The sequence below is a fragment of the Parasphingopyxis sp. genome (assembly GCF_028279465.1).
Taxonomy (GTDB): Bacteria; Pseudomonadota; Alphaproteobacteria; order Sphingomonadales; family Sphingomonadaceae; genus Parasphingopyxis.
Map to the genome: position 1 here is coordinate 1 of NZ_JANQNS010000005.1, position 115343 is coordinate 115343.

Genomic DNA, 115343 nt, shown 5'->3' on the forward strand with positions numbered 1-115343 from the left:
TTCGAGCCGGTGCTGATCGAGGGCAAGGCGATCCAGCTTCACCCGCTGGTCTGCGCCGCGTTCAACGCAGACTTCGACGGCGACCAGATGGCCGTGCACGTCCCGCTGAGCCTCGAGGCGCAGCTGGAAGCGCGCGTGCTGATGATGTCCACCAACAACATCCTCTCGCCCGCCAACGGCAAGCCGATCATCGTCCCCTCGCAGGACATGGTGCTGGGCCTCTATTATCTGTCGATGGACCGCGAAGGCGAGCCGGGCGAAGGTTCGATCCTGGCTGACATCACCGAAGTGCATCAGGCGCTCGAGGTCGGTGCGGTTACGCTCCACTCGAAGATCCACACGCGGGTCCCGCAGACGGACGAAAACGGGAACACCTTCATGCAGCGCGTTGAAACCACGCCGGGCCGTATGCTGATCGGCGAGAAGCTGCCGCAGTCGCACAAGGTGCCCTATGACGTGATCAACCGGCTTCTCACCAAGAAGGAGATCGGCGACGTTATCGACATCGTCTATCGCCACACGGGTCAGAAGGACACGGTCCTCTTCGCCGACGGCATCATGGCGCTGGGCTTCCGCCACGCGTTCAAGGCCGGCATCTCGTTTGGCAAGGACGATATGATCATCCCTGAGGCGAAGGACTCGCTGGTCGACGAGACCCGCGCGCTCGTCGCCGATTATGAGCAGCAGTATCAGGACGGCCTGATTACCCAGCAGGAAAAATACAATAAGGTGATCGACGCCTGGAGCCGCTGCTCGGATCAGGTCGCCAATGCGATGATGGACGAGATCCGCGCCACGCCAAAGGACGAGGACGGTCGCGAGAAAGAGATCAACTCCATCTACATGATGTCGCACTCCGGTGCCCGTGGCAGTCCCGCGCAGATGAAGCAGCTCGCTGGTATGCGCGGCCTGATGGCCAAGCCATCGGGCGAAATCATCGAGACGCCGATCTTGTCGAACTTCAAGGAAGGCCTGACCGTTCTTGAATATTTCAACTCGACCCATGGCGCTCGCAAGGGCCTTGCGGACACCGCGCTCAAGACGGCGAACTCGGGTTACCTGACCCGCCGCCTTGTCGATGTGTCGCAGGACTGCACGATCGTCGAGGAAGACTGTAAGACGAAGAACAGCCTGGAGATGAAAGCCATCGTCCAGGGCGGTTCGACGATTGCGACGCTCGCCGAGCGTATCCTCGGCCGCACGGCCGCCGAAGACATTGTCGACGGCAAGACGGACGAAGTCATCGTCAAGGCCGGCGAGCTGATGGACGAAGCGATGGTCGCGGCCGTCGAAGAGTCCGGCGTTCAGTCGGTGCAGATCCGTTCGCCGCTAACCTGCGAATCCAAGGTTGGTGTCTGCGCGAAATGCTATGGACGCGATCTCGCCCGCGGCACGCCTGTGAATATCGGCGAAGCGGTTGGCGTTATCGCTGCTCAGTCGATCGGTGAGCCCGGCACCCAGCTGACGATGCGGACCTTCCACATCGGCGGCGCGGCGCAGCTCAATGAGCAGTCCAACCTCGAATCGCCCGCCGACGGCAAGCTCGAATATCGTGAGCTGAACGCCATTGTCGACAGCAAGAAGCGCACGCTCGCGCTGTCGCGGTCTGGCGAACTCGCGATCCTCGACGAGGAAGGCCGGGAACTCGGTGTCTTCCGCATCCCCTATGGCGCGCGTCTACTGCACGCCGATGGCGATACGGTGGCCAAGGGCGACCGTATCGCGGAATGGGATCCGAGCTATGCCCCGGTCATCACCGAAAAGGGCGGCACGGCGAAGTTCCAGGACATTGTCGATGCGCGTACGGTCAAGGAAGAAACCGACGAAGCCACTGGTATTACCCAGCGCGTCGTGACCGAAGACCAGGCGAAGACCAAGAAGGACGATCTCAAGCCGCGCATCACGCTGCTTGACGCCGATAGCGGCGAGGCGGGCGTCTATCGCCTGATCCCCGGCGCGGTTATCTCCGTCGAGGACGGCCAGGAGCTACAGGAAGGCGATATCGTCGCCCGCCTGCCGCGCGAAGCCGCCAAGACGCGCGATATCACCGGTGGTCTGCCGCGTGTCGCCGAGCTCTTCGAAGCGCGTGTGCCGAAGGACAATGCGGTCATCGCCAAGATCGACGGCCGTATCGAGTTCGTCCGCGACTATAAGGCGAAGCGCAAGATCGCGATCGTTCCGGAAGAGGGCGATCCGGTCGAATATCTGATCCCGAAGACCAAGATCATCGACGTGCAAGAAGGCGACTTTGTGAAGAAGGGTGACGATCTCGTCGCCGGTTCGCCCGATCCGCACGACATTCTCGAGGTCATGGGGATCGAGGCGCTGGCCGAATATCTCGTCTCGGAGATCCAGGAGGTCTATCGTCTGCAGGGCGTTAAGATCAACGACAAGCATATCGAGACGATCGTCCGTCAGATGCTTCAGAAGGTCGAAATCACCGATGGCGGCGATACCACGCTCCTGGTCGGCGAGCAGATCGACGAAGAAGAGATGGACGAGATCAACGACCGGCTCGGCAAGGGCAAGAAAAAGGCCCAGGGCAAGCCGGTGCTGCTCGGCATCACCAAGGCGTCGCTGCAGACCCGCAGCTTCATCTCGGCCGCGTCCTTCCAGGAAACGACGCGCGTCCTCACCGAGGCCGCCGTTCAGGGCAAGGTCGACACGCTGCAGGGGCTCAAGGAAAACGTCATTGTCGGCCGGTTGATCCCGGCGGGCACGGGCGCGGGCATGAACCGCGTCCGCGTGACGGCCTCTTCGCGTGATGCTGCGCTCCGCGCTCAGCAGAAGAAGATGGAAGAGGCGATGCTCGCTGCGCAGGAAGCGGAGGCCGAACCGGTCACCGAAGAAGCCAGCGAAAGCTAAACGCCGTCGTTTCACGACACCGAAAAGCCCCGCCGACGCAAATCGGCGGGGCTTTTTCACGAGTAAAACAGGCGCTTATCCGCGGCCATTGGCCTTTCGAGCGTAAACCAGTATCCCGGGCCTCCCATGGACGTCACCGATCTCCGTATCGCCCTGTTTAGCGGCAATTATAACTATGTCCGCGACGGGGCGAACCAGGCGCTGAACCGGCTGGTCGGCTATCTGTTGCGCCAGGGCGCAGCTGTCCGCGTCTATTCGCCAACGGTCGAAGAACCGGATTTCGAGGCCACGGGCGATCTCGTCCATGTCCCCGCCCTCGCCCTGCCGGGCCGCGCGGAATATCGCGCGCCACTCCGCCTGCCGGGCAGAGTGCGCCGCGATATCGCGGACTTCGCGCCCAACCTGTTCCACATCGCCAGCCCGGAGGTGCTCGGCCATCGTGCGCTGACGCTCGCCCGGCGCTGGAACATCCCGGCCGTCGCGTCCGTGCACACGCGGTTCGAAACCTATCCGCGCTATTACGGCATGGCCTTTTTCGAGCCGCTGGTCGTCGCCCTGCTCCGCCGTTTCTACCGGCGGTGCGATGCGATCTTCGCGCCGTCGGAGTCCATGGCGCAAATCCTGCGAGAGCAGCGGATGAGCTACGACGTCGGCATTTGGTCGCGCGGCATCGATCGCGAGACATTCCACCCCCGCCATCGCGATCTGGAATGGCGGCGCGAACAGGGCATTCAGGATGACGAAGTCGTGATCGGCTTTATCGGCCGGCTCGTGATGGAAAAAGGACTGGACGTCTATTCGGATGCGATCGACCAGCTCGAAAGACGCCAGGTCAGGCACCGCGTACTCGTGATCGGCGAAGGCCCAGCGCGCGAATGGTTCGAGAAACGCCTGTCAAACGGCGTGTTCGTCGGTTTCCAGCGCGGTTCGGATCTTGGGCGGGCGGTGGCCTCGCTCGACATGCTGTTCAACCCGAGCGTCACCGAAACCTTCGGCAATGTGACGCTAGAAGCCATGGCGGCGGGCTTGCCGGTCGTCGCCGCGCGCGCGACGGGCAGTCAGAGCCTTGTCGATGATGGCGTAACCGGCCGCCTCGTGCGTCCCGGCGCGATCGAAGCCTTCGCCGATGCGCTTCAACACTATTGTGAGAATGACGCAGCCCGCAAAGCGGCCGGCGAGGCGGGATGCGCGGCCAGCGAACGCTATGGCTGGGACCAGGTCAATCAGGCGCTCGTCGACGGCTATTTGCGCGTCGTCCGCCAGCGCGCGGACGGAGTAACGGGGCCGCCACGCAGCCCCGCCCCCTGATTATCTGGTCAAACGAGCAGTTTAGAGCCTCTCGATCCGCTGCGCGGCCTCGTCGAGAATATCTGTCACCTCGCGGATAAGCGCATCGTCCAGGCCTTTTTCCGTCAGCCGATGGCCAAGCACGGCGAAGAGATTGCCCATCGCCCGTTTTACGGCAGCGCTATCGCCCTTCGCATGCCGCTTGCCGTGACGCGACAGGCGATCCATCAGCGCCTCGACTTCCTCGGCCTTTTCCTCCAGCTCCGCCTTGCCGTCCTTGGTGATCTTGAACGTCTTGCGGCTGTCATCGCTGTCGACCGGCTTGATCAGGCCGCCATCCTCAAGGAAGCTCAGCGTCGGATAGATGATGCCGGGGCTCGGCGTGTAATCGCCGGCCGTCATCTCCTCGATGGCGCGGATGAGGTCGTAGCCATGGCGCGGCTCCTCTTCGATCAGCTTCAGCAAAACGAGCCGCAGCTCGCCGCCATCGAACATCCGCCTGCGGCGCTTGCGCTGGCTGCGCGATCCCCAGTCTCCCGAACCCCAACTTCCTGAACCTTGGCCCCAATTGGCAAATTGCATCGCAAGCAGCGCTTCGGGCCAGCTTTTCGGCCGGCGCGAACCACATCCATTCCAGCTACGATAGGTCATTTTCCTGTCTCCTAAACCTTTGTTTGATCTATCTAAGATATATCTCAGATATATTTGTCAAGAGGTCGACCCGACGAATCATGGCATTTAATGCCGTCTGCGCTAGGCTAGTTGGATGGCGGACCTGTTCACAGACGATACGGACGCGGCGGTGGATGCGCGCAGCAACGCCCCGCTCGCCGATCTATTGCGGCCCGCGACGCTCGACGATGTCGTGGGACAGGATCATCTGACCGGGCCGGACGGACCGATCGGCCGCATGGTCGCCGCCGGCAAGCTCGCCTCGATAATCTTCTGGGGACCGCCCGGCACCGGCAAGACCACTATCGCCCGCCTGCTCGCGGACGCCGTGGGCTTGCGGTTCGTAGCTATTTCCGCCGTTTTCTCCGGTGTCGCCGATCTTAAAAAGGCGTTCGCTGAAGCGCGACAAATGGCGGGCGCGGGCAAACCGACCCTGTTGTTCGTGGACGAGATCCACCGCTTCAATCGCGCACAACAAGACAGTTTCCTGCCCTATGTCGAAGACGGCACGGTGACGCTCGTCGGCGCCACCACGGAAAATCCATCCTTCGAGCTGAATTCGGCGCTGCTCAGCCGCGCGCAGGTGTTGATCCTCAATCGCCTCGATGCGGAGGCGCTGGATACGCTCTTAACCCGCGCCGAAGCGCATGAGGGCCGCCCCCTGCCCCTCTCCGATGCGGCGCGCGATGCGCTCGTCGCTTCGGCCGATGGCGATGGGCGCTTCCTGCTCAACCAGGCTGAGACGCTGTTTTCGGTGAAGCTTTCGGAGCCGCTCGATCCGGCGGGCCTTGCCGACATGCTCCACCGCCGCGTGCCGGTTTACGACAAGGATCGCGAGGGGCATTACAATCTGATTTCTGCGCTCCACAAGGCGATGCGCGGTTCCGACCCGCAGGCGTCGCTCTACTATCTCGCGCGGATGCTCGTTGCCGGCGAAGAGCCACTCTATGTCCTGCGCCGCATCACGCGCTTCGCCTCGGAAGATATCGGCCTCGCCGATCCGCAGGCGCTCGTCCAATGCCTCGCGGCCAAGGATGCCTATACCTTTCTCGGCAGCCCGGAAGGCGAGCTCGCGATCGCCCAGGCCTGCCTCTATTGCGCGACCGCGCCCAAATCGAACGCGGCCTATAAGGCGCAGAAATCCGCCTGGAAATCGGCCAAGGACACCGGCTCGCTAATGCCGCCTAAAAACATCCTTAACGCGCCGACCAGGCTGATGAAGGATGTGGGCTATGGCAAGGGCTATACCTATGATCATGAAGAGGAAAATGCCTTTTCGGGCGATAATTACTGGCCCGAGGAGATGGAGGCGCAGGAGTTTTACGCGCCATCGCCGCGCGGCTTCGAAGCGAAGATCGCGCAGCGCCTTGAGTTCTGGAACAAATTGCGCGCGGAACGCGAAGAATAGATTCGAAAATCGCCGCGAAGCGGGCTATCCGGGCATCGGCATCACGCATTTTTAGCAACTAGGGGAAGTTCAATGGAATTCGATTTCAGTCGCGACATTGACTGGCCGATGGTGTGGGAATGGGTCCTGAAGATCGGTGCGGCGTTGCTGATCCTCCTGATCACGCATTTCATCGCCAAGGGCGTCAAATGGGCCATCGCCCGCATGGTCGACAAGATACCGGCACTGCAGAAGCACAGCACGGCAGCACCCGGCGAAACGGTCGGCAGCCAGATCGGCACGCTCGCCTACTGGATCGTCTGGCTCGTCGGCCTTGTCGTCGCGCTGCAGCCTTTGGAGCTCTCCGGCGTGCTCGATCCGGTCCGCGCGCTGACCACCGAAATCTTCAACTATGTTCCGCACATCATCGGCGCGGGTTTGATCATGTTCTTTGGCGTGATCATCGCGACCATCGTGCGGCGTATCGTCGAAACGGCCCTGATGGCGATCAACGCCGATGGCTGGTTCGCGCGGGCGGGCGTTACCGAGATTACGGGCTCGGACGACGCCCCGGCCAAAGGCGAAGGGCGCACGACGTTAAGCTCCGCCATCGGCCTGATCGTCTTCGTGCTGATCATCATCCCCGTCGCCACTGCGGCGCTGCAGACGCTCGAACTCAGCTCGATCTCCGATCCGCTGGTGTCGATCCTCAATGACGTGGCACACTTCCTGCCCCGCGCCATCGCAGCAGCGCTGATCCTCGGCATCGCCTATTTCATTGGCCGCTGGGTCAAGGGCTGGCTGCAGCAACTGCTTGAGGCACTCGGCGTCGACAATGCGGCATCCGGCTCGGGCCTGATGCCGGCCAGCGTCAAGCTGAGCCGCGTCATCGGTACGATCGCCTTGACCGCGATCATGCTGGTCTCGGCCGTGGCCGCCGTCGAAGTGCTCGAGATCCAGTCGGTGCAGGCAATGGTGACGGAAGTCGTCGCGCTGGGCAGCCGGGTCATTTTCGGCCTCGTCATCATCGCTGTGGGCATTCTGCTCGCGCGCCTGCTGACGAATCTGATGGCGAGCTCGACCGGAGAAACGGCCGGTATGCTGCCGACCATCCTCAAATGGCTGATCATCGCGCTGTTCGTCGCCATGGGCCTCGAGTTCATGAACATCGCCGACCAGATCGTCGTAATCGCCTTCGCCGCCATCCTCGGCTCGGCGGCGGTCGCCGCGGCGATCGCCTTCGGGCTCGGCGGCCGGCCGACCGCGCACAAGCTGCTCGAGCGCTGGACCGGCGGCGGTTCGACGAAGAGCAACCCGGGAGACAAAACGCCTCCGGGAATCTAACGGCGCGGATTTAATGCGTCAGTTCGCCACATTCGCCTGTTTCGACTGGTCGGGACAGGCGGTGGCGAGGCCTAGGGGCATAGCCCTGGCGGTTACGAGGGCGGGGGCCGAAGCTCCCGCCCTTCTCGCATCCGATAGCGCCGCACCGGATGCCGGATGGTCGCGGCCGGATGCGCTGGACTGGCTCCTGAAACAGGCCGCCAATCAGGCCGATATGCTGATCGGCTTCGACTTTTCCGCCGGCCTCCCCTGGGCCGATCAGGGCGCCTATTTCCCGCAATCGCGCACCGATCCGGCGGACGCCAAGGCGCTGTGGCGCTGGATCGACGAAGCATGCGAAGACGAGTCGCATCTCTCGGCCTCCACTCTGCCCGTCCGCGCGCCTCTCGCGGCCCATGTCCGCCATCAGGCCGGGCGCGAGACGATCACCGGCGACGCGTTCGAGCCGCCGCTCGGCCGCCTGCGCCTGACCGAAAAGCGGTGCCGCGCGCAGAAACAGGGCAATGCCGTATCCTGCTACAATCTCGTCGGCGCGGCCCAGGTCGGCAAATCGAGCTTTACCGGCATGCGCGTGCTGCACCGGCTCGGCGGCGTGATTCCCGTCTGGCCGTTCGATCCGGTGCCGGACGCGGGGCCCATGCTCGTCGAAATCTATACCGGCATCGCGGCCCGCGCGGCCGGGCTGACCGGCCCGACCAAGGTTCGCGGCCCGGCCGATCTCGATCGCGCGCTCGCGGCATTGGGCAGCGCACCGCACGCCCCCCTGCCCCGCTATGACGACCACAGCACCGACGCGATACTCGGCAGCGCCTGGCTGCGCCACGCGGCGCCAGACCCCGCCCTGTGGCGGCCGCCGGGGCTGAGCGAAGCGGTCGCGCAACAAGAGGGCTGGACCTTCGGCGTGCGATAACGCATGGGGACGCGATACGCATGGCGCGCCGGATTAGCTCAGCTGGTAGAGCAACCGCCTTGTAAGCGGTAGGTCGTCCGTTCGAGTCGGACATCCGGCACCAGTTTTCAGGCCTTTAGAGCTCGTCCAGGGAACGAGCGGCCGGAAAACTCCCGAGCGACAGCGAAGGGCTGTCGAACCGACGATCACCCGCAAAACTCCCAAGCGACAGCGAAGGGCCCGTCGAAGAGCTGAAAGGACGCGCATCCTGAGCGTACCTGTACTAACATAGTGATCAGGACGCGTTTCGGCGCGTGGCGCCCTTTTACTTTGCAATCGAGAGACTGTTTTCCGCATTAGCAGATACTGAAATTGCGGCTGGGTCTCTGATTGAGGCAAAGCTGTATCCAGATTTGCCTGCCACTGGGCCGTTCGCGAACAGTCCCGTTTTGGCTCCGCACTATGTGACATCCGCCCTTCGAGCTTTCGGTACGATAACCAACTATTCGGCAGGATGAGACACCGTCGCTGTTCGCCTTGACGGCTTCTCTCTCGCGCGTTTCCGACGCCTGCGATTCTTCCAATCCATTCGCAGCCCCAAGATCGCCATGAAGATGATCAATGCGACCACAAAGCCGCCGACCACTGCATTCAGCCCTAGCCGCCCGATCGGAAACAGGAAATTCCACTTGTGAATCATGCTGAAGACGAGCCGTTCGGGTTTCTCCCAATCAGCCACGCGATCGACGAGCACGCCCGATCCGGTGTCCACGAACAGGGTCGCGTTGACAGGGTCGGCATAGTCGACACGCCAGACCGGCAGGCGCTTGTTGCGAAAATCATATTCGTGACTGAACCGAGTGACGAGTTCCATGTTGGTGACCGCGTTATCTGGAGCGCCCGAAAAACGCCGTGCAATAGAGAGTGCGATCTCGCGGTCACCCTCAGGAGCGACTTCACCGGTCGCCGCGTCGATGTAAATCGCAGGGCCGTCGGGCCTGATGCCGGCGAAGCGTGCTTCACGAATTTCGGTATCGGTTTCGGGCGTCGGAGGCGTCGCTTCGCGGGGAGTAACATTCTCTCCTGTGCCGTGGTCATGCGCTCCATGATCGTGTTCGCCGCCGCCCATAGCGCCCCTGGGAGGCGCAAGGCCGATGCGATATAGGGCCTGTCCGTCCCCGCCTTCCACGAGCGAAACGGCTGCAATGTCGCGACCTGCGCTCAGGGCAGCCCAATCCTGCTCGATCGGCCATGCACCGTTCGCGACGTCAACCGGTTGACCCATGCGCAACTGGCTGCCTGGCGGAACCAATGCCGATTGCGCGAGGTGATAGACGCCGCTCACCGAGAACATGATGAGCGGAAGTGCAAGTATATACCCCATGACACGATGCCAACCTTTGCTGCCGGGCGCGCGCTTCTTGCGACGTACAGTTATCAGCATCAAAATTCCTGTCAGCGCTAGCGCAAACAGGCTCCCGACCATCAATGCTATCACGACGACGCGTAGCCATTCCATACCGCTCGGTACCCACTCCCAAGTGTGCAAGGCGCGGAAAGCGGTCTGCAGCGCTTCCTTGGTGCTGTTGTTGACAGCTGCAAGGCTCGACGTCTCGGTATGGACATAGGCGGTCAGTCGGTCGTCGCCTTCGAATTCAATCTTCCAGACCGGGAGCAGGCGATTGACCCAGGGATAGTCTGCATCGAATTCGGTCTGGAGCGTCGCCGAGCTGATCGCACGGGCGGTCGCGAGATAGTGGCCCGCGAGGAACTCCGCTTGCTGGCGATCGCCATCGACCACCTCGGTCCCGTCCGAGGGCTCGAAATAGCGTCGCGGGGCCAGGAGCTCCTCGGTAACTTGCCACAGCGCAGTGCCGTCCGCCGACGGAACGGTTTTGACCGCGATAGTTTCGGATATCCCGTTCGCTGCCAGAGTTTCGGCAATCGGCCGCGCCTCGGTCAGTTCGATTGCCGCTGCAGGTGGCATGAACTGCACTTGCTGCGGACCGAACAGGACCATTGCGATATGGGTAAGACCCGAAAGGCCCCATACGAGCAGGCTGATCCCGCCAATCAACGCCAACCAGCGATGTTTCGAATTGGACCAGCGCGCGCTCTTATTCTTGAGTGACATGGTCTTCGCTCCTCTAAAACCGCGCCCGGATGCCGCCGAAAAAGGCGCGGCCCTGGCCCGGCGTGTAAATTGCCGAATTCGAGATCGATTGGTCAGCAACCGTGGTTAGGTTCGAGATAAAGACCGTATCGAACAGATTTTCGATCGAGCCGAACAGCTGGAAATCCTCGAAGAGAGTAAAACCCGCAGTGACTTGCACTGTCTCGTAGCCCGGTGCTCGCTCAGTGTTGGCATAGTCCGCCCACGGCCCGTCGGGGATGAAACGCATAGTGGTCGAGAAATACCAGTTATCGATCTGATCGAACCGAGCCTCGGCGATAAAAATGTGTCGAGGGACTCCGGCCAGTTGGTTGTCGCCATAGATCGGATCGTCATCGAACACGAAATCGTTGAACGTGTAGGCCACGGACAGCCGGAGCGATTGGCCGCGCGCTTCGAGATATTCACGCGCGGGCCTGACATCGAAACCCACTTCAAGCCCTTGATGGATGGTTCGATCCCCATTGCCCGTCACAGTGACAAGACCGCGCGCGCCTGGAATTGCGAAATCGAGGAACTCATTCTCAAGCTCGGCGCGATAGGCCGCAATATCCCAGGAGAAGACGCCCGATTGCCCGCGTGTGCCGATCTCGAAAACGGTCGCGCGCTGCTCTTCGAGCGGCGCGAACGGAAACGCTCCACCGGCGGTAAGATCAGCGAGGCTCGGCGGTTCGAAGCTGCGATTGATGTTTCCGAACAGCTGAATGTTTTCGGACACATCCAGCAGCACACCGATACGCGGGTTGAACTGCTCGAACTCCCCGCGCCCGGTTACCGTGTTGAGGATGGCTTCGACATCGCGCACCGCGCGCGCATATTGCCCGCCCGCAATCACGGTGAACGTGTCAGTGAGGCCGAGTTCGAGTTGCGCATACGTCATCAGCAGTGATGAGTCTTGGTCGGAGCGAGACGTCAGCACGCCGCGTTCGCCCGACAAATTCTCGAAGACCCGCGCGTCATTGCTGCCGAACGCATAGGTCGCGCCGATCTGCCAGCGGCTTTGCCGTGCCAGAAACGGCAGATCACCGCCCAGCCGGACCGATCCGCCTACCTCGTCCTCGCCCTGCACGATGATCCCTGCAAACCGCGTGATGGCGTGGTCGAGCGAGCGGCGCGAATACCATGCACCGAGTTCGAGATTCGCTCCGCCTAAGTCGATCACTGTAAGGTTGGAGATGCGCACGACATCGAGATTGCGATCCCAGTCGTCGGCTACGGGACCGGGATCGAGGACTGTCACCGGTCCGCCGGGAAAGAATGGTCCTATCGTAACGGGCCGCCCGGCCGCCCGCGGATTAGCGAGCGCATCATCCAGCGTAAGCGACCCCGATAACTCGAAATTGTCGGAAAGAGCCGTGACGTAGAAGCGTGTCTCAATATTGTCGGCGATCTGCCAACCCAGATTGCCATGACCGTAAAGGCTTCGCACGTCGCTATGCTCGCGATAGCCGTCGCTGGTAAGACCTGTGACACCGAACCAGTAATCGGTCTGCGCGCCCGTGCCAGCGATCGAGCCGTTAGCACGCAAGGTTTCGAAGCTGCCGCCCTCGGCTCGCAAAGAAACGGGCGCGCGCGCAGTCTGGCCGGTCGGGCTCACGACATTGACTGCGCCGCCCAGTTGCGTCGAACCATATCGCAGGCCATTGGCGCCCTTGAAGACCTCAATATAGCGTATCGTAAGCGGGTCGATTTCCTGAAACTCGGTGTTGCCGGCCGCACGGCTGATCGGTACACCGTCGCGCAGCACCATCAATCCGCGCCGTTCGAAGCTTGAATTGAGACCCGACCCACGGATCGAGATACGGCTCTCTCGCTGGGCGCTGGTGTCGGCGAAAACACCGGGCGTAAGCTCCAGAGTATCGCCGATACTTTGCGCAAAGATGTCGGCAAAACCCTCATCCTCGACGACACCGATGGCGCCGGGAATGCGCTCGAGTTCTTCACGAGCTTCCTCGACAGAAGGCGATGTGGGAGTACCGTTGAGGTTCGCGGTGACGATGATCTCGTCTTGCCGCTGGCCAATGCCTTGCGCGGACGCCGAGCTCGTTGCTGCGCAGGCGCATAACGCAAACAGGCTTGTACCGAGCAATCGATGGCGCATAGCAGAAGCACCGGATTCGGCGGACTCCGCCGTCAGGAGCTGCCAGTCGCGGCAGCCGTAAAACAAATACATATGTGAAACTCCAGCAGCCCGGCGCGCACTCTTCGGACGCGAGCCGGTAGGGCCAACAAATCAGGTCAGATTGTCAGGCTGCAGCCGGTGGCCCGCGCAGCGGCGGGCGAAGATAGAAGACTTGCCGGATCGGCGGGCACCGCACTGGCGCAAGGGCGAGGACCAGAATGAAGGCGATGGCGAGCCCCAAGAGGATTGCATCGGCCCCGCCCGTCGCGGCTTTGGCGAGTCCGGAGAAAGCGCAATGTTCGCCCGTGTTCGACCCGTCGGTATGGCTGCTATCCTTACCAGGGATTACCAGTTGCATGGTCTCAAGGCCGCTGCTGCCATCGGAGCAAATCGTCACCGTCAGTACGGTGTCAGCGGAAGCGGAAACCATGAAACCGGCCGGAATGACGGCCTTCATACCGAACGCGAGCACGAGCAACGCGAGCGCGAGGCGGCGATGATCGCGAATCAAGGCGCGTAAGCAATTCATCTACATCGCTCTTTAGTCCTGAACAGAAATATTGCCAGCAATCATCTGACGGTAGCTTAGCTGATGCCAGCTCCTAATCGTTAGGCGTTACAGCTCGATCCGTTCAGATTGGGGCAGAATGGCGAACGTGCGACGCTTCGGCGTCATCTCGTTATTGTCGGCTTATGTTAAGCGTCTCACGACGTGATGTTGGCGATTATGCGAACCGCCGCCCCCAATACCTTCGTTTATCTCCAAGTTCGTTTCGTGGGTCGGCAACTGGTCAAGATAGTTGACCCAGTAGCGCCATGTAGCTCACTCAGTCCAAAGTTCAGTAATGGTTCATCGCCGTTTTCTGACCTTTACGAGCAATTGAAACGTTGTACTGCTAGGTCCAGCGGACCTGGGCCTATCGGAGTATTGTTGAATGCCTTCTACCTTCTGGATGAAACTGACATTCCTCATAGCGATGGGCTTCTTGGCCCTTGGTGTAACAGCCTGCGGCGAACGCGAGCGCGATGTCGACACCGCCGCCGCCGAAGGCATTCTCCTCATGGGCAATGGCGGAGAACCCCGATCTCTCGATCCGCATCTCGTTACCGGCGTGCCCGAAAACAGGATCATTCAGGCACTGATCGAGGGGCTGATCGCCTATCATCCAGACGACGATACACTGCCCGAACCCGGTATTGCCGAAAGCTGGGAGCATAACGAGGATTATACCGTCTGGACGTTCAACTTGCGCGAGGATGCGCAATGGACCAACGGCGATCCCGTAGTCGCAGGTGATTTCGTTTATAGCTGGGAGCGCATTCTAAGCCCGGCCCTTGGCGCCGAATATGCCGAGATGCTCTATGTGATCAATAATGCGGAAGCGTTTCATCAAGGCGAGATCGACGATTTCAGCCAGGTCGGCGTGCGCGCAATCGATGATCGCACGCTCGAGGTGCAGCTAAAGGGACCAACGCCGCACTTTCTGCTGATGCTCAAACATTACAGCTTCTACCCGGTCAATCCGCGCGTGGTGGAAGAGCATGGCGGCATGACCGACCGTCAGAGCGGTTGGTCCACGGTTGAGAATTATGTCGGCAACGGGCCGTTCCGGCTTACACACTGGTCAACCAACGAGGTGCTCGAGGTTGAGAAGAACCCGGACTATTGGGACGCTGATACGGTGCAGTTGAACGGCATCCGCTTCTTCCCGATCGAGAATGTCAACACAGAGTTCACGGCCTTTCAGGGCGGCCGCCTGCACGTGACCAATGTGGTGCCCGCCGACCGCATTCCGTCGCTACGCGAACAGATGCCCGATCAGTTGATTATCGAGCCCTATCTCGGCTCCTACTTCTACCGGCTCAACGTTACGCGCGAGCCATTCGATGATCCCCGTGTGCGCGAAGCGCTGGCGCTTGCAATCGACCGCTCACTGATCGTGGAGCGGGTGACCCAGGGCGGCCAGGCTGTGGCGACGGGCTTCGTGCCCGAAGGGATTACCGGCTATCAGCCAACCGATGCCGTAGGCCATGATCCCGAGCGCGCGCAGGCCCTGCTGGCGCAAGCCGGCTATCCGGGCGGCCAAGGGTTTCCGGAGACCGAAATCCTGATCAACACATCGGAAAACCATCGCAAAGTCGCCGAAGCCATCCAAGCCATGTGGCGCGAGACGCTGGGCATCGAAGTCGGCATCTATAATCAGGAGTGGAAAGTCTATCTCGATAGCCAGAGTTCTCTCGACTATGATATTTCGCGTTCCGGCTGGATCGCAGACTATGTCCACCCAATGACATTTCTCGAGCTCTTCACGACCGGCAATGGCAATAACGACACCGGCTGGAGCAATACGCAGTATGACCGGCTGATCCGGCAGGCGCAGGCCGCGACAACGGAGGATCAACGGATCGACCTGCTGACACAGGCCGAAGGTATCCTGATGGAAGACCTGCCGGTGGTGCCGATCTATTGGTACACGCGCGTTTATATGCGGGACCCACGCGTACAGGGTTGGAATGCGAAAATTCTCGATTATCGTCCGTACAAATATGTGAGCCTTTCGACATCCTAGGCGCAGTGATCGTGGCCAGACTGCCTAGAGGTTTCGCTCCGTGCTGAAGTTCGTCCTTTCGCGGTTTTTGCAGGGCTTGCTGGTTTTGCTTGCAATCTACGCGCTGACCTTCGTGTTGGTCGCGCTTACGCCGGGCAGTCCCTTTAGCTCCGAGCGGGCGATCCGCCCGGAGATCCTCGCACAGATCGAGTCCTTTTACGGTTTCGACAAGCCGCCGCTGGAGCGGTTCTGGACCTCGTTAACGAACGCAATTCAAGGCGAATTCGGGCCGTCGGCAGTCTATGCCAACCGCTCGGTCACGGACATTATCGGCGAAGCCTTTCCCGTGTCGATCCAACTGGGCGCGATCTCGCTTTTGGTAGCGCTCGGCATCGGCATTCCGGCCGGCATTCTGGCTGCGGTCAAGCGTAACACATGGCTCGACTATCTGCCGATGTCGGCTTCAATGGTCGGTATCTGCCTGCCGACTTTCGTGCTCGGCCCGATCTTGGTGCTGATCTTCGGCATTATCCTGCAAACGCTGCCCGTGTCGGGATGGTTCGGACCGGAATATATGATCCTGCCGGCTGCCACTCTGGGGCTGTTCTACGCTGCCTATTTCGCGCGGCTGACCCGTGGCGGCATGCTGGAAATGCTGAACCAGGATTTCGTGCGCACCGCGCGCGCCAAGGGCGTGCCGGAGTCGACGATTATCTGGAAGCATTGCCTCAAGGGCGGGCTTATTCCCGCCATCACCTATCTCGGACCGGCAACGGCAGGGATCATCTCCGGTTCTTTTGTGGTCGAGACGATCTTCCAGATTCCTGGCCTTGGCCAGTGGTTCGTCCAGGCTGCGCTCAACCGCGACGATTTTCTCATTCTCGGCCTCACCGTCCTTTTCGCCTCGCTGATCGTGGTGATGAACCTTTTGGTCGACATCATTCAGGTCGCCCTCAACCCACGGCTGAAATATGAAAAATAGCTATTCGCACACGAGGCGCGTGCCATGAGCCGTTCTGCCGACATAGTCGCCGGTGCCGAGCAGCGGCTTGCCGCTGCGCCCGTGCCCGAAGAATTCGAGAAGGGCACCTCGCTGTGGGAGGATGCTTGGCATCGGCTGCAGCGCAATCGTCTGGCGATGATCAGCCTGTTCGTCTTTTCCGCGATCGTGCTGTTCTGCGTTATCGGGCCATTTCTGTCGCCCTATGACGCTGAGGCGCAGGATTTGCTCAAAGGCGCACAGGGGCCGTCGGCCGAACACTGGTTCGGCACCGACACGCTCGGGCGCGACCTGATGGTGCGCACCATGGAGGGCGGACGTATTTCGCTGCTTGTCGGCCTTATCGCGACATTGGTCGCGCTGGCGATCGGGGTCGTGTACGGCGCGACGGCCGGTTATCTCGGCGGCAAGGTCGACGCGACGATGATGCGGATCGTGGACACGCTTTATGCGCTCCCGTTCACGATCTTCGTCATCCTGCTGATGGTCGCTTTCGGACGGTCGCTATGGCTGATCTTCGTCGCCATCGGCGCGGTCGAGTGGCTAAGCATGGCGCGCATCGTGCGGGCTGGCGTCATCGGCCTCAAGAAACAAGAGTTTGTCGAGGCCGCCGTCTCGCTCGGCTACAGCCATACGCGGATCATCGTGCGCCATCTGATCCCTAACGTGCTTGGTCCGGTGATCGTGATCGCCACGCTGACCGTGCCGGCCGTCATGCTGCTCGAGGCGTTTCTGAGCTTCCTTGGGCTCGGGGTTCAGCCGCCCAATGCGTCCTGGGGCGTGCTCATCAACGAGGGCCAGCAGAATATGGAGATTTTCCCATGGCTGCTGATGTTCCCCGCTTTCTTCTTCGCGCTGACGTTGTTCACGCTCAATTTCCTCGGTGACGGGTTGCGCGATGCGCTCGACCCCAAGAGCGCAAAGGATTGATATGCCGCTCCTGGACGTTCGCAACCTCACCACCTCCTTTCACCTGCGCAGCGGTGTCGTGCGCGCGGCACAGAATATCAGCCTGCAACTCGATCGCGGCGAGACGCTGGGCATTGTTGGTGAATCCGGTAGCGGCAAGTCGGTCACCTGCTATTCGATCATGCGGCTTATTCCGCAGCCGCCCGGCCGGATAGAGAGCGGCGAAGTGCTGTTCGACGGGCAAGATTTGCTCCAAGTGAGCGAAGCACAGATGCGCGACATAAGGGGCACGAAGATCTCGATGATCTTCCAGGACCCAATGACCTCGCTCAATCCGTATTTGCGTATCTCGACGCAGATGATCGAGGCGATCCGCGTTCACGAAAAGATGGATGAGAAACAGGCATTATCCAAGGCCATCACCGCTTTGGAAGAAGTTGGGATTCCGGACGCCGCATCGCGCGTGCGCAGCTATCCGCACGAATTTTCCGGCGGCATGCGTCAGCGCGTGATGATCGCGATAGCGCTCATCAACGATCCGGATCTGCTGATTGCCGACGAGCCGACCACGGCGCTCGACGTGACCGTCCAAGCGCAGGTGCTAGACATCATCAAGGAGCGCCAGCAACGTTTGGGCACGGCCGTAATTCTCGTCACGCACGATCTCGGCGTGGTCGCGGGGACCTGCGACAAGGTGCAGGTGATGTATGCCGGCCAGGTGGTCGAAAGCGGTGCGGTCGACCAGATATTCTACGAACCGCAGCACGCCTATACGCAGAGTTTGCAGAAAGCCATTCCTTCGCTCGGCGAAAAGAATGAGGCGCTCTACACAATCACGGGCACCCCGCCGGACCTCGCCAAGCCAATCAGCGGGTGCGCTTTCTATCCGCGCTGTCCCTACCCCAAGATCAAAGGCGAGGAAGGCGATCCGCCACAACTCGTCGAGCGCGCCGACGGGCATTGCGTGCGTGAATGCGGCCATTGCGATCGCAGCAAGCCGATCGAGTCCGTGCTTGCGCAGGAAGTGACGGAGGCTGCCGAATGAGCGATTCAGACACAGCTCTACGCGAAGACTTCCTCGTGCTCGAAAATGTCGAGCAGCATTTCGATCTCGGCCGCGCGCTCCTCACGCGGGAAAGCAAGGGCGTGGTCAAGGCGGTCGATGGCATTTCGCTGACCATCCGCGAGGGCGAGATACTCGGCATTGTCGGGGAGTCCGGCTGCGGCAAAACGACACTCAGCCGCACGATCATGCAGCTGATCCGGCCGACCTCCGGGCGCATCTTCCTCGAAGGCAAGGAATTGAGCGCGCTGAGCGATGCCGATATCCGCGCAGAGCGGATCAACTTCCAGATGATCTTTCAGGACCCCTATGCGTCGCTCAATCCCCGACTGACCGTATTCACGACCATCAGCGAAGCTATCCGCACGCGCCATCCGGACGTGAGGGGCGAGGCACTGCGCGGCAGGGTGATCGAACTGTTGCGTACGGTCGGGCTCAATCCGGCCCAGATGAACCGCTATCCGCACGAATTTTCGGGCGGTCAGCGTCAACGTGTCGCCATTGCTCGGGCACTCGCGCCCGAGCCGAAGCTGGTGATCGCAGACGAGCCCGTTTCGGCGCTCGACGTGTCGATCCAGTCGCAGATACTCAACCTATTGAAGCGGTTGAGCCGCGAAATGGGCCTGACGATGATCTTCGTCAGCCATGATCTGTCCGTCGTGCGCTATATCGCGGACCGGATCGCGGTCATGTATCGCGGGCGGATTATCGAGCTTGGCCGGGCCGAAACGATCGTCGATGATCCGCGCCACATCTACACAAAGGCGCTGATGAGCGCGATTCCGCAACCCGACCCGCGCGCGGAGCGAACCCGCGAACGGATACTACTCGAAGATGAGCCGCCCGGCGCCGATAAATCGCCGGGCAAAGATGTTGAGGATGACCTTGAAGAGGTTACGCCCGGCCACCTGGTATCAACCCGCCCATTCGAACGCAGGGTTAAAGAGGCCGAAGCGCCGGCGCAGTAGGAAAGCGGCCGCGGGTGCATAGTGGTCGTCATACAGCGGCCGTCATTCCGTCCCAGGCTCCCTTTTCACTTTAGCGATAGTCACGGGCAGGATAGACTGCTTCGCTCGGTGATACGACGCTGCGCCCGTGCACAAACGCGAGGTAAAATTACCATGCCCGAACAAACGGACCCGCCTTCCTACCATCCAGTATCTTCAGGAGAAATCGAGCTCGAGACTTACGAGAAGGGAAGTCGATTTGCGATTCACTTTAAACATCTGACCTCCGCGATCGCGGGAGACGATTACAATGTGGGCGTTGCACTTGAAGAACTGCCCGCTGGCAAACAGTCAAACCAGTTTCACTTCCACATGCTGGAAGAGGAGCACATCTTTGTGCTCGAAGGGTCATGCACCTTACGATTGGGAGACAAACGAATCCCGATGCACGCTGGCGACTATGTAATGTTCCCAGCCGGTCGGACGGTCGGTCATTGCCTGATCAACGAAACCGACGCGGTTTGTCGGTATCTTGTGATCGGCGAACAAAATCCAAATGAGGTCAGCGTATATCCCGACTCAAACAAGGTTCAGGTGCGCTGGCTCGACGAACGCTATGACCGCCGAATGCAGCTCGACTATTGGGACGGAGAAGTAACGGACTAGCTATCTGCTTTTGGCGAGACGGAACTGTTCTCATCGCCTGGCAGTCCGATTACACCAATCGCCCGCCCCCTAGTCACCGCGCGCGTCGAGAATAGCCTCGATCTCGTCCATCACGCTGTCCATGCGATCGATCACCGCATTATACGGCGCTGCCGTGGTCATATCGAGCCCGGCGTCCCGCAAGATTTCCAGCGGATAATCGGAGCCGCCGGCCCGCAGGAAATTGAGATAGGTCTCGCGGGCTTCATCGCCGCCCGTGTTCAGCTGCTCAACGAAATAGGCCGCGCCGGCGATCGAGGTGGCGTATTGGTAGACATAGAAGTTGAAGTAGAAATGGGGGATATAGGCCCATTCGATCATCTCTCTTTCGGTGATCTCCATGACGCCTTCATCGTGGCCGTGGTAGCGCCTCAAGATTTCGCCGTAGATTTCCGTCATCCGCGCGCCCGTCAGCGCTTCGCCGCGTTCGACCGCCTCATGGATCGCGAGCTCGAACTCGGAGAACATCACCTGACGATAGAAGGTGCCACGCATCTGCTCGAGCGCATAGCCGAGATAGTAGAGCCGTTCGTCTTCGGTCTCGGCCTGTTCCAGCATATGTTCTTGCAGCAAAATCTCCTGCGCGATGGCCGCAATCTCGGTCGTGAAGATCGAGAAGTCGGCGAGCTCATAGGGCTGATTTTCGTTGGTCAACACCTGATGCATGCCATGGCCCCACTCATGGGCGTAGGTCGATGCGCTGTTATAATCGTCGAGATGGTTGAGCAGGATCAACGGATGCACGTCATAGGCCGCACCTGACATATAGGCGCCCGAGCGTTTGCCGGCCTGCGGAAAGACATGCATCCAGCGCTCTTGTGACACTTCGGCAAATTGCTGCGAAAATTCAGGACCGAGAACGTCCATCGAAGCGAGCACATGATCGCGCGTCTCGTCGATAGGGAAGGTCAGGTCGGTCTCGACCATAGCCGGATAAATGTCGTGATAACCGAGATCCTCGATCTCCAGCATGCGCGCGCGCAAGGCAAAGTAACGATGCAGAACATCGATACGGTCATTCGTCACCTGAACGAGGGTGCGATACACCGCCTCCGGAATATTGTCGCCCGAGAGGAAATATTGCAGCGTATTGTCATAGTTGCGCGCTGTGGCCGTCGCGACATTCGCCTGAACTTCTCCATTCAGCGTTGCGCCGAGGGTGCTCTCATATTCTCTCCACGTCCCCCAAAACGCGTCGAACACGGCGATCCGGTCTTCGCGGTTCGCGGCCTGACGATGCAGCGTATACCCTGAGGGAGTGAGATGCGCTTCTTCCCCGGTGCTCAAGGTGATGCGCGGCCAGTCGATTTCCGCATTGGCCAGCAGGTCGCGCGCATTCTGCGACGCTGACAGTGCCGTGCTCATCAAAGTCATGACCTGTTCGGTTTCCGGAGAAAGCGTGTGCTCGCCTTGTCGAAGCGTATTACGAAGACCGTGCGCGTGTTTCTGCAAGCCATCTTCTTCGGCGATGAAGCTTTCAATCCGTTCTTCGCCGATCGCGACAATCTCGGGCAGCATGAAGCTTTGTTCGGCCCCCGCCGCCTGCCAGAGCGCCTGAAGCCGGCCAACCATCTCCTGACCGGCCGGGTCGCCAAGATTGGTATTCCGCTGGTTGGACGCATAGGTCCAAAGTCGCGTCATCTCTCGATTGAAAGCAGAGCTTGCATCCAGGGCGGCCAGCAAGGTTGCGGCATCGTTCTCAAGTCGGCCTTGATAGGCATCGAGCGTGTCGACTTCACCGCGGAGCCGTTCGAGTTCTGCTTCCCAGGCTTCTTTGGTCGGATAGAATGCCGTCAGATCCCAAACATGGCGTTCGTCTACGGCATCAGCTGCTTCCGCAGCATCAGCATCCTGAGCATGGCCCTGGGCGGGCATGGCAAGGATAGCCAAGCCCAGAACACTCGCAAAAGCGAGCCGCGTTTTTGATCTCTCCGAAAACCGCTTCATAGTCGCTGCTCCCTTGGTAGCCGAGCGTAGATTGTTGATTGCAAGACGTTGCGAAGAGGACGGCGCAACGGCCGCACCATGCATTCCCGGATCGCTCCGATAATTGCGCGTGACCATAGACTCGGATTAGACTAGCGCAAGATCGTTATGTCGATGCCCAACGGCCGTTAGTCGAGATCAAGCTAGAGTGCCGTCGCGGGCTGTTTCTCGAATTCGAGCCTTTCCCATACCCCTTTATCTGCCTGTCCCCGGCACGCCCAGAATTCGAGATCGGCGGGGTTGCAGACAACAACCGCGTTCGTGGTCGCTCCCGAATCGTCCTCGGCAAAGCGATTGATGCTGAGGCGGCCATCGGAGCGGTCGGCAAACAGCTTTTTCATTGTCTCAGGCGTGTGATCGCCCGATTGATCCAGCAATCTCTCCATCCGCGAAAACCGCTGATGCGTGCTGGGCGATAGATCGGTCTCCAGCGCGATATTCTCTTCGAACAGACAATGATTGGTCCGGGCCAGCGGACCGTCGCCTGTTGTCCTGGAGCGGGCCGAACTTGGGGATCGTTCCCACTCGATCGCCTGCGTCGCGTCGCCCGCCCAGTAGGAGTGGCTGCCGGCCACCGGCGTGCGCTCGAAAATCGCGCTGGCCGCTTCGAGTGTTGTTTGTCCAAGCGCCAAATGCAGGACGGAGAGATAGGGGATACCGATCTTCGCGCCCTTGGTTTTGAGATTGGTGGTGCCGACCGTCACGCCATGCGTGTTCATCCCCATCAGCGTCTGACATCCGGCGCACGTGACCGTCCACGTCTCGGGGCCCTCATCCGGGATGCGGTGAAGCGCAATCACATATTCGACGTCTGGCCCATTGAGATCCCAGGTCTGACCCTGGAGAGCCTGACCATCACGCGTGATTTCCGGCGGGAGCAACGCAGCGGTACAGCCTTCATCCTCTACAACCGGGGGGTCTTCGGGGAGGAGGATGATATCGCGAACATCGGTCATATTCGTTGTGGTGAACAAACGTATGGGATCGATATCGGCGCCTTCGGCAATGCCGAGATGCTCGACATGACCAGCCGGGTCGAATGTACGGACTTGGTCAAGACACCCAGCCCCGGCTTCGAACAGCTCTGCCGTTCCCTCAAAACCGCGCTCCTTGAAATATGCCTCAACTGCAGCCTCGCGGTCGGCAACAAAGGCGTGGATCATGGCGCGACACTGGCTCCCATATTGGCGGCCCATCTCCTGCGGCGTGCCAGAGACCGTGAATTTCGGAAGATCAAAATGCATGCTAAACTCTCTTCACGGTCAGGGTATGCCATGCTGCCCCGACGGTTACAATTCGCAAGGTAGAGATGGCCTCACACCTCATTTCGGCGCGAAGACGCAAAGCTTGTTCCCGTCCGGGTCCCGAACATAGGCGACGTAGTGCGTCCCTTCGCGGATGCCAGGTTCGCCCGCGTCGGCACCGCCATGCTCCAGTGCCGCCTTGTAGAAGGCATCCACGGACGCGTGGTCTGATGTCTCGAAGGCGAGCATCGTTCCGTTGCCATTTGTAGCGGCCTGACGATCATAGGGTGAAGTCAGGCACAGCTTCGCCCGTTCGCCGTCACGACCATAGCGGGTCCATGTGGGATCGGTCTCTTCGCGTACCCCGCCTATCGCCTTGAAAACGGCATCGTAGAACAGGATTGACCGGTCCATATCATTGGTGCCGAGCGTAGCATAAGCGATCACATGCTAATCCTCTGCCAAAGCTTCTTCGTGTTAACGCGCAGTCGAACCGTTCAGAGCGCCCCTCGGTTCCACCGCATATACTCAGCGGCGAGCCTCAAATTCACCATGAACTTCGAGGATCGTTCTACAGGGCTTGAAGCCGGACGCTTCCGCGAGTTGGACGAGTCGATCGACAAGATCGGGCGCTGGCGCTGAACCAACCAGATGCCCCGACCCGTCGATCAAGCAGATGTCACCCGCTTCCTGCTTGATTACGAAGGCCGAAAGCGATTCGATGCGGCTGACCCTGTCTTGTTCGATCAATCGAGCGAGCGTGCGATAGACTTGCGCGGGGAAGAGTTTTTTTCCGGTTTTGGCCGAACGTGCCGCGATATCATAGGCGCTCATGGGAGCGTTCGCCCGAGCAAGAACATCAAGAATGATCAGTTCAATTTCTTCGCGTGAGCGGCGCAGGCCAGAATCGCAAGGATGGCGCAGCGACGAGCTTCCGGAGCCTCGCACCGTACGATTGGCCGCCGGCATAACTACAGCCGCGTCGGGTTGGGCAGCCCTGCATAGACTGCATCGGCGTCGAACGCGCGCTCGGGTTCGATGTGTATCAGCTTGACGGGAGCGTCGGCACCAACCGATTTCAGATCGATTTCGCGATAGAAACAGGATTTGTAACCGACATGGCAGCTTCCCGGACCCTCGATACGCACAAACAGAATGAGGGCATCCTGATCGTCATCGATCAGTATCCGTTCGACGGCCTGAGTGAAGCCGCTATGCTCGCCTTTTCGCCACAACGTTTCGCGGCTGCGCGACCAGAAATGCGCCTCGCGGGTAAGCAGCGTCTGCTCCAGCGCCTCAGCGTTCATATATCCGAGCATTAGCACCGACTGATCCGCAGCGTTGATCACAATGACCGGCGAGAGGCCCTCGGCATCGAAGCGCGGGGCCAGCTCGTCGCCAAGCTCGACCTGCTCGACGCTGGTGCGATCCGCAAACGGTACGCTCGATCTGGTCACGCTTTGCTCCATTCAGATGGTGGTGTGGTGAGTTTGGCATCCAAACTGCTCGAACCGAGCGGCAAGAGTTCTGGATTTGCACCTGTCAGGCCCGAACCTTCCGGCCCATAGACTTCAAAGCGCGAAATAGGCTGCGTCAACACGACGAGCGTCTCGCGCAACACCCGTTCGTCGATGTCGCGTGTGATGAAAACGATGCGGCTGCGATGATCGTCACTGGGCCAGGCATCGAGCATGACCGGTGGATGAAAGATGTTCTGCACACCATGGATCACCATGGGTCTGTCGAACCCCGCAAGATTCAGGATGCCCTTCACCCGCAGAATATCGTGGCTCGCAAACATCATCAGAATATCGAGCCAGCGCTCCAGAGCTTCCGCTTCCAGCGGCTCGTCAAACGTCAGGCACAGCGAGCGGATATGATCGTCGTGACGGTTGACGTCATGATGATGGTCGTGTGCGTCACCATGATCGTGCTCGTCACACTGTTCATCTTCGCCATGATGATGGTCGTGCGCGTCATGCGTGTGATCATGGTCATGATGGTGATGATGCGGCGCCTCATAGGCTTCGGCGCTCAGCCAGGCTTGGACGGTCTCGCTCTTCGTGGCGGGGTCGTAGAGTCCCGCGCCAAATAATTGCTGCGTTTCGACCTCGCCGTTGATCACCGTAATGAGCGGCGCAGCCGGATTGATCGTCCGAAGCCTGTCCTTGAGCTGCGCTGCCTCGCTTTCGCTTACGAGATCGGTCTTGGTCAGCAGCAAGCGATCGGCGACTGCGGCCTGGCGCACCGATTCCTCTTGCCGGTCGAGCGTATCCATGCCCGTTGCGGCGTCCACGGTGGTGATGACACTGTCCAATTGGTAGAGCGGTGCGATCTCCTCATCGGTCATCAGCGCGTGGAGAATCGGCATCGGATCGGCGAGACCGGTGGTCTCGATCACGATGCGATCGAACCAACAGTCGCCATTGCGGGCATACCGCCATGGCGCGTCGCGTAGCGTGCGGACAAGATCGCCACGGATGGTGCAGCACAAGCAACCACTGGACATCTCAACAACCGTATCATTGTCACCAAAGGCCACGAGGTCATGGTCGATGCCGATCGAGCCGAATTCATTGATGATGAGCAGCGCCTTGCTCATCTCGGGAGACTGCACGAGATGGTTGAGCAATGTGGTCTTGCCGCTGCCGAGAAAACCGGTCAGCAGCGAAATGGGGATCGGAGCCTGAGCGCCGGTGCGGATAGCACTCATTGCATAAACTCCTGGCGCAGTTTGTCGCAGGCGTAGAGTCGCAGTGACAACGGTTCGTTCATCAATCGATCTTTCTCGAACGGATCGGCGGGACAGGATCGTACCCATGGCCGCCCCAAGGGTTGCAGCGCAATATGCGCCATACTGACAAGGCGCTGCCGCGCAGCAGTCCGTGGCGCGCGAGCGCTTCTACGGCATAGGCTGAGCAGCTCGGCTGGAAGCGGCATGTCGGCGGGGTGAGCGGGGAGAGCCAACGCTGGTATCCGCGGATGAACGCAATCAGTATCCGCGTCATGCCATCCGCCTCCAGGCCGTACCGTCGGGTGTATCGTCCAAAAGAACGCCCATTCCCGTCAGCATGTCCCGCAAGCGGTCAGCCTCCGCAAAGTCACGCGCAGCGCGCGCGGCTTCCCGATCGGCCACGAGCCGCTCGATCGTCGCATCCATGGCGTCATTGTCATTCGCGCCCGTAAACCAGTGTTCGGGATCGGCCTCGATCAGTCCGAGCATGGCGCCCGCCTCCATCATCGCCGCTTTGATCGCAGCGCGTTCTGCTGGGTCCGACGCCTTGTGCGCGGCCTTCGCAAGGCCGAACAGCTCGGCGAGCGCTGTCGGGGTGTTCAAGTCGTCGTCGAGCGCCGCGTGGAAGGGTTCGAGTCGATCCCCTGCCTCGGTCGGCGCAACGTCGCTAAGGTCTCGCATCGCGCCGTAGAGCCTGTCGAGCCCGCGCCGGGCATCGCCCAGGCTGCGTTCGGAGAGGTCGAGCGGCCGACGATAATGGGCCGACAGCAGCGCCAACCGGATCGCCTCGCCCGGCACATCTTCCAGCAGCTCGCGCACCAGACGCACATTGCCGAGCGACTTGGACATCTTGGCGCCGTCAATCGTCACAAAACCGTTATGGACCCAGTAGCGGCAATAGAGTTCGCCATCATGCGCGCAGGTGCCCTGGGCTATCTCATTTTCGTGATGCGGGAAGATCAGATCCTGCCCGCCGCCATGGATATCGATCGAGTTCCCGAGATGATTCTCGATCATCGCCGAGCATTCGATATGCCAGCCCGGTCGACCGCGCCCCCAGGGGCTATCCCATCCCGGCTGATCGCCGGATGAGGGTTTCCAGAGCACGAAATCTGCGGGATCGCGCTTGAACGGGGCCACCTCGACGCGCGCACCGGCCCGCATCTCGTCGAGGCTGCGACCGGACAAGCGGCCATAGTCTGGGAAGCTCGCGACCTCGAACAACACGTGACCTTCAACCACATAGGCGTGGCCATTCTCGATGAGCGCGCTGATCATGCCGATGATATCGGGTACATGATCGGTGACGCGCGGCTCGACATCGGGCGTCAGCACCCCGAGTGCCGCCATGTCCTCATGATAAGCGTCGATATATTTGGAGGTGACAGTGCCGATCGGTATTCCGGCTTCCTCGGCGGCGGTGTTAATCTTGTCATCGATATCGGTGAAATTGCGTGCGTATGTCACACGCGGGAAGCGCCGCTTCAGGACGCGGTAAAGAACATCGAAAACGACGGCGGGCCGGGCGTTGCCGACATGGGCATAATCGTAAACCGTTGGCCCGCACACATATAGCGTAACGTGCGCCGGATCGGTGGGCACAAAGACTTCGCGTTGTCCGCTGAGCGTGTTGGTGAGTGTAAGGGGCACGGCTTTCTGCTTCTTGACCTTCCAGATTTTAGATTGGTTGCGAACTTCACAAGATATAATATAACATATTCAATAACAAGAGGTCGAAAGGACGATGTAGCGTAAGATTTTCGCCGATCATATATGAGCTGGAGTGATGACGAAGCGATTTGGCGAACACAATATCGTTTGCCGCCAATCCACTTTCGCTCGGCATCTGGAAACTGTTTGATCGAATAACCAAATCACGATGAATTCATGATCCGCTAAATCAGCGGGCTTCCTTCCCAAGGCACTGACTCAACACGGAGCAGCGCCGCAACCGGATATGAACATGCTTGCAAATCTTCCCGATATTTCCCGTTCCGACACCGTCCCCGCGCAAAGCCCGTTGGCCTGGGTGGGCATGGAGGGCATCGATCTGCCCATACTCGTTACCGAACCCGGCTATCGCCGTGATGTGCATGCCCGTATCGACGCACTGGTCGATCTGCCGTCGCCCGAAGTGAAAGGCATTCACATGTCGAGGCTGTATCGCTTGGTCGATACGCTGGCAGATGGCGATCCGTTGACACCGGAAGGGCTGAGAGTGCTGCTGGACCAAATGGTCGAGAGCCATGAAGACTGCGGCAGCGGCAATGCGCGCCTGCGGATCGGCTTCGACCTGCTTGTGAGTCGCTCGGCGCTGGTAACCGAGGGCCTTTCGGGCTGGAAGTCCTATCCGGTGAAAATTGAAGCCTCGCTGGTCAACGGGACCTTTGCCTGCCAAGCGGAAGTACGCGTTGAATATTCCTCAACCTGCCCCTGCTCGGCTGCATTGTCGCGACAGCTAATTGAGCAGAATTTTCTCGATACATTCGGTAAGGAAGGAACGGTTGCCCCGAGCGAGGTTGCCGCTTGGCTTGAAAAAAATGCTTCGATGGCGACTCCGCACAGCCAGCGCAGCGAGGCACATGTCACGGTCGAGATCGACTCCGCAGCGACCGGCTTTGGGCTGCTGGTGCTAATCGACGAGATTGAGGCAGCGGTAGGGACGCCGGTGCAAACGGCAGTCAAGCGCGCCGACGAGCAGGCCTTCGCCGCGCTCAACGGGCAGAATCTGATGTTCGTCGAGGACGCAGCACGGAGGATTGAGGATATGTTGGGCGACTATCGCGGCGCGAAGGTTTACGTCCGGCATGTTGAGAGCCTCCACCCACATGACGCCGTAGCATGGGCATCCCCGAGCTAAGGCAAGTGCGCAACAAAGGACGTTATGGCCGGATCAAACCCTGAACTCGTTCTCGCTGGCGGCACGGTCCACACGCCGGCCGGTTCGGACGTCGCCGACGTCGCGGTGCGCGACGGGAAGATCATCGGGATCGGGAGCTACCGTGAAGCAGCCCGGCGCATCGACTGCACGGGGCTCGATGTGCTGCCCGGCGTCATCGATTCCCAGGTCCATTTCCGCGAACCAGGGCTCGAGCATAAGGAAGACCTCGAAAGCGGCAGCAAAGCGGCCGTTCTGGGCGGCATCACGGCGGTGTTCGAGATGCCGAACACGTCGCCCAATACAGATTCTGCTGACAGAGTTGCGGACAAGCTCAAGCGCGCGCACCATCGCATGTTCTGCGACCACGCATTCTATGTCGGTGCCACCGGCGCCAATGCCGAAGAGCTGGCCGAGCTTGAACGAATCCCGGGCACAGCCGGGGTCAAGGTCTTTATGGGCGCCTCGACCGGCGATCTACTCGTCGCCGAGGACGAACCGCTTGCGCGGGTCTTGGCGAGCGGATCGCGTCGCGTTGCGATCCACGCCGAGGATGAGGCCCGGATGCAGGCCCGCCTCGACCGGCGGGTCGAAGGCGATCCGGCGAGCCATCCGGTCTGGCGTGACGATGAAAGCGCGATGCTGGCGACGAAGCGCATCATCAGCCTCGCGCGCGGCGCGCGAAGGCCGATCCACATTCTCCATATCAGCACCCCTGCCGAATTCGAGTACATCGCCCAGCATCGCGACATTGCGACCTGCGAGGTCACCCCGCAGCACCTGACGCTCGCCGGCGAGGAGGCGTATCCGAGCCTCGGCACCTTCGCGCAGATGAACCCACCGATCCGCAGCAAAGCGCATCGCGAGGGCCTATGGCACTGGCTGCGCCAGGGCGTGCCTGATGTAATCGGCTCGGACCATGCGCCACACACGCGCGAAGAAAAGGCGAAAACCTATCCCGATACGCCCAGCGGCATGCCCGGTGTGCAGACCCTGTTACCGCTGATGCTCGATCATGTTGCCAATGGGCGGCTTACCCTCGAACGGCTGATCGAGATGACCAGCACCTCTGTGCAGCGCGTGTTCGGCCTTGTCAGCAAGGGCCGGATCGCCCCAGGCTACGATGCCGATTTCACCGTGGTTGACTGCGCGGGCAGCTTCACGATCACGGAAGACTGGCTGGCCAGCCGCTGCGGCTGGTCGCCCTTCACGGGCATGGAGCTGCAAGGCCGCGTGATCGGCACGATCATACGCGGTCATATCGGCATGTGGGAAGCCGAACTCGCTGAAACAGCGCAAGGCGAGCCCCTGCGGTTTGCATCCGCCTTGTAGTTTTCGTTCGGCCTGATCTTGCTAAGGTCGATCCGCTGATAATATTTGAATGATGTAGAGAGGTACCCGATGAACCAGTCACCCGTTCTGAACACCTATGACGATTGGAAGCATTGCATAACGGTATCCTGCGGCATTCCGCTTACGATGGAGTATGTGGAAGCGCGTATGGCGGCACTGGCCGATAAGAGCGCCTATGGAACCATGCGGTTCGTCGAGGTATGGGGCGAGCGCCATCTCGAACAGGTCAAGGAATGGTTCGCACAAGCGCACCGTGAGCTTTCGGACCAGACGTAACGGATAAGCCACTCTCAAAGCTTGAGGCCACTGGCCGTACGGTCAGGGAAACTGCGCCTGCTTCAATCCATCATTGGCACCGAAGATCACTGTTCGCACGTTCGTTCCGCGCGTAAAATTGACGCGATTCTCCTGACGCGGCCAGACGTCTGTCAGGATTTGCGAATTGACCATGATAGTCGCATCAGGGGCCGGTACCGGCGCGTCCTGATAGACCCAAAGAGTGCCGCCTTCGATCTCCGACCCAATGAACGTCAATGATATCGGCTCGCCATCGATCACCAGTTCAAAGCGATTGGCCACATATTCGGCGAAAGCCTGTCGGCTCTCGGCGCTGCCAATAATATCCGCAGAGTTGCGGCCTTGAAGACGGAGGGCATGCTCCGCATCATGCGCCGGGATCTGGTGCATGATCTCCAGTCGATCGACACGCTCGTTGATCGCGATCGTCGTGATGGCCAGCTTTTGCTGATGCGCAGACGCTGGCTGCGCGACCAGACACAGCATCAGTATGGCGATGGCGTAGCGGATCATTCCTGCGCTTCATGCATCAGATCGCGCTGAACGCGCGATTCGCCATCGGGCGATCTGAATGCCTCGATCCGACTCGGAACAATCCGGCGTGGGTAGTGATTATTCTCGACATCGGCATCCGCCGTTTCCCAATCGGGATCGACGACGACCTGCTCGAGCTCCCGGCCACGCGGAAAGACGAGAAGCTTGCTGACTTCCCGCGAGTTACGCCGCCAGATTTCAGCCGGGATCATCATCCGCTCTGTGCTGCCATTGGTAAAAGTCAAATCGAGAATGATTGGCATGACGAGACCGCCAAGGTTGGAGAAGTTGAGCACATAATAATTGGCATCCTCCTCAACCGCCCGGTCGAAGGCCGCGCGTTCCCACGGCTCGAGCGCCTCAAGAAATTCGTTGAATTCGCGACGGTCCCTCGGAGTAACGGTGAATTGGTCGTTATCGTCATAGAAATCTGTCACGCCGGGATTTTCGAGGACCCAGATCGGCAGATTCTGTTCCCGGTTCAGCCTGTTGCCGACGCGTTCGGGTTCATCGGCATGTTCCTGACGTCGGCGTGGAAGGTCAATGTCCGGATTCTCGGTGTCGATGCGCAGCCGGTAAATGGAGTCGAGCGAAATATCGACATGGTCGGTCGTGTAAAACCAACCACGCCAGAACCAGTCGAGATCGGTGCCGGACGCTTCCTCGATAGTCCGGAAGAAATCCGCCGGTGTCGGCCGCCTGAAACGCCAGCGTCGTGCATATTCGCGCAGCGCGAAATCGAAGCGCTCGCGGCCGATGATCGTGTCGCGCAGAATGTGATAGGCGGCGGAAGGCTTGCCATAGGCGTTCGGCCCAAGGTTACGTACTGAATCCGATTGCGTCATGATCGGTACCTGCTGGTCGGACGTCATATAAGGGATCAGGTCGCGCGGCAGGCTGCGGGTCCAGGGCATGTCCGGATCCCATTCATAACCCGCAACCGAGTCCAGGAACGAGTTGATCCCCTCGTCCATCCAGGTCCATTGGCGTTCGTCCGAATTCACCGTCATCGGGAAGTAAATATGTCCGATCTCATGGATCACGACACCGATGAGAAAGACCTTTTCCGACAGCGAGTAAGTGCGACTGCCATCGTCGTTCAGCGTGGTCCGCGGACCGTTAAAGGTGATCATCGGATACTCCATCCCGCCCACGGGTCCGTTGACGGATTGCGCAGTCGGATAGGGATAATCGAACGAAAAACGCGAATAGACCTCCATCGTGTGGACGACGGCGGCGGTCGAATATCGCCGCCAGAGTTCGCCACCCTCTTTCGGCCAGAAGGACATCGCCATCACGATTTCATTCTCTGCGCCCGGTTGGCGATGGCCCTGCGCATCCCACATGAACTTCCGGCTCGACGCCCATGCGAAATCGCGGACATTCTGCGCCGAAAAGCGCCATGTCCTGGTACCCGACGGACCGCTGCGCTCATTCGCTTCGGCTTCCGCCGGCGTAACGATGAACATCGGCTCGTCGGCCGTGCGCGCCTGTTCGAGACGCTGACGCTGCTGAGCGGTCAACACTTCTTCGGGATTCTGGAGCACGCCGGTCGACGCCACTATGTGATCATCGGGCACGGTCATCGATACGTCGTAGTCGCCGAACTCTAGCGTGAACTCGCCGCGGCCGAGAAACTCCTTATTGTGCCAACCTTCATAGTCCGAATAGGCGACCATGCGCGGAAACCATTGCGCGAGAAGAAAAATATCATTGCCGCTGGACCGAGGATCGTCGGGAAAATGCTCATAACCGGACCGCGCGCCTACTGCATTTTCCTCAACAATGTTAAAGGCCCACTCAATCCCGAAATCGACGCTCTGACCGGGCGCAAGCGGCACCGGCAGATCGACACGCATCAGCGTACCTACGATCGTATGGGCGAGCGGCGAACCGTCAGCGTTGGTCACGGCGGTAATGTCATATCCATATTCATTGTCGGCCATCGACTGTTGCCGCCTGAGCTCGCCCAGCGAAAGCCGGGCGGGCTGATCGCCGCTAGCCGCGCTGACGGCTGGACCGCGCCGCCCCGGCCCGCCGAAGTCATTGGCCAGCTCGGCTATCGAATCGCTGCGAAACCTGTTCTGATCCAATTGCAACCAGAGCCATGGTAGCGTGTCGGGTGAATTGTTGGTGTAGCGGATCGTTGCGCGCGCCGTGAGTCGGCGATTGTCCTCGTCAAGCTGCGCGTCGATGCGATAGTCGGCCTGTTGCTGCCAATATTGATGGCCGGGAGCGCCAGACGCGTTACGATAGACATTGGGATCGGGCAGCACCTCATCGAGCTGGCGGAACCTGTCCTCGAAATCCCCGCGTGTCTGCTGAATGCCTTGCGCAGTTACCGGCGTGGCGACCAAGATCGCTGCAACAAACCAAAGAAACCTCAATTGTCCCCTCCCAATAAACTTCGCCCTGTAGTTCGACTGCGTTTGTACAGGCCTTAAGCTGGCCCAGTTCAGCGGATTAGAGCGACTCCCTGATCATGGCTTCGAAATCCTCGGTGGACGCGCGGCGCGGATTGGACAATGCTGACAGATCCTGTTCGGCATAGGTGATGAGACCGGGGATGTCGTCATCCTCAATACCCATCGCGCGCAATCCGGGCGGAAGGCCGATCGCCGCGTTCATTTTCGTCACAGCCTCGGCAATGTCGGCACCCGGCTCGAGCCCCATCGCCTGGCGCAAGCGCACATATTTCTCTTCGCATTCCGGGGCATTGAACCGAAGAACGGCGGGCAGGAACACCGCGTTCAGCGTGCCATGATGCAGGTTCAGACGCCGGATACGGCCCGCTGCATGACTCATCGCGTGAACCGCACCCAGACCTTTAATGAAAGACAGCGCGCCTTCGGTCGAACACATCATCATTTGCCAGCGCGCCTCGCGATCCTGGCCGTCTTTAACGGCGGCGGGCAAGTGCTGCCATCCGCGCCACAGGCCATCGAGCGCGACACCTTCGGCGGGGGGATTCACTGTCGGCGTGAGAAACGCTTCGATACAATGGGTGATCGCGTCCATGCCCGTTGCAGCGGTCATGCCGGCTGGTAGCCCCATGGTCAGTTCCGGATCGCAGATCGCCGCTTTGGGGATGAATAGCGGGCTCGCGAATGTCATCTTGCGGCCATCTTCCAGGATGATGACAAAGCCGACAGAGACTTCGCTGCCGGTTCCTGCCGTTGTCGGGACAGCGATGACAGGCGCCACCGCCTTGATCAGCTTCGCCCCGCCAGTCAGCGGATCATATTGCGCAAGAGGGCCGCCGCTTTCAGCGAGAAGCGCGACAGCCTTACCCAGGTCCATCGAGGAACCGCCGCCCAGCGCGATCACGCCGTCGCAGCCATCCGCGGTATACTGCTCGAGCGCCGCTTTGACCGCTTCCTCGGTTGGATTGCCAGGCGTTCCGTCGAACAGGGAAAACGCCGTCCCGCTATCGAGCACGCTCGTAACCGTTTCGACGAGTCCGGCAGCGACCAGCCCCGCATCTGTCGCGATGAAGGGTTTCGTAATACCGGCCTTGCCAAGCTCTTCGGGAAGCTGAGCGAGCGCTCCGAAATCAAAATGGGTCGTCGTAAGATAGGTGAGTGTGGCCATATCGCGGGGGAATCCTCTCTATTCAGCGTCCCCGCTTCTGCGCTTGCTGTAGCTCGTTTGCAATATTCGTTCGCTGGGACGGCCAATTGTGGCAGACTGGGTCGTACACCGTCCCATCGATGCTTACACTATCGCGTATCGCTTATGCGCGATCGTAACGAAGCTTAGGGACCTATCCTATACTGGTTCGGGCGCAGGTTCCGCTTCGCCCCAGGCCGGAAAGGGATCGTCGAGGGCCGCCCATTCTTCCGGGTTGAATTCCGAAACCGGTAGCAAGCATGCATCGAGCGCGGATTCAATCTTCCCCTGATCCATGCCGATACCGATAAAGACGAGTTCCTGTCGGCGATCACCCCAGACATTATTCCAATGCTTCATCACGAATTCCTCGAACGTGCCATCGTCGGGCCAGCGATTCTTGGGAACGGCCGCCCACCAGCGCCCCATCCGGCTGACGCTTTTCTGCCGGCCGGCAATCGCCAGCTCCGCCAGGAAATCCGGCCGGGTGGCGAGCCAGAAATGGCCTTTCGCACGGATCACCTTGTCGAGATTCTCGCTCACAAGGAATTCGTAGAACTTCGCGGGGTCGAAGGGCTGGCGCGCGCGATAGACGAAGCTTTCGACGCCATATTCCTCGGTCTCCGGGCGGTGGCTCGCATAATCGTACAGCTCTTTGAGCCAGAGCGGGTGCTGTTCGGCCTGCTCTTCGTCGAAAAGGCCCGTATCGAGCACATGATCGAGATCGACCTTGCCATAATCGGCCTCGATGATACGCGCATCGCCGTTGAGCGAGGCGACGACCTTTTTGACCATCGCGAGTTGCTCCTTGCTGACCTCGCTCGCCTTGTTGACGATCACCACATCGGCAAATTCGATCTGTTCCACCAGCAATCCGACAAGGCTGCGGTCATCGCCTTCGCCGGCCGTCTCCCCGCGTGCGGATAGGAGATCGCTGCTCGAATAATCGGCCAGAAGGTTCATCGCATCGACGACCGTTACCATCGTGTCGAGCTGCGACACATCCCCGAGGGATTCGCCATATTCGTCCCGGAAGGAGAATGTCGCGGCGACGGGCAGTGGCTCTGAAATACCCGTGCTTTCGATGACGAGATAATCGAACCGTCCATCCTCGGCGAGCGCGCGCACTTCCTTGAGGAGATCGTCGCGCAAGGTGCAGCAAATGCAGCCATTGGTCATTTCGACCAGCGTTTCCTCGGAACGCGACAAGGATGCTTCGCCGTCGCGCACGAGATCGGCGTCGATATTCACCTCCGACATGTCATTGACGATGACGGCGACGCGCTTGCCCTCGCGGTTGGTCAGAATGTGATTGAGAAGGGTGGTCTTGCCGGCACCCAGAAAACCGGAAAGAACAGTGACAGGTAGACGGTTGGCAACGGGCATTGCGGCTCGGTCCTCGCTCGATGAATGATATATTATCTCAATAATGTGCCTTGGTAAGTCGAACAAGGGCTTGACGGCACGCAGCTCGCAATATGCGCAAAGTGCGAGAGCACGGCTTCGCCCGCATGGCCGATGTTGGATATTGAGCGCGACGAATTTTTTCGATAGACCGGTGATACTTTATTACACGCAAACAATTGAAGCCCAGCGGCCTGTTCGAACAGGCTGAGCACCCCACTCTAGCGCTGGTTTCCACATCTGATACCTTTGGAGAGAACCTACTATGAAAGCGATCTGGATTTACAGCAGTGCTGCAACGCTGGCCCTGGGGGCAGCAGGCGTAACTGCTCCGGCCCATGCAACGGAAGCGCAGTCTGAAACGTCCGACCAATCGGCTGCTGAAACGGCTGCCAATCCGCTGCTTAGCGAGAGCCCCTTGCCGTTCGGCGCCCCGCAGTTCGATAGCCTGACGCCGCAACATTATGCCGAGGCGATGGAGCGCGGCATGACTGAAAACATGGCCGAGGTGCAGCGCATTGCAAATGCCGAAACCGCCCCGACGTTCGACAATACCATTGCCGCGATGGAGGGTACGGGGAATCTGCTGACCCAAGCCAGCCTGCTTTTCTTCAATATGGCGTCAGCCAATACCAACGACGACATCCAAGAGATCCAGCGCGAGTTCGCCCCGCGCCTTGCCGCGCACAACAACGCCATCAGCCTGGACCCAGCCCTCTTTGAACGCGTTCGCACGATCTACGACCAGCGCGATACGCTCGACCTCGATGCCGAACAGCTGCGCCTGGTGGAGCGCTATTACACGAGTTTCACACGCCAGGGCGCATTGCTCGAAGGTGAAGCGCGAGAACGCTTCGCCGAGATTAACGAGCGGCTCGCGACGCTGTCGACACTGTTCTCGCAGAACATGATCAACGATACCGGGCAATGGACGCTGCTGCTCGACAGCGAGGATGACCTTGCCGGCCTTCCGGATACGCTGCGCGCCGCTGCTGCCCGTGCGGCGGCTGATGCCGGGCATGAGGGGCAATGGATGATCACCCTTCAGCGCTCCTCGGTCGAACCGTTTCTCCAATTTTCGGAGCGGCGGGACCTGCGCAGACAGGCATTCGAGGCCTGGGCCGCACGCGGCGACAATGACGATGCTGAAGATAACAATGCGATCATCGCCGAAACATTGCGCCTTCGCACGGAGCGCTCGCGCTTGCTCGGCTATGACAGTTTCGCTGAATTCCAGCTTGCCGACCGCATGGCGCGGACCCCGCAAGCCGCGCGCGATCTGATCGAGCGGGTGTGGACCCCCGCCCTCGCCCGCGCAGAGGAAGAACGGGACGCGATTAACTCGATCCGGGCGGCAGAGGGCGCAGACGACGCACTCGCACCATGGGATTGGCGCTACTATGCCGAAAGGGTCAGGCAGGAGCGCTTCAACCTTTCGCAGGCAGAGCTCCGGCCCTATTTCGAACTCGATAATATGATTGCGGCGCAATTCTACGTCGCCGAACAGTTGTTCGGGTTGCAATTCGAAGAGCGCGACGACTTGCCGGTGTATCACCCCACCGTGCGCGTCTGGGAAGTGAAGGACAGCGCCGGCGAGCATATCGGCCTGTTCTATGGCGACTATATTGCGCGACCCAACAAGCGTTCGGGCGCGTGGATGAGCAGCTATCGACAGCAGGACAATCTTGATGGCGAGACCACGCCGATCATCGTCAACGTCTTGAGTGTGTCCGGCGGCGAGCCGACCCTGCTCTCCTACAATGACGCGGAGACACTGTTCCACGAATTTGGCCATGCCCTTCACGGGCTTCTTTCGAATGTGCGGTACCCGACCCTTTCGGGCACATCCGTCGCGACCGATTTTGTCGAGTTCCCGGCGCAAATCTACGAGCATTGGCTGCTGACGCCCGAAGTTTTGTCGCGCTTTGCCCGCCATCATGAAACAGACGAGCCAATGCCGCAGGAACTGGTCGATCGCCTGATGGCATCACGCACTTTCAATCAGGGTTTCGCAACCGTCGAGTTCCTGGCTTCGGCCTTCGTCGATCTCGATTTCCACGATCTCACCAGCGTGCCCGAAGATTTCGATGTCGGCGCTTTCGAAGAACAGACGCTCGCACGGATCGGGATGCCGGACGAAATGGTCATGCGTCACCGTCCCCCGCATTTCGGGCATATCTTCGCCGGCGGCTATTCAGCAGGGTATTACGCATATTTGTGGTCCGAAATCCTCGATGCCGACGGGTTCGATGCGTTTACCGAAACCGGCAATGTGTTCGATCCGGCCACGGCCGAGCGGCTGTATCGCTTTGTCTATTCGGGCGGCAACACGCGCGATTGGACCGAAGCCTATGTCGGTTTCCGCGGCCGCGAACCGTCGGTCGAGCCGCTTTTGCGCAATCGCGGTTTTGGAGACTAGGCGAAAATAGCAACATTCGACTGACAGCTCTACCACTGGTCGAACCGAGGAACCGGATATGAAGAAAGTTCTCACCGCCATTCTCTTGGTCTCCAGCGCGACTGCATTCGCGCAGGACGATGGTGGCGAAGCCGTTGCTCCGCGGCCGGCAGCTGTCGTTGCCGACGGCATTCCCGCCATCCCGCAACAGCTGGTCAATGAAACGCAGCCCTATTTCGAATATCGCACCGCGGCCTTTTCGGAGTGGGACCCGCAGACCCGGGCAATGTATGTCGCCACACGCTTTGGCGATACCGCCCAATTGCATCGTGTCGCTGCCCCCGGCGCGGCGCGTACGCAGCTCACCTTTGAAGCCGAACCCGTACGCGGCGTGTCGGTGTCTCCGGGCGCCGGCGATGTCAGTCTCATATCGAAGGATATCGGCGGAAACGAATTCTTTCAGATTTTCCAGCTCGAAGATGGCAGGCTGACGATGTTGACCGATGGCACGAGCCGCAACAGCCTGGGCGCGTGGATGCCAGATGGTTCGATGGTGGCGTTCAGCTCGACCCGGCGTAACGGGCGCGACACCGATCTCTATCTCATGGATCCGCGCGATCCCTCTACCACGCGCATGCTTGCTGAGCGCGAGGGCGGCGGTTGGTTCGTCGTAGATTTTACACCCGATGGCAGCACGGCGCTGGTGGTCAATTATATCTCCGTCACGAATATGGAACTCTACCATATCGATGTGGCATCGGGTGAGGTCACGCAGCTGACCCCCGAAGGCGCTTCGGTCGCGTTCAGCGGGCTCCAATATGCGCCGGACGGCCGCCTTTGGGTGGCAAGCGACGAACGTTCAGAATTCAAACGCCTCGGCACGTTCGATACGGCCAGTGGCGTGTTCGAGCCGGTTATCGAAGAACCCTGGGATATCGTCGATTTCGACATTTCGGACGATGGCCAAACCATCGCCTATGAAGTCAATGCGGCCGGCCGCTCTGAGCTCAAGCTCTATGATATCACGACCGGCAATATCCGCGAAGTCGCGCTGCCGCCCGGCACGCTCGGCGGGCTCGAGATTGCGCCTTGGGGTGATGTGGGTATGACTTTGGTCTCGAACCAGGGCGCGGCCGATGCCTATAGCGTCGATCCCGAAACACTGGCTCTTACCCGTTGGACCAATAGCGAGATGGGCGGCCTTGATGCACAAGCGAATGTGTTGCCCGAACTCATCGAGATTGAAAGCTTCGACGGGGAGCCAATGTCGGGCTTTCTCTATGCGCCCGATCCCGCGCGCCATCCGGGCCCGCGCCCATTGCTGGTCAACATCCATGGCGGGCCGGAAAGCCAGGCAACAGCGCGCTTTCTTGGCCGCAATAACTATCTGATCAACGAGCTGGGTATCGCGATCTTCTACCCGAACGTGCGGGGATCGACGGGCTATGGCAAACGCTTTGTCAGCCTCGATAATGGCCCGTTCCGGCGCGAGGATTCAGTGCGCGATATCGGTGCATTTCTCGATCGGCTAGAAGATGATCCGCGCATCGATGCGAACCGCATCGGCGTCACCGGCGGCTCCTATGGCGGCTATATGTGCTATGCCAGCGCCATTCGCTATGGCGAGCGCCTGCGCGGTGCGAACTGCATCGTCGCAATCTCCGATTTCGTCACGTTCCTCGAAAACACACAAGACTATCGCCGCGATTTGCGCCGCGTCGAATATGGCGACGAGCGCGACCCCGAACAGCGCGCCCAATTGAGAGCGATCAGCCCGCTGACCCGCGCTGACGAGATTCGCATCCCGCTGATGGTAGCGACTGGCGCCAACGACCCCCGCGTTCCTGCATCCGAGGCCGATCAGATCATCGAAGCGGTGCGCGCCAATGGCGGCGAAGCCTGGCACTTCCTCGCCCAGAATGAAGGCCACGGGTTCGCCAGGAAAGAGAATGCCGACTATTTCTATTGGGCAACGATCCTGTTCTGGCGGAGACATTTGCTGGGCGGCGATTGAGGCGTAACATTGCGCTGCTAACCTGTAATGGGCCGTAAATACCTTAAAATGTATCCGAGACAGTAAGCGTCAGGAAAGTGCGGCGGCTGCGCTCGACGACCTCGCGCCCGGTCAGCATACCGGATCGGTCCGGGGCGAAGAAGCGGCGTTCGAACGGAAAGCCGCGGCCGCCCACATTTGTCGCTTCAAGCCGTGTTGTGACGCCGAGAAATCGTGTCGTTTCGACAAAGATCGACAGGAACGTGTCGCGTGCGCTGAAGATTTCCTCGTCGGCGAAAAATTCCTCGATGTCGGTGCGGGGCGCGAAATCGAAACCCCAGGAGAAACGCAGCCGTTCGATATCGTGGCGGAAGGAGATATCGATATCCGGATTCTCGAAATCGGTGACGGCTCGCACCTGTCCCGTGATCGGATCGGTGAACTCGGCTTCGGCAAGATTGATCGTGCCTTCGAGCAGGGCGCCGGGCAGGATGGCGGTGAGCGGCAGGGCGAAAGTCGTCTCGATGCCGCGGACTTCGGCCGATCCCGCATTGCCGACGCCAAAGGCGCCCGATGGTAGCAGGATTTGCTCGAGCACATCCTCGCGCCATTCCTGATAGGCTTCGACGCTCAGTGCGAAGCCCGATGGCAGGCGCCAGTCGAAAGAGGCGCTGAGCCGGGTCGTCTGATCGGGGCCGAGCGCCGGATTACCGGCCAGTTCGCGATCCTCATCGGAATCGGCCGATGCGGCAAAATCGGCGAAATCGAGCTGCCCGACGGTGCGGCGGACCGCGAGCCGCAGCTGCAGCCTGTCCGACGCGCGATAGTTGATCGCGAGATTGGGTTTCAGGAAGGTGAAGCTCTGCTGGTTCTCGGCGTCGCCGGAGACGCTGATCTCGGAAAATTCGACGGCCAGCCCGCCCTCGATCGTCCAGGCCGGAGCGGGCACCCAGGTGAGATTGGCGAAGGCTTCGCCGCGCAGCTCCTCGACCAGCACATCGGCCGCCGGCAATATGACGGGCACCCCGGCATTGGCGATCGAAAGCGCGCTATCGAGCCGGTTATAGGCGACTTCGAAACCGGTCTCGGGCCGCAGCGACGCATTCCCGCCCCGGCCTATCGTCACGCGGCCAAGCAGTTCGATCGGGAGCCGATCGAGCGCGAAGGTCGAATCGACCGGATCAGCGCCGATCGGGTCCTCGACGGTTGAGAGGTTGGACTGGCTGGCATCCTGGATCGATCCGAGGCCGATAAGCTTGAGCGACCAGCCGCTCCCAACCGGCCGCGTCCATTCCGCACTGAACTCGCCTTCGAAAAATTCGCTGTCGAAATTGATCCGGCGCAGATCGATGGGCGTATCGGGGCTGGTGCGGGGCAGCGCCACGCCGGTGCGCACCGTATTGCGTTCGAAACTGCTATAACCGAAGCGCGTATTGAGCGTCAGTTCGCCACCGCCCAGCGGCCGCGAGGCCTCAATCGATACGAAAATCTCGCCGAGCGAACTGGGCGCCGTCTCGTTCTGAAAACTCACAAGTTCATCGTCGGCGTCGATATTTCGGCGGGTAAATGTCTTCCAGGGGAAGCGTTCCCAATAGCCGTTGATCCGGGTGGTCGTTTCCCAACGCCCGAGCGGCCGGGAGAGCGCGAGTTCCGCGCGTGGATAGAATAGCCCGTCCGGCGCGCGTTCGATCTCGACCGACCAACTCCCCGAGCGCGCGCCTTCCAGCAGCACGACATTGGCGACGATGCCTTGTCCTGCCGTCTCGCCGGCCGGGCCGCCACCCCGGATCAGCTCGATACGTTCGACCGATCCTGCAGGGATGCGTTCAAGCACTTCTTCGAGCCCCGTTTTGGTCGACGCGCGCTGCCCATCGATCAGCACATTGCCCGCGCCGGCGCCGAAGCCGCGCAGATCGTCATCGCCCGTATCGAGCGTGAAACCCGGAACGCGTTCGAGAATATCGAGCGCGGTTTGCGGGTTGAAGCGATCGAAAAAGGCGCGCTCGAACTGGGTGCTGGAATCCGTCTCAGCGGCGGATTGCGCCTGAGCGGTATAGGTTGGCGCGGCGCAGCACAGCGCAGTCGCGAAGAACGACGTTGCGCAATGGATGAAGATTCGTTCGCCTGAAGGTCGCATTCCGCCGCCGTTTGCGGATATAGTATAACATCTCAAAGCGGACGCAAGAGAACGGTTAGGCGTGCATGCTCCAGCCTCGCCAGGAAAAACCAGCATAGAAGAGCCCGATGCGGCTAAAGCCTGCTTCTGCAAAAAGCGCCGCATTGCGCTCCGGCGTCGCCATATTGAGATGCCCCTCGCGAATATGGCTTTCCGCCTGACGGACATCGTCCGGATCGGCACCGGATGCGCCTGCAAATCGCGCATAGCGGCCAAGCGCCACGTCGAAATCATCGGCGGTCTGGTCCATGCAGAGATCTGCAAGGACAAATGGCGCACCCGGCGTGAGCCGCGATCTGATCGATCGAAGCGTCTCCAGCTTCGCGCCGTCATCGGGAACGAAATGCAAAGTCAGCAGACATGTGGCCGCGTCGAACGGTCCGTCGGGCGCATCATCGACTACGCCCTGTATCCAGTCGACGCGCTCGTTATCACCCTGATCAGCCATCCTGTAGCGCGCCGCTTTCAGCATCTCTTCGGACGGATCGACGGCACAAAAACGCCAGCCTTTATGGCCCGTAGCAAGACGGGTCAGTTCATGCCCGCCACCCGCGCCGATGATAAGAACCGACCCATTGTCGGGAACGGTTTCGGCGAGCAATAGATCCGCCATGCGATGCAGGCTCTCGAAGCCCGGCACGAATCTGGAAGGACCGCGTTCGACATAGCGCTTTACGAAATCTTCTTCGTCGAAATGCTCGGTGACCATGCCGATCCTCTCTCGGGTGCGCGATGCAATAGCCGCCGGTACGGAAGTCTCCCTAGCCGCCGATCTGCCGGGCGTTGATGAGACGGTAGAATATGCCGCTCTCATCCCGACCCGTCAGCCGGAGCGTTCCGGTCAATGTGATGGCGTCCATCTCTTCCACCGGTATTGGCGTCGAGGTGCGGACCTCGATGAACTGGTTCGGCAGGGCATGGAGATGGAAGGGGCATCCTGGCGGATAGGCGAGCAGCACGAAATGGCTTTGGCGCGCCGAATTTTGCAGCGGCATCATCCAGCCGGCGACGCGCACCGTCCGTCCATTGAGCGCGCGAACGCGACTGGGAAATTCGGGACGCGAATAGATCATGTTGTTTTCGCCGCGCCGGTCGATGACGCGGGTGCTTTCGAGCAACGACCAGGCGACGCCGCCGCGCGGCGTTTCGGCCGGTCGCCAAATACCGTGCTGCTGCGCTTCAGCCGTTTCGACGGACACGAACAGGATACTGGCCGTTGCGAGCATGACGGCGATCAATTTGGCAAATAGGGGCATCGCCTTGTCTCCTAGGTAGCGCGCGCGAGTATACGGGTTAGGTCGGCGCGGAACACTCGCCAGGCCGGTATCAGCGCCGCAACCACGCCGATCGCGATCACGAGCAGTACGATGGTGATTTCAGCGGGTTCGAAATGCAAGGGGTCGAGACCCATTTCCTGCACCGGCCGGAACATGGAGGCTGCCACGGCCAGCAGGCCATGACCAAGCAGCAGGCCGAGTATCGCCCCGGCCGTGGCGATGATCACGCCCTCTGCGATGATCGTTCCAAACACCTGAAGCTTGTTAGCACCCATCATCCGCAGCAGTGCGAGTTCGCCCTCGCGTGCGGACGCGGCATTGAGCAGTGCGACAAAGATCGACAGCCCACCGATCAGCGCGAGCAGCCAGCCAAAGAGTCGCGCACCGTCAATACCCACACCGAGCATCGAGAGCAGCCGCGTCGTCTCGACGGCCGGCACGGCGGCCTGCATATCCGTCTGCCGGTTGATCATGCTCGGCAGGCGGACCGCGCCTGCCGCCGAACGATAGGTGACCAGCAATGCCGTCACTTCGGGCGCAAGCGCATCGGGCCGTTGGAAACCACCGGCGCGCATCGGTTGCTCCTCAGCCGGCTCAGCGATGGCCGCTGGCGCGTCATCATGGGCATGCGCACCATGGGCATGCGCACCGTGGTCATGGGCTCCATGATCGTGCGCTTCGTGGTCGTGCGCGCCGTGATCGTGCGCTTCATGGTCATGACTGTGCGCGGCCTCGCCATGGTCGTGAGCCTCGTGATCATGGCTGTGACCATCCTCGCCATGATCGTGATCTCCATGGGCGTGATCATGCTCGATGCCATGAACATCCCATACCGTCTCGACCGAGACGAGGATCAATCGATCCATAACCGTGCCGGTTGGCGCGAGGATGCCCACGGTCTCCATCGGATGATGTTCATGCGCGCCGCCATCGTCCCCAACGAGTCCATGGCTGCCGACGAACTGCTGGCCCAGGGTCACCCCCGTTTCCTCGGCGACCTTCGAGCCGAGCACGGCCTCGCTATTGGCCGTGAACATACGCCCCTCGGCGAGTTCGGCATCGTAAAGCTGCGCATAGCTTTCCTCGGTGCCGACGATCCGGAAGCCCCGGAAATTATCGCCGAGCGCGACGGGAATGACTCGCGCGACGGCCGGGTCGCCACGCAGCAGATCGATGCTCGAAAGCGGAATATTCCCGGTCGGCATGTCGACATGATAGACGCTGGAGAGGATAAGCTGCAGCGGCGATCCCTTGGCGCCGACGACCAGATCGATGCCTTGTGCATCGCGCTCGAACCGGTCGCTCATCTGGGCCGAGAAGTTGAGCAATATCACGAGCATCGCGACCGCAAGGCTCAGCAGCAGCACGTTGAGCGCGGACAGCAACGAGCGTTCGCGCAGATAGGCAAGGGCGAGGCGCAGCATCAGGCCGCCACCGCCGTTTCGAGCGACTGCAATTCGATGGCTGCGGGGATGTTGTCTTTCAGCCGGGCATCATGCGTGGCGACCAGCAGCGTGGCGCCCATATCGTCTGCCGTTTTCAAAAGCAGCTCGGCAACCTTGCCCGCATTGGCATCGTCCAGCGCCGATGTCGGCTCATCGGCGATCAGCAGAGCCGGTTCGGCCACCAGCGCCCGCGCAATCGCGGCGCGCTGCGCTTCGCCCTGGCTCAGCTGTTTCGGCCGTTGATCGGCCAGCGTCTCGATACCGACCGCCTCGAGCAGGGTCATCACTTTGTCATTGTCGCGCGCAACGCCGGACAGTTTTTGCGCGAGCAATAGATTCTGCCGCACGCTGAGCGCGGAGATCAGGCGCAGTGTCTGGAAGATCACCGCGATCTTTCGGCGGCGAAGATCGTCGCGCGCGGAAGCGGAAAGGCCGCTCATCGTCTCGCCATCGACAGTGATGGTGCCGCTATCCGGAGACAGTAGACCTGCCACGAGGTTGATCAGCGAGGTTTTGCCGCTCCCCGACGGCCCAAGCAGCAAGGTATGATTGCCCGGATCGAGACTGAGCTGGAAATCGTTGAATATCTCGCGCGACCCAAAGCTGAGGCGCAGATCGGATATCTCCAGAACCGGCGACGCCATCGGTAGGGGCCTTTCGCTTAACGAAAAGTCGCTGCGTCTTCAGGATTATAGGCGGTGTCTACCGGTTCGCTGCCGGACGCATCATCCTCGACCACTTCGTCGTCGAACGTATCGTTAATCGTGCTGAACCGAATATACCGCATGCCCGCCATATTATCGTGGCTTGCAGCGGGCCCGTTATTCGCCATGGGTGCCAAATGATCGCCGCTCAGCAGCGAAAGGTTCGAGAAATTCACATGGCCGAACATTCCGTGAAACGCACAGGCATGTGCCGTCGACGGAATGACGATGGCAGCCGCAGCGATCAGGATTTTCAGTTCACGCATTTTCAACTCCACAACTACGCCTCAGATAGAACATCCAGTGCGAATTCTCAAGCCTTTGGCCAGATTCCGCTGGGTCGGACGGCGCGCCCAAAAACGCGCTCGGCGAACCGCGCGGGCCGCGCCCCGCGCGTGATTACTGGAAACTTGACCTTGAAATGATACCTTATCTCATCATTTGCGGAGCGAACATCCATAATGCGTAAGGCGAGATGACCAGGATTTGCACCGACACGATCGTGGATTGGCGACACATCCAGGATCCCGCTTGCTCGCTGGCAATCGAAGACCGGCCCGTGCCGATCAGCCGGCAAACCATCGATACCATGCTCGGCCATGGCGCCTTTTACAGGATAGCGGACGGCACGCTTGCGGCCATTGAAGCGGAGTTCGCCGATCTGCCGTCCGATTTACGCGCGGATATCTTGCATCTGGGCGGCCGCTTTCGAGACCTGATGCAGGTGGAGACGATCCGCGTGCGGCTCGAAGTCGTCACGACCAATGCGTGCCAGAAGGTCCATGCCGACTTCACCGACGTGCGCCTGATCACGACATACGCTGGACCCGGTACCGATTATGCGGCCGATGACGATCCGGGTTGCTGCCTCGAACGGATGCCGGCTGGCTGGATCGGCCTGTTCAAGGGCCGCAGATTCGGCCCCGGACATGCCCCGCGCCTCCACCGGTCTCCGCCCATCGAAGGCATGGGCGAAGACAGGCTCGTCCTCGTCATCGATACGCCCATCTTCGCCTCGGACCCGCTGACCTGATCGATCGGATGTTCTTGCCCGCATTCCCTGCCTCGCATCACAGCTGGGCCTTCCCTGCTGCCTCAACATAAGCCGAAAAATCCGGCAAGCGCTCGAAAGCCGCCGACTACGTCCCGGTTGACACTGATTGACACACGGCCGGGGTAGTCGGGCAGTTCTGTTCAGCTAAAAAGCAAATTTACTGAACAACTTCACAGCGCTTCACGCGAAATCGGGGGTGAGAGAAAAAGATCGGCGCAAAGCCTGTCCTGAGCCCTTCGACAAGCTCAGGGGAGCCCTGTCGAAGGGTTGACAAAACAGACACACAGGCGCGCTGGCGGCGCGAGGCCAAAAGTCACGAAAGTCACAGGGGCTAAAGCGGGAAAGGCTTTCGGTTTCGCAAAGGCCGCACTGTGTCCAATAGGACGCAGCCCTTCAGACGGAGATCGACGGGGTCAAAGAGCCTGCCCTGAGCATTGTCGAAGGGCGTGCGCCGCGCCCGGCAAAGGACACAGCCAACAAAGGCTGACAGAGGATTTCCTACTTTGGAAGGGGCGTTTCAGTCTTCTCGTTTAAAGATCATGTCCTGAAAATCCTGGACGAGATAAGCACCCTTCTTGCGATCACCCGCACGATAAGCCTTGTAAGCCTCATCCAATATCGAGTGCATGACGGGGACTTTTTCCGGAGTCCCGACTTCGGGATCCAAAAGCAGAATCCCGTGGCGCAGTTCCTCGAATGCTTTTTCGAGATTCATTTTCTCATGATCTTCGAGATAATCTTCTACCGGAAATTGGTCTGGAGCTCGTAGGATAACAAATCCGATGAAGTTATACAGCCGATCAATAGTCCTAACATGCGGCATCCAATGTCTCACGGAATGAAGTTGAAGCTGCCGCCCTCCGGCCTGCTCTCTGGCCGGATTATTGCAATCAGATCACCATCCGAAAAGTCAGTCTTCTCTTTTGAAAATCATGTTGCGAAAATCTTGGACGAGATGTGCGCCCTTATCTCCATCGCCAGCTTTATAAGCTTTATAGGCTTCATCCAACTTCGAATGCATGATTGGGACTTTTTGAGGCGTTCCAACTTCAGGGTGGAGAAGTAAAATACCATGGCGTAGCTCCTCGAATGCCTTTTCGAGGTTCATCTGTTCATGATCTTCAAGGAAATCTTCGACCGGAAACTCATCAGGTGCGCAAAGCACAACATAGCTGACGAAATCGTGAAGAGCATCAATGTCCTTTACCCATTCTCCAGGCACCAAAACCTCACCGCACAAAACTGGAATAACCGTGACAGTTACAACAACCCCGAAATTGTTACCGCTCTTTCGACTTTAAGCCCACTGTCCCCCACCCTCACAGCCGCAACGCCTCAACCAACCTTACCATAAACGCCGCGCCGCGCTGAAACTGTTCTACCGCGATAAACTCATCCGGCTGGTGCGCCTGTTCGATCGATCCGGGGCCGCAGATCACGGTGGGAAATCCGGCCTGCTGAAACTGGCCGCCTTCGGCTGCATAGGCGACGGCGCCGGCGGGGCTGTTGTCGCCGGTCAGCGCGCGGACAAAGGCCTCGGCATCGGCGCTGCCCGTTGGCGTCATCGGCGGGGCGTTGGCGATTTCGGTAATCGCCACGCCCGCATCCGGGAAGGCCCCTTTCATTTGCGCGTCCAGCGCGTGGCATTTTGCTATGAACGGCGCGAGGATGGACCGCGCATCTTCGCTTGGCGGACAACGCAGGTCGAAGGAAAATTGGGCGTGGCGCGCGAGGATATTGTCCGCCGTGCCGCCCTGCATCCGCCCGATGGTGAGCGTCGCATGGGGCGGGTCGAAGCCATTGCCGGGATCGCCGGCGGCTTCCAATTGCCGGGCGAGCTCGGCCAGATCGTGCATGAGCTCGATCGCCACGATATTCGCCGAAACCCCGAGATGCGTCTGCGAACTGTGCGCCTCATGGCCCCAGACGTCGACGCGATGGACGCAGATGCCCTTATGGCCATTGATGATCTTCATCATCGACGGCTCGCCGACAATCGCAAGGCGCGGCGTCGGGACGTTGTCGGCAAGCGCGGCGATCATCGCGGGCGCGCCCTTGCAGCCGATTTCCTCGTCATAGCTGATCGCGAGATGCGCCGGGCGCCGGCCATCGACGAACATCGGCACCGCGGCCAGAGCGAGTGCGATAAAGCCCTTCATGTCGCAGGTGCCGCGCCCATACAGCCGGCCATCGCGTTCGGTCACCGTCCAGGGATCGCTGCTCCAAACCTGCCCGTCGACCGGCACGACATCGCTATGGCCAGATAGGATGACTCCGCCTTCGACCTCAGGCCCGGCCGTCGCGTAGAGACTGGCCTTCGCGCCATCCGCATTGGCGACGCGCGTGGAGCGAACACCATGCCGGGCAAGATACTCCTCCACCCAGGCGATCAACTCGAGATTGCTGTTCCGCGACGTCGTATCGAAACCGATCAGTGTTGCGAGTATCTCACGCGCTGCCGGTTCGAGCTCGGTGTTTTCGCTTTGCGGCGAAGCGGGCGACATGCGTTGATCCATCTCAGCAATCTCCCGCGTAACCTAGGCCTTGCCCGCCCCGCGCGGCACGCGGATCGAATCGATCAGGCGCCGGACTTCGAGCGGCGGCCCAGCCGTCACCCGCGAAACGGCGAGCGCCACGGCGAAATTGATCAACATGCCGATCACGCCGATCCCCTCGGGCGAAATCCCGAACCACCAATTGGCGGCGACATTAGCGTCCGGATTCCACAGCTTGAAATAGGCGATGTAGAGGAAGGTGAAGGCAAGGCCCGAGACCATGCCCGCGATCGCGCCTTCCTTGTTCATGCGCTTGGAAAAGATGCCCATGAAGATCGCCGGAAAGAGCGAGGCCGCCGCGAGGCCGAAGGCGAAGGCAACCACCTGCGCCACGAATCCGGGTGGATAGATGCCGAGATAGCCGGCGACGAGGATCGCGGCCGTCGCGGCAATACGCGCGGCCATAAGCTCGCCTTTCTCGGTGATTTGCGGTCTGAACGTCTGTTTGAGCAGATCGTGACTGATCGACGTAGAGATAACGAGCAACAGCCCGGCCGCGGTCGACAGTGCCGCAGCAAGTCCCCCGGCCGCCACCAGCGCGATGACCCAGCCCGGCAGGTTCGCGATCTCTGGATTGGCGAGGACCATGATGTCGCGATCGACATAGACCTCGTTCTCGCCCTCGACCGCATCGTTGGACACCAGCCGCTCACCCGAGGCACCGCGTTCCTCGGTAAAGACCGGCGCGCCTGCGAACGCCTCGCCCGAGCGATATTGCATCACGCCGTCGCCATTGCGGTCGTTGAAGGCGATCAGGTCGTTCGCCTCCCAGTTGGTGAACCATTCGGGCGCATCGGCATATTGCTGTTCGTTGACCGTCTCGACAAAATTGATCCGGGCAAAGGCGCCGACCGCCGGGGCAGTCGTATAGAGCAGCGCGATGAAGACCAGCGCCCAGCCCGCCGATCTGCGCGCATCGCGGGCGCTCGGCACGGTGAAAAAGCGGACGATGACATGCGGCAGCCCCGCCGTGCCGATCATCAGCGCGGCGGTGATGCAGAAGATGTCAATCATGCTCTTCGTGCCGTCCGTATAGGCCGTGAAGCCAAGATCGGTCAGCGTCGCATCGAGCTTTTGGAGCACATACATACCGGAGCCGTCGGCGACCTCGCTGCCAAGCCCGACCTGCGGGATCGGATTGCCGGTGACGAGAAAGCTGATGAAGAAGGCCGGCACCATATAGGCGAAGATCAGCACGCAGTATTGCGCGACCTGCGTATAGGTGATCCCCTTCATGCCGCCGAGCACGGCATAGATGAAGACGATCCCCATGCCGATGATCACGCCGAGATCGACCGGCACTTCGAGGAAGCGCGAGAAAACGATGCCGACGCCGCGCATCTGCCCGGCGATATAGGTGAAGCTGATGAAGATGAGACAGATCACCGCGACGACGCGTGCGGCCTTGGAATAATAGCGCGCGCCGATGAAGTCGGGGACCGTATATTGGCCGAATTGCCTGAGATACGGCGCGAGCAGCAGCGCCAGCATCACATAGCCGCCGGTCCAGCCCATCAGATAGACGCTGCCATCATAGCCGAGGAACGCGATCAGCCCCGCCATGGAGATAAAGCTCGCCGCACTCATCCAGTCGGCGGCCGTCGCCATACCGTTGACGACAGGGTTCACATGGCCATCCGCGACGTAGAATTCGGATGTCGAGCCCGCGCGCGAAGCGATGGCAATGCCGATATAGAGCGCGAAGGACGCACCGACGAAAAGATAGATAAGCGTCTGGGTGGTCATCAACGGCCCCGCATCTTCTCAAAAAAGAAAACGGGTAATGCCGCCGTCATCAACACCGCAAACGCGCCGAAATACATTCGCCAATCCGGAATGGTGACTGCAAGAGCCCACAAAATCGCCGCTAAAGTTATGGCGAGGATGATATCACGCCATCTGACCGTGTGTTTCTGGTCAATGTCACTCATCGTCGTCGAGCCCGAAGCGTTTTTCGATCTTCCGCATCTGGCGGACATAGATAACGATCAGCGCGATAAAGACGTAAATCGCGCCCTGCTGAGCGAACCAGAAGCCGAGCGGATAACCGCCGATCGAAAATTGATCGAGAAAGTCGCGGAACAGGATACCCGCACCGAAGGATACGAGGAACCAGATGCTCATCAGCGTGACGAGCAGACGGATATTGGCCTTCCAATAGGCCTGATCGGCTTCGCTCGTTACATAGTCGCTATCGCCATCATCCGGGTTGTTCTCGTCCGACATCGCTTCCCTCCTCGCCGGGCGGGAGCGTTGCCCCGCACGCGCCCGTTCACAATCGGGCGGTCTTCGATGTCGCCGTTTTCGCGCTATTCCGCAACCCGCCGCGCAAAGGCGACGACTTTGCAACGCGGCCATGTTTTCTGAACCGCAACACCGAGACCGGCGCGGTGCTGCGCAGTGTATCGGCGAGGCAGCCATTATCACCGGCTGCAGAAACGAGTTCGGCGCCGGAAATGGCGTGCGGGTCGAGTTGCGCGCCGGTGTTCAGGCGGATCTGGAACCAGGAGCCCGGTTCGGATCGCACGCGTATCTCCTCCGCTCCGATAAAGGCCGCCCAGTCGCTGCGCAGATGGTCTTCGACCAGCCGGCAGGCCGCGCGCGTCGTCGCATAGCGGAGCCAGGGGAAGCGGCGTTTGAAATCGGCGATCCAGCGTTCGAACTCGTCGAGCAGGCCATGATTTCCGCCATTGGTGCTGACCTTGCCGCGCCACCGACGGCGCTTCGGATTGCGGCAATAGGGATCCTCCTCGCCGTCTGGCGGCATATCGAACACATCGTCGGCATGAGTGAAATGCGTCCAGATGCCCGCCACGCCGATCTGCGAGAGCGCGTCGAACTGCATATCGGCGGAATATTCGTAACCCGAAGTCGCACGCGGGAGGCAGAACAGCTTTTCGTTCCATGGCTCCGGCCCGAACTCGCGTTGTCCGCCCCGTTCGAACTCGCCGTGCAGATAGCTGCCCGAGATCGATGCGACGCTGGGTAGCGCAGACGACAGGGCCGCAATTCCGGTCCGATCATATTCGTTGTTCGGGGGCACATAGGAAACCGGCAACGGACCGAGATCGTCTGCGTCCCAGCGGCCCGCCGCATCGCCGAGCGCCTGTTCCATCATGGCTTGCGAGGACCAGATCTCGTTCAGCAACGACATGTGGTTGTAGCCGTGCAGAGCCAGTTCTCCGGCATTGGACGCAATGGCGGCCGCATGGGGCGTGGCCGGCACCTCGGTACCGGCAATATGGGTCGTCTGATACGTCCATTCATCGAACGGGAATGGCGAAGACGTCCTGTCGTTGTAATTGAAGATCGTAAAATAAGAGTAGGTCAAACCATACCGGTCCGCGAGGTCCAGCATGTCGGGATGCCAGATATCGCCATAGAATTGCGTCGCGTTCAGATCGGGATATTGGTCCAACACCGGCCCCATATCCTCGTGCCAGAGCGGCGCCGGGAAATCGTCGATCTGGATGACGCCGACATTGGCAATGGGCCAGATCGCGACCGGCTGGACGGCCAGAACCGACTGCACGATCAAGCCGCGCAGCCGCTTCTGCTCAAGCATTTTCGAATTCCAGTAGATCACGCGCCCGTTACCGAGCCGGTGCAACCAGGCGAGCGGATAATCTTCTTCGCTGACGGCGAAAATTTCGACATTGTCCCGCGGCGTCAGATCGAGCGGGCGATGGCCGGCAAGCTGTTCGCGATCCAGTTCGACGCCGTCGAATAGCGGGAGCACCGCGCCCGTGATCCGCAGGCCTTCGGTGGTCGGTTCCGTCGCGGCGAAACGCGGCGGCGTGGGCCGCTCTTCGAACCCGGCCAGATCGTGCAGGCGGCGATGCCATATCCGGTGCGGGAAAACGACGCCGCCGCCTTCCGCCGCGTAATCGGCGAGATCGGTTATGCCCTGCAATCCCAGCTCTTCGAGCTTCGTGACGCACAGGAGAACGCTGGAAAAATGTTCGAGCGAGGGCAGGTGCAGCGCATCAGAAATGTCGACACGCTCATGGTCGAGACGCGCTTCATCGAGCGCCTTTGCGGCATTGGCCGCCAGCTCCGCCGCCGCTTCATCCTGTCCGTTTTGGACAAACAGGATACGCTGCGCCTTGGGCGCGTTCTCACGCATCTTCCGGTCGTGCCATACTCGTCATCCCCGCCGAAACTGTATCGCGGAAACGCCGCGAGGCAAATGGCGTGACCCGAATCGCCGATTTTTCCCGCTTATGTAAAGTGAAGGGGCTCGCGAAGGGAGAGAGCGGGGGACATGATGGAGGGACTTGGCAGACGGCCCGCAGCCGTGCCTAAATTTGTACCGGTGGGCGGCGTGCCAGCTGTGGCAGGCACACAACCGGTCAGGCGCATCACAAGAAATAGCGTCGATTCTGTACTAAGGGCGTTCGGCACTGGGCCCGACGAATGGCTGTATGTCCTGCGCAAGAAGCAGGACGAGGGTCCGTCAGCAGAACTGGAGACGCTGACCTGTGCGCTCGCGCGATGCGGGCGGGACGTTACCCGCGCCGCGGAAATCACCATCGCGCATCAGAGAAGCGAAAAGCGCTTCGCCGATGCCTTCCGGCTGTTCCGGGACCTGCCTGAACCCTCGCAGCGCGCATTCTCCATCCAGCGCGAAATGGCGGCCACTAACTATGAAGCGGGCGACCTGCACAGGGCGGTCCGATGGGCGGCGAGCGCGCTCGCGGGTAATCCCGACGATGCCGGGGCGCTTGGCATATTGGTCGTGACGCTGTGCCGCCTCGGCCGCCTGCCGGAGGCCATCAAGGCCGTGGAGCTTGCGACGCCGCCATCTTTGAACTGCAATTGGGCGCTCGCGGTATTGTTCCGAACGATCGCCGAACGTGCCGACGATATGCCCGCCAGCGCCGATGCCCGAGATGCCTGCGCCGAAGAGACGCTGGCCATATTGGAACGTAAGCTCGGCCGAACCCATATCCGGATCGCCCAAGCCTATCGATTGCTGGGCGATTATGACCGGGCGGCCGATCGATTGGCAAAGATCCGGGCCGAGGAGCCGAATAACCCTGGTATCGATCGCGAGACGGCGGAGCTGGCGCTGGCGAGCGGTCGGCTCGTCGAGCATATCGACGAACTGCGCCGCATACTCGATGCAGGAAAGCTGCCGAAGAAGCTCGAAGCGCGCGTGCAGCAAGCCATCGACTGGCATGACGCAATGACGAATTTCTATGCCAAACCGCATCCATTCGCCGAAGACTATGCCGTACCTGATGCGACGTTCGAGATGCTCTATTCCACTCGGGCGAGGCCGGACTATGCATGCAGTGCGCTCGATGTCGCGCTAGTCGGCGCAACGCTCGCGGGCGGCGGTGCGGAAAACGCGCTGTGCAACGCGCATATCGCCCTCGACGCGCATACCGAACTATCTTCGCAGCTCTGGATCTACTCGCTGGACCCGGTGGCAGGCCACGATTTCTTCCGCGCGCAACACGACACACCGCTATTTTCAGACGCGCATTGTATCGAAATCGGCGCCGATAAGGATCCGCCTGCGCCCTTCTGCTGGCTGCCCGATGATACGGCGCGGCACGCCAGCGCCGTCGCCCATATGCTCAAGGCGCGCAGACCGAAAGTGGTGCACGCCTGGCAGGATTCGACGAACATCGAAGTCGCGCTGGCCGCGATTATGGCCGGCGTCCCGAGGATCGTGATCCATCCGCATAATATGCGGCCCGACCTCGTGCACAAAACGAAGATCGCGAAGAGTTTCCGCCGGGCCTATGGCGCGCTGCTCAGACGTCCCGACGTCGAACTGCTCTGCGTTTCCAAGTCCAGCCTGAATGACTATCGCAACTGGCTCGAGCTGGAGGAAACGGACCGCCAGCATATCATCCATAACGGCTTCGATTGGCCCGACATGCCGTCGCGCGCGAAAAAACGGGCGGAGCGCACGGCCGTCCGCGCGGAATTCGGAATCGATGCGGACGCCTATGTCGTGGGCGGGATGTTCCGCGTGATTTCGCTGAAACGCCCCGAACTGTGGCTCGAAACCGCACTGCGGGTGCTGCGCGCCCAGGACGATGCCGTCTTCCTGCTGTTCGGCGAAGGACCCGGGCTCCCTGCCCTGCGCAAAATGGCCGCCGAAAGCGGATATGGCGACCGGATCATTCTGCCGGGTCAGGTCGCCCATGCCGCGCGCAAATGCGTCGCCTTCGATGCGCTGCTCCACACCAGCTCCAACGAAGGCCTGCCGACCGTCGCGCTCGAAGCGCAGGCGATGGGCATCGGCGTGGTCGCTGCCGATGTCGGCGGGGTGCGCGAAACGCTGCGCCCTAGCTGTGGCGCACTGGTGCGCTCGGCGGATAGCGAAACTTTCTTTCAGGCTCTGCAAGAGTGGCGCGCGCGAGAGCTTACGTTCGATGACGAACGAATGATGATGCGCTGGGTTCGCGATCGGTTCGGGCTCGAACGAATGGCGTCCGAGTTGCGCGATCTCTATCGCCGCCCGCTCGCAGCGACGCCGAAGCTTTGTGACGCTGAAGTAGCGCGGAAAGAAGGATATCGCGAAGCACTGACCATTCCCGCCTGAACCGGTTGGCGGGCGATCATGTTATGGCCGCCCGAACACCCTTTATGTCGATTGCATGCTCCGATAGAGCATGGTCCAACAGCAATGCTATTTCCCCGATCAGCCAGGAATGACAGCCTATGAATTTCGATTTTTCCGACGACCAGAAGTTCCTGCGCGAAGAGGCGCGTAAATTTCTGGCGGCGAAATGCACGACCGCGCAGGTGCGCGAAGTACTCGACGACGATGCGAAGAGCCATCATGACGGGCTCTGGACGGAAATCGTCGAAATGGGCTGGCTCGGCACGGCGATCTCCGAAGAGCATGGCGGACTCGGACTCGGCATGCTCGAACTGTGCGTAATCGCGGAGGAGCTGGGCCGGGCACTCGCGCCGGTGCCCTTCGCCTCGACCGCTTATTTCTTCGCCGAAGCGGTGAAGCTCGCCGGATCGGACGCGCAGAAAGCGGCGCTGCTGCCCAAGGTGGCGGACGGATCGGTCATCGGTTGCATCGCAGCGTCCGAGGGGCCGGGTGCCGTCGAACCCGCCAAGCTCTCGACCATCTTCGCCGATGGCAAGCTCAACGGCACCAAAGTCCCCGTCACCGACGGCGATATCGCGACGCATGCTGTCGTGCTGGCGAAGGACGGTAGCAGCGCAAGCCTCGTTATCGTCGATCTGACCGGCGACGGCGTCACGCGCAGCGCGCTGTCGACGATCGAACCGACGCGCAGCCATGCGGAAATCACATTCGATGGCGCGCCCGCCGAACTGCTCGGCGGATCGGGCGACGGCGAAAGCCTCTACAATGAGGTACTGAATCGCGCGGCCGTGCTGCTCGCGTTTGAACAGATTGGCGGCGCCGCGCGCTGCCTCGAAATGGCGAACGAGTACGCCAAGGAACGCCATGCCTTTGGCCGGCCGATCGGCGGCAATCAGGCGATCAAGCACAAGCTCGCCGATATGTATGTGAAAAACGAAGTCGGCCGCTCCAACGCCTATTATGGCGCCTGGGCGCTTTCGACCGGCGCGGCCGAACTCCCCGAAGCGGCCGCCGCCGCGCGGCTTGCCGCGAGCGAGGCCTATTGGTTCGCCAGCAAGGAGAATATCCAGACGCATGGCGGCATGGGCTTTACCTGGGAGGTCGATTGCCACCTCTTCTATCGCCGGGCCAAACTGCTCGCCGTACAGGCCGGCGCGCCGGCCCAGTGGAAAGAAAAGCTCGTCCACGCGCTCGAAATGAAAAACGCCGCATAAGGAAGGACCGACAGATGGACTTCAACGACACCCCCGAAGAAGCCGAATTCCGCGCCGAAGCGCGCGCGTTTCTCGAACAACATCTCGACAAGAAGGAACCCGGACGGCCGAGCCGCGACGAGAGCTATATGAAGCGCGCCAAGGAATGGCAGAATATCAAGGCGGAAAACCGCTTCGCGCAGATCACCTGGCCCGAAGCCATGGGCGGACGCGGCGGCACGCCGATGCAGCAGGTGATCTGGAACCAGGAAGAGGCGCAGTTCGACGCGCCGACCGCGCCCTTCGCGATCGGCCTCGGCATGTGCGTGCCGACCGTCATTGCCTTCGGCGCCGACGAACATAAAGAACGCTACGTGAAAAAAGCGCTGCACGGCGAGGAAATCTGGTGCCAGCTCTTCTCCGAACCGTCCGCGGGTTCCGATGTCGCCGGTCTCAAGACCAAGGCTGTGCGCGACGGCGACGACTGGGTCGTCAACGGCCAGAAGGTCTGGACGACGGGCGCGCAATTCTCCGATTACGGTATCCTCTTGACCCGCACCGATCCCGATGTGCCCAAGCATAAGGGCCTCACCATGTTCATCGTGGATATGAAGGATCCCGGCGTCGAAGTGCGCCCGATCCACCAAGCATCGGGCGGGCGCGAGTTCAACGAGGTCTATTTTACCGACGTGCGTATTCCCGACAGCGACCGGCTCGGCGAGCCGGGCCAGGGCTGGAAGGTCGCGATTGTCACGCTGATGAATGAACGGCTGGCGGTCGGCGGATCGCCGGGGCCGGACTGGCAGGAGATCATGGATTATGCGCGCGATGCGGGGACGCTTTCCGACGCCGCCTTCCGCGCCAAGCTCGCCGACTGGTATGTCGCGGCCCAAGGCTACAAGCTCACCAAGTTCCGCACACAGACGGCGCTGTCACGCGGCGAAACGCCGGGGCCGGAAAATTCGATCGGCAAGATCATCACGGCCAATCACCTGCAGGATATCTGCAACAGCGCGGTCGAGATGCAGGACCATTACGGCATAATCAACGATCCCGGCAAAGCCCCGGCCGATGCGATCTTCCAAGAAAGCCTGATGTGGGCGCCGGGCCTGCGCATTGCCGGTGGCACCGACGAAATCCTGAAGAACATCATCGCCGAGCGCGTGCTCGGCCTGCCGCAGGATGTCCGCGTCGACAAGGACAAGGCGTTTAGCGAGCTTTAGCCCGCGACCGCATCACGACAGAAGAACACGAAGAGGATTCTCCCATGGCCGAAGCCTATATTATCGACGCCTGCCGCACGCCGCGCGGCATCGGCAAGACCGGCAAGGGATCGCTTGCCCATCTCCATCCCCAACATCTCGCCGCGACCGTGCTCAAGGCGCTGGCCGAACGCAACGATATCGACACAGCCGATGTCGAGGATGTTATCTGGAGTACGAGCACGCAGAAAGGCAAGCAGGGTGGCGATCTCGGGCGCATGGCGGCGCTCGACGCCGGTTATGACATCCGCACCTCGGGCACCACGCTCGATCGCTTTTGCGGCGGCGGCATTACCAGCGTGAATTTCGCGGCGGCGCAGATCATGTCCGGCATGGAAGACCTGGTCGTCGCCGGCGGGACCGAGATGATGAGCTATGCCGCCGATCGCGGCCGCGAGGAAATGGCGGCTGGTCTCGGCCCGGCGATGATGGGTTCGGGCAATGAGCATCTCCAGAAGATTCACCCGCAATCGCATCAGGGCGTGTGCGGCGACGCCATCGCCTCGATGGAGGGCATCGATCGCGAAGCGCTGGATGCGGTGGGCCTAGTGAGCCAGCAGCGCGCGGCGCGCGCTGTCGAGGAAGGCCGGTTCGACAAGAGCCTGATCCCCGTGCGCAACGAAGACGGCTCGGTCGCGTTGGACAAAGAGGAATTTCCGCGCCCGCAAACGACCGCGGAAGGGCTCGCCCAACTCGAACCGAGCTTTGCCAAGCTCGCCGATGTACCGCTCAACGAGGACGGGTTGACCTTCCGCAAGCTGATCAACCAGAAATATCCCGATCTCGAGATCAAGCATTTCCACCATGCGGGCAACAGCTCGGGCGTGGTCGATGGCGCCGCGGCTGTTCTGCTGGCGTCCAAAGATTATGCCGACGCCCATGGCCTGAAACCGCGCGCGCGGATCGTGCGCACCGCCAATATGGGCGACGATCCGACGCTGATGCTCAACGCACCCGTTCCCGCCGCGAAGAAGGTGCTCGAAAAGGCCGGGATGAGCAAAGACGATATCGATCTGTGGGAGATCAACGAGGCTTTTGCCGTGGTCGCCGAGAAGTTCCAGCGCGACCTCGATCTCGACCGGGATACGGTCAACGTCAATGGCGGCGCGATCGCGCTCGGCCATCCGATCGGCGCGACCGGCTCGGTCCTGATCGGCACGATGCTCGACGAGCTGGAGCGACAGGACAAGCAGTTCGGCCTCGTCACGATGTGCGCAGCCGGCGGCATGGCTCCGGCGGTGATTATCGAGCGCGTTTGACGGCAATTCGCGCGGGTCAGGCCGCCGGCAATTCTTCGCCCAGATAGTCAAGGATCATTGCGCGGATATCGACCCGCGCCTTGAGCCGGGCGGCGATCAGCGCGGTGCCGCTAACCTTGCGTTGCACGAACAGCGTTTCGGCGGGTGGGATATGCCAGCTCGCGCGGTCTTCGGCGACGGCCATGCCCTGTTCGCGCAGCACGCCGACAAAGGCGCGGTCGCCGAAATCGAAGGCGTCGTCGCGATTCATTTCCTCGATCACGATATCGATCATATCGTCGACGAGCGCGCGGTGCCGGCTGACAGCGGTCTGGCTGATAAACCCAGCGGCGAGCGCGGCGGACCGCACCGCATCGCGATCCTTGGAAAGGCCCGATAGCAGCAGCGCGCGATAGGCATCGGCCGTTACCGGGTCGACGGGGCGCGTCGCGCCGAAATCGAGCAGCACCAGTTTCCCGCTATCAGCCTGATAGCGGTAGTTGGCGAAATTCGGATCGGTCTGCATGACGCCGAATTCGAACATTTCGCGCAACACCAGCCGCACCAACGCCGTCATCAGCGTATCCCGAAAATCCTGGCTTTCATGCTCGGCCGTTTCAATCGGCCTGCCCGCAACGAATGTCATCGCGAGCACGCGTTCGGTCGTGAAATCGGATTGCAGCTCGGGCACGACATAGTCGGCCTCGCCCGCCAGTCGCTCGCCATAGGCCTGCATCTGCTCGCCTTCCCGGATGTAGTCGGCCTCGGCGTGCAGCTGCCGCTTGGCTTCTTCGAGCAGCGGGCCGATCTCGAGCTCTTTCGGCAGCAGGCCGGACACGCGCAGAAGCGTGGCGACATTATCGACATCGGCATCGATGCTCTCGCGTACGCCCGGATATTGGACCTTCACCGCCACATCGCGCCCATCCTTGGTCGTCGCGCGATGGACCTGGCCGATCGAAGCGGCGGCGAGCGGCGTGGCATTGAAATAGGAAAAGCGCGACCGCCAGTCCTGCCCCCATTCCTGTTTGAGCACGCCGTTCAGCTGTTGCGGCGGCATATGGTGCGCCTGATCGCGCAGCCGCGCCAGGATATCGGACAGCTCCTTGGGCAGCATCTCGCCCGCGTCCATCGATATCATCTGCCCCATCTTCATCGCCGCGCCGCGCAGATGCGAGAGCCGGTCGGCAAGCTTGGTCGCGTTGCGCGGCGTCAGCACGAGATCGCGCATGCGCGGCCGCTCGCCAGTGGCCAGACGCCGCGTGCCTTCCGTCAACACGCCGCCCGCGACACTGCCCGCCAGCCGGCCGAACGAGCCGAGCCGCGACAGGCGCGACTTCGGCACGGGGCGCGACCGGCGATCAGGACCGCGTGGTGGGGATGAATCGCTCATCCGCTAGAACCCGGCGGCCGCAACGTTACGCCATAAATGGCCAGCTTAATCTGTATTGGGCGAACACGCATGAGCATTACCATATCCGATAAACATGAAATCTGCGCGTTGCGAAACCTGTCCGGCCGGACGGGCCGGTTCAACAATTCTGCAGCGCTTCCTGCGCGCGCGCATAGGTATCGTTACGATCGAAATCGCTCATGCCCCAGCGCGCATCCAGCGCGTCGAATTGCGCGATCGTTTCTCGATAATAGCGGCACGCCTGCCCCGCTTGGCCCGCGCGCGCATATATGTCGCCAAGGCCGTTCAGCTGGATGGCAACGTCCCGAAAAAAGCCCACCTCGTCAGGTTGTTCCTGTGAGAGCTGCCTGCGTACGGCCAGCGATGCGTTGGCGCCCTCGATCGCTTCGGGATACCGCCCGGCCGAGGACAGTGTAAGCGCCCTTTGCCCACCGACAACGGCAAGGAACCGAAAACCGCCTCTGTCGTCCGAATCGGCTTCGACGAGCCGCTGCGAGATGCGATAGGAGCGATTGAGCGCTTCGATCGCCTCCGTCTGCATGCCGGCCTCGTCCAGCGATCCGCCACGGGTCCATTCGACCACGGCCAGATCGCGCTGCATGTCTACCGAATCGAGGCCACTCGCAATGCCGTCCCGCAACAGCTGCGATGCGACGCCGAGCTCGCGGACCGACCCTTCGACGTCGTCGAGATAATAGAGCGCGTCGCCCTTGATCCGATAGGCACTCGCCCGGGCACGCACCGCCTGCTCGCTGGCCCGAAATACCTCGCTCCCACGGTCCAATTCTTCGATGGCGCGATCTGCCGCCGCAACGGCTTCGGCGGGCTCCTCGTTCCAGTAAAGATTATGCCCCTCGGAAATATGCGTGCGCGCGCGCTGCAGGACGCAATCGTCCGCCGCGGCGCACTGGCGATCGAGTATGGACCGGGCGCTCGTTGCATAATCGCGGCCAACGTCATATTCGTCGGTGAACATCACCGTGACGTTGGAGCGGGAGATACGCGCCTCGGCCAGCGCGAGCGCCACGGCTTCGTTGTCCGGGTCCTCTTCAAGCAATGCCGTCAGTATCTCATCGGCGCGGCGATAATTTTCCATCGCCTCTTCGCGCTGCCCCAGCGTTCCGCCACCGACCCCGCCCATCACATCGGCCAGCCGCATATAGCCGCGCCCAACCTCGAGCCGCACATCCGCCGGCGCGTCGGGATCGCGCGACAAAGTGTCGAGATAGCTTTGGGCGGTCGAGGCGAGCAGCTCGCGCGCGGCGGTCGAGCCTGGAACCGCATCGACCGCATCATAGACATCGAAGAGCATCGTGTTCGCGATCGCGCGTGTCGCCGCGAAACTGCTCTCGGCGCGAATACGCTCGCGTTCCGCCTGGTTATAGGCGTAGACGGTTCCGATCAGCGCCCCGATCAGGACCACCAGCGCCGCCATGCCGGCCAGCACCGAAACCTTGTTCCGCTGATAAAATTTGCCGAGCAGATAGCCGCGGCCGCCCTTGCGCGCCGCTATTGGCCGGTCGGAGCGGAACCGCTGGACATCGTCGAGCAGCGCGTCGGTCGACAGATAGCGGTCTTCCGGTTCGGTCTCCGTCGCCTTGGCAATCATCGCCGCGAGATCCGCATTGCCGGACCAGCGCGGAACGAGCAGATTCAGGATCTTGCCCAGCGAATAGATATCGCTCAGCGTAGTCGTCGGCGCGCCCGCCAGCCGCTCCGGCGCGGCGAACCCTGGGGTCAGGCTCAGTCCCGTCAGCGATCCTTTCCCGCTATCGTCCTGTTGTGTGTCCGGTTCCGGCGGCTTGGCGATACCGAAATCGATCAACTTGGGCTGGCCCTCGGGCGTAACGAGCACGTTCGATGGCGTGAGGTCGCGATGGACGATCAGGTTTTGATGCGCGAACCGCACCGCTTCGCACACCTGTTCAAACAGCGCCATGCGCGCGTCGAGCTCGAGCCCCTCGGCATCGACCCATTTCACGATGGGCATGCCCTCGATATATTCCATGATGATATAGGGATTGCCGTCGTCCGACGTCCCGCCATCATAAAGGCGCGCGATATGGGGATGTGATAGCCCGGCGAGAATCTGGCGTTCGCGTTCGAACCGCTCGATCAGCGAGTCCGATAATGCGCCCGGCCGGATGAGCTTGATCGCCACTTCATGATCGAAATCCCCGGCATCGCGCCGCCCGCGGAACACCGCGCCCATTCCGCCCTCGCCGATCTGCTCTTCGACCGCATAGGCCCCGACGCGTTCGGGTGGGTTGTCCCACGTGTACATCCGCCCCGCGCCGCCCGTTTCTATGGCGTCGCCGGCATCGGCCGAGGCCAACAAAGTGCGCACGCGGGTTTCGACCTCGGGGTCGTCGGGCCGGTTATCCTGGAGCCATTGCTCGCGTTCGTTTTCGGGCAAGGCCAGAAGCCGCTCGAGCAGAGCGAGCGCGCGCTGTTCCAGCGACAGGTCGTCCTGTCCCATTACCACCCCCTGCAGAAAGCTGCAGACCCAATAGCTTCAGCTTGGCCCAAGGGTTTAGGGCTTGTCCAGCTTTAGATGCCGGATTGCCCCGGAACGGGACGTTAGGCGCACCGGTCCGCTTGCGCGCCGGAAACGCTTCGTCGCAGCCTTATTGCTCGGCGACCAGCGCCATATGCCGTTTCATATGATGATCGACATTGCCGAATTCGGAATCGAAGATCGTCAGCCGCTTGAAATAATGGCCGATGGCGAGTTCGTCGGTCATGCCCATGCCGCCATGGATCTGGATCGCCTCCTGCCCGACATGATGGGCGGCCTGGCCGATCTTCACCTTGGCCGAGGATACGGCGATCTTGCGTTCGCGATGATCCTCGCCGAGGCGCAGCGTGGCAAGATAGGCCATCGAGATTGACTGTTCATATTCGACGAACATATCGACCATCCGGTGCTGCAGCACCTGAAACTTGCCGATCGGCGTGCCGAACTGCTTGCGCTGCTGCGAATAATCGACGGTCATTTCCTGCGCGACCTTCATCGCGCCGCAGGCCTCGGCGCATTGTGCAGCGATGGCTTCGTCCGTGACGAGTTCGATCAGCGCGAGGCCATTGCCCTCCTGCCCGATCACGGCATCGCCGGGCACCGCGACATTCTCAAAATAGATTTCCGAAGCGCGACGGCCATCGACGGTCGGATAATCGCGCGTCGTGATGCCTTCGCTGCTCTTGTCGACCACGAAGACGGTAATCCCGTCCTTATCGCGGCGTTCGCCGGACGTTCGTGCCGTTACGATCAGATGCGAGGCCCAGGGCGCGGCGATCACGACCGCCTTATGGCCGTTCAGAACATAACCATCGCCGTCGCGCTTGGCCGTGGTTTCGAGATCGAACAGATCGTAGCGGCCGCGCGGCTCGGCATAGGCGAAGGCATAGACCCGGCTGCCATCGACGATGCCGCCGATATGCTCGGCCTTTTGTGCATCTGTCCCGGCATGTGTGAAGAAACCCCCGGCGCAGACCACGGTCGGCACATAGGGCTCGACGACCAGGCCTTTGCCGAATTCCTCCATCACGATCATTGAATCGATCGCGCCGCCGCCAAAGCCGCCATCGGCTTCCGAGAAGGGCATGCCGAGCAGGCCTAGTTCGGCAAGCTGCGCCCAGATTTCCGGCCGCCAACCAGCATCGCCTTCGATAACCGAACGGCGCGTATCGAAATCGTAATTCTCGCGCACCAGCCGAGCGAGGCTGTCGCGCACCATGGTTTGTTCGTCGGTGAAATTGAAATCCACGCTGTCCCTCCCGGTATCTCAGGTTGTTCTTAGAGGCCGAGTATCATTTTGCTGATGATGTTGCGCTGGATCTCGTTAGACCCGCCATAGATCGACGTTTTGCGCATGTTGAAATAGGTCGCGGCCGAGCCATGGGCATAATCCGGACCGATCGGATATTCGTTCGATCCGGCATCGGCGAGATCGCGATAACAGGGCGTGCCATAATGGCCGACGGCTTCGAGCGTCAGCTCGGTCAGCCGCTGTTGGATTTCGGTGCCCTTGATCTTGAGGATCGAGCTTTCCGGACCCGGCCCCTTGCCCGCCTGTTCCCCGGCCAGCGTGCGCAACTCGGTCATTTCAAGCGCCGCCAGATCGATTTCAAGCTGGCTCACTTTCCGTGCAAAATCAAAGTCCTGCATAAGAGGCTTGTCATCGAGCATTTCGGACTTCGCAATCTCTCTCAACTGCGCGACGGCGCGTTTGGAGCGCGCGACACCGGCGATGCCGGAGCGCTCATGCGCGAGCAGGAACTTTGCGTACGTCCAGCCCATATTCTCCTCGCCGACCCGGTTTTCGACCGGCACGCGGACATCGGTCAGCCAGGTTTCGTTGACCTCGTATCCGCCGTCGATGAGCTTGATCGGCCGCACTTCGATGCCCGGCGTGTTCATGTCGACGAGGATGAAGCTGATCCCTTCCTGCGGCTTGGCGGCGTCGGGATCCGTGCGACAGAGGAAGAATCCCCAGTCCGCATGCTGGGCGAGCGTCGTCCATGTCTTCTGGCCGTTGATCACATAATGATCGCCGTCACGCACGGCGGTCGTCTTGAGCGAGGCGAGGTCGGACCCGGCGCCCGGCTCCGAATAGCCCTGACACCACCAGACATCGCCGCTGCGGATGCCGGGCAGATGCTGTTCCTTCTGCGCGTCGCTACCGAAAGTGTAGATGACTGGGCCAACCATGGAGACGCCGAATGGGAGCGGCATGATCGCGTTGACCCGCGCATTTTCCTCCGACCAGATATAGCGCTGCGTCGGCGTCCAGCCGGTGCCCCCATATTCGACCGGCCAAGCGGGAACCGACCAGCCCTTTTCGCCGAGAATCTTGTGCCAGGCGACCATGTCTTCGGGCGACAGATCGTCGCGCAAGCCGCTACCCGATATGTCGGACGGGTAGTTTTCGGCAATGAAGGCGCGGACTTCGTCGCGAAACGCCTGCTCTTCGGGGCTGAACTCCAGATTCATCGGATCACTCTCCTCGCATATCTTGGCGCCTTATTTACACGACTGTTGGCTGTGCGGAAGAGGCACGAAGGGTCATGTCGCCAGCGGTACGGTCCTAGAGTTGGCGCAGGGCGCGCGCCGGGCGCACCGACATCAGCGGGATCGCGCTCGCCAAACCGATACCCAGCGTCAGGATCGTGCCTGCCGCCAAAGTCCCGAGCACCACCGCCCAATCGGGCGACCAGGTAAATTCGAAGATCAGCACGATTACGCTCCATCCGGCGAGCAGACCCAGTGCCAGCGCGACGAAGGCCAGCACGGCGGCCAGCAGCGCATATTCGATCGCCTGGGTCAGCATGATCTGCCCCCTCGTCGCGCCAAGCGTGCGCATGATGACGCTGTCATAGCTGCGCGCCTGATTGGAGGCGGCGATGGCGCCGATCAGCACGGCGATTCCAGCGATGATCGACACCATGGCCGCCGCGATAATCGCCGTCGCCATCTGGCCGAGCAATGTGGTCACCTGGCCGATAATCTCGCGCACCTCGATGATCGACACCGACGGGAAGGCACCGAGCACCGCGCGCGACAGCTGCGCCTCGTCGCCGCTTTCGAGCGCCAGCGTCGAGGCCAGCGTATGCGGCGCATCGCGCAACGTATTGGGCGACATGACCATGATATAGTTGAAGCCCATCGTGTCCCAATTCACTTCGCGCAGCGAGGCGATCTCGGCCTCGATCTCGCGGCCCAAAATGCTGACGATGAGCGTATCGCCGAGCCCGACATCCATGACGCTCGCGGCCTCGCGATCGAGCGAGATCAACGGCGGGCCGTCATAATCTTCGGGCCACCATTCGCCGGCGGTCAGCTCGCTGCCCTCGGGCAGAACCGCGCTATAGGTGACGCCGCGTTCACCGCGCAGGAACCAGGCGCCTTCCGGCAGTTCCTCGAGATCCGCAACGCGCTGCCCGCGATACTCGACGATCGTCCCGCGTAATGTCGGCACGAGATTGAGCTCCGTGCCGTTCGCCTCTTCGTCGACGATCTGTCGGAACCGCGCTTCTTCGGCGACCGGAATGTCGAGGATAAAGAGATCCGGCGCACGTTCGGGCACGGTGGTGCGGATTTCCGAGGTCAGGCTGGTCTGGATGCCGGCCAGCGTGACGAACAGCGTCAGCGCCAAGCCGAGCGCGATCACGATGGCCGGCGACTGCGATCCCGGACGGTGGAGGTTGGTCACGGCCAGCCGCAGCATCGGGCTGCGCGGCCGCGGCACACGCTTTGCCAGCGCACGCACGCCCCAGCCCAGCGCATAAAGGAACAGCAGCACGCCGCCAGTCGCACCTATTACGATAGCCGAGAAAATCGGCTCGCGGGCGCTCAACAGGGCGATCGCGACGATGGCCGCACCGGCCAGCGCGATCCGTACGATCGTACCCGTGCCGATGGGATTGCGCCGCTCTACAAGGCTGCGGAACAATGCGGCGGCGGGCTCGGTTCGAGCACGCGCCAGCGGCGGCAGCACGAACATGGTGGCGATCAGCACGCCATAAGCGGCGGCGATCACCAGCGGTATCGGATGCACCGAAATGCCCGGCGCGACAGGCAACAAATCGCCGAGCCCCGTCACGATGATCGGCGTCGCCAGCGCGCCGACCGCCAGGCCAGTCACGATCGCGCACAGCGTAACGATACCGATCTGCACGGCATAAATGCGCGCGATATCGGCCGACGTCGCGCCGAGAATCTTGAGCGTCGCGATGCCGGGCCGCTTGCGTCCGAGATAGGAGGCAACGCCGTTACCCACGCCAATGCCCGCGATGATCAGCGCGGTCAGCCCGATCAGCGAGAGGAACTGCCCCATCCGCTCGAAAAAGCGGAAGGCGCCGGGCGAGGCGCGATCGCGGTCCTTGAACTCCCAGCCAGCGGACGGGAAGCGTTCCTGCAGATCGTCCACCGTCGCCGCCGGATCGACGCCGGGCGCGAGGCGGATACGGTATTTGCTCTCGTAGAGACTGCCCGGTTGGATCAGCCCCGTACGCCGCAGACCCTCTATCGAGGTGATCGCGACGGGACCGAGCGTAAAGCCCTCGCCCACCCGATCCGGCTCGTCGACGATGATATCGCGGATCGTGAACGTCGCCTCGCCATAGCGGAGCGGATCGCCGGGTGCGATCTGCAGCCGGTCGGCTAACGTCTGGCCGATCACGATATCCTCCGGCGACAGCGCATCGGCCTGTGTGCCGTTTTCGAGTATCAGCTCGCCATAGAGCGGATAAGCGTTATCGACGCCCTTCAGCTCGCTGAGCACGGCCTGCGGTCCGTCAGCAGCAGCATCGGGGTCAGCAATCTGCGCCATGGCGCGCATACGGATCGTCTCGCTCAGTTCGCCGGTTTCGCGCATCGCGGCGAGCTCTTCGGCTTCGGCCTCGCGCTGCGTCATCGCGATCTCGACATCGCCGCCGAGCATCGTCTGGCCGCGCTCGGAGAGTTCGCCGGTGATCGATGCGGTCAGGCTGCCGATGGCGGCGAGCGTCGCGACACCGAGAAAAAGGCAAATGAAAAGGAGACGCAGGCCGCGAAAGCCGCCGCTCAGATCGCGCCAGGCGATCCTGGCGCTCGCTTTCCAGCCCAGCGTGCTCACGGGCGCCGGTCCGCGACGATCTTGCCGTCTTTCATTTCCACAATACGATCGCAGCGTTCGGCGAGGCTCACATCATGGGTGATGATCACGAGCGTGGAGTCCGCCGCGGCCTTGCGGTCGAACAGCACATCGATGATCGAGCCGCCCGTCGCCGCATCGAGATTGCCGGTCGGCTCGTCGGCGAAGACGATCTTCGGCCCCGGCGCGAGCGCGCGGGCGATGGCGACGCGCTGCTGCTCGCCGCCCGAAAGCTGTGTCGGATAATGGCCGAGACGATGGCCAATCCCGACCGCTTCGAGTTCGGCCGTGGCGACGTCGAACGGATTGTCGACGCCCGCCAGCTCGAGCGGCACGGCGACATTTTCCAGCGCCGTCATCGTCGGCAACAGGTGAAAGGATTGGAGCACGATGCCGATCCGTCCGCGCCGCGCCCGGGCGAGATCGTCTTCGTCCAACTGGCTGAAATCGACCCCGGCGACCGTTACCGATCCGCCCGTCGCCTGTTCGAGGCCGGAAAGGATCGCCATCAGCGAGGATTTGCCCGAGCCCGAGGGCCCGAGAATGGCGAGGCTCTCGCCCGCGCCTATATCGAGATCGATCCCGCGCAGGATTTCCACGGGCGCGCTTTGCGTGCCGAGCGACAGGGTGACATTGCGGGTCTGGATTGCGATAGCGGTATCGCCGTCGGATTCAGTCATTTGGAAAGGGCGATCCTTGAACGTGAAACTATGCTTCTATGGCGCATTGCTGCTTGCGGTCCAACCGATCGCGGGATGCGCGGATGACGGTGGCAGTAATGAGACGGCGGTTGATCGAAATGTAGGAAGCGACGGCGAAACCGCAACTGCAGACGCGGCAGACTATGATCATATGATCGTCGTATTCGGCGATAGCCTCTATGCGGGCTATGGCCTTGATCAGGATGAAGGCTTCGCACCCGAGCTGCAACGCGCGCTGAGCGATGGGGGCCAATCGGTGCGCGTCGTCAATGCCGGCGTGTCCGGCGATACGACGGCGGCAGGGCTGCAGCGCCTCTCCTTCACGCTGGACGGGCTCGACGCGACGCCGGACCTTGTGATCGTTGGCCTCGGTGGCAACGATATGCTGCGCGGGATCAGCCCCGAACAAACGCGCGCGAACCTGCAGGCGATCCTCGACGAGCTCGAAAGCCGCGGCATTGACGCCATGCTGACCGGCATGCTCGCCGCGCCCAATCTCGGCGCCGACTATGCCGACCAGTTCAACCCGATCTACACCGATCTTGCCGCGCAATATGACGTGCCGCTCTATCCCTTCTTCCTGGACGGCGTGATCCAGCGCCCCGAGCTTATGCTGCCCGATGGCATCCATCCGACGGCCGAGGGGATCGATGTCGTCGTCGAACGGATCGAAACGATGGTCGAGGCCGAAATCGCCGCGCCATGACGCCGCATCCGGAGCGACCGCACCGCCGCAGAAATCCGCTGACCGGCCGCACGGTGCTGGTTTCCCCGCACCGCCTGTCGCGCCCCTGGGACGGGCAGCAGGATGATCCCGATCCCCCCGGGCCTTCTTATGATCCTGACTGCTATCTGTGCCCGGGCAACGAGCGGGCCAATGGCGCGGTGAATCCGGCCTATAACGGCACCTATATTTTCGACAATGATTTCTCGGCGCTGCTCGAAGAGCCGGGCGAGATCGAAACGACCGACCCGCTGTTCGCGGCCGAGCCGGTGGAAGGGACCTGCCGGGTCATTTGCTATTCGCCCGATCATTCCAAGACCTTCGCGGAACTGTCGCGCGCGGCAATACGCGGCATTATCGACAGCTGGTGCGCGGAGAGCGCGGCGCTGGGCGCGCGCTATCGCTGGGTGCAGATTTTCGAGAATAAGGGCGCGATGATGGGCTGTTCCAATCCCCATCCGCACGGGCAAATCTGGGCGAGCGGCCATATTCCCGACGAACCGGCGATTGAGGATACGCATCAGCGCGCCTATCTGGCCGATCATGGCCGCGCGCTGCTCGCCGATGTTGCGGCGCGCGAAAGTGAGATCGGCGAACGTATCGTGGTCGAGACCGAAGGCTGGATCGCAATCGTCCCCTATTGGGCGTCCTGGCCGTTCGAGACGCTGCTGCTGCCGAAGACCGATATCCGCCGCATGCCCGATCTGGCGGACGATGCGCGCGACGATCTCGCACGGGCGATGAAAGAGTTGACGACGCGCTACGACAATCTGTTCCGCTGCAGCTTTCCCTATTCGATGGGCTGGCACGGCGCGCCGTTCACGGCCGCGGAGGACAGCCATTGGCGGCTTCACGCGCATTTCTATCCGCCGCTGTTGCGCTCCGCGAGCGTGCGCAAGTTCATGGTCGGCTATGAGATGATGGCCGAAGCGCAGCGCGACCTGACGCCCGAGCGCGCTGCGCAGATGCTGCGCGATGTGGATGGCGTGCATTATCGCGAGGCGGACGGAGGATGACGCGGACCTCGTTACCGGCGCGGATTCTGCGAGCGTTTCGCGACACCTATAGCGCGGAGCCGACATCGCTGATCCGCGCACCGGGCCGGGTCAATCTGATTGGCGAGCATACCGACTATAATGACGGCTTCGTCCTGCCCTGCGCGCTGCAATTCGAGACGGTCGTGGCGGCCGGACCATGCGATGACGCGAGCATCGAAACGCTCGCGCTCGACTGCGATGGCGCGCGCGATCGGTTCGATCCGGCGGCAGACATTGCGCCGCTCGCCCCCGGGGCATGGCAAAACCATATTCGCGGCGTCGCGGCCGAACTGGCGCGAACAGGATCGCTGCCACCGGGCGCCAGGCTCGTCATCGGCGGAAATGTGCCGCAAGGGGCCGGCCTCTCCTCCTCGGCATCGCTGGGCGTCGCGACAGCTGCGGCGCTCGGCGCGCTCGCAGACGCGCCCGCCGATCCAACCGCGATGGCGCGGATCGCCCATGCATCGGAGAATAATTTCGTCGGCTGCGCCTGCGGCATCATGGACCAGCTCGTATCCGCGCGGGCCGAAGTGGGCGCCGCTCTGCTCATCGATTGCCGAACGCTCGCAGCGCGCGCCGTCCCGATTCCCGACGGCGTGGCCGTGCTAATTGTCCATTCGGGTGTCGAGCGCGGACTGGTGGACAGCGCGTATAACGACCGCGGCCGGCAATGCGAGGATGCCGCCGCCCATTATGGCGTCGCGGCGCTACGAGACCTCGATACGCGAAGCCTTGAGGCCGGACGCAACGGGCTCGAGGAAGCGACATATCGCCGGGCGCGCCATGTGGTGACCGAAAATGCACGCGTACACGCGTTCGTCGATGCGCTGCAGCGCGGCGATCTTCGCGAACTCGGCGATCTGATGGCCGCGTCGCATGCCTCGATGCGCGACGATTTCGAAATCACCGTGCCGGCGATCGACGCGCTCGCTGCGCTGATCGCGGACGCGGCCGATGGCGAGGGCGGCGCGCGGATGACGGGCGGCGGCTTTGGCGGCTGCATCGTGGCGTTGCTGCCCGAAGACCGTGTCGATCATGTCCGGAGCGTCGTCGAAAAGGATTATCGCACGCCGAGCGGCGAGATCGCGACGATTATGCGGGGTATTCCGTCCGCGGGTGTCAGCATCATCGAAGGCGAAATCCAGTCAATCGCGCGCTAGCCCGCATCACGCCAGACTGCCACGCCGGCTGCCGCTATCGTCGATTCCCCGATCACCATCCGGTCTACCGCTGAGTCCGGCAGTATATCTGCGATATCAATATCTTCCGGACCATAGTTGAAGGCGAATACGCAATCGCCATGCCGGCGCATGCGGATATCGGGCGGCACGTCCAGCGTCTCGATACCGGCCTCATCGGCCATCCGGCGCAACAGGCGATCGAGCAACAGCGTATCCGGCCACCCGGCCAGATAGCGCACCCCACCCTGCCGGAAGACGACGCCACGTTCGCCGGCCGAATGTTCCGGCGCGATCTCCGTCTCAACATGTTCGATCCAGCGCGGCACCGAAAACTCTTCGCCTTCGACCGTTAGCCCGTCGCGCAGGCTTTCGACGCGCACGACCTTGAGCGGGAGCAGCGCCTGCAGTGGGCCGGGCGGCAGCGTGTCCGGTATCTGGAAATCCTCGGTCTTGCTGCCGCTGCGCGGACCGATCAGCAGCGGGCCATCGAATGCCGTGAGTGCCGCGAGTAACTTTGGCCGGACGATCGGCAGGCTGGGCGCGACGGCCATGCGATAGCCGGACAGATCAGCATCGGGCGCGACGATATCGATATCGAGCCCCAGCCGCCGCAGCGCCGAATAGAAGGCGAAAGCCAGCTCAAGATAGCGAAAGCTCTGGCCCTGCGGCTGGGTGCCGAGCAGCCATTGCGCTTCATAGGAGAAGATCAGCGCGACCGGCGCGCGCCGCGCCGCCTCGGGGCCGGGCAATGCGCGTCTTTCTGCCGCCACCGCCGCCGCTTCGCCGAACGCGACATCCTCGCTGCTGTCCGGCCGCAGCAGGCCGCTATGCATCTGCTCCTGCGCGAACGGCGCCTGCCGCCAGCGGAAATAGGAGACAAGCTCCGCGCCATGCGCCAGCGCCTCGAGCGTCCAGAGCCGGACCATGCCGGGCAGCGGGGCGGGATTGAACCGCGCCCAGTTCACCGGCCCCGGCTGCTGCTCCATTACCGACCAGCGGCCATTCGCGCAGCCGCGATAGAGATCGTGATGAAAGGCCGCCATGTCGGGATGGCCTTGCCGCGCATAACGGTGCTTCTCGGCCGCGGAGAAGTTCGGAAACTGTTCGAGAAAGCCGAGCGGATAGCTGTCCCAGCTCGCCACATCGAGATCGCCGCCGACCGCGTGATGATCGAAATCGGTGGTGAAGCCCATAAAATTGTGAACGATATCGCGGCCCGGCGAATGGGTACGCAGGATATCGGTCTGCAACCGGTTGAAACTCATGACCTGATCCGACGAGAAGCGGCGGAAATCGAGCATATGCGCCGGATTGGGCTCGGTGACCGTCAGATTGGGCAGATCGACGGCGTCGAAATCCGGATATTCCATGCTCCAGAAGACATTGCCCCAGGCGCGGTTCAGCGCATCGACATCGCCATATTTCTCGGCAAGCCAGAGGCGGAAGGCCGCCGCCGCGCTCTCCGAATAGCTGAGCGTCGTGTTGTGGCAGCCGAACTCGTTATCCGTCTGCCACGCCGCGATGGCCGGATTCTGGCCATAGCGTTCGGCCAGCGCCGTCACGATGCGCGCACATTCCGCCCGATAGCCGGGATGCGAAAAACAATAATGCCGGCGCGATCCGAACTTTCGCGGCCGGCCATGCCGGTCGACGGCCAGCATGTCGGGCATCCGATCGATCAACCATTTGGGCGGCGTCGCGGTCGGCGTGCCGAGAATGATGCCGAGCCCCTGCTCCGCCAGTGTATTGATCGCGCGGTCGAGCCAGTCCCAATCATAGCGGCCGGGCTCGGGCTCGATCCGGCTCCAGGCGAATTCGCTGATCCGGACCCGGTCGAGCCCGAGCTCAGCCATGCGCCGCGCATCTTCGGTCCATATCTCTTCGGGCCAATGCTCGGGATAGTAGCAGGTGCCCAGATGCATATGCTCTTGTGCGCTCATAGTCTTTCGATCCCGATCAGCCAAGCGGTTTCCGGATGGGTCAACGGCAGGGCCAATCCGTCGTTCGCCAGATAGGCGCCGCCGAACGCGATGCCGTTTCGCCACCGCGTGCCATTCGGCAGATAGCGGCGCGCTTTGTCCGGCCAAGGCTCGATCAGACGCACGGCGTAGCGCGCGTCTGCGTCGAGGCCCGGCAACCGGATGCGGGGCGCGTTGAAATCGTCCGCGAAATCGGTGCGCGCGGCGATGGCCAGCGCCCTGCCGCCATCTGCCGCGATGGCGATCTGACCGAACAGGCTGTCACCGCCGAGATCGAACCAATGGCACGACCCGGAGTGCAACACATCGCGCCACTCCTTGTAGAGCGCGATATGCGCGGCAAGTGTCTCGCGCTCGTCCGCGCTCATCGCCGCGGGATCGGCTTCGACCCCCATATGCCCGAACATCGCGACCTTGGCGCGAAAATCCATCGAGAGCCGCCGCCCGGTGACCGGATTGGGGCTCGGTCCGACATGATTGCCGATCACTTCGAGCGGCAGGAACTGCCCCCAGCCGGCATTGATCCGCAACCGCTCGATCGCGTCATTATTGTCGCTGGCCCAGACACGATGACAGCCGGACAGCATCGCATAGTCGATGCGCCCACCGCCGCTCGCGCAGCTTTCGATCTCGACCGCCGGATGGGCGGCGCGCAGCCGGTCGATCAACGCATAGACGGCCAGCACCTGCGCATGGCCCTTCATCGCACGCGGGAAGAGATCGCGATTATGATCCCATTTGAGATAGGCGATCCGGTGGTTCGAGAGCAGCGCATCGAGGGCCGCGAAGATATGATCTGAAACTTCAGACCGCGTCAGGTCCAGCACCAGTTGTCCGCGCTGCGTCGGCCGCTCGGCGCCGGGCGCGTGGATGCACCAGTCGGGATGCACGCGATAGAGATCGCTGTCGGGGCTCACCATTTCCGGTTCGACCCAGAGCCCGAAATCCATGCCGAGCGCCTCGACATGAGCGATCAGCGGATCGAGGCCGGCGGGGAACAGGTCCGGCGATATCGTCCAGTCGCCCAGGCTCGTCCGGTCGTCACGCCGCCCGCCGAACCAGCCATCATCGACCACAAACCGCTCGATCCCGATGGCAGCGGCGTCATCGGCCAGCCGCTTGAGCTTCGCCTCGTCCATATCGAAACTGAGCGCTTCCCAGCTGTTGAGATGGACGCGGCGCGCGGGCCAATCGGCGCGATCCGGCAGCACATGGCGGCGGACATGATCCGTCATCGCGTTGCGCAGGCCATTGCGGCCTTCACCACTGACGCCGAGATGCACGGGCGGCGCGTCGAACCGCGTGCCTGGCTCGAGGACAATCTCGCCGATATCGAGGCGGCAGCCCATCTGAATGCGGCGCTGCGCATCCGCATCGCCCTCGACGATGCTGTAATGATCGCCGGACCAGCCGAGATGCAGGCCGATGATCTGGCCGCGCGTAACACCCGTCTCCGCCTCATGGGCCAGCAGCCAGTTGCCGCCGCCAAAGCCAGTCCGTCCGCCGCGCGATTCGTTGAGCCATGCGCCACGCCCGATGACGCCGGTCTCGCTGCGCATCTCCGCCGACCAGCGCCCGGCATAACGCGTGATGTACGTCGCCCAGTCCGGCAGGGGCAGCGCGAGCGACGCCAGCCGCGCAATCGTGACCGGCGCATCGCCCATGTTCCGCAGCGATGTTTCGATGACGAGAACACCGGGCGAAACGGCCCGCCAGCGGAGGTTGATCGCGATACCGGCCCGCTCGTCTGCCAGCGCGAAGGTGATGGCATCCGGCTCGGCGCGCGTGTCTCGAAGCACCGGATCGATAGCCATGGCCGCGCCATCCGCCAGCAGCTCCAGCGCCGGCGTCCCCAGAAACCCGCGCCCATCGAGCGGCAACAGAGAGGGTGTCGGAGGATCGTCTGCCTGCGACTCATGCCGACCCCGCGCCGATGCCAGCGCGATGGCCGCCAAGTCCTCATCCGCGGCCAAAGGCGTACCCAGATAGACAAGCTCCGGCACGCGCGCCGCACAGGCGAACACGGCGCACACGCCCTCCCCGTCCAGCCGGCAATATCGCTCGTCCCGTGTCACGCAACGGGCATGCGAAGCCGCAGCGCGTCCGTCAACGGAGAAAGGGCGGCCGGCGCATTGGCAGGTTCGGCGCGACGCGTTACGCACGGAGCCGAGAGGGGATTGCATGTTCGGCGAAACCGCTGGGTCCATCGATGCGGTGCAGATCATCGTCTGTATCGCGCTGACCGCGCTGGTCGGCCTGGCGACCTGGTGGAAGGTTCGCCAGGCGAAGCGGCATGACGGGTCGAAGAAGGACGTTTATCTCGCCGGCGGGGGCCTGAGCTGGGTCTTCGTCGCCGGTTCGATCACGCTGACCAACCTCTCGACCGACCAGCTTGTCGGCATGAACGGCAACCAGATGGCGCTCCTCGCCTGGTGGGAGATTGCCGGCTTTTTCGGGCTTCTAATCCTCGCCTTCGTTTTCGTGCCGCTTTACTATCGCCATCAATGCACGACCGTCACCGAACTGCTCGAACGCCGCTATGGCGGGCGCAGCATCCGCACGCTGATCTCCGCACTGTTCCTGTTCGGCAATGTCCTGATCTACCTGCCGGCCGCGCTCTATAGCGGCGGGCTGTTCATGCAGTCGCTGTTCGGCGGCGGGCTGCCGATCATCGCCTTTTCCGCCATCCTCGCCGTGATCGCGGCGGCATACACGATCTTCGGCGGCCTGCGTGCGGTCGCAGTGATGGACACCTATTCGGGCATCGGCGTGCTGGGCCTCGCGTTGCTGATCGTCTTCCTCGCGCTGGCAGCCGTGGATTTCGATATCGTCACCGGCGTACCGGCAGAACGGTTGACGATGATCGGCGGGCCGGATTCCCCGATCCCCTTTCATACCCTCTTCACCGGCATGCTGTTCATCCAGATCTTCTACTGGTCGACCAATCAGAATATCACGCAGCGTGCCATGGCCGCGCCGACCGTGCGCGAGGCGCGCAAGGGGGTGCTGGCCGCCGCCGCGATCCGCATCCTCATCGTCCCGCCCATCGTCGTGCTGCCCGGCATCGTGGCGTTCAAACTCTTCGGCGATGTGGGGGACGCGGCCTATGGCCGGCTCGTCGCGGAAATCCTGCCCGGCTGGCTCGCCGGCGCCTTCGCCGCCATGGTTGCCGCCGCCGTCATCACGACCTTCAGCGCGGTGCTCAACAGCACGGTCGCGCTCTATTCGGTCGATTTCCACGAACAGTTTATCGGCGAAGTCCCGAACCACTGGAAGCTCGGCGCGATGGTTTCCGTGCTGCTGACCATCGTCGCGATTTCACTCGTGCCGATCTACCAGAATGCCGAAAGCATCATCAATCTGCTGCAGCAGCTCAATGGCCTCTTGTCGATGCCGATCCTTTCCGCCTTCGTCGCCGGGCTATTGTTCAAGGGCGTCGATGCGCGCGCGGCGATTGCCGGGGTGATCTGGGGCGTCCTGCTCTACGCGGCCTATACCTTCGCGTTCGAGCCCGCCGGGATTATCACGATGCACTATATCGACTTTATGGTGGTCGTGCTGGTCACATCGGTGCTGGCCGCGCTCACCGTCAACCGGATCGTTTTCGGGCAGCGCGCGACATTGGCGCGCTGGCGGCGCGTGGCGGCTTAGGATTGGCGGTGCATGGAGCGTGATGAGAAGATGAGCGGCGATCGATGGATATCGTAACGGCGGATATCGGCGGCACCCATGCCCGCTTCGCGCTCGCAACGGTGCGCGATGGCGCGGTCACCGATATGGGCGAGCCCGTCACGCTACGCACGGGCGAGCATGCCGGTTTGGCGGACGCTTGGCAGGCCTTTGCGGCCACCCTGCCTGACCCCGCACCGCGCGCGGCCGCCATCGCCATCGCCGCCCCGATCCGCGGCGAGACGATCGCGCTGACCAACAGCGATTGGCGCTTCGAACGCGATACGATCGCGCAATCCCTTGGTCTCGACCACCATATCCTGCTCAACGATTTTGCAGCGATCGCGCATGCCGCCGACGCGCTGGATGCACGCCATTTCGCCGATATTTGCGGCCCCGCCGGGCCATTGCCCGAGAGTGGCGCGATCACCGTGATCGGCCCGGGCACAGGGCTCGGCGTGGCGGCTCTGCTGCGAACGAACGAGCATTCGCATGTCATCACCTCGGAAGGTAGCCATGGCGATTTCGCGCCGCTTGACGCGTTCGAGGATCGGCTGCTCGCCCGGCTGCGCGAAGTTCACGGCCGCGTATCGGTGGAGCGCGTCGTCTCGGGCCCCGGGCTGCGCACCATCTATGACGTGTTGGCGGAAGATACGGGCGATTCCGCATGGGATCGAGACGATCGGGAATTATGGGCTGCAGCATTGCAAGGCGGTGATGCGCTTGCCTCGGCCGCGCTCCAGCACTTCTGCCAATGCTTCGGCGCAGCCGCCGGCGATCTAGCCCTGACCTTCGGACCCGGCCCGGTTGTCATCGCCGGCAATCTGGCCGCGCGCCTCGCCGATATCCTCCCTGTCTCCGGCTTTGCGGAACGCTTCACCGCGAAGGGGCGCTATCGGGAAATCATGGAGTCCGTGCCCGTGAAGCGGCTGACCCACCCCGAACCCGGCCTCTACGGCGCTGCCGCCGCCTTTGCGCAATCGATGCGATGATAACGCCCGTGCATTTGGCGAATCCTGACCTTAAGGTCCGCTGATGGTATTCACCGAACATCCCCTGCGCCGCGGCCTTGTGCGCGAAATGCATATGCGGCGCTTCGTGGAAGTGCCGATACCGTGCGAAATCGTCCAGATGGTCTGGGTCATCGAGGATGCGCAGCGCGAACAGGAAAATCGCATGCTGCAATCGGCGCCGGACGGGATGGACTTCGATATCGACGCCGAAGCGAAGCATATCACCTCCGCAACGCAAACCGGCGCGACCTTCGTCTGGGAGCAGCATACCGAAGCATCGACGATCACCGCGATTCTCCCGCCCGATGCCCGCAAAGGCCGGCAGAAACTTTTCGACTGGATGGAGAATTGGCCGGGCGCCGTCGTCCGCGCAACGCGGCTGACGGTCGAAGCATCCGAATCCGATGCCGAGAACCGGCTCGACGAAATGGAGTTCAATCAGGCCGATCTCGTATCCTGCCATTTGAGCTGCGGCGTCCGGCTCTGGTCCGATTTCGGCATCCATCAGGGCTATGGCAGGACATTGATCGCAGCGAACGATGCGCCGTCCCGCGATCTTGGCCGGATCGTTCAGCGGGTTCAGGAGCTCGGCAATTATCGCAACATGGCGTTGCTCGGCTTTCCGCTTGTGCAGGACTATGCGCCGCGCCTGAGCCGCCTCGAACGGCAATTGGCGGACTATGCCCAGATGCTCGAACGCGATCCGAAGAGCGACGACGAGGCGCTGCTCGATCAGCTGACCGAGCTTTCCTCGGAGCTCGCGCTGATCCGCGTCGAGACCGGATACCGGCTCGGCGCGACCCGCGCCTATGCGGAGATCGCCGCCAACCGGCTGGAAAAGCTCGATATCCGCCCGATCACGGGATTTCCGAGCCTGACCGATTTTACCGAGCGCCGCCTGCTGCCCGCCATGCGGACATGCGAATCCTTCGAATCGCGACTGAACGACCTGTCGGAGCGCACGGACGGGGTCATCGCCCTCTTGAACACACGCATCGACACGCGGATCAAGGCGCAAAACCGTGATCTGCTCTCTTCGATGGAAAGCAGCCTCGGCATCCAGCTCCGCCTGCAATCGCTGATCGAGGGCCTGTCGGTGATCGCGGCCACTTATTATGCGGTCGGGCTGATCGCCTATCTGGTGAAGGGCGGCGATGGCCTCGGCGCGGGATTCGGGGCCGATGTCATCATCGCCTTGCTGGTCTTCCCGGTCATGGCCGCGATCTATTTCTTCGTCCGGCATCAAAGGGTGAAAATTCTCAAGACCGATGAAAAGGCCGGAGAAAAATCCGAAACCGGCGACGGCGCGCGAAGCGAATAATCTTGGGGCGTTGAGCTTGTCCGAAATATTTTATACAGCGTCTCAGCACGTCTTCGGAGAAAAGGAAGCAATATGAGGAAAATGCATAAATTTCTCGGCGCCGCAGCCGCATTGGGACTCATGACGACCGCCGCCTGTGGCGGTGGCAGCGACGGACCGCCAGCCGCCGATGGCGGAGACGCCGAAGCCGAAGCGCCAGCGGACGACGCCGAGACGGCCGAAGCGCCGTCGGCTGATTCCACCGACACGATCGACGGCACGGTCTATGCCGATTTCACCGGCGATGCGACGGCGGGTGAGGCCGTATTCGCGCAGTGCCGGACCTGTCATGTCATGGATCCGGGCGTGAACCGCACCGGCCCCTCGCTACACAATATCGTCGGACGTGAGGCGGGTCAGGTCGAAGGCTTCAACTATACCGATGCCAACGCCAATAGTGGCATCGTCTGGACGCCGGAAAAACTGTTCCAATATCTGGAAAATCCGGCCCGCATCATCCCGAACACGCGGATGGCCTTTGCCGGACTGCCCGAAGCGCAGGACCGGGCGGACCTTATCGCCTATCTGGAAACCTATTCCGAATAGCCGAACGCGTTTCGCGCAAGAAAAGGGCGGTCCGCGGGCCGCCCTTTTTCGTTGGGTGTGCAGGCCTCAGGCCGCGATTGCGCCCCGCGCCAATTCGCATTCGGACCAGATTTCGGTCAGCGCGTCGATCAGCTTGTCGATATCCGCATCGCTATGCACGGGCGACGGCGTGATGCGCAGCCGCTCGGTGCCCTTGGGCACGGTTGGATAGTTGATCGGCTGCACATAGATCCCGTGATTATCCATCAGCCAGTCGCTGATCCGTTTACATTTGTGCGGATCGCCGACCATCACCGGGATGATATGGCTCGGATTGTCGAGATGCGGGATGCCGAGACAGTTGAGCTTGTGCCGCACCTTGGCGACCCGCTCCTGATGCCGCTCGCGTTCGGCATTGCTCTGTTTGAGATGCTTGATGCTCGCACAGGCACCGGCGGCCAGCGCCGGCGGGAGAGCGGTGGTGAAGATGAAGCCGCTCGCGAAACTGCGGACGAAATCGCATAACGCGGTCGAGGCCGCGATATAGCCGCCCATCACGCCAAACGCCTTGCCGAGCGTCCCCTCGATCACCGTGATCCGGTCCATCAGCCCTTCGCGCTCGGCGATGCCGCCGCCGCGCGGGCCATACAGGCCGACCGCATGCACTTCGTCGATATAGCTCATCGCGCCATGCGCTTCGCACACATCGAGGATTTCGGCGATCGGCGCGATATCCCCGTCCATCGAATAGACGCTTTCGAAGGCGACGAGTTTGGGCCGGACCGGGTCGATGGCCGAGAGCTTCCGGTCGAGGTCCTCGGGCGAATTATGCTCCCAGATATGTTTTTCGGCCTTGCTGTGCCGGATGCCCTCGATCATCGAAGCGTGATTGCCGGCATCGGAGAGTACGACGCAGCCGGGGAGTTTGGCCGCGAGCGTACCGAGCGCCGCCCAGTTCGAGACATAGCCCGAGGTGAAGAGCAAAGCGGATTCCTTGTGATGCAGGTCCGCCAGTTCGTTTTCCAACAAAACGTGATGATGGTTGGTGCCCGAAATGTTGCGCGTGCCCCCTGCCCCGGCGCCGCACTGGTCCAGTGTTTCATGCATCGCTTCGATGACCGTGCGATGCTGGCCCATGCCGAGATAGTCGTTCGAGCACCAGACGGTTACATCGGTCGTGGTATCGTCGACATAGCGGGTCGCGTGCGGGAATGCTCCGGCATGGCGTTCGATCTCGGTAAAGATGCGATAGCGGCCCTCGTCGCGCACGCCATCCAGCTCATCCTTGAAATATTGTTCATAGTCCATTCCAGGCTCCCCTTTACGCATTCAATCCCTTGTTCCGGCCGGGCAGTGCCCAGCCCCATAGAGCGCCGTCCCGGAAGGGCAGCGCCAAAAACAGATGTTCCAATGTGCCGAGTATCGCGAACCCGAAGACGAGGCTGGCGCTGACGGCCGCGAAACTGTCGGCCGGTGCGGCGAAGGCCCGCATGCCGAGCCAGACGGCGAGCGCCGCGGCGGCCACAATCGCCATCGCGAGCCAGAAGCCGAACCGGCGCGGGCCGAAATAGGTTTTCATATAATCGAGATGTGGCGGCAGCATCTCCGTGCTCATATTCGGCACACCGGCGAAGATGTTGAGCTTCGTACTGAGGCGCATGACGAAGAGCAGCAGGAAGACCATCGCGCCCGTCTGATTGGGCATGCCCCAGCTCGCCGCGACGATCAGCGCGCCGGTCACGGCCAGCGCGATCTCGTGATAAATCAGCACGTTCGTCGCATGGACGAACCGCTTCCAGCCGGCCACCCCGTCCGGGCATGGCCCGCGGCGTGGCCCCGCGACGGCGCCCATCAGGAAACTCATCTCGTGCCAGGCCCAGACAGCAAGCGCGCCGACAAGCGCCACATAGGCCGCCGCAACGGTCGCGAATTGCGCGCTGATCACGATCGCGACCAGCCCGGCAATGCCGCCAATCGCCGCGAAGCGCAGGCTGCGCGCGAAAGTGGCGCGCGGCCGGTTGTCGAGCCAGGCGACCAGCCCGGTGCTGATGAACCAGATCAGCACGACCGCGATCAGCGGTATTATGTGACCATAGAGGCTCAAAACGCCGGCTGCAGTCTGATGTTGGCGGGCAGCTCGTTGCGCTTCGACGGCAGGAAATAGAGCCGGGCGAGCGTCGCGCCAGCGACGGCGATATGGCCGAACCGCTTGATCGAGCCCATGATTCCGCCCTGCTCCTTGGCCGCATCCATGCCGCGCGACGCGCGCAGCAGCCGGTCCATGCCCTTGCGGAAGCGCGGATCGTCGGTGTTCAGCTCGACCGGGAAGACCTGGCGGCTGATCGCCGTGCATTTGTCGAATACGGCATAATCATATTCGGTCGGATCGACGCCGAGCGCCTTGTGGAAGGCCGGCCGGCCATGATCGCGCACATACATGGTCGCATAGACCGAAAGCAGGAAGAATTTGATCCAGAGCTTGTTCGCGCCCTTCAACAGTTTCGGATCGGCGCGGAGCAGCATGGCGAAGGCTTCGCCGTGGCGAAACTCGTCATTGCACCATTGTTCGAACCAGTTGAAAATCGGGTGGAAGCGCAGCTCGGGATGTTTGGCGAGCTGGCGGAAGATCGTGATATAGCGCGCATAACCGATCTTCTCCGACAGATAGACGGCGTAGAAGATGAATTTCGGTTTGAAATAGGTGTATTTTTTCGACTTGGTCAGGAAGCTGAGATCGACGCCGATCCCGGCATCCTTCAGCGTATCGTTGATGAAACCGGCATGGCGGCTCTCATCGCGCGCGAGCAGCTTGAAAAGCTGTTTGACGTCCGGGTTCTTCGTCCGGCGCGCAATCTCGGCATAAAGGATGCAGCCGGAAAATTCCGATGTCAGCGAGCTGACGAGGAAATCGATAAACTCGGCCTTCAGCTCCGGCTCAAGCCCCTCGATGATGCCGTCAAACTCTTCGGTCCGGCGGAAGTGGCGCTTGTTGGGATCGCTGACCATCTCGGCGATCAGCTCGTCCCATTCCTCGCGCACGGGCGATACGTCGATCTTGTCGAGCGCATCGAAATCGGTGGTGTAGAAGCGCGGGCTGAGGACCGTGTCCTGCTGCGCAATCTCCATGACATCGGGCGCCGCTTCGACTTTCGTATGGGCGTTCATCGCAACCTCCTCGGCGTAAAACTGACTTCGTAAAGTTCGGCCAGATCGAAATAGCTGGCCAATTTAATCCAGGCGCGCACGAGCGGCCCGGCGCGTTCGACGGTCGCCGTACGTTCGTAGACCGCACTGCCGCCGAACGGGATGCTGATCGGTGCGCCATGCACGCACACCCTGTCACCCGGCCCGATCGGCACATTCCCGTCGAGTTCGACATGGGCATGGAAATGTTCTTCACTCTGCTCGACTTCGATCCGGCATCCGGTATCGAAAGACTCATTGCGCAACAGGCCCATCACCCGTCTCCATTCTCTAAGAACTGCACAAATACGGCGCGATTGTCGGCGCCGAACGCGCCGAGTTCGACCACCCGGCCAGTCGCACTGTCGCGCAACGACAACGATCCGTCTTCCCACAACGTCAGTGCGAAAGGCTGTTGCTGGCCTATGCCGTTCATCCGGCGCTCGCGGGCCAGGCCGCGCATGACGCCGCGAATGAAGCCGCTGCCCTCTTCGCCATAGATGGCGATCTCCTGCCCGGTTTCGGCATCCACCACACGTACCGAACCGTCCACGGTATCGCTAAAGTGCAGCGTGCGTTCAGCAACCGGCGCAACATCGGCGGCTGTGCGCTCGGCAACCGGCGATGCCGCATGCGGGATCCAACCGAGCCGCGTCGCCGCCGTCAGTGCGAGCGCAAGCGCGATCAGCGCCGCCGCCATAACGAGCGCGCCCTTGGGGACAGTTGGATCTTCGTGGGCGTGGCTCACGCAACTGCCTCCGTCATGCCCGGCGATTTCGCTGGCGCCGTTTCTGCCGGTGCGATGCGGTCGATATCGACGACAGATGCCGTGGCGCGGGCGAGTTTCGCGGCGACCGTTTCAGCATCTGGAATGGCCCGCAACATTGGTTGTACGCGCGAGAACTTCCACGGCCGGGCATGCGGCCAGAGCATCGCATAACCGATCCGATGCGTTCCGGTCAGCGTCAGTGCGATATCGCCAAAGCCGTTGCCGCGCAGATTGAGATCAGCCGCGCCGATCTGCTTGAGCGGCAAGTTCACGCATTTGTTGAGCGCGACGCCGATGCGCAGCACTATGCGCCGGTTGGTGAGCGTGTAGACGGTCGTTCGCTCGACGCCCCAGGCAAACAGCATGAGCAGGCCGATACCGAGCATACCAGCGATGCCGGTCGCAATCGCGCCGCCAATACTGCCGCTGGCAAAGGCAAGTGCGACAAGCAGCACGAAATAGACACCGATCAGCCGCGTGTGCAGCGCCGTGCGGGCCAGTGTCCGCCACTCCGGTGTGCCTTGCCAGAGGATCTGCTCCCCTTCGGGCAGGTGGCCGGGCAGGCCCCTTATGGGTTCATGATCGTACTCGCTCATATGACCGCCTCCTGACGCTCAGGCGTCGCATAGAGATAGCCGCCGCCGAAATAGGCGGAGACCCGCTCTTCCTCGTAGCGCGTGATCTGCCCGGGCGTTTCGAGCTGTGGTGCGCCGGCGAATTGGTCGGCATTCAGCGCATCGATGTGCACTTCGCCCTTCCTGCCTTTAACGATGCTCATCGGCATCGGCGCGAGCACCTTGGGCCCGGCCGTCGTCGCGACTTCGAGATAGCGGATGATATGCTCGGCCCGGTCTACCCAGATATCGCTGACCGTGCCGGCGACTTCGCCGTCCGCACCCTTGACGATCATGCCACGCGGATCGGCATCTTGTTTCGCGACCGTAATGCCGGAGTCCGTGCCCATCGGGATAATCCGGGGATGACCCTCGGCATCCAGATCCGGCCAGCGGGAGCGCTCCGCCCAGGCTGCCGGGCCGATGCCATCTGCCAGCGGATCGCCTGTCGGAACCACCGGTGCACCACCCGCCCGGAAGGTGCGTTCGGCAGGTATATCGACGGGCTCGCGGCCCTCGGTCCGCGGCAGCGGTGCGACGACGCTACCCTTGTCGTGCGGAAGGCGGAAAGTCTTGGGTTCCGCCGTATGCAGCGGTCCGCCGGTCGATTCGACCCGCCCGGTCAGTTCGTCCTCGAGAGGATATCCTTCCCGGCGATCCTCCCGTCGCAAATAGAAGACCAATGCGATGAAAAAGAGCACAAAGGCGTAGAACATAAGTTCCGCCACATCGATCGTTCCTACCAGGTTGCCATCAGTCATCGGTCTTTCCTCGCTCAGGTTGGAAATTCACTCAGTCCGAACTGTTTCGGGGCGCCGGGCGTTACACCCTGGCGGCCACCGGCCAGCGGACCGAGAACAATAAGCATGCACAGTAACAGGCCGATCTCGATGCAGTAGACGATGCCGTAACCGGTCGTCTGTACTGCGAGTGTCGAGCCCAGCGCATCGGCCAGCGCCAGGCTCGTAAATATGTCGCGGATAATGCCGCCCAGGGCGATGCCGAGGCCGGCCGCCGTCGCTTGCACGGCACCCCAGGCGCCAAGCGCGAGCCCCGCTGTCTCCTCGCGCGCCAGCGCCATCGCGGCGATCAGCGTGCCGACGGAGAATAGTCCCACACCGAACCCGATCGCAGCTGCGCCGGTGTAAAGCAGCCCGGGCGATCCTAATGGACCGGCGAACAGCACGATCATAAAGGCCGCGATCCCGGCGACACCCCCCAGACCCGCAATGCGCAGCGGATCGGCGTCGCGGCTCAGCATCCGTCCGGCCAGTGTGAAACCCGCCAATGTGCCAAGCGCCCAGATTCCGGTCAGTCCGGTCGTCGCGCCGACGGACAGGCCGAGAATTTCGCCGCCATAGGGCTCAAGCAACGCATCCTGCATGCTAAACGCCGCCGCGCCGCAGCCAATGGCGATCAGCAACCGCGCAGTGCGCCCTTCGCTTATAAAAGCGCGCCAGACATCCGAGAATGCAGGACGATGGCGATCTGGTGCCGTCGCCGCCTTATTACGTGCCTCTTGCTTCCATAGCGCCGCGATGTTCAGCAACATGGTCAGCACGGCCGCACCCTGGATCACCTCGACGAGCCGCATTGCCGAAAAGTCGACGAGTAGAGACCCTATCACCAGCGCGCTCAGCATCATGCCGGCGAGCAGCATTACATAGAGCAGCGCGACGACACGCGGGCGGCTCTTTTCCGGCGCAAGATCGGTGGCGAGCGCAAGGCCCGCCGTCTGCGTGACATGCATGCCGGCGCCGGTCAGCAGGAAGGCCAGCGCGCTCGCCGATACGCCGATCGCGAAATCCTCGGGCCGCGACATTAACAGCAATGCGAAGGGCATGATCGCGAGCCCGCCAAACTGCAGCATGGTACCGAGCCAGATATAGGGCACACGCCGCCAGCCGAGCAGCGAGCGGTGTGTATCCGATTTATGGCCGATAAGCGCGCGGAACGGCGCAACGACCAGCGGCAGCGCGATCAGCAGCGCGATGATCCAGACCGGTACGCCGAGTTCGACGACGAGGACGCGGTTGAGCGTGCCATTCAACAGCACGACCGCCATGCCGACACTGACCTGAAACAACGCCAGGCGCAGCAAGCGACCCAGCGGCAGCTCTTTCGTCGCCGCATCGGCGAAGGGCAGGAACTTCATTCCCACCGTGGCCCAGAAAGGCTTCGAGGCGGCGGGCCGCGTCATCCGGCCTCCACCATCAGCGCGTGCGAGGTATAGAAGCCGCTGGCGACGCGCTCGCCATGGGCGATGTCGTGTTCCGGCAGGCGCTCGCCCAAAGCGCGGCGCAGGCGGTTTTCGGACACGGGCTTGATAGCCGGGGAGCGATTGCCGCGCGGAAACAGCTTGCCGGCCATATACATCGTCTGAAGCAAAGGCGAACTCGGCGCGAAGGTGAAACCGACCGTCCCGGACCGTTCGCCGAGCGCGCCGACCACATCGACGATATCAGCCGTCGGATAATGGATCAGCGAGTCCATTGCGATCACATGGTCGAAGCGGCCAAGCGCGGGATCGAGCAGATCGCCAACGCGCCAGTCAATCGCCAAACCATCGGGTGCCCGCTCGCGTGCCACATCGACCAGCCCCTGCGAAACGTCGATCGCCACAACTTCGGCACCGCGTTCGGCGGCTTCGACCGCCAGCGATCCCGTGCCGCATCCGGCATCGAGCAGCCGGCGGCCGCTCAGATCGGCGGGCAGCCAGGAGAGCAAGGTTGCGCGCATCCGGTCACGGCCCGCGCGGACCGTCGCGCGAATACCACTCACCGGCGCGTCGGATGTGAGATCGACCCAGGCCTTGCGCGCGGTGCTGTCGAAATAAGTGGTGAGCTGCCCGCGATACTTCGCATAGCGCGCGCTGCCGCTTTCGCGGAGGCGGTCAGGCTGAGTGATCGGTGCGGCGCTCGCCATCATTCGAACCCCAGAAAATCGAAAATGTCGCGGTCTTTCATCGGCGTCGCTTTGAGCGGATCGACGCCGGCATAGAGCATGGTGGCGAGCCGCAGATATTCGTCCTGCGCCTGTTTGACCTCGGGCGTCTCGTCCATCTCGAACAATGTGCATTTTTTGAGCCGCGAGCGGCGGATCGCATCGAGATCCCGGAAATGGGCGAGCCGCTTCAGGCCCGTCGCATCGGCAAAGCGATCGATCTCGTCGGTATCTTTGGAACGATTGGCGACGACGCCGGCCAGGCGCACATTATAGTTTTTCGATTTCGCCCCGATCGCGGCCATGATCCGGTTCATCGCGAAGATGCTGTCGAAATCATTGGCGGCGACGACCAGCGCGCGCTCGGCATGCTGGAGCGGCGCGGCGAAACCGCCGCACACGACATCGCCGAGCACATCAAAGATCACGACATCGGTGTCTTCGAGCAGATGATGTTGTTTGAGCAGTTTCACCGTCTGCCCGACGACATAGCCGCCGCAGCCCGTGCCGGCGGGCGGCCCGCCCGCCTCGACGCACATCACGCCATTGTAGCCTTCGAACATATAGTCTTCGGCGCGCAGCTCCTCAGAGTGAAACTCGACCGTTTCGAGCACATCGATCACCGTCGGCATCATCTTTTTCGTCAGCGTGAAAGTGCTGTCATGTTTCGGATCGCAGCCGATCTGCAGCACCCGGTGGCCAAGCTTGGAAAAGGCCGCCGAGAGGTTCGACGAGGTCGTCGATTTGCCGATCCCGCCCTTGCCATAGACCGCGAAGACCTTCGCGCCCTTGATCTCGTCCTTCGGATCGAGCTGGACCTGGACCGAGCCTTCGCCGTCCGGCGGCGCGGTGCCTGCATCGAGAAGGGTCATTGTTGCTCTCCCATCATTCCGCTGCGACCAGGCCTTCCAGCCGGTCCTCCAAATCGTCGCTCGCCGCCTTGAGCGCCGCGAGCGTTTCCGCATCGGGTTCCCACAGTTCGCGCTCGCACGCTTCGAGCAGCCGGTTCGCCACCCGGGCCGAGCTCTTCGCGTTGAGCTGCGACAGCCGCGCGCGCATTTCCTCGTCAAGCACGAAGGTTTCGCTGATCTGCTGATAGACCCAGGGATCGACCGCCCCGGTCGTCGCCGACCAGCCCATCGTGTTCGTCACATGGCCCTCAATCTCGCGCACGCCCTCAAAGCCGTGCTTGAGCATGCCTTCATACCATTTGGGGTTGAGCGTCCGGGTGCGCGTTTCGAGATCGATCTGCTCGCCGAGCGTGCGGACCTTGGTTTTGCCCTGCGTGCCGTCGACGATATAGACGGGCGCGGCTTTGCCTTTGGCGCGGGCGACCGAGCGGCTGACACCGCCAAGCCCGTCCACATATTGATCGAGATCGGTCACGCCGACTTCGACGCTCTCAAGATTCTGGTACGTGAATTCGACGCCCTTGAGCGCGCTTTCAAGCAAAGCGCGATGCTGCACCGGACCGCCATTGCGGCCATAGGCGAAGCCCTTGTGGGTTTCGAAGGACTCGGCGAGTTCGTCGGGATCCGTCCAGGCGCCGCCGTCGATCATCATGTTGACGTTCGCGCCATAGGCCCCTTCCGCATTGGAGAAGACGCGCAGGCTCGCGGTTTCGAGATCGCAGCCATGGGCTTCCTGATGCGCGAGGCTGTGCCTGCGGATGAAATTCTGCTCGACCGGCTCGTCGGCGCTGCTGGCGAGCCATGCGGCCTCGGCGATCATGCGCGTCTGCAGCGGCAACAGATCGCGGAAGATGCCCGACAGCGTGATGACGACATCAATCCGCGGGCGGCCCAATTCTTCGAGCGGGATCAGCTCCGCGCCGCAAAGCCGGCCATAGCTATCGAAGCGCGGCCGTGCGCCGATGAGCGTTAGCGCCTGCGCGATCTGCGCGCCTTCGCTTTTGAGGTTGTCCGTGCCCCAGAGCACCATGGCGATGCTTTCGGGAAACTCGGCCCCGCCTTCGACATGACGCGTGATCAACTGCTCGGCCTGTGCCGCGCCCAACTCGCAGGCGAAGCGGCTCGGGATGCGGAACGGATCGAAGCCGTGGATATTGCGACCCGTGGGCAGCACTTCGGGATTATGGAGGATATCGCCGCCCGGCGCCGGAGGAACGAAGGTGCCGTCGAGCGCATGGACCAGCGCGCCGAGTTCGTCATTCGCCGCCAGCTTCGCTTCGATTTCGGCGCGGTCGGATTCGGGATGCGCGTCCATCATCGCATCGACGAACTGCTCGAGCTCCTCGCCTTCGGGATGGCTGCCGAATACGTGCATGCCGTGCGGGATCAGCGCGCGTTCCAGCTCGTAGAGCCGCCCGGCCAGCGTTTCGATATCGCCGCCCTCGATGTCCAGCGCATCGCACTGTTCTTCGATCATCACCGCCAGGGCGTCACGCTCGCCCTCATCGGTGTCGGCGGAGCGATAGCGTTCGACCAGCGCCTTCAGATCGGCAAAGCCCTTGTAGAGACCGGCTTCGGCGAGCGCCGGCGTCAGATAGCTGACCAAAGTCGCGCCCGAGCGCCGCTTGGCGATAATGCCTTCGGACGGGTTGTTGGCCGCGTAGAGATAATAGTTGGGTAGATCGCCGAGCAGCCGGTCCGGCCAGCACTTGCCCGACATCCCCGCCTGTTTGCCCGGCATGAATTCGAGCGCGCCATGGGTGCCGAAATGGAGCACGGCATCGGCCGCGAAATCCTGCCGGATCCAGCGATAGAAGGCGGCGAAGGCGTGGGTCGGGGCGAAATCGCCCTCGAACAGCAACCGCATCGGATCGCCCTCATAACCGAAGGCCGGCTGCACGCCGACAAAGACATTGCCGAACTCGGCGCCGAGCACATGAATGGTCGATCCGTCGCTCTGCTGCTTGCCGGGCGCGGGGCCCCATTGCGCCTCAATCTGCTTGAGATAGGGTTCGGCCCGGACATGATCGTCGGCGGCGATCCGCGCGGCGACATTGGCGTCCGCGCCATAGCGTTCGGCATTGCCCTTGAGGATCGACTCGCGCAGCGCATCGACGCTTTCCGGCACGTCCACATCATAGCCTTCGTCCGACAGCCTCTGCAGCGTCGCATGCAGCGATTCGAACACGGCGAGATGCGCGGCGGTGCCCGTCGCCCCGGCATTGGGCGGGAAATTGAAGAGCACGACGGCAAGCTTGCGCGCCGCACGCTTGGACCGGTGCAGCGCGATCATCCGCGCGGTCCGCTCGACCAGCGCCTCGGCGCGGTCGGGGCAACCCTGCATCGCGCGGATCGCGCCCTTGGATTCGAAATGACAATGCCGGTCGCAGCCGTCGCAGGCCTCGCCGACACCGTCCGAGCGGCCGCCGAACACGCTCGGGCAGATCGCGCCGTCGAGTTCCGGAATAGCAATCATCATCGTCGATTCGAGCGGCAGCAGACCCTGTTTGCGGTTGCCCCATTGTTCGAGCGTCTGAAATTCGATGGGATGGGCCGCGATATAAGGCACATCGAGCCCAGTCAGCGTTTCGACCGCGGCATCGGCATCGTTATACGCGGGCCCGCCAACCAGCGAGAAACCGGTCAGATTGACCATGGCGTCGATGACAGGCTTGCCGTCCTTCACGAAGAATTTCTCGATCGCAGGCCGCGCGTCCAAGCCGCTGGCAAAGGCGGGAATGACGCGCAGCCCCTTGGCCTCCATCGCCTCGATCACGCCGTCATAATGGCCAGTATCGCGGCCCAGCAGATAGGAGCGCAGCATCAGCAGGCCGACCGTGCCGTTCTTCCCGCCTTTCTTGGGCAGGATGCGTTCGCTTTCCGATAGCCGTTGCCGCGCGCGCGGGTGATAGACGCCGACTTCCGGATATTCGAGCGGCGCTTCGGCCTTCATCGCGCCGCGCAACTCTTCGCGCGCGCCGCTCGCATAGCGGTCGATCAGCGCGCGGACCATCTGCACGACATTGTCGTCGGAGCCCGCGAGCCAATATTGCAGCGTCAGGAAATAGGCGCGCACGTCCTGGGCGGTGCCGGGAATAAAGCGCAGGATTTTCGGCAGGCGGCGCAGCATGCGCATCTGCTTCTGCCCCGAACTCGCGCCGGGCTTTTTCGAGCCGCGCAATTTCTTAAGCAGCGCAAGCGGGCCTTTGGCGGGCGCATCCATGCGATAGTCGCCGAGCCGGGTGAGTTTCACGATCTCGCCCGTCGACATCAGGCCGAGCATCGCGTCGCAATCCTCGCGCCGCGCTTCGAGCGCCGGACGGATTGCGCGGACATGGTCTTCGAGGAACAGCATCGTCGCTATGATGATGTCGCCCTTCGCAATATCGGCCTTGGCGCGCTCAAACGTCTCCGGATCGCGGTCCCAATCGGCGGCGGCGTGGAAATCGATGGTCACGCCCTGATCGGCGAGCCGCGCTTCGGCGCGCTCGGCGGCAGCCGACAGATGATTGTCGAGCGTCACGATGACGACGCGGACCGCGGGATCGCGCGGGGCGGAGGGCGCGCTACCGCGCATAATGCGCCTTCGCGTCATAGAGGGTTTCGAGATCGATCGTTGCGCGGCCCTGCTCGCTCGCGAAGAGCTCCGTGTTCCGCCGGGCCTTGCCACGCACGAAGAAGGGTATTTTCTTCAGTTCGCGTTCGGCATCTTCGGCCCAGGCGATGGCCGCCGCTTCGCCGGTCGCCGCCGGCGCTTCGTCGTTCGACGCGGCAGGCGGCGCGGCATGGCCGGGGCCAAGATGCGATGCACCCGCTTCGTCCGAAAATTCGAAATCGTCGCGGAACATTGTCAGCAGATGCTCTTCCAGCCCCATCACCAGCGGATGAACCCAGCTATCGAAGAGCACATTCGCGCCTTCGAAGCCCATTTGCGGGCTGTGGCGCGCCGGGAAATCCTGGACATGGACGGGCGCCGAAATCACCGCGCAGGGCACGCCGAGCCGCTTCGCGATATGACGCTCCATCTGCGTACCGAGCACCAGTTCGGGCTGCGCTTCGGCAATCGCTTCCTCGACCGCGAGGTGATCGTCGGTGATCAGCGGCTCGACATCGTAGAGTTTCGCGGCGGCGCGAACCTCGCGTGCGAATTCGCGATTATAGCAGCCGAGCCCGCAGACCTTGAAACCGAGTTCCTCATGCGCGACGCGCGCGGCGGCCACGGCATGGGTCGCATCGCCGAAGATGAAGACGCGTTTGCCCGTGAGATAGGTGGAATCAATCGAGCGGCTCCACCAGGGCATGCGCGACCCGTCTTCGGCCATGGCAGGCGCGGGATCGACATCGGCGATTTCGGCGACTTCGGCGATAAAATCGCGCGTCGCGCCGACGCCGATGGGTACGGTGCGGACGACCGGCTGCTTGAATGTCCGTTCGAGCCAGCGCGCGGCCTCGTCGCCGATTTCCGGATAGAGAAGAATGTTGAAATCCGCCGCGCCGATCTGCGCGATATCGGCGGGCGTCGCACCCATCGGGGCGACGATATTGACGTCGATGCCAAGCTTTTCGAGCAGCCGTTCGATTTCGAGCACATCGTCGCGATGCCGGAAACCGAGCGCGGTCGGGCCGAGCAGATTGGCGGCGGGACGGCGGCCCTCTTTCGCGGACGGCGTCACGCTTTGATCGGCGAGCTGGCGGACGAGCTGGTAGAAGGTTTCCGACGCGCCCCAATTTTCTTTGCGCTGATAGCTCGGCAGTTCGAGCGGCACGACCGGGATCGGCAGGCCCATCGCCTCGGCGAGTCCGGCCGGATCGTCCTGGATCAGTTCGGCCGTGCAGGAAGCGCCAACGAGCATCGCCTGCGGTTCGAACCGGGCATAGGCGTCACGCGCGGCGGCCTGGAACAAAGTCGCCGTATCCGAACCGAGATCGCGCGCCTGGAAGGTCGTGTAGGTGACGGGCGGCCGCTGGTCGCGGCGCTCGATCATCGTGAAGAGCAGGTCCGCATAGGTGTCGCCCTGCGGCGCGTGGAGCACGTAATGCACGTTTTCCATGCCCGTCGCGACCCGCATCGCGCCCACATGGGGCGGCCCTTCATAGGTCCAGACGGCCAGCTGCATCGCTATACCCTCAACACATCGCGGCGCCGGAGCGGCCGCGCAAACAGTTCGGCGAGATCCCCGGCCTGATCGAAGCCGTGGATCGGCGAGAAGACGAGTTCGATCGCCCATTTGGTCGACAGGCCCTCGGCCTCCAGTGGATTGGCGAGGCCCAGCCCGCACACAGTGAGATTGGGCTGGGCTTCGCGAACCCGATCGAGTTGCTTGTCGACATCCTGGCCTTCGCTGATCCGCGTTTCCGCGGGCAGCAGCGCCAGTTCCTGCTCCAGATGCGTTTTATGGAGATAGGGGGTGCCGACCTCGATCGGATTCATGCCCAACTCGGTGGCGAGGAAACGGGCCAGCGGAACCTCGAGCTGCGAGTCGGGCATGAAAAAGATACGGCGGCCTTCGAGCCGCTCCTTGTGATGGGCAAGCGCCCGTTTGGCGCGTTCGCGCCCGGGCGCGACGACGCTGTTGAAATGCATCTCGTCGACGCCGAACTCGTCGGCCGCCGCCTTGAGCCAGGATGTCGTGCCTTCCGCACCGAACGGGAAAAGCGCATCGAGGCGAACTGCGCCGCGATCTTCAAGCGCCTGCGCCGTATCGCCGAGAAAGGGCTGAGCGAGCAGGTAACGCGTATTGGGACCGACCGCCGGCAGATCATCGGCCCGGCGGGCGGGCAGACATCCGACGCGATCGATGCCGAGTTCCTCGAACGTCCGCAGGAACTGATCCTCGACGATATCGGGGAGCGAACCCACGATCAGCAATTCCTTGGGATCGGCGGCATCGCTCGCCGGCATTTCCGGCACCAGCGACGCGAGGCATGCATCCTCGCCTTCGGTGAAGGTGGTTTCGATCCCGCTGCCCGAATAGTTGAGGATGCGGACATCCGGCGCATGTTTGGCGGCGAGCCGCTGGCTGGCCTTGGCAAGATCGAGCTTGATGACTTCAGACGGGCAGCTGCCGACAAGGAAGAGCGTCTTGATCTCCGGCCGGCGGGCGAGCAGCCGGTCGACGACCCGGTCCAGCTCTTCATTGCAATCGGCCATGCCGGCGAGATCGCGTTCCTCGATAATCGCGGTCGCGAATCGCGGCTCGGCGAAGATCATCACCCCGGCCGCGGATTGCAGCAGATGCGCGCAGGTCCGAGACCCGACGACGAGGAAGAAGGCGTCCTGCATCTTGCGGTGCAGCCAGACGATGCCGGTCAGCCCGCAAAAGACTTCGCGCTGGCCGCGCTCGCGCAGGACCGGCGCGCAGTCGGTCCCGTTAGCCGGGCGGGTGGCAAGCGTCGTACTCATGCCGCCACCGCCGGATTGCGGGCCGCGTCGAGCCGGGCGGCGCGCAGCTTGAGCAGGAATTGCGTGGCATTGACGACATAGGCGGCATAGGCGGCCAGGGCGACGAACATGCGCGCTTCCACCGTGCCGATGCCCGCGAACAGCATGACCAGATAGGCCGTGTGCAGCGCCAGCACGAGCATCGAGAAGACATCTTCCCAGAAGAAGGGCCGGGCGAAAAGCCAGCGGCCGAAGACCACTTTCTCCCAGATCGAACCGGTGACCATGATCGTGTAGAGCGCCATCGTCTTGGCGACGATCGAAATATCGGCGGCGAGCGCCCCCTCGCCTGTGGACAAGTAGCGGATCACGAGTCCCAGGCTGACGAAAAAGATGGCGAACTGGATCGGCGCCAATATGCCCTGGATGAGCGTCCAGACCGATTCGTCCCTGCGGCGGCGTTCTTCCGCAGTGTAAAGCGGATCGCCCTGATTCCGATGTACGCCCTCTTTTCGGCCGACTCCGGGTGAGGAGAGTTCCCCTGTCATCCCTTGTGCTCAATTCTCCACTGGTCCGGGATGCAAGGTACGACTCGAATCAACCATGTGTCAACATTTGTTGACGTCTAGTTTGGTTGACAGATGACGATTTGCCAGAGTATCTAAATGCCTATAGCTTCGTGACTGGAGAGACAGAGTCGCGAAGGAAATACGGCCGAGCTCCGAGTTGGGTATCACCGCAACTCACCAGACCGGGAGAGTCTGAATGGCATCACTGATGAACGAGAGCTCGACAACCCAGCCGATTGCTGAAACGACGACCGAAGAAACGCCGAGACCGAAGGCGCGCGAGCGCCGTCCCAACACGGCCAAGCCTCCTGCCAATCCCGAACGCATCAACAGCCTGATCGAAAGCCAGATCATACCCCGGCTCGTCGCCGCGCATTCGCCAGAGACCACGGCCGATCATTTCGAACCGATAACGGAGGCGGAGATCGCGCATTTCGCGCCGCTGCCGATTATTCTGGAAGCCGACGAACTGCTCGCCGAAGTCGAAACGCTGCTGGCGCGCGGCGTCCCGCCCGAAGCGATATTCGTCGATCTGCTTGCGCCCTCGGCCCGGCACCTCGGTGAAATGTGGGAAGAGGACAGTGTCGATTTCGTCGAAGTGACGATGGGGCTGTGGCGCCTGCAGGAAGTCATGCGCGAAATCGCGGCGCGCACGCCGAGCATCGCCGGCAGGCTCTTGTCGCCGCGCTCAATCATGGTCGCACCGCTGCCCGGCGAACAGCATAGTTTCGGTGCCGTCATGCTTGAAGAATTCTTCGCCCGTGCGGGCTGGGATACCGAGCTGATGGTCAATAGCGAAGGCACGAATCTGACGGATCGACTAAGCGAGAAAAGTTTTGATCTGCTGGGATTGACGGTCAGCTGCGACTGCCATATCGGACCGCTTCCGAAATTTATTCATGCCCTGCGCAGTATATCCAAAAATGCCGATATCCGGATCATGATTGGTGGGCGCGTGCCTAACGAGCATCCCGGTCTCGCCGAAGAAGCCGGGGCGGACGGAACGGCGTCAAGCGCAAGCACTGCTATAGAGGTCGCTGATGAACTGGTTGCTGAATTCGTGCCCATGGAGGCGCGTGCCGGCTAACCGAAGGGATTGTTCGTGTTGAATCCGAGGGATGCTCTAGAAGCGAAGCAAGCCTTCATGAAGCCCGACGCCATTCTGCGTTCGCTGGACAGCGAAGCGGCGGCCAAACTCGCCATGGCGGGCGGCGATATCGCGTTGGTGATCGACCGAAAGGGCAAGATCATCGACGCTTCGGCGAATCTCGAGTCCTTTCCTGAAGCCGGCGACTGGATCGGCAAAAAATGGCTCGATACGGTGTCCATCGAGAGCAAGCCCAAGATCGAAGAGATGCTTGCGGCGGGCCGCGACGGCGAGACGCAGCATTGGCGGCAGGTTAACCACCCATCGGACGGCCCCGATATCCCGATCCGCTATTTCCTGGTCGATCTTGCCGGAGGGAAACGCATGATCGCGCTCGGCCGGGATTTGCGTGACCAGGCGGCGCTGCAACAGCGGCTGCTACAGGCGCAGCAATCGCTCGAGCGCGATTATATGCGGCTGCGCCAGGCGGAATCCCGCTATCGCCTGCTGTTCGAAATGACGCCCGATCCGATGATGATCGTCGACAATACGACCGGGCGAATTCGCGAAGCGAATGGGGCGGCCCATGAACTGGTCCATGCCAAGCCGGGCGGCCTGATCGGCAAATCGCTGGCCGGGCTTTTCGAGCGGGGCGCGCGCGATGCGCTGAGCCGCTATCTCGGGTCCGCGATATCCGCGACTTCGCCGACGCCCGTACAACTGCCGATCGCCGATTTCGACGAGGAAGTGACCGTCTCGGCCACCGGCTTCCGCCAGGAGGGCACGCTCTTCATGCTCGTGCGGCTGATATCGATCGAGCAGTCGGTCGATAGCCGTGTCGGAGGCGCGCCGGTGCTCGATATCCTCAATCGCATGCCCGATGCCTTTGTGATTGCGGACAAGGACATGAACATCGTCGCCGCCAATACCGCTTTCCTCGAAATTGCCGGCGCCGCATCGCTGGACCAGCTGCGCAGCGCCGATCTCGGCGACTATCTCGGCCGGCCCGGCGTCGATCTCGATCTGATCAAAACGCAGCTCGGCAAATATGGCGTCGCGCGCAATGTGAGTACGATCGTCCGCTCGGGCGGCGGCGCGGACGAGGAAGAAGTCGAGCTATCCGCGGTGGAAACGACGGATGCCGGCCATCATTACGGGTTCAGCATCCGGATGGTTGCTCGGCGGCTGCGCGACCTGGCGCCCATGCCCGAACATCTGCCGCGCTCGGTCGAGCAGTTGACCGAACTGGTCGGCCGGACGTCGCTCAAGGAGATCGTGCGCGAAAGTACCGATCTGATCGAGCGGCTGTGCATCGAAGCGGCGCTGATCCACACGTCCGACAATCGCGCGTCGGCCGCCGAAATACTCGGCCTCAGCCGGCAAAGCCTCTATTCCAAGCTGCACCGCTACGGTCTCGGCAATCTGGTGTCCCAAAACGATTGAGCGCGCGCTTTTGCGGCCAACAGACTGTCAAAAAAGATTGACGCTTTCGGTCGTCATGCATAGCCTTTGCCCATGTCCCGCATCGCCGCTTCGACACAATCGGCGCGCCCTCCGGCGCCCGCCGATATTCTCGAGCTGCTCAAGCCGATTACCTGGTTTCCGCCCATGTGGGCGTTCATGTGCGGTGTGGTGTCGTCCGGCGCGCCCGTCACCGATCGCTGGTTCTTTCTGATCGCCGGTATCGCGCTGACCGGGCCTCTGGTCTGCGGGACGAGCCAGGCCGTGAATGACTGGTTCGATCGCCATGTCGATGCGATCAACGAGCCCGACCGGCCGATCCCATCGGGCCGCGTCGGCGGTCGTTGGGGTCTGTGGATCGCGATTGCCGGCACCTTGCTGTCCATGGCGGTCGCGCTGGTGACGGGATTCTGGGTGTTCGTCGCAACCTGTGTCGGCCTCGCCTGCGCCTGGGGCTATAGCGCCCCGCCCTTCCGCTTCAAAACGAGCGGCTGGACCGGCCCCGCGGTCGTCGCGCTCAGCTATGAAGGCCTTGCCTGGTTCACCGGCGCGGCGGTGATGCTCGGCACGCTGCCCGGCCTCGAAATACTTCTCATCCTCGGCCTCTACAGTCTTGGCGCGCATGGCATCATGACACTCAACGATTTCAAGGCCGTGGAAGGCGATCGCCAGATGGGCCTCAGATCGTTGCCGGTGACGATGGGCGTCGACCGCGCGGCCAAATTCGCCTGTGTCGTCATGGCCGCGCCGCAGGCCGTCGTTATAGCGCTGCTGCTGGCCTGGGATCACCCGATTTCGGCTGCGGCTGTCGCGGTTCTGCTGTTGGCCCAATTTGCATTGATGCCTCGGCTGATTGCCGATCCGAAGAAGAATACGCCCTGGTATAGCGCAACCGGCGTCACCCTTTACGTGCTCGGCATGCTGGCCGCCGCGCTCGGCCTGGGAGGCTATATCTGATGGCGGGTCTGGGCTGGTTTTCCATCGTGCGGCTGGGCCTTGTCCAGGCCTCGATTGGCGCGATCGTGATGCTCGCGACATCATTGCTCAACCGCGTGATGGTTGTCGAATATGCGCTGATGGCGGCGATTCCGGCCGGTCTCGTCGCCTGGCATTATGCCGTGCAGCTGTCCCGCCCGCTCTGGGGCTATGGCTCGGACACGGGCAATATGCGTACGCCATGGATCATCGGCGGCATGGGCGTTCTCGCGCTCGGCGCGGTGATCGCGATCAACGCGACGATGCTGATCGCCGGAAATCCCGTTCTCGGCGGCACATTGGCGGTGCTGGCCTTCACCATGATCGGCGCAGGCGTCGGCGCAGCCGGTACGTCCATGCTCGCGCTGCTTGCCTCGGGCGTCGCGCCCGAACGGCGCGCGGCGGCAGCCGCCGTAACCTGGATCATGATGATCGCGGGCATAGTTGTGGCTGCGGGAAGCGCGGGCGCGTTGCTCGATCCGTTCTCGGAACAGCGCCTGGCGATCGTCGGCACGGGTGTCGCGCTGACGGCATTTCTGTTGCCGCTCGTCGCGCTGAAAGGGCTTGAGCGCAACATGGTGCTCCAGCCCGCCGACCCGGACGCCGAACCGGAAGAAACAGCCAGTTTCGGCGAGGCGCTGCGCGAAATTTTGGGCGATCTCGAAGCCCGGCGTTTCACGGTTTTCGTCTTCGTCTCGATGCTCGCCTACAGCATGCAGGACCTGATCCTCGAACCCTTTGCCGGGCTGATCTTCTTTATGACGCCGGGCGAATCGACCCAGCTTTCGGGCATGCAACATGCCGGTGTGCTGCTCGGCATGATCGTCGTCGGGCTCGGCGGCAGCGCCTTTGGCGGCCGGCGGCCGAACGATCTGCGCCGCTGGATCGTCGGAGGCTGCCTCGGATCGGGCGCCGCGCTGGCAGGCCTTGCAATTGCGGCTGTCTCGGGCGCGGACTGGCCCCTCAAGACCAACGTCTTCCTGCTCGGCTTTTCGAACGGCATTTTCGCCGTGGCGGCAATCGGCGCGATGATGGGCCTGGCCGGTGCGGGCACCAAGGCCAAGGAAGGCGTGCGGATGGGCGTCTGGGGCGCGTCCCAGGCTATCGCCTTCGGGCTCGGCGGGCTAACCGGCGCAGTCGGCGTCGATATCGCCCGGAGCGTCATGGGCGTGGATGGCTCGGCCTTCCAGCTGATTTTCGCGATCGAGGCGGGGCTGTTCGTCATCGCCGCCATGCTGGCGATCCAGGCGACCGCCGCCCGCAAAACACCGATCGGAGTGGCCAAGATATGAGTGAGGCTATCGATTTCGATGTAGTCGTCGTCGGCGGCGGACCGTCTGGCGCGACCGCGGCGACCGATCTGGCAAAGGCGGGGCGGTCTGTGATGCTGCTCGACCGGGCCGGACGGATCAAACCGTGCGGTGGGGCCGTGCCGCCCAAGCTGCTCGAGGAATTCGAGGTGCCGCACAGCATCCTCGTCGGCAAGGCAACCTCGGCCCGGATGATCGCGCCGTCCGACCGCTCGGTCGACATGCCGGTCGGCGATGGCTTTGTCGGCATGGTCGATCGCGACGTGTTTGACGAATGGCTGCGCGAACGAGCCGCAGCGAATGGCGCGACGCGGGTGACCGGCACGTTCGACCATATCGACCGCGACAAGGATGGCGTGGCGACCGTCTGCTATCGCGAGAAGCGCGGCGGCGAATTGAAGCGCGTCCGGACCTGCGCGGTGATCGGCGCGGATGGCGCGCGCTCGAAAGTGGCGCGGCAGAATCTCGAGGGCGCGGAACGCGTGCCTTGCGTCTTCGCCTATCATGAGGTGATCAAATCGCCGCCCAGCACGCCCGAAGGCTTTGACGGCAAACGTTGCGATGTCTTCTATCAGGGCAAGCTCTCGCCCGATTTTTATGCCTGGATATTCCCGCATGGCGAGACGGCGAGCGTCGGCGTGGGCAGCGCGAACAAAGGCTTCTCGCTGCGCGGCGCGGTCGAAGACATGCGCCAGTCGAGCGGCCTTACGGACTGCGAGACGATCCGCGAGGAAGGCGCGCCGATCCCGTTGAAGCCGCTCAAACGATGGGACAATGGCCGGGACGTGCTCGTCGCGGGCGACGCGGCCGGCGTGGTCGCCCCGGCATCCGGCGAGGGCATATATTATGCGATGACCTGCGGGCGGCTGGCGGCGCAGGCCGTCGATGCATTCGTCGAAAGCGGTAATCCCAAGGCGCTGAAACAGGCGCGCAAGAAATTCATGAAGGCCCATGGCCGGGTTTTCTGGATTCTCGGTATCATGCAATATTTCTGGTACAGCAGCGACAAACGGCGCGAACGGTTCGTGAAGATCTGCGCGGATCCCGACGTTCAGCACCTGACCTGGGAGGCCTATATGAACAAGAAGCTGGTGAAGGCGAAACCGGCAGCGCACGTCCGGATCTTCTTCAAGGATCTGGGCCATCTTCTGGGTATCGGGCGGGTCGAACGATGAGCCGCGCCTGGGTTCCACCGATTCTGATCGCTGCGCTCGCCGCTGCGCTTGTCGCGTTTATGGGCGCGACGATCACCGATCTCGACGGCTGGTACCGAACGCTCGAACAGCCGAACTGGAGTCCACCCGACTATATGTACGGTATGGCCTGGACGGCGATTTACGCGCTGATCGCGCTGGCCGCGGTTTCAGCGTGGCGCCGCGCGCCAACCACCCAAGCGTCGGACATGCTGATCGGCCTGTTCGCGCTCAACGGCTTTCTCAACATCCTGTGGAGCCTGCTCTTCTTCCGCGTGCAGCGACCGGACTGGGCGTTGATCGAACTCGTTGCGCTCTGGATTTCGATCGCCGTGCTGATCGTCGTGTGCAACCGCTATTCGAAGATCGCGGCGCTGCTGCTCGTCCCCTATCTCGCCTGGGTGACATTCGCGGGTGTGCTGAACTGGCAAGTCATCCAGCTCAACGCGCCGTTCGGCTAAGGGCCTGGGCGTGAACGCGCTGTTCGCCAGCGGCCACGCCGCCGATATCATTCTTGCCATCCTCGTTATCGAAGCGCTCTGGCTGGCCGCGCGCGGACATGCTGCGCGCGACATCGCGGGAACGCTGCTCCCGGCGGTTCTGATCGTGCTTGGACTCCGGGCGGCGCTGACCGGCGCTGACTGGCCGTGGATCGCCCTGCCGCTTGCTGCGGCATTGCCCGTGCATCTATGGGATCTGGCGCGGCGCGGGATGCTGCGGCGGCCATAAGGTTGGCCGCCGCGCCCGTAGGCCTAGTGCCTATTCGGCCGAAGCAACCTCTTCGCCCGCCATCGTTTCCGCATCGTCCTCAACCGGCGGCGCTGCGGCCACGGTATCGAAGCTCAGCGCCGGATAATCTGCCACCATGCTCGCACCGCCCATCGGCCGCGTCTGCCCCTGATGGCAGGTCGTGCAATTGACCTTGTACGGATCGCCTTCCGGCCCGAGCCGATTGGCCGGGAAATTGCCGGTCAGCGGCGTGATATAGGCCTCGTTGATGTTGCGCACCATGCGGATGCCGAACCAAGCTGTCGCCCGAGCCTGGGTGCTCAATTCCCAAGCGCGGAAACTCTGCGTGTTATGGCAATAGGTGCAGTTGACGCCCATTGCCTGAGACAGGTGCATCATCAGGCCATAGGTGGTTTCGGTCTCCATGGTCGTCAGGCGGTTGGCGTCCGTCGGATAGAGACCGGTCGAAGCCACCGCGATCTCGTCGCCGCCGTCGCCGGTGAAATATTGCGCGAAGACACCGGTCGGAAGCGAGGCATAACCAACATTCGGATCGGGCGCATTCTGACCGTTCAGGTTGCCCATGGCAACGCGCCCGTCACTCGACGGATTCGTCCAGACATGCTCGGGGACGGCATTACCGCGATGGCACGTCCAGCAGGTCACGCCGGTCTGCTGGACATGGTCTGTCCAGTCGGCATTGATCGTCTGCGTCATCTGGATCATCCGTCGGGACACGTCCTTGGTGTAGATTTCGTCCGAGGCGAGATTGGCCGGGTTGTGGCAATAGTTACAGCCCGCCCGTTCCGGATCGTCGACATTTTCGGGGACGACCCATTCGGTGATCGCCGCCATCAGATAGTCGAATTCCTCGACGCTGATGTTCGAAAGCACCTGGACGTTCTCATAAACCTCGCCGGCGGTCGGCCCGCTGGGCGGGGGCAATTCATAAGGCGGCGCGGGAATTTCGTCCGCCGATGCCGAGGCGTCGACCACGTCGAGCTCCGCCATGGCGGTGCCGCGATGTCCGGTTTGGGTCACTTCCTTGCTACCGAGTTCGCAACCCGCCAGCACCAGCGGTGCCAGCGCTATCGCGATGAGATGATGCGATTTCATCATTGTGCCATGCTCCCCGTTACAGAAGGATCGGTCACGCCGGTGTCCGGATAGGCCGGGGCAAAGCCATGTTGCTGGGCCCAGAGATACCAGTTGTCGACCACCGTGCCGGTCAACAGGATACCGATGCCGCCGGTGAGTGGCGTCAGCACCGCAAACCACCAGGCCCAACGGTGGATCGATTCCATCGTCGCGTTGAAGCCCATGGTCCAGCGCCAGAACAAGGCTGCCCTTTCGGACGCCGTGCCCCGATCGGTAATCTGTTCGATTTCGCGCTCACCGCCATAGCGACCGACCGCAAGGATCGTCGCTCCGTGCATCGCGAACAGCAGCACGGATCCATAAAGGAAGACAATCGATAACGCGTGGAACGGGTTATAGAAGAGATTGCCGTAACGGATCGAAAATGCCGCGGTCCAATCGAGATGCGGGAAAATGCCGAACGGCACTGCCTCGGCCCAACTGCCCATGAAGAAGGGGCGAATGAAGCCGAGCACGAGAAACAGCCAGATCGCAGCCGCAAACGCCCAGGCGACATGGGTGCCCATGCCGAGCGCGCGGGCGCGCACATAAGAACGCACCCACCAGAGCAGCACCGAAGCCGTCAGGCAAAAGCCGGCGATGATCCACCAGCCCCCTTCGCCCAGCGGAACGAACGGGCTGAAGCCATATTCAGGGCCAGGCGGCTCGAGCGCCAGCCAGAAGAACTGGCGAAGGAATTCGGAGAAATCCCAGTCCACCGACGCCAGCATGTTGAGACCGATAATTTCGATCGCAACAAAACCGAAGAACAGAGATGCAAGACCCATCCAGCCGAGATAGATCGGGCCAAGCTGAGCTTGGCCAAGCCGGCCGAACAGATGGACGAAGCCTGTCCCATTCGTCCGCGCATCGTGGCCTGGCGGCAGCGGCACGCCCAATTCGGGCGCCGTACGGAGCTGAACCTGGGTGAAGATGTTTTGATAGCGGGCCATCGTTCAAATCTCCTTCAAGACCAGATCGGCAGGTTAAGCCACCAGGTCCACCATTCGGGCCAGCCGCGCGTCCAGAGCGGCCCCGATATGATTATGCAAATCGCACTCCAGAAGCCGGCGTTCAGCGCAAGCAGAAGACCGAGCCTGTGAATGCCCAAAGTGCCGACCGAATAGCCGATGAAGTCGCGGAAGAATGTGTCTTCATATTCAGGCGATTTCACATCCTCGCCCTCTGCCGGATTGACGGCGGACAATACGAGCGCGCCGTGCAAGGCAAGCGCCAATACCGTCGTGAAGAACAGGCTCGCCGCGAGCATATGCACCGGGTTGTAATGGAAATGCAGATATTGATATCCGGTGTTCGACACCCAGTCGAGATGGCTGAAAATGCCATAAGGGAAACCATGCCCCCAGGCGCCCAGCAGCAGGGGCCGGATCACGACCAGCGAAACATAGGCGAAAATCGCGAAGCCGAACGCGATCGGCACATGATAGCCAATACCGAGTTTTCGGCATATCTCGGCCTCTCGCAACGCCCAGGACACGAAAGCGCCAATCGCGCAAATCGTGATGATTTGCCAGAATCCGCCTTCGGCCAAGGGTGCCAAACCAAGACCGTAGCTGAGATCGGGCGGTTCAATCGATATCAACCAGGGATTCCAGGTCGGGCCGATTGCCGCAGCGTAGAATATCAAAGCCGTTCCGAGAACGGTGAAGAGGATGGTCGTGACTCCGAAAAAGCCCACGTAAAACGGCCCGATCCAGAAATCGAACATGTTGCCGCCTATCAAAGTCCCCCCTCGGACTCGATATTTTCGTTCAAAGCTCAGGAGAGCCATAACCATATCCTCCATTCCTTCGCGCACAACGCACGAAGGGTCTTCTGCGTGTCAGGACTGGGGGACGGGCAAAACCCAATTTACCGCGCCCCCACCACGGACGCTTCTCCCGGCAAGGAGAAGCGCTGCTGCGTCCTAGGGCGTCGCTTCTTCCGCAGCGTCAGCGCCTACACCGCCCCACCAGCTTTCGATGCTGTAATAGTCCGTGCTGATCATGATGAAGTGCAGCAGGAACGCGAGCACGAAAAGAAACAGGAACAGCGCTGTAAGTGTACGGCGCGGATCAAATATTAGCCAAAGTCTCCACATAACGTATCTCCGTATTATTCTTGGCCTAAGTCATCGAAAGATGAGATTAGAACCACGGCCTCCAGAACCACACAAGAATGTGCGCGATCAGCGCCACTGTCGTGAATCCGATGAAACTCGACATAAATATCTTGTGAAATTCCTTCGCTTCTTCGGGGCTTAGATATGTCCCCGGACCGAAGCGATCGTCACTATTCTCAGTCATTTCTCGATCTCCAATATTGCCTCACAGAATGCGAGGCGCAGCACGCGCCTCCCGGCGGTATCCCCGCGGTCGCCCGCGGGAATTTCGTGGCCCGGCGGCGGCCGGGCGGATGTCTGGACGGCGCTCATGCGCCCTGTCCTTCAAGCAATGCGTCGGCCAGCCTGTCGGCGGTAACGCGGGTTTCTCCGGCGCGGCGCGCGGCCCGTTCGGCGGCGTCGCGCAAGCGTTTGGCGGCTGAGATGCGGACGAGCACCGGCTGCGCTTCGACCAGCGCATCGAGCTTGGCCTTGGCGTCCGTATCCCAAGGCAGTTCTTCATGGCGCCGCGCGGGCGTCGCCTCTGCCTTGTCGAGATCGGTGGACAGCGGGAGGATGTGAAACAGCGCGTCGAACAGCGCGTTGCACACTTCCTGAACGAGATAGGTCGCGCCCGCATAGCCCATGAAGGGCGTGCCCGTATGGCGGCGGATCGCTGCGCCGGGGAAGCTCGCCGGGATATAGATGCCCCGCGCGCCGCACTCGGCCATATACATGCGTTCGTTATAGGAGCCGAAGACGACAAGCGGCGGATTGCCATGGATCGCCTCGCGCACGGCTTCATTGTCCGGCTTCACACCGGCGCTGCGCGAGAAGGAGAAGGCGCAGGGCAAGCCCATATCCTCTTCGAGGAAATGACGGATTCCGCGCGCATAGGTCTCGTTCGCGACGATACCGAAATTGGCGGTCCCGAAGAAATCCTGGGTGACGGAGCGCCAGAGATCCCAGAGCGGCTTGATCGTCGTATGCTTTTCGCGCTCGATAAACGGTTCGGGATCGAGGCCCGTCTGTTCGCCCAGTTCGCGCAGGAATTTGGTTGTTGAATTGAGGCCGACCGGCGCCTGCAGATAGGGCCGTTCGAGCAGCTCGCAGAGATTGCGGCCGAACTCGCGATACATGCAGACATTCACGGACGCATTGGCGAGCTGGCGGATATCGGCGAGATGGCTGCCCAGCGGGAAGACCATATTGACCTCGGCACCGATGCCTTCGATCAGCCGGCGAATTTCCGCGAGATCGCTCGGCATGTTGAACATGCCGTAGCTCGGGCCGATGATATTGACCTTGGGCTTTTCGCCATCCTTCAGCACTTTGGGTTTGGGCATCTTCTTTGGACCGAACTCGGTCCAGAGCCAGCTCAAGGCGCGGTCTTCGGACTGCCACTGATCCTCGTCGATCGTGCGCGGCAGGAAGCGTTTGATATTGGTGCCTTCGGGCGTCACGCCGCCGCCGATCATCTCGGCGATCGAGCCGGTCACAACGACTGCGGGCAGATCGGGGTCGAGCGTTTTCCAGGCGCGTTTCATCGCACCCTCGGTGCCGGTCTTGCCGAGCTCCTCCTCGGCCAGCCCTGTCACCACGATCGGCAGCTCATGCGGCGGTAGCCCGTCGGTATAGTGCAGCACCGAGGTCACCGGCAGATTTTCACAGCCGACCGGCCCGTCGATAACGACCTGCAGACCCTTGACCGCGGTAAAGGCGTAGACCGCGCCCCAATAGCCACCGGCCCGGTCATGATCGAGGACCAGCGTCATGAGCCCACCGCCTCCGCGGCCTTGGCGGCGGCGGCATTTTGCGCGGCGAACTTCTTCTTGAATTTCGGCCGGTCGGTTGGCGTGTCTTCCCAGACGCCGGCGGTATACCCCTCGCCGACGCCTTCGAAAAATTCCTCCATCCGGTCGAAGCGCTCTTTGTTCGCCAGCGCCGCATTGACGACCTGGGCGAGGCTGCCCGCGCCGGCCGGACCCATCAGCGGGCGAGCCGAAATCAGATTGGTGAAATAGAGCGCTGGGATCGCCTTGGCTTTGGCATGCTGCACGACCGGCGTCGTGCCGATCGAGAGATCGGGGCCATATTCCTCGACCGCTGCGATGTCCTCTTCCAGACTCGCGCGGTAGTTGATCGCCACCCCTTTGGACTCAAGCCATTCGCGATCTGGCTCGGACCAGGGAGTTTTGGGGCAGGCCGTGCCGACATAGGGCACATCGGCACCGCTTTCGATCAACAACCGCGCGACCAGCAATTCCGAACCTTCATAGCCGGACACGGTAATACGCCCATTGATCGGCATCGCGCCGAGCGCGCCTTCGATCGCCGGCAGCATGGCGTTCTTCGCCGTGTCGACCTTGTCCTGCGCGACGCCGCACGCCGCACCGATCGCGTCGAGCCAGGCCGCCGTGCCGTCGCGCCCGACCGGCGCGGAGCCGACAACCGACCGTCCGGCCGCATCGAATTCCCGGACACAGGCCGTGTAGAAAGGATGGATGGCGGCCACGGTCGCGCAATCGAGCGCCGAATAGAGTTCGCGCCATTCCCGCGTCGGGACGACCGGGCCGGCCGCAAGGCCAAGGGGCTCAAGCATTTGCCCGATGCCAACCGGGTCAGCGGGGAACATCTCGCCGAGGAGAGTCACCGTCGGCCGGTCAGGTCGTTCCTTCGGTGCGGCGACGGGGCCCTGCTCCGCCTCGCCGCGCGCATAGGCGAGCATCGCGCCCGCCAAGACGTCCTTCGCTTCGGCATGGGTCGGTACGCCAAAGCCCGGAACGTCTATGCCGATGATCCGCACCCCGTTGATCTCGTCGGGGAGCAGGCGGAGCGGCACGCCGCTCGCCGTCGGCACGCACAGATTGGTGACGACGATCGTATCGTATTTTTCCGGATCGGCCAGATCCTCGACCGCTTCCTTGATATCCTCGAACAGCTTACCGGTAACCAGCGTTTCCGAATTGAACGGCACATAGCCGACCGTCCGCCGGGCACCGTAGAAATGCGAGGTGAAGGTCAGGCCGTAAACGCAGCATGCGCTGCCCGAGAGCACGGTCGCCGTACGCCGCATGCGCAAGCCAACGCGCAAAGACCCGAAAGCCGGGCACATGCTCTGCGGCTGGTCATGCGGCCCTTGCGGATAATCTTTCTCGTAGCGATCGAGGACTTCGCTCTTGCCGGCCTTCTTCGCCGCTTCGCGCATCGTCTCCGCGCCACCATGGCAGCCGCCACCTTCGCCCGAATCGACATCGATCCGGTCGGGCGCGCGCTCCATATCGGTGGCGAAGTCGGTCAAGCGGAAATCCTCCCTAAATTTATTTGGGGAGGGGGACCGCCGAAGGCGGTGGAGGGGCGCGAGCGAAGCGAGCGTGACACGGTTGCCGTCCGGACAAACGGGAAGGTGGCGCAATTGCCCCTCCACCGCTTCGCGGTTCCCCTCCCCCCGCTTCGCGCGGGGAGGATTTGGGTCCGCTCACACCTCGTCATAGATCACCTCGAGCGACGGTTTCTCTTCATAGCTACCGCCGCGCATATCGGCCTGGGTCGCGGGGACGAGTTCGATATCGCCGCCCGTATCTTCAGGGCTGAACAGATCGAGCAGCCCGTCCTGGTCGAGCGGAGCCGGCTGTTGCGGCGGCGCTTTCGCGACATTGGTCGCCAGCTCCTCGAACAGCCCGCCCCATTCGCCGCCGGGCTTGCCGATAATCTGGTAATTGGCCGATTTGCGGCGGATATCCTCGTCGGCCGGAATGGCGCAGAGCACCGGAATATCGACGGCTTTAGCAAAGCCCTGTGCCTCGCCCGTCCCGTCATCCTTGTTCACGATCATGCCGGCAACGCCGACATTGCCGCCCATCTTGCGGAAATATTCGACCGCCTTGCAGACATTGTTCGCGACATAGAGCGACTGGAGGTCGTTCGATCCGACGACGATCACCTTCTGGCACATGTCCCGTGCGATCGGCAGGCCGAACCCGCCGCACACCACATCGCCGAGGAAATCGAGCAGGACATAATCGAAGCCCCATTCATGGAAGCCTAACTTCTCCATCAGCTCGAAACCGTGGATGATCCCGCGCCCGCCGCAGCCGCGGCCGACTTCGGGACCGCCCAGCTCCATCGCGAACACGCCGTCGCGCTGGAAGCAGACATCTTCGATCGTCACTTCCTCGCCGGCGAGCTTCTTCTTGGCCGACGTCTCGATGATCGTCGGGCAGCTCTTGCCGCCGAACAGCAGGCTGGTCGTGTCGGATTTGGGGTCGCAGCCGATCAGCAGCACGCGCTTGCCCTGCTGCGCCATCATGTAAGAGAGGTTCGAGAGCGCAAAGCTCTTGCCAGAGCCGCCCTTGCCGTAGATCGCGATGATCTGCGTTTCCTTGGTGACTTCGCCCGTATGCACCGGATCGGGTTCGATCGCGGCTTCGTCGCGCAGGGCTTCAGTGTCGAGCATGCTCATGCGCACTCACTCCAATCCAATACCATTTTGAGGCAATCCGGGTCTTCGAACGCCGCCGGATAAGCCTCAGCGGCTTCGTTCGCAGGCCGAACATTTGAAATCAGGCCATCGAGAGCCAGCGATTCGGATTCGATCATCGCGCGCGTCGCGGCGAGATCGTCCGGACCCCATTCGGCAGCGATCCGGAATCGCGCCTCGCGCTGAAAGGCTGGCGGAAAGACGAAGGACAATGGCTCGTCATAGAAACCGGCGAGCACGATTTCGCCGCCCTTTGCGAGGCGCGCAACAAGCCCGTCGAGCCCTGCGCCATGACCGCTGACATCGTAGATCGATGTGTAATCCCGCCGCTCATCGTCATCGGGATGCACGACATCATAGCCGCGCGCGCCATCGCGCCGATCGGGATTGATGTCCCAGACCATCGGCGCCGGTGCGCCGGATGCGAGAGTCAGGCGGGCGAGCAGCCGGCCGAGGACGCCATGGCCTACGATCAGGTCGGGCGCGTCTCCGCCATGCATGGCATGCAGCGCGGTCGCCGCGAGCGCGAACAGGACACCGTCGCGGCCAAGCGACTCGGAAACGGGCAAGGCCCGGGCCGCTGGAACGATCACCCGACTCGCCGATCCGCCGAACAATCCGCGCGCATCCTTGTAGCAACTGGCGCCGGGCACGAAGACCCATTCGCCGATCCGCGAACTGGCATCGGGACCGGCATCGACCACACGGCCAACCGATTCGTATCCAGGCACCAGCGGATAGCCCATGCCCGGAAAAGCGGGCATGTCGCCGGTCCAGAGCAGTTTCTCTGTACCCGTGCTGACGCCACTCCAATGGATATCAACAAGAACGTCGGAAGCACCGATCGGCTCCAAGGCGAGCGAGCGAAAGGACAGCCTTTTCGGCGCCTCAAGTATGACCGCCAATGCGTCCATACGACCTCACACCCCTTTCCGGACCTGCTCCCGGTCCTAGCGTTCTCAAAAGACACGCTTACTCGAGTGTCACATTAACTCGACAGTCATAGATGTCAATCAAACCTTACACATTTCGTGTCAGGGACGCGCGACAATGATCCGGGCGATCAGGGGCTGGGGTGTCGGGCGGGTACGCCATATCGAAAAACCGGCTTCGGAGAGCATTGCGCCAATCTCTTCGGGACGGCGTGGACGGCCGGATCGCATGGCCCAAAGATACAGGCCGAAATAGGCGTCGCCCATGGCTTCCGCCCCGCGCGTGCCGGCCATCGGTTCGGCGATTAGGAGTGTGCCATGCGCAGGCAGCACGGCGCGGACTTTTGCCAGCAGAGCGAGTACGACATCGTCGTCATGGTCGTGCAGAATCCGCACGAGCGAGATGAGGTCGAAACCATCGGGTATCGGATCGTGGCGGAAGTCGCCGGCATGAATCTGCGCGCGCGGCCCCAGCCCGGCCGTTTCGAGTCGCGTGTAGGCGAGATCGGTCACCGCCGGAAGATCGAACAGACCGAGCGCGATATCCGGAGTCGTGAGGCCGACGGCTTCGAGAAAAGCTCCTGCCCCGCCGCCGATATCGAGCAGCTTTTCGTGCCGCGAAAAACGGTAGGCCGACAATATCTGTTCGGAGACCATGGGCTGGGAGGCCGCCATCAGCCGGGAATAGGGCGATACGGCACCCGCTTCCTCCGCCGCCGCATCGCTCGATTGCGCATAGGCCCAATAGCTCGACAGTGCGCCGTCCGTATCACGGTCCTCGCGCAGCAAGGCCAACGGATCGCCGAGATCGGCATAGAGCAGATGATGATGCCGGATCATCGCGACCGCGCCCGGATTGCCGGACAGCGCGGCGCCCTCGCTGCCCAATGTCCACCAGCCGCCGTCCAACTCCTCGGCAAGCTTGAGCGAAGCGGCCGCCCGCAACAGGCGCTCCGTCGCCTGTTCGGAAAGGTCGATATGTTCGGGGATCACGGAGCGGTGGCGCGGTTCTTCGCCCAGCCAGTCGAGCAGCCCGCTTTCGACAAAGGCGTAGAGCGTTTGCGAATAGGCGAAGCCGGCCACCAGATCGAAGAGTCGGGCCGCGCGGCGGCGCGCGATCGGACGGCTGAGCGGAAAGGCGGCGGCACGTTTCTGGAAAGTGGGACTCGCCAGTATCCGGTTGCGCCATTCGGTCCAACGGACCCGGAAACCGCGCGGGGCGCCCGAGCCGGCGGAAGAGTCTGACAGTCCCATATGTCCAAATGATTGGACAGATGCTATGCCGTCGTCAATCGACATGACGGGCGGCGCGTGAGGAGAGGGGATTGCCGGACACACGGGTAGCGATTATCGGGGCGGGCATTGGCGGGCTCGTCAGCGCCGCATTATTGGCCGCGCGCGGCCATGCCGTAACGGTGATCGAGAAAGAGAAAACGCCCGGAGGCAAGGTCCGGCGTGTGCCGGTCGATGGCGTCGAGATCGACGGCGGACCGACCGTGTTCACGCTGCGCGACGTGTTCGATGAGATTTTCGACTCGGCGGGCGCCAGCCTCGACGACCATGTGACGATGCGGCGCGCCGATGTTCTCGCGCGCCATGCCTGGAGCCCGGACGAGCGGCTCGACCTGTTCGCCGATCCTACACAAAGCGAAGCGGCGATCGGCGACTTTGCGGGCGCGCGGGCGGCGCGGGGTTTCCGCTCCTTCAGCGCGGAGGCCAAGCGGATCTTCGATCTCCTCGACGAAAATTTCCTGCGGGCGAGCAAGACCTGGCCACCGGGCCTTATGCAGCGGATCGGGCTTTGGCGGATCGGCGCGCTGATCGCGCTAAGGCCCTATGAAAGCCTGTGGCAGGTATTGGGCGAGCATTTCCAGGATCCGCGCCTCCAACAGCTGTTCGGCCGCTACTCCACCTACTGCGGTTCCTCGCCCTTCCAGACTCCAGCAACTTTGATGTTGATAGCCCATGTCGAACAACAGGGCGTCTGGCTCGTCGATGGCGGAATAAGCGCATTGGCTCAAGCACTTGCGGACGTCGCCGAGCAAAACGGCGCGCAATTCCGATACGCTGTGGGTGTAAACGAGATCATCGTCGAAAATGGCAAAGCGGCCGGTGTCCGCCTCGCCGATGGCGAGCATATTCCCGCCGACACGGTGATCGCCAATGCCGATCCCGCCGCGATCGCCCATGGCCGTTTCGGCGAAGCGGCGCGCAAGGCGGTACGCGGCACTCCGCCACGCCGCCGTTCGCTCTCCGCTTTCACCTGGCTCGCGCACGCGAAGACGAACGGCTTTCCTATGGTGCGGCACAATGTGTTCTTCTCGCCCGACTACAGGCAGGAATTTCGCGACATCAACTGGGGCGGCCCACCGCGCGATCCGAGCGTCTATGTCTGCGCGCAGGATCGGGGCGCGAGCGATGGCGAGGCCCCAGACGGCCGCGAGCGATTGCAGATCATCGTCAATGCGCCAGCCAATGGCGACAGTCACGACTATATCGAAATGGAGAGAGAAAGATGCAGCACCCACATGATGGAGAGCCTGGCCCGGTGCGGGCTGGAGCTGGAGCGGCCGATGCCGCATCATCTCGCGACGCCCAACGAGTTCGAGGCGCTATTCCCGTCGACGGGTGGAGCCCTTTATGGACAGGCCTCGCACGGATGGGCGGCCTCCTTCCTCCGCCAGAGCGCCCGGACACGGATCCCTGGGCTCTATTGCGCCGGGGGAAGCACCCATCCGGGGGCGGGCGTGCCGATGGCGGCCTTGTCCGGGCGGCTGGCGGCCGAGACACTGATGCAAGACCGCGCTTCAACCGCCTCGTCCCCCCGCAAGGCTATGGCTGGTGGTATGTCGATGCGATCAGCGACGACGGCCAATACGGGCTGACGATTATCGGGTTCATCGGCAGCGTCTTCTCGCCATACTACAAGCGCAGCGGACGCGGCGACCCCTACGATCATGGCTGCCTCAACGTCGCGCTCTACGGCCCGCGCGCGCGCTGGACGATGACGGAGCGCCCGCGCGGCAATGTCGAGACCAGCGCCGACGATCTCGCCATCGGCGCAAGCGCCATGCGCTGGACCGGCGACGGGCTCGTCATCGATATCGAGGAGCGCGATGTGCGGCTCGGCATACCGTGGCGGCGGCGGGTTTGCGGACAGGTCAAAGTCTATCCCGAAATGCTCAACGCGACGGCCTTCGCGCTCGATCCGATGGGCAAGCATATCTGGCACGCCATTGCGCCGCGTGCGCAGATCGAGGTCGAGATGGAACGACCGGGGATCAGCTGGCGCGGGAGCGGCTATCTCGATTCGAACCGGGGCACTGAATCGCTCGAAGACGGATTTCGCGACTGGCACTGGTCGCGCGCGCATCTCGGTCGCGAGGTGGCCGTTATGTATGAGGGCCGACGCCGGGACGGATCGATATTCGCCAGCGCGCTGCGCTTCGATAGCGACGGAACGCCGCACGATGCCGAGCTGCCTATGGTCGCGCCACTGCC

Annotated in this window: 98 protein-coding genes and 1 tRNA gene (1 of these 99 running past the window's edge); 38 read left to right on the forward strand and 61 right to left on the reverse strand. The window is 62.0% G+C overall.

The genetic code is table 11. The features are described from left to right. Both rpoC and Q0974_RS02555 read left to right on the forward strand, forming a co-directional pair. The coding region (gene rpoC / locus Q0974_RS02550) for a DNA-directed RNA polymerase subunit beta' (protein WP_299322288.1) at positions 1-2865 on the forward strand (2865 nt) is incomplete at its 5' end. 126 nt (positions 2866-2991) lie between these two features. Further along, positions 2992-4173, forward strand: a complete 1182-nt coding sequence (locus Q0974_RS02555; RefSeq protein ID WP_299322291.1) for a glycosyltransferase family 1 protein — start codon at positions 2992-2994, stop codon at positions 4171-4173. A gap of 21 nt (positions 4174-4194) precedes the next feature. Here the strand turns inward: Q0974_RS02555 and Q0974_RS02560 are convergent, their stop codons facing one another. Beyond that, the gene (locus Q0974_RS02560; RefSeq protein WP_299322294.1) at positions 4195-4803 is read right to left on the reverse strand and encodes a PadR family transcriptional regulator; all 609 of its coding nucleotides are present in this window, start codon (positions 4801-4803) and stop codon (positions 4195-4197) included. Positions 4804-4918: 115 nt separating this feature from the next. Between Q0974_RS02560 and Q0974_RS02565 the strand changes: the two genes are divergently transcribed. From Q0974_RS02565 to Q0974_RS02580, 4 genes are all read left to right on the forward strand, one after another. Continuing rightward, positions 4919-6232 carry a replication-associated recombination protein A gene (locus Q0974_RS02565; protein WP_299322296.1) on the forward strand — a complete coding sequence of 438 codons (1314 nt, stop codon included), beginning with the start codon at positions 4919-4921 and terminating at the stop codon, positions 6230-6232. Positions 6233-6304: 72 nt separating this feature from the next. Next, the gene (locus Q0974_RS02570) at positions 6305-7555 is read left to right on the forward strand and encodes a mechanosensitive ion channel (RefSeq protein ID WP_299322299.1); all 1251 of its coding nucleotides are present in this window, start codon (positions 6305-6307) and stop codon (positions 7553-7555) included. Between the two features lie 13 nt (positions 7556-7568). After that, the gene (locus Q0974_RS02575) at positions 7569-8465 is read left to right on the forward strand and encodes a hypothetical protein (RefSeq protein WP_299322301.1); all 897 of its coding nucleotides are present in this window, start codon (positions 7569-7571) and stop codon (positions 8463-8465) included. A gap of 27 nt (positions 8466-8492) precedes the next feature. Continuing rightward, positions 8493-8568: transfer RNA gene (locus Q0974_RS02580), tRNA-Thr, on the forward strand. A 378-nt stretch (positions 8569-8946) separates the two neighbouring features. On the opposite strand, the gene Q0974_RS02585 is transcribed toward Q0974_RS02580, so the two are convergent. The 3 genes from Q0974_RS02585 to Q0974_RS02595 form a co-directional block, all read right to left on the reverse strand. Beyond that, complete coding sequence (locus tag Q0974_RS02585; RefSeq protein ID WP_299322304.1) at positions 8947-10578, reverse strand: PepSY-associated TM helix domain-containing protein; 1632 nt, start codon at positions 10576-10578, stop codon at positions 8947-8949. A 13-nt stretch (positions 10579-10591) separates the two neighbouring features. Further along, on the reverse strand, positions 10592-12790 hold the full coding sequence (locus Q0974_RS02590) for a TonB-dependent receptor (protein ID WP_299322306.1): 2199 nt from the start codon (positions 12788-12790) through the stop codon (positions 10592-10594). A gap of 73 nt (positions 12791-12863) precedes the next feature. Beyond that, positions 12864-13268, reverse strand: a complete 405-nt coding sequence (locus tag Q0974_RS02595; RefSeq protein ID WP_299322309.1) for a DUF2946 family protein — start codon at positions 13266-13268, stop codon at positions 12864-12866. A 424-nt stretch (positions 13269-13692) separates the two neighbouring features. On the opposite strand from Q0974_RS02595, the gene Q0974_RS02600 reads away from it, so the two are divergent. The 6 genes from Q0974_RS02600 to Q0974_RS02625 all read left to right on the forward strand — a co-directional run bounded on the left by Q0974_RS02600 (position 13693) and on the right by Q0974_RS02625 (position 19873). Continuing rightward, positions 13693-15309, forward strand: coding sequence for an ABC transporter substrate-binding protein (locus tag Q0974_RS02600; protein ID WP_299322312.1), 1617 nt, complete (start codon positions 13693-13695; stop codon positions 15307-15309). 40 nt (positions 15310-15349) lie between these two features. Beyond that, positions 15350-16270, forward strand: coding sequence for an ABC transporter permease (locus tag Q0974_RS02605; RefSeq protein ID WP_299322314.1), 921 nt, complete (start codon positions 15350-15352; stop codon positions 16268-16270). Positions 16271-16294: 24 nt separating this feature from the next. After that, entirely contained in the window at positions 16295-17218 is a 924-nt protein-coding gene (locus Q0974_RS02610) for an ABC transporter permease (protein WP_299322317.1), read from the forward strand. A gap of 1 nt (position 17219) precedes the next feature. Further along, entirely contained in the window at positions 17220-18242 is a 1023-nt protein-coding gene (locus tag Q0974_RS02615; protein ID WP_299322318.1) for an ABC transporter ATP-binding protein, read from the forward strand. Next, positions 18239-19228 carry an ATP-binding cassette domain-containing protein gene (locus tag Q0974_RS02620; RefSeq protein WP_299322320.1) on the forward strand — a complete coding sequence of 330 codons (990 nt, stop codon included), beginning with the start codon at positions 18239-18241 and terminating at the stop codon, positions 19226-19228. The genes Q0974_RS02615 and Q0974_RS02620 overlap by 4 nt, the downstream gene beginning before the upstream one ends. 153 nt (positions 19229-19381) lie before the next feature. Beyond that, positions 19382-19873, forward strand: coding sequence for a cupin domain-containing protein (locus Q0974_RS02625; protein ID WP_299322322.1), 492 nt, complete (start codon positions 19382-19384; stop codon positions 19871-19873). Positions 19874-19942: 69 nt separating this feature from the next. Here the strand turns inward: Q0974_RS02625 and pepF are convergent, their stop codons facing one another. The 8 genes from pepF to cysS all read right to left on the reverse strand — a co-directional run bounded on the left by pepF (position 19943) and on the right by cysS (position 27526). After that, on the reverse strand, positions 19943-21976 hold the full coding sequence (pepF, locus tag Q0974_RS02630; RefSeq protein WP_366943571.1) for an oligoendopeptidase F: 2034 nt from the start codon (positions 21974-21976) through the stop codon (positions 19943-19945). 65 nt (positions 21977-22041) lie between these two features. Further along, positions 22042-23142 carry a C45 family peptidase gene (locus Q0974_RS02635; RefSeq protein ID WP_299322323.1) on the reverse strand — a complete coding sequence of 367 codons (1101 nt, stop codon included), beginning with the start codon at positions 23140-23142 and terminating at the stop codon, positions 22042-22044. 78 nt (positions 23143-23220) lie between these two features. Beyond that, a complete protein-coding gene (locus Q0974_RS02640; protein ID WP_299322325.1) occupies positions 23221-23589 on the reverse strand; it encodes a VOC family protein in 369 nt (122 codons plus the stop codon). A gap of 81 nt (positions 23590-23670) precedes the next feature. Continuing rightward, the gene (locus Q0974_RS02645) at positions 23671-24111 is read right to left on the reverse strand and encodes a hypothetical protein (protein ID WP_299322327.1); all 441 of its coding nucleotides are present in this window, start codon (positions 24109-24111) and stop codon (positions 23671-23673) included. Positions 24112-24113: 2 nt separating this feature from the next. Next, positions 24114-24599, reverse strand: a complete 486-nt coding sequence (gene hisI / locus Q0974_RS02650; RefSeq protein ID WP_299322328.1) for a phosphoribosyl-AMP cyclohydrolase — start codon at positions 24597-24599, stop codon at positions 24114-24116. After that, on the reverse strand, positions 24596-25855 hold the full coding sequence (locus Q0974_RS02655) for a GTP-binding protein (RefSeq protein ID WP_299322330.1): 1260 nt from the start codon (positions 25853-25855) through the stop codon (positions 24596-24598). The genes hisI and Q0974_RS02655 overlap by 4 nt, the downstream gene beginning before the upstream one ends. A 61-nt stretch (positions 25856-25916) precedes the next feature. Beyond that, positions 25917-26150 (reverse strand): membrane protein insertion efficiency factor YidD, encoded by a 234-nt coding sequence (gene yidD, locus Q0974_RS02660; protein ID WP_299322332.1) that lies wholly within the window; start codon positions 26148-26150, stop codon positions 25917-25919. After that, positions 26147-27526, reverse strand: a complete 1380-nt coding sequence (cysS, locus tag Q0974_RS02665) for a cysteine--tRNA ligase (protein ID WP_299322333.1) — start codon at positions 27524-27526, stop codon at positions 26147-26149. Before cysS ends, yidD begins: the two co-directional genes overlap by 4 nt. A 313-nt stretch (positions 27527-27839) precedes the next feature. Between cysS and folE2 the strand changes: the two genes are divergently transcribed. The 3 genes from folE2 to Q0974_RS02680 all read left to right on the forward strand — a co-directional run bounded on the left by folE2 (position 27840) and on the right by Q0974_RS02680 (position 30383). Continuing rightward, complete coding sequence (gene folE2 / locus Q0974_RS02670) at positions 27840-28736, forward strand: GTP cyclohydrolase FolE2 (protein WP_299322622.1); 897 nt, start codon at positions 27840-27842, stop codon at positions 28734-28736. A 24-nt stretch (positions 28737-28760) separates the two neighbouring features. Continuing rightward, positions 28761-30086 (forward strand): dihydroorotase, encoded by a 1326-nt coding sequence (locus Q0974_RS02675; RefSeq protein WP_299322336.1) that lies wholly within the window; start codon positions 28761-28763, stop codon positions 30084-30086. Between the two features lie 69 nt (positions 30087-30155). Beyond that, complete coding sequence (locus Q0974_RS02680) at positions 30156-30383, forward strand: hypothetical protein (protein WP_299322339.1); 228 nt, start codon at positions 30156-30158, stop codon at positions 30381-30383. Positions 30384-30425: 42 nt separating this feature from the next. Here the strand turns inward: Q0974_RS02680 and Q0974_RS02685 are convergent, their stop codons facing one another. The 4 genes from Q0974_RS02685 to Q0974_RS02700 form a co-directional block, all read right to left on the reverse strand. Further along, positions 30426-30917: a DUF6702 family protein gene (locus tag Q0974_RS02685; RefSeq protein ID WP_299322340.1), complete on the reverse strand. Its 492-nt coding sequence runs from the start codon at positions 30915-30917 to the stop codon at positions 30426-30428. Further along, complete coding sequence (locus Q0974_RS02690; protein ID WP_299322341.1) at positions 30914-33325, reverse strand: M1 family metallopeptidase; 2412 nt, start codon at positions 33323-33325, stop codon at positions 30914-30916. The genes Q0974_RS02685 and Q0974_RS02690 overlap by 4 nt, the downstream gene beginning before the upstream one ends. Before the next feature lie 76 nt (positions 33326-33401). Further along, positions 33402-34529 (reverse strand): iron-containing alcohol dehydrogenase, encoded by a 1128-nt coding sequence (locus Q0974_RS02695; protein ID WP_299322343.1) that lies wholly within the window; start codon positions 34527-34529, stop codon positions 33402-33404. A 177-nt stretch (positions 34530-34706) separates the two neighbouring features. After that, on the reverse strand, positions 34707-35933 hold the full coding sequence (locus Q0974_RS02700) for a GTP-binding protein (RefSeq protein WP_299322345.1): 1227 nt from the start codon (positions 35931-35933) through the stop codon (positions 34707-34709). Between the two features lie 283 nt (positions 35934-36216). On the opposite strand from Q0974_RS02700, the gene Q0974_RS02705 reads away from it, so the two are divergent. Together Q0974_RS02705 and Q0974_RS02710 are read left to right on the forward strand one after the other, a co-directional pair. Continuing rightward, the gene (locus Q0974_RS02705; protein WP_299322347.1) at positions 36217-38370 is read left to right on the forward strand and encodes a M3 family metallopeptidase; all 2154 of its coding nucleotides are present in this window, start codon (positions 36217-36219) and stop codon (positions 38368-38370) included. A gap of 58 nt (positions 38371-38428) precedes the next feature. Continuing rightward, positions 38429-40363 carry a prolyl oligopeptidase family serine peptidase gene (locus Q0974_RS02710; RefSeq protein ID WP_299322350.1) on the forward strand — a complete coding sequence of 645 codons (1935 nt, stop codon included), beginning with the start codon at positions 38429-38431 and terminating at the stop codon, positions 40361-40363. Positions 40364-40406: 43 nt separating this feature from the next. Here the strand turns inward: Q0974_RS02710 and Q0974_RS02715 are convergent, their stop codons facing one another. The 6 genes from Q0974_RS02715 to Q0974_RS02740 are packed head-to-tail and all read right to left on the reverse strand — an operon-like array spanning position 40407 to position 46210. Further along, positions 40407-42479 carry a TonB-dependent siderophore receptor gene (locus Q0974_RS02715; RefSeq protein WP_299322352.1) on the reverse strand — a complete coding sequence of 691 codons (2073 nt, stop codon included), beginning with the start codon at positions 42477-42479 and terminating at the stop codon, positions 40407-40409. Between the two features lie 55 nt (positions 42480-42534). After that, positions 42535-43227: a methyltransferase gene (locus Q0974_RS02720; RefSeq protein ID WP_299322354.1), complete on the reverse strand. Its 693-nt coding sequence runs from the start codon at positions 43225-43227 to the stop codon at positions 42535-42537. A gap of 52 nt (positions 43228-43279) precedes the next feature. Next, positions 43280-43774, reverse strand: coding sequence for a DUF3299 domain-containing protein (locus Q0974_RS02725; RefSeq protein WP_299322355.1), 495 nt, complete (start codon positions 43772-43774; stop codon positions 43280-43282). Positions 43775-43785: 11 nt separating this feature from the next. Then, the gene (locus Q0974_RS02730) at positions 43786-45219 is read right to left on the reverse strand and encodes an FtsX-like permease family protein (RefSeq protein ID WP_299322357.1); all 1434 of its coding nucleotides are present in this window, start codon (positions 45217-45219) and stop codon (positions 43786-43788) included. Next, on the reverse strand, positions 45219-45884 hold the full coding sequence (locus Q0974_RS02735) for an ATP-binding cassette domain-containing protein (protein WP_299322358.1): 666 nt from the start codon (positions 45882-45884) through the stop codon (positions 45219-45221). Before Q0974_RS02735 ends, Q0974_RS02730 begins: the two co-directional genes overlap by 1 nt. A 17-nt stretch (positions 45885-45901) precedes the next feature. Beyond that, the gene (locus Q0974_RS02740; protein ID WP_299322360.1) at positions 45902-46210 is read right to left on the reverse strand and encodes a hypothetical protein; all 309 of its coding nucleotides are present in this window, start codon (positions 46208-46210) and stop codon (positions 45902-45904) included. 209 nt (positions 46211-46419) lie between these two features. On the opposite strand from Q0974_RS02740, the gene Q0974_RS02745 reads away from it, so the two are divergent. Further along, the gene (locus Q0974_RS02745) at positions 46420-46977 is read left to right on the forward strand and encodes a DUF1826 domain-containing protein (RefSeq protein WP_299322361.1); all 558 of its coding nucleotides are present in this window, start codon (positions 46420-46422) and stop codon (positions 46975-46977) included. Between the two features lie 538 nt (positions 46978-47515). Here the strand turns inward: Q0974_RS02745 and Q0974_RS02750 are convergent. From Q0974_RS02750 to Q0974_RS02780, 7 genes are all read right to left on the reverse strand, one after another. Continuing rightward, complete coding sequence (locus Q0974_RS02750; RefSeq protein ID WP_299322364.1) at positions 47516-47713, reverse strand: hypothetical protein; 198 nt, start codon at positions 47711-47713, stop codon at positions 47516-47518. 195 nt (positions 47714-47908) lie between these two features. Further along, positions 47909-48220 carry a hypothetical protein gene (locus Q0974_RS02755; RefSeq protein ID WP_299322366.1) on the reverse strand — a complete coding sequence of 104 codons (312 nt, stop codon included), beginning with the start codon at positions 48218-48220 and terminating at the stop codon, positions 47909-47911. Between the two features lie 97 nt (positions 48221-48317). Then, positions 48318-49514 (reverse strand): acetylornithine deacetylase, encoded by a 1197-nt coding sequence (argE, locus tag Q0974_RS02760; protein ID WP_299322368.1) that lies wholly within the window; start codon positions 49512-49514, stop codon positions 48318-48320. Between the two features lie 21 nt (positions 49515-49535). Then, positions 49536-51299, reverse strand: a complete 1764-nt coding sequence (locus tag Q0974_RS02765) for a sodium:solute symporter family protein (RefSeq protein ID WP_299322371.1) — start codon at positions 51297-51299, stop codon at positions 49536-49538. Next, positions 51299-51484, reverse strand: a complete 186-nt coding sequence (locus Q0974_RS02770) for a hypothetical protein (protein ID WP_299322373.1) — start codon at positions 51482-51484, stop codon at positions 51299-51301. Before Q0974_RS02770 ends, Q0974_RS02765 begins: the two co-directional genes overlap by 1 nt. Further along, the gene (locus Q0974_RS02775) at positions 51477-51779 is read right to left on the reverse strand and encodes a DUF4212 domain-containing protein (RefSeq protein WP_299322376.1); all 303 of its coding nucleotides are present in this window, start codon (positions 51777-51779) and stop codon (positions 51477-51479) included. The genes Q0974_RS02770 and Q0974_RS02775 overlap by 8 nt, the downstream gene beginning before the upstream one ends. A gap of 46 nt (positions 51780-51825) precedes the next feature. After that, positions 51826-53679 (reverse strand): DUF2194 domain-containing protein, encoded by a 1854-nt coding sequence (locus tag Q0974_RS02780; protein WP_299322379.1) that lies wholly within the window; start codon positions 53677-53679, stop codon positions 51826-51828. A 207-nt stretch (positions 53680-53886) separates the two neighbouring features. Between Q0974_RS02780 and Q0974_RS02785 the strand changes: the two genes are divergently transcribed. The 4 genes from Q0974_RS02785 to Q0974_RS02800 all read left to right on the forward strand — a co-directional run bounded on the left by Q0974_RS02785 (position 53887) and on the right by Q0974_RS02800 (position 59850). Further along, the gene (locus tag Q0974_RS02785; protein WP_299322381.1) at positions 53887-56115 is read left to right on the forward strand and encodes a glycosyltransferase; all 2229 of its coding nucleotides are present in this window, start codon (positions 53887-53889) and stop codon (positions 56113-56115) included. A 119-nt stretch (positions 56116-56234) separates the two neighbouring features. Then, positions 56235-57350 carry an acyl-CoA dehydrogenase family protein gene (locus tag Q0974_RS02790; RefSeq protein ID WP_299322384.1) on the forward strand — a complete coding sequence of 372 codons (1116 nt, stop codon included), beginning with the start codon at positions 56235-56237 and terminating at the stop codon, positions 57348-57350. Between the two features lie 14 nt (positions 57351-57364). Further along, positions 57365-58552, forward strand: a complete 1188-nt coding sequence (locus tag Q0974_RS02795) for an acyl-CoA dehydrogenase family protein (RefSeq protein WP_299322386.1) — start codon at positions 57365-57367, stop codon at positions 58550-58552. Between the two features lie 44 nt (positions 58553-58596). Further along, positions 58597-59850, forward strand: coding sequence for an acetyl-CoA C-acetyltransferase (locus Q0974_RS02800; protein WP_299322388.1), 1254 nt, complete (start codon positions 58597-58599; stop codon positions 59848-59850). Positions 59851-59866: 16 nt separating this feature from the next. Here the strand turns inward: Q0974_RS02800 and Q0974_RS02805 are convergent, their stop codons facing one another. The 6 genes from Q0974_RS02805 to Q0974_RS02830 all read right to left on the reverse strand — a co-directional run bounded on the left by Q0974_RS02805 (position 59867) and on the right by Q0974_RS02830 (position 69557). Then, positions 59867-61222 (reverse strand): AarF/ABC1/UbiB kinase family protein, encoded by a 1356-nt coding sequence (locus tag Q0974_RS02805; RefSeq protein WP_299322390.1) that lies wholly within the window; start codon positions 61220-61222, stop codon positions 59867-59869. Between the two features lie 139 nt (positions 61223-61361). Then, positions 61362-63722: a serine/threonine-protein kinase gene (locus Q0974_RS02810; protein WP_299322391.1), complete on the reverse strand. Its 2361-nt coding sequence runs from the start codon at positions 63720-63722 to the stop codon at positions 61362-61364. Between the two features lie 148 nt (positions 63723-63870). Further along, positions 63871-65010, reverse strand: a complete 1140-nt coding sequence (locus tag Q0974_RS02815; RefSeq protein ID WP_299322392.1) for an acyl-CoA dehydrogenase family protein — start codon at positions 65008-65010, stop codon at positions 63871-63873. A gap of 29 nt (positions 65011-65039) precedes the next feature. Beyond that, on the reverse strand, positions 65040-66236 hold the full coding sequence (locus Q0974_RS02820; protein WP_299322393.1) for an acyl-CoA dehydrogenase family protein: 1197 nt from the start codon (positions 66234-66236) through the stop codon (positions 65040-65042). Between the two features lie 94 nt (positions 66237-66330). Continuing rightward, positions 66331-68859: an FtsX-like permease family protein gene (locus Q0974_RS02825; protein ID WP_299322395.1), complete on the reverse strand. Its 2529-nt coding sequence runs from the start codon at positions 68857-68859 to the stop codon at positions 66331-66333. After that, the gene (locus Q0974_RS02830; RefSeq protein ID WP_299322397.1) at positions 68856-69557 is read right to left on the reverse strand and encodes an ABC transporter ATP-binding protein; all 702 of its coding nucleotides are present in this window, start codon (positions 69555-69557) and stop codon (positions 68856-68858) included. The genes Q0974_RS02825 and Q0974_RS02830 overlap by 4 nt, the downstream gene beginning before the upstream one ends. A 16-nt stretch (positions 69558-69573) precedes the next feature. Between Q0974_RS02830 and Q0974_RS02835 the strand changes: the two genes are divergently transcribed. Genes Q0974_RS02835 through galK form a run of 3 tightly spaced genes read left to right on the forward strand, consistent with a single transcriptional unit; the run spans position 69574 to position 72499 of the window. Continuing rightward, a complete protein-coding gene (locus Q0974_RS02835) occupies positions 69574-70284 on the forward strand; it encodes an arylesterase (protein WP_299322399.1) in 711 nt (236 codons plus the stop codon). Continuing rightward, positions 70281-71318: a UDP-glucose--hexose-1-phosphate uridylyltransferase gene (locus Q0974_RS02840; RefSeq protein ID WP_299322401.1), complete on the forward strand. Its 1038-nt coding sequence runs from the start codon at positions 70281-70283 to the stop codon at positions 71316-71318. Before Q0974_RS02835 ends, Q0974_RS02840 begins: the two co-directional genes overlap by 4 nt. Beyond that, on the forward strand, positions 71315-72499 hold the full coding sequence (galK, locus tag Q0974_RS02845) for a galactokinase (protein WP_299322404.1): 1185 nt from the start codon (positions 71315-71317) through the stop codon (positions 72497-72499). Before Q0974_RS02840 ends, galK begins: the two co-directional genes overlap by 4 nt. Here galK and Q0974_RS02850 read toward each other — a convergent pair. Next, a complete protein-coding gene (locus Q0974_RS02850) occupies positions 72496-74460 on the reverse strand; it encodes a beta-galactosidase (RefSeq protein ID WP_299322406.1) in 1965 nt (654 codons plus the stop codon). The genes galK and Q0974_RS02850 overlap by 4 nt on opposite strands. Beyond that, complete coding sequence (locus Q0974_RS02855) at positions 74457-76574, reverse strand: alpha-galactosidase (RefSeq protein WP_299322409.1); 2118 nt, start codon at positions 76572-76574, stop codon at positions 74457-74459. The genes Q0974_RS02850 and Q0974_RS02855 overlap by 4 nt, the downstream gene beginning before the upstream one ends. A gap of 106 nt (positions 76575-76680) precedes the next feature. Between Q0974_RS02855 and Q0974_RS02860 the strand changes: the two genes are divergently transcribed. From Q0974_RS02860 to Q0974_RS02875, 4 genes are all read left to right on the forward strand, one after another. After that, positions 76681-78150 carry a sodium/solute symporter gene (locus Q0974_RS02860; RefSeq protein ID WP_299322411.1) on the forward strand — a complete coding sequence of 490 codons (1470 nt, stop codon included), beginning with the start codon at positions 76681-76683 and terminating at the stop codon, positions 78148-78150. A gap of 44 nt (positions 78151-78194) precedes the next feature. Then, on the forward strand, positions 78195-79160 hold the full coding sequence (gene glk / locus Q0974_RS02865) for a glucokinase (protein ID WP_299322414.1): 966 nt from the start codon (positions 78195-78197) through the stop codon (positions 79158-79160). A 43-nt stretch (positions 79161-79203) separates the two neighbouring features. Next, positions 79204-80502 (forward strand): DUF3422 domain-containing protein, encoded by a 1299-nt coding sequence (locus tag Q0974_RS02870; protein ID WP_299322416.1) that lies wholly within the window; start codon positions 79204-79206, stop codon positions 80500-80502. 81 nt (positions 80503-80583) lie between these two features. After that, positions 80584-81087, forward strand: coding sequence for a cytochrome c family protein (locus Q0974_RS02875; protein WP_299322419.1), 504 nt, complete (start codon positions 80584-80586; stop codon positions 81085-81087). 66 nt (positions 81088-81153) lie between these two features. Here Q0974_RS02875 and hemA read toward each other — a convergent pair whose 3' ends face one another. The 14 genes from hemA to bchF are packed head-to-tail and all read right to left on the reverse strand — an operon-like array spanning position 81154 to position 96416. Further along, complete coding sequence (hemA, locus tag Q0974_RS02880) at positions 81154-82374, reverse strand: 5-aminolevulinate synthase (RefSeq protein ID WP_299322421.1); 1221 nt, start codon at positions 82372-82374, stop codon at positions 81154-81156. A gap of 13 nt (positions 82375-82387) precedes the next feature. Beyond that, entirely contained in the window at positions 82388-83170 is a 783-nt protein-coding gene (gene puhE, locus Q0974_RS02885; protein WP_299322424.1) for a putative photosynthetic complex assembly protein PuhE, read from the reverse strand. Further along, positions 83167-84231 carry a magnesium-protoporphyrin IX monomethyl ester (oxidative) cyclase gene (gene acsF, locus Q0974_RS02890; protein ID WP_299322426.1) on the reverse strand — a complete coding sequence of 355 codons (1065 nt, stop codon included), beginning with the start codon at positions 84229-84231 and terminating at the stop codon, positions 83167-83169. The genes puhE and acsF overlap by 4 nt, the downstream gene beginning before the upstream one ends. Then, entirely contained in the window at positions 84228-84524 is a 297-nt protein-coding gene (locus tag Q0974_RS02895) for a hypothetical protein (RefSeq protein WP_299322427.1), read from the reverse strand. Before Q0974_RS02895 ends, acsF begins: the two co-directional genes overlap by 4 nt. Beyond that, positions 84524-84997, reverse strand: coding sequence for a photosynthetic complex assembly protein PuhC (puhC, locus tag Q0974_RS02900; RefSeq protein ID WP_299322429.1), 474 nt, complete (start codon positions 84995-84997; stop codon positions 84524-84526). The genes Q0974_RS02895 and puhC overlap by 1 nt, the downstream gene beginning before the upstream one ends. Next, positions 84994-85614 (reverse strand): photosynthetic complex putative assembly protein PuhB, encoded by a 621-nt coding sequence (puhB, locus tag Q0974_RS02905; RefSeq protein ID WP_299322430.1) that lies wholly within the window; start codon positions 85612-85614, stop codon positions 84994-84996. Before puhB ends, puhC begins: the two co-directional genes overlap by 4 nt. After that, entirely contained in the window at positions 85611-86393 is a 783-nt protein-coding gene (gene puhA / locus Q0974_RS02910; RefSeq protein WP_299322432.1) for a photosynthetic reaction center subunit H, read from the reverse strand. The genes puhB and puhA overlap by 4 nt, the downstream gene beginning before the upstream one ends. Before the next feature lie 14 nt (positions 86394-86407). Next, positions 86408-87832, reverse strand: coding sequence for a BCD family MFS transporter (locus tag Q0974_RS02915; RefSeq protein ID WP_299322434.1), 1425 nt, complete (start codon positions 87830-87832; stop codon positions 86408-86410). Next, entirely contained in the window at positions 87829-88560 is a 732-nt protein-coding gene (gene bchM, locus Q0974_RS02920; RefSeq protein WP_299322436.1) for a magnesium protoporphyrin IX methyltransferase, read from the reverse strand. Before bchM ends, Q0974_RS02915 begins: the two co-directional genes overlap by 4 nt. Further along, a complete protein-coding gene (bchL, locus tag Q0974_RS02925; protein WP_299322437.1) occupies positions 88557-89447 on the reverse strand; it encodes a ferredoxin:protochlorophyllide reductase (ATP-dependent) iron-sulfur ATP-binding protein in 891 nt (296 codons plus the stop codon). The genes bchM and bchL overlap by 4 nt, the downstream gene beginning before the upstream one ends. A gap of 13 nt (positions 89448-89460) precedes the next feature. After that, entirely contained in the window at positions 89461-93063 is a 3603-nt protein-coding gene (locus Q0974_RS02930) for a magnesium chelatase subunit H (protein ID WP_299322440.1), read from the reverse strand. After that, complete coding sequence (gene bchB / locus Q0974_RS02935; protein ID WP_299322442.1) at positions 93053-94603, reverse strand: ferredoxin:protochlorophyllide reductase (ATP-dependent) subunit B; 1551 nt, start codon at positions 94601-94603, stop codon at positions 93053-93055. The genes Q0974_RS02930 and bchB overlap by 11 nt, the downstream gene beginning before the upstream one ends. A 2-nt stretch (positions 94604-94605) precedes the next feature. Further along, positions 94606-95889 carry a ferredoxin:protochlorophyllide reductase (ATP-dependent) subunit N gene (locus tag Q0974_RS02940; RefSeq protein ID WP_299322445.1) on the reverse strand — a complete coding sequence of 428 codons (1284 nt, stop codon included), beginning with the start codon at positions 95887-95889 and terminating at the stop codon, positions 94606-94608. Next, entirely contained in the window at positions 95886-96416 is a 531-nt protein-coding gene (gene bchF, locus Q0974_RS02945) for a 2-vinyl bacteriochlorophyllide hydratase (RefSeq protein ID WP_299322447.1), read from the reverse strand. The genes Q0974_RS02940 and bchF overlap by 4 nt, the downstream gene beginning before the upstream one ends. 217 nt (positions 96417-96633) lie before the next feature. On the opposite strand from bchF, the gene Q0974_RS02950 reads away from it, so the two are divergent. The 7 genes from Q0974_RS02950 to Q0974_RS02980 all read left to right on the forward strand — a co-directional run bounded on the left by Q0974_RS02950 (position 96634) and on the right by Q0974_RS02980 (position 103192). Continuing rightward, entirely contained in the window at positions 96634-97524 is an 891-nt protein-coding gene (locus Q0974_RS02950) for a cobalamin B12-binding domain-containing protein (RefSeq protein WP_299322450.1), read from the forward strand. A 57-nt stretch (positions 97525-97581) separates the two neighbouring features. Then, positions 97582-98967 carry a transcriptional regulator PpsR gene (ppsR, locus tag Q0974_RS02955; protein ID WP_299322453.1) on the forward strand — a complete coding sequence of 462 codons (1386 nt, stop codon included), beginning with the start codon at positions 97582-97584 and terminating at the stop codon, positions 98965-98967. 72 nt (positions 98968-99039) lie between these two features. Further along, a complete protein-coding gene (gene chlG, locus Q0974_RS02960; protein WP_299322454.1) occupies positions 99040-99942 on the forward strand; it encodes a chlorophyll synthase ChlG in 903 nt (300 codons plus the stop codon). Next, positions 99942-101252 (forward strand): BCD family MFS transporter, encoded by a 1311-nt coding sequence (locus tag Q0974_RS02965; protein WP_299322456.1) that lies wholly within the window; start codon positions 99942-99944, stop codon positions 101250-101252. Before chlG ends, Q0974_RS02965 begins: the two co-directional genes overlap by 1 nt. Next, positions 101249-102445, forward strand: a complete 1197-nt coding sequence (locus Q0974_RS02970) for a geranylgeranyl diphosphate reductase (RefSeq protein WP_299322458.1) — start codon at positions 101249-101251, stop codon at positions 102443-102445. Before Q0974_RS02965 ends, Q0974_RS02970 begins: the two co-directional genes overlap by 4 nt. Then, on the forward strand, positions 102442-102924 hold the full coding sequence (locus Q0974_RS02975; RefSeq protein ID WP_299322460.1) for a TspO/MBR family protein: 483 nt from the start codon (positions 102442-102444) through the stop codon (positions 102922-102924). The genes Q0974_RS02970 and Q0974_RS02975 overlap by 4 nt, the downstream gene beginning before the upstream one ends. 10 nt (positions 102925-102934) lie before the next feature. Beyond that, the gene (locus tag Q0974_RS02980; RefSeq protein ID WP_299322463.1) at positions 102935-103192 is read left to right on the forward strand and encodes a hypothetical protein; all 258 of its coding nucleotides are present in this window, start codon (positions 102935-102937) and stop codon (positions 103190-103192) included. A 30-nt stretch (positions 103193-103222) separates the two neighbouring features. On the opposite strand, the gene pufC is transcribed toward Q0974_RS02980, so the two are convergent. From pufC to Q0974_RS03030, 10 genes are all read right to left on the reverse strand, one after another. After that, positions 103223-104311 carry a photosynthetic reaction center cytochrome PufC gene (pufC, locus tag Q0974_RS02985; protein ID WP_299322465.1) on the reverse strand — a complete coding sequence of 363 codons (1089 nt, stop codon included), beginning with the start codon at positions 104309-104311 and terminating at the stop codon, positions 103223-103225. After that, the gene (gene pufM / locus Q0974_RS02990; protein WP_299322468.1) at positions 104308-105282 is read right to left on the reverse strand and encodes a photosynthetic reaction center subunit M; all 975 of its coding nucleotides are present in this window, start codon (positions 105280-105282) and stop codon (positions 104308-104310) included. Before pufM ends, pufC begins: the two co-directional genes overlap by 4 nt. A 14-nt stretch (positions 105283-105296) precedes the next feature. After that, complete coding sequence (gene pufL / locus Q0974_RS02995; RefSeq protein ID WP_299322469.1) at positions 105297-106121, reverse strand: photosynthetic reaction center subunit L; 825 nt, start codon at positions 106119-106121, stop codon at positions 105297-105299. A gap of 135 nt (positions 106122-106256) precedes the next feature. Beyond that, complete coding sequence (gene pufA / locus Q0974_RS03000; RefSeq protein WP_299322471.1) at positions 106257-106430, reverse strand: light-harvesting antenna LH1, alpha subunit; 174 nt, start codon at positions 106428-106430, stop codon at positions 106257-106259. Positions 106431-106476: 46 nt separating this feature from the next. Further along, entirely contained in the window at positions 106477-106635 is a 159-nt protein-coding gene (pufB, locus tag Q0974_RS03005; RefSeq protein WP_299322472.1) for a light-harvesting antenna LH1, beta subunit, read from the reverse strand. A gap of 124 nt (positions 106636-106759) precedes the next feature. Beyond that, a complete protein-coding gene (gene bchZ / locus Q0974_RS03010; RefSeq protein WP_299322474.1) occupies positions 106760-108205 on the reverse strand; it encodes a chlorophyllide a reductase subunit Z in 1446 nt (481 codons plus the stop codon). Next, positions 108202-109710 (reverse strand): chlorophyllide a reductase subunit Y, encoded by a 1509-nt coding sequence (gene bchY / locus Q0974_RS03015; protein WP_299322623.1) that lies wholly within the window; start codon positions 109708-109710, stop codon positions 108202-108204. Before bchY ends, bchZ begins: the two co-directional genes overlap by 4 nt. 198 nt (positions 109711-109908) lie before the next feature. Then, positions 109909-110892, reverse strand: a complete 984-nt coding sequence (locus Q0974_RS03020; RefSeq protein ID WP_299322477.1) for a chlorophyllide a reductase iron protein subunit X — start codon at positions 110890-110892, stop codon at positions 109909-109911. Continuing rightward, positions 110889-111824, reverse strand: a complete 936-nt coding sequence (gene bchC / locus Q0974_RS03025) for a chlorophyll synthesis pathway protein BchC (protein WP_299322479.1) — start codon at positions 111822-111824, stop codon at positions 110889-110891. Before bchC ends, Q0974_RS03020 begins: the two co-directional genes overlap by 4 nt. A 120-nt stretch (positions 111825-111944) precedes the next feature. After that, positions 111945-113096, reverse strand: coding sequence for a methyltransferase (locus Q0974_RS03030; protein ID WP_299322482.1), 1152 nt, complete (start codon positions 113094-113096; stop codon positions 111945-111947). A gap of 71 nt (positions 113097-113167) precedes the next feature. On the opposite strand from Q0974_RS03030, the gene crtD reads away from it, so the two are divergent. Then, the gene (gene crtD, locus Q0974_RS03035) at positions 113168-114727 is read left to right on the forward strand and encodes a 1-hydroxycarotenoid 3,4-desaturase CrtD (RefSeq protein WP_299322484.1); all 1560 of its coding nucleotides are present in this window, start codon (positions 113168-113170) and stop codon (positions 114725-114727) included. 119 nt (positions 114728-114846) lie between these two features. Continuing rightward, positions 114847-115343, forward strand: the 5' portion of a protein-coding gene (locus Q0974_RS03040; RefSeq protein ID WP_299322487.1) for a hydroxyneurosporene dehydrogenase. It continues 223 nt past the right edge of the window; the window shows 497 of its 720 coding nt (coding positions 1-497); its start codon is at positions 114847-114849; its stop codon lies beyond the right edge, outside the window.

What these genes read in the sequence shown, in the direction of transcription:
- bchM (WP_299322436.1), bottom strand. Translation starts at nt 88,560, where the DNA reads ATGATGGCGAGCGCCGCACCGATCACTCAGCCTGACCGCCTCCGCGAA.
- Q0974_RS02820 (WP_299322393.1), bottom strand. Translation starts at nt 66,236, where the DNA reads ATGAATCTGGAGTTCAGCCCCGAAGAGCAGGCGTTTCGCGACGAAGTC.
- Q0974_RS02655 (WP_299322330.1), bottom strand. Translation starts at nt 25,855, where the DNA reads ATGAGTGCTATCCGCACCGGCGCTCAGGCTCCGATCCCCATTTCGCTG.
- Q0974_RS02620 (WP_299322320.1), top strand. Translation starts at nt 18,239, where the DNA reads ATGAGCGATTCAGACACAGCTCTACGCGAAGACTTCCTCGTGCTCGAA.
- Q0974_RS02740 (WP_299322360.1), bottom strand. Translation starts at nt 46,210, where the DNA reads ATGCGTGAACTGAAAATCCTGATCGCTGCGGCTGCCATCGTCATTCCG.
- pepF (WP_366943571.1), bottom strand. Translation starts at nt 21,976, where the DNA reads ATGGTCACGCGCAATTATCGGAGCGATCCGGGAATGCATGGTGCGGCC.
- Q0974_RS02615 (WP_299322318.1), top strand. Translation starts at nt 17,220, where the DNA reads ATGCCGCTCCTGGACGTTCGCAACCTCACCACCTCCTTTCACCTGCGC.
- Q0974_RS02860 (WP_299322411.1), top strand. Translation starts at nt 76,681, where the DNA reads ATGTTCGGCGAAACCGCTGGGTCCATCGATGCGGTGCAGATCATCGTC.
- Q0974_RS03030 (WP_299322482.1), bottom strand. Translation starts at nt 113,096, where the DNA reads ATGGGACTGTCAGACTCTTCCGCCGGCTCGGGCGCCCCGCGCGGTTTC.
- Q0974_RS02765 (WP_299322371.1), bottom strand. Translation starts at nt 51,299, where the DNA reads ATGACCACCCAGACGCTTATCTATCTTTTCGTCGGTGCGTCCTTCGCG.
- puhA (WP_299322432.1), bottom strand. Translation starts at nt 86,393, where the DNA reads ATGACTGATGGCAACCTGGTAGGAACGATCGATGTGGCGGAACTTATG.
- Q0974_RS02700 (WP_299322345.1), bottom strand. Translation starts at nt 35,933, where the DNA reads ATGCCCGTTGCCAACCGTCTACCTGTCACTGTTCTTTCCGGTTTTCTG.
- Q0974_RS02575 (WP_299322301.1), top strand. Translation starts at nt 7,569, where the DNA reads ATGCGTCAGTTCGCCACATTCGCCTGTTTCGACTGGTCGGGACAGGCG.
- Q0974_RS02685 (WP_299322340.1), bottom strand. Translation starts at nt 30,917, where the DNA reads ATGATCCGCTACGCCATCGCCATACTGATGCTGTGTCTGGTCGCGCAG.
- Q0974_RS02790 (WP_299322384.1), top strand. Translation starts at nt 56,235, where the DNA reads ATGAATTTCGATTTTTCCGACGACCAGAAGTTCCTGCGCGAAGAGGCG.
- Q0974_RS02805 (WP_299322390.1), bottom strand. Translation starts at nt 61,222, where the DNA reads ATGAGCGATTCATCCCCACCACGCGGTCCTGATCGCCGGTCGCGCCCC.
- Q0974_RS02915 (WP_299322434.1), bottom strand. Translation starts at nt 87,832, where the DNA reads ATGACGCGGCCCGCCGCCTCGAAGCCTTTCTGGGCCACGGTGGGAATG.
- Q0974_RS02610 (WP_299322317.1), top strand. Translation starts at nt 16,295, where the DNA reads ATGAGCCGTTCTGCCGACATAGTCGCCGGTGCCGAGCAGCGGCTTGCC.
- Q0974_RS02850 (WP_299322406.1), bottom strand. Translation starts at nt 74,460, where the DNA reads ATGAGCGCACAAGAGCATATGCATCTGGGCACCTGCTACTATCCCGAG.
- folE2 (WP_299322622.1), top strand. Translation starts at nt 27,840, where the DNA reads ATGCTTGCAAATCTTCCCGATATTTCCCGTTCCGACACCGTCCCCGCG.
- acsF (WP_299322426.1), bottom strand. Translation starts at nt 84,231, where the DNA reads ATGAACGCCCATACGAAAGTCGAAGCGGCGCCCGATGTCATGGAGATT.
- Q0974_RS02780 (WP_299322379.1), bottom strand. Translation starts at nt 53,679, where the DNA reads ATGCGTGAGAACGCGCCCAAGGCGCAGCGTATCCTGTTTGTCCAAAAC.
- Q0974_RS02645 (WP_299322327.1), bottom strand. Translation starts at nt 24,111, where the DNA reads ATGCCGGCGGCCAATCGTACGGTGCGAGGCTCCGGAAGCTCGTCGCTG.
- chlG (WP_299322454.1), top strand. Translation starts at nt 99,040, where the DNA reads ATGTCCCGCATCGCCGCTTCGACACAATCGGCGCGCCCTCCGGCGCCC.
- Q0974_RS02895 (WP_299322427.1), bottom strand. Translation starts at nt 84,524, where the DNA reads ATGGGCCTGTTGCGCAATGAGTCTTTCGATACCGGATGCCGGATCGAA.
- hemA (WP_299322421.1), bottom strand. Translation starts at nt 82,374, where the DNA reads ATGGACTATGAACAATATTTCAAGGATGAGCTGGATGGCGTGCGCGAC.
- Q0974_RS02600 (WP_299322312.1), top strand. Translation starts at nt 13,693, where the DNA reads ATGAAACTGACATTCCTCATAGCGATGGGCTTCTTGGCCCTTGGTGTA.
- Q0974_RS02965 (WP_299322456.1), top strand. Translation starts at nt 99,942, where the DNA reads ATGGCGGGTCTGGGCTGGTTTTCCATCGTGCGGCTGGGCCTTGTCCAG.
- Q0974_RS02840 (WP_299322401.1), top strand. Translation starts at nt 70,281, where the DNA reads ATGACGCCGCATCCGGAGCGACCGCACCGCCGCAGAAATCCGCTGACC.
- Q0974_RS02565 (WP_299322296.1), top strand. Translation starts at nt 4,919, where the DNA reads ATGGCGGACCTGTTCACAGACGATACGGACGCGGCGGTGGATGCGCGC.
- Q0974_RS02970 (WP_299322458.1), top strand. Translation starts at nt 101,249, where the DNA reads ATGAGTGAGGCTATCGATTTCGATGTAGTCGTCGTCGGCGGCGGACCG.
- galK (WP_299322404.1), top strand. Translation starts at nt 71,315, where the DNA reads ATGACGCGGACCTCGTTACCGGCGCGGATTCTGCGAGCGTTTCGCGAC.
- Q0974_RS02870 (WP_299322416.1), top strand. Translation starts at nt 79,204, where the DNA reads ATGGTATTCACCGAACATCCCCTGCGCCGCGGCCTTGTGCGCGAAATG.
- Q0974_RS02585 (WP_299322304.1), bottom strand. Translation starts at nt 10,578, where the DNA reads ATGTCACTCAAGAATAAGAGCGCGCGCTGGTCCAATTCGAAACATCGC.
- Q0974_RS02770 (WP_299322373.1), bottom strand. Translation starts at nt 51,484, where the DNA reads ATGAGTGACATTGACCAGAAACACACGGTCAGATGGCGTGATATCATC.
- Q0974_RS02590 (WP_299322306.1), bottom strand. Translation starts at nt 12,790, where the DNA reads ATGTATTTGTTTTACGGCTGCCGCGACTGGCAGCTCCTGACGGCGGAG.
- puhB (WP_299322430.1), bottom strand. Translation starts at nt 85,614, where the DNA reads ATGAGCGAGTACGATCATGAACCCATAAGGGGCCTGCCCGGCCACCTG.
- bchC (WP_299322479.1), bottom strand. Translation starts at nt 111,824, where the DNA reads ATGGACGCATTGGCGGTCATACTTGAGGCGCCGAAAAGGCTGTCCTTT.
- Q0974_RS02830 (WP_299322397.1), bottom strand. Translation starts at nt 69,557, where the DNA reads ATGACTGAATCCGACGGCGATACCGCTATCGCAATCCAGACCCGCAAT.
- Q0974_RS02715 (WP_299322352.1), bottom strand. Translation starts at nt 42,479, where the DNA reads ATGCGACCTTCAGGCGAACGAATCTTCATCCATTGCGCAACGTCGTTC.
- argE (WP_299322368.1), bottom strand. Translation starts at nt 49,514, where the DNA reads ATGGATCAACGCATGTCGCCCGCTTCGCCGCAAAGCGAAAACACCGAG.
- Q0974_RS02750 (WP_299322364.1), bottom strand. Translation starts at nt 47,713, where the DNA reads ATGAATCTCGAAAAAGCATTCGAGGAACTGCGCCACGGGATTCTGCTT.
- Q0974_RS02680 (WP_299322339.1), top strand. Translation starts at nt 30,156, where the DNA reads ATGAACCAGTCACCCGTTCTGAACACCTATGACGATTGGAAGCATTGC.
- pufA (WP_299322471.1), bottom strand. Translation starts at nt 106,430, where the DNA reads ATGTGGAGACTTTGGCTAATATTTGATCCGCGCCGTACACTTACAGCG.
- bchF (WP_299322447.1), bottom strand. Translation starts at nt 96,416, where the DNA reads ATGACAGGGGAACTCTCCTCACCCGGAGTCGGCCGAAAAGAGGGCGTA.
- Q0974_RS02635 (WP_299322323.1), bottom strand. Translation starts at nt 23,142, where the DNA reads ATGCATTTTGATCTTCCGAAATTCACGGTCTCTGGCACGCCGCAGGAG.
- bchZ (WP_299322474.1), bottom strand. Translation starts at nt 108,205, where the DNA reads ATGACGCTGGTCCTCGATCATGACCGGGCCGGTGGCTATTGGGGCGCG.
- pufL (WP_299322469.1), bottom strand. Translation starts at nt 106,121, where the DNA reads ATGGCTCTCCTGAGCTTTGAACGAAAATATCGAGTCCGAGGGGGGACT.
- Q0974_RS02745 (WP_299322361.1), top strand. Translation starts at nt 46,420, where the DNA reads ATGACCAGGATTTGCACCGACACGATCGTGGATTGGCGACACATCCAG.
- pufM (WP_299322468.1), bottom strand. Translation starts at nt 105,282, where the DNA reads ATGGCCCGCTATCAAAACATCTTCACCCAGGTTCAGCTCCGTACGGCG.
- ppsR (WP_299322453.1), top strand. Translation starts at nt 97,582, where the DNA reads ATGAAGCCCGACGCCATTCTGCGTTCGCTGGACAGCGAAGCGGCGGCC.
- Q0974_RS03020 (WP_299322477.1), bottom strand. Translation starts at nt 110,892, where the DNA reads ATGAGCATGCTCGACACTGAAGCCCTGCGCGACGAAGCCGCGATCGAA.
- Q0974_RS02735 (WP_299322358.1), bottom strand. Translation starts at nt 45,884, where the DNA reads ATGGCGTCGCCGGTTCTGGAGATATCCGATCTGCGCCTCAGCTTTGGG.
- yidD (WP_299322332.1), bottom strand. Translation starts at nt 26,150, where the DNA reads ATGACGCGGATACTGATTGCGTTCATCCGCGGATACCAGCGTTGGCTC.
- Q0974_RS02720 (WP_299322354.1), bottom strand. Translation starts at nt 43,227, where the DNA reads ATGGTCACCGAGCATTTCGACGAAGAAGATTTCGTAAAGCGCTATGTC.
- Q0974_RS02675 (WP_299322336.1), top strand. Translation starts at nt 28,761, where the DNA reads ATGGCCGGATCAAACCCTGAACTCGTTCTCGCTGGCGGCACGGTCCAC.
- Q0974_RS02730 (WP_299322357.1), bottom strand. Translation starts at nt 45,219, where the DNA reads ATGCTGCGCCTCGCCCTTGCCTATCTGCGCGAACGCTCGTTGCTGTCC.
- Q0974_RS02875 (WP_299322419.1), top strand. Translation starts at nt 80,584, where the DNA reads ATGCATAAATTTCTCGGCGCCGCAGCCGCATTGGGACTCATGACGACC.
- Q0974_RS02795 (WP_299322386.1), top strand. Translation starts at nt 57,365, where the DNA reads ATGGACTTCAACGACACCCCCGAAGAAGCCGAATTCCGCGCCGAAGCG.
- Q0974_RS02705 (WP_299322347.1), top strand. Translation starts at nt 36,217, where the DNA reads ATGAAAGCGATCTGGATTTACAGCAGTGCTGCAACGCTGGCCCTGGGG.
- pufB (WP_299322472.1), bottom strand. Translation starts at nt 106,635, where the DNA reads ATGACTGAGAATAGTGACGATCGCTTCGGTCCGGGGACATATCTAAGC.
- bchL (WP_299322437.1), bottom strand. Translation starts at nt 89,447, where the DNA reads ATGACCCTTCTCGATGCAGGCACCGCGCCGCCGGACGGCGAAGGCTCG.
- Q0974_RS02810 (WP_299322391.1), bottom strand. Translation starts at nt 63,722, where the DNA reads ATGGGACAGGACGACCTGTCGCTGGAACAGCGCGCGCTCGCTCTGCTC.
- Q0974_RS02560 (WP_299322294.1), bottom strand. Translation starts at nt 4,803, where the DNA reads ATGACCTATCGTAGCTGGAATGGATGTGGTTCGCGCCGGCCGAAAAGC.
- Q0974_RS02570 (WP_299322299.1), top strand. Translation starts at nt 6,305, where the DNA reads ATGGAATTCGATTTCAGTCGCGACATTGACTGGCCGATGGTGTGGGAA.
- Q0974_RS02950 (WP_299322450.1), top strand. Translation starts at nt 96,634, where the DNA reads ATGGCATCACTGATGAACGAGAGCTCGACAACCCAGCCGATTGCTGAA.
- Q0974_RS02725 (WP_299322355.1), bottom strand. Translation starts at nt 43,774, where the DNA reads ATGCCCCTATTTGCCAAATTGATCGCCGTCATGCTCGCAACGGCCAGT.
- Q0974_RS02930 (WP_299322440.1), bottom strand. Translation starts at nt 93,063, where the DNA reads ATGCGCGGTAGCGCGCCCTCCGCCCCGCGCGATCCCGCGGTCCGCGTC.
- glk (WP_299322414.1), top strand. Translation starts at nt 78,195, where the DNA reads ATGGATATCGTAACGGCGGATATCGGCGGCACCCATGCCCGCTTCGCG.
- Q0974_RS02625 (WP_299322322.1), top strand. Translation starts at nt 19,382, where the DNA reads ATGCCCGAACAAACGGACCCGCCTTCCTACCATCCAGTATCTTCAGGA.
- Q0974_RS02710 (WP_299322350.1), top strand. Translation starts at nt 38,429, where the DNA reads ATGAAGAAAGTTCTCACCGCCATTCTCTTGGTCTCCAGCGCGACTGCA.
- Q0974_RS02800 (WP_299322388.1), top strand. Translation starts at nt 58,597, where the DNA reads ATGGCCGAAGCCTATATTATCGACGCCTGCCGCACGCCGCGCGGCATC.
- bchY (WP_299322623.1), bottom strand. Translation starts at nt 109,710, where the DNA reads ATGGAGCGCGCGCCCGACCGGATCGATGTCGATTCGGGCGAAGGTGGC.
- Q0974_RS02775 (WP_299322376.1), bottom strand. Translation starts at nt 51,779, where the DNA reads ATGTCGGACGAGAACAACCCGGATGATGGCGATAGCGACTATGTAACG.
- Q0974_RS02595 (WP_299322309.1), bottom strand. Translation starts at nt 13,268, where the DNA reads ATGAATTGCTTACGCGCCTTGATTCGCGATCATCGCCGCCTCGCGCTC.
- Q0974_RS02555 (WP_299322291.1), top strand. Translation starts at nt 2,992, where the DNA reads ATGGACGTCACCGATCTCCGTATCGCCCTGTTTAGCGGCAATTATAAC.
- Q0974_RS02975 (WP_299322460.1), top strand. Translation starts at nt 102,442, where the DNA reads ATGAGCCGCGCCTGGGTTCCACCGATTCTGATCGCTGCGCTCGCCGCT.
- bchB (WP_299322442.1), bottom strand. Translation starts at nt 94,603, where the DNA reads ATGCAGCTGGCCGTCTGGACCTATGAAGGGCCGCCCCATGTGGGCGCG.
- pufC (WP_299322465.1), bottom strand. Translation starts at nt 104,311, where the DNA reads ATGATGAAATCGCATCATCTCATCGCGATAGCGCTGGCACCGCTGGTG.
- Q0974_RS02695 (WP_299322343.1), bottom strand. Translation starts at nt 34,529, where the DNA reads ATGGCCACACTCACCTATCTTACGACGACCCATTTTGATTTCGGAGCG.
- Q0974_RS02940 (WP_299322445.1), bottom strand. Translation starts at nt 95,889, where the DNA reads ATGAGTACGACGCTTGCCACCCGCCCGGCTAACGGGACCGACTGCGCG.